This is a genomic window from Flavobacterium sp. I-STPP5a (assembly GCF_009764685.1).
In the GTDB taxonomy this organism is placed as follows: domain Bacteria; phylum Bacteroidota; class Bacteroidia; order Flavobacteriales; family Flavobacteriaceae; genus Flavobacterium.
This window is the reverse complement of the sequence record NZ_VHLM01000057.1, coordinates 115,344-209,955: the sequence shown is the minus strand read 5'-3', so window position 1 is coordinate 209,955 and position 94,612 is coordinate 115,344. Positions and strand designations below refer to the sequence as shown.

The following is a 94,612-nucleotide window of genomic DNA, read 5'->3' as shown; positions in this document are numbered from 1 at the left end:
GCAGAATATTAAAAGATTTTTTCTCTTTTTCTATAAAACAAGACAAAGTAATCGCTTTTCTTTCAGATTTATTTTTGGAATACCAATACCCTGAAAGTGTTGTGATAAGAAGTGATAATGGAAGTCAGTTTATTGCCAAAAGTGTTCGAGAATACCTTGGACTCATAGGAGTTCAGCAAGAATTTACACATGTAGCAACACCAGAAGAAAATGCGCATATTGAGGCCTATCACGGAATATTAAAAAAAGAAGTGTTCCAAAGAGTTGATTATAGAACTTTTGGAGAAATTGAGCTAATATTAAAAAGATATGTAATCTTCTATAATAATACTAGGCTACATGGCCTTTTAGGACGCATTACACCAATAGAAAAATGGAACCAGGACAAGCATCTAATTTTAATGAAAAAATTAACCGCATAAATAATAATCGAAATTTAGAATAATACTCTTGTTTTATAGGGGTCAAAACAATTTATTGTTTCCTTTTATAGTGAGGATTTTACTTGAATTTATAGATCGTACTTCTTACTAGAGCCTACAAAATAATACAATTCAATTATAATTATGAATTTATGTAGTGAACTGAAAATCGTTTGTATAAAAAAAGCTATCAATTTGATAGCTTCTGTGTTGGATATTGATGAAAAATTAGACTTTAAAAATTCCTCCAAATGCAATTATTCTTTGAAAGAAGAAAAAATTCTGCGATGCACTATCTTCGGTACTTTTTGTTGTTCTAATATCCGGCATGTTAATATATCCTCCTTTTAATTCTCCTTGAATATAAAAATGTTTAAAAAAAGTAATATTTAATCCTGCTTTAAGTGAAGTACCGTAGCCTGAAACATGAAAATCATCATGTCTTTCTTTTCCTAATAATTTAGTGTTGGTTTTAGGATATAGTAGTCCAAGACCAAAACCTTCTGTTACATTAACTTGAATTTTATCTGTGTTCTTAATTTTAAATAATTTAGAAATATCATCGTGTCGAGAAAATTCAGTGTTAACATAATTTAAACCATCTGTATGTTCAAAAGTTAAAAATTCTTTTGTTAATACTATTGGACTATTATTATAAACACCATCATAAGGAGTGCCGGCTGAAACAGCTCCTGTGATATTCGCAGTTTGTCCTTGTGTCATGACATATTTCATGTGGTCTACGCCAATTGCAATGCTGTAATGATCATTGATAAAATAACCTAAACGGAAGTTAGTTTGTGGTATGGTCATTCTTGTTGGATTTATATAATCAATATGCCAACCTTTTGGTTTATCATCAGCAGTAATGTTATCTAATGTAAAATTATAATCTTTTCCTTTAAAGGTAACATCAGACTTGGTGTAACTATCTCTATTACCTCCCCATGAAACAAAAAATTTACCCTTATTATGAGCTGTATATCGTTCTTGAATTTTTTCGTCTTGTTGTGCATTTACAATTTGTAAACTTGAAAATGCTATTATTGCGATGTGTAATGCTATTTTTTTCAATGATTGAAATTTTCTAAATTAAAATTTATTAATGGTTTGTCTTATGGCAACAAGTTTAACCATTAGCGATTCAAAATAATCTAAATGCAACATATTTGCGCCATCACTTTTTGCATTTGCAGGATCAAAATGGGTCTCAATGAAAATACCATCAACACCAACAGCAATTCCGGCTTTGGCAACAGTTTCTATCATGTCTGGTCGGCCACCTGTGACACCTGCAGTTTGATTTGGTTGTTGTAAAGAATGCGTAACATCTAGAACCGTAGACGCATATTGTTGCATAGTAGGTATACCTCTAAAATCTACAATCATATCTTGATATCCAAACATAGTACCTCGATCTGTCACCATTACATTTGTGTTTTGGCAATCCAATACTTTTTGAACAGCATGTTTCATGCTTTCTGGACTCATAAATTGTCCTTTTTTTAAGTTTACAACTTTACCAGTATTAGCCGCAGCTACTAAAAGATCAGTTTGTCTTACCAAGAAAGCAGGAATTTGAAGTACATCAACATATTGTGCCGCCATTGCAGCATCTTCATTAGTATGAATATCAGTTACAGTTGGTACATTAAATGTTTCAGAAACTTTTCTCAGTATTTTTAATGCTTTTTCATCTCCAATTCCTGAAAAGCTGTCAATTCTGGAGCGATTTGCTTTTTTAAAAGACCCTTTAAAAACAAAAGGTATTTTTAAATCATTGGTAATTCCAACTAGTTTTTCAGCAATTTGTAAAGCCATTGTTTCGCCTTCAATAGCGCAAGGACCCGCAAGTAAAAAGAAATTACCGCTGTCAGTATGTTTGATTTGTGGGATATTTTGAATATTCATAGTGTGTGTTTTCAGTTTGCAAATGTAGTTATGATTTATTTTAAATTGATGAAATCATAAAATTTTTAAAAGTATTTTAATAATAAATTACTATGCTAATTCTGTTTTATAAAACTTGGTTTTAGATAGTAACCTAACAGAAATTCTTTATTTTTTTAATGTAAGACCTACAGGAACTTTGATGACTCCTTTTTCATAGATATTTAGGTATAGTATTACAGGTTGTTTTTGTCCATCCCATTTTAATTCAAATACATCAAGCAGACCTGCACCCATTTCGCTTCTCTTTGTTGGAAAGGGGCAACAACTTTCTAGTTTGGTAAAGGTGATTTTTTCTCCTTTAGGTCCTGCAAGTGCATTTATAAAACGTTCTTGATTAATGGTTTCGTTGTTGGTGTTATTAAAAAAAATATTGATAGGATAATCTTTATTGTATCCGTATTTTTTATCCGTGCTATATTCAGTTATAATAAATGTGTTTCTTTGTGTTAGTTGTAAGTTAGGTGCATTGTCATCGGTGTTTTGTAACGTAGATTTTGTACTCGTACACCCCGATAAAGTAATGAAGAGGATAAATATAATTAGTGTATTTTTCATAGTTTAAATTTTTCTGTGTTTAATCTTGATTTGTTGATACAAATATAATCAGAACCCTTATTATAACGGTTTTTGTTATCGTAAATTATTATGTTTGCGCTTTAGCCAATTTTTATTTCTAAGTGTGTGTCAATGCTTATTATATTTGCAGAAATTAAATGAATAGAATATGGATATAGTTTTTCAAACATGGCCTTGGTACGTTTCTGGTTTACTGATAGGATTTATTATGTTAGCACTTATTTATTTTGGGAAGTCTTTCGGAATGTCATCTAATTTAAGATCGCTTTGCTCTATTGCGGGTTTAGGCAAACGGGTATCGTTTTTTGATTTTGATTGGAAAGCACAACGCTGGAATTTAGTAGTTGTTCTTGGAGCTATGTTGGGTGGATTTGTTGCCGTTCATTTCATGAGTGATGCTTCAAATGTGGATATTAATCCTAAAACAATAGCACAATTAGCACAACTTGGGATTGAAGCTCCAAACGGAAAATTAGTGCCGGATGCACTTTTTGGAACAGCTATTTTAGAATCACCAAAAAGTATCTTCATACTACTTATTGGTGGGGTTTTAATTGGTTTTGGTTCCCGTTATGCTGGTGGATGTACCTCAGGACATGCCATTTCAGGCTTGAGTAATTTACAACTACCTTCTTTAGAAGCGGTTATCGGTTTTTTTATTGGAGGTCTGATTATGGCTCATTTTTTACTTCCTTTAATCCTAAATTAATCCTCATATATAAATGAAAAATAGTATAAAATTTTTAGCGGTTGGTTTCATTTTCGGAATTGTTTTAACAAAATCTGAAGCTGTTTCTTGGTATAGAATTTATGAAATGTTTCAATTTCAATCGTTTCACATGTACGGAATTATTTCGGTAGCTATCTTGACAGGAATTATTGGAATTCAAATCATAAAAAGAAATAATATCAAAGACATCAAAGGAGAATCAATAGAAATTCCGGATAAAGAAAAAGGATCTGCTCGCTACTGGATTGGCGGATTGTTTTTTGGTTTGGGTTGGGCATTAGTAGGTTCTTGTCCTGGTCCTATATTTATTTTGCTTGGCGCTGGTTTTTGGACCGTCCTTATAGTGTTGTTCGGGGCTCTTTTGGGGACTTATTTATATGGCTTATTGAAAAATAAGTTACCTCATTAATTGAAAAATATCTAACTCTAAAGTAGCATTCTCCTAAGGAAATGCTACTTTTTTTTGTTTAATTTCAAAATGCCTGTAACAATTAAATATTGTGCAATTAAATAAGTTGCCATAATCAAGAAGGAACTGTATTGCAACGGCGCATAGAATTTATCAAAGGCCAAAATACTATCTGAAGCCACAAAAACGGTAGCGCCTATTAAAATGTATATACTTGTAGGTTTTTGCCAGTTTAAAAATCCTTTAAGAGCAAATAGCAGCATAATGGAAATTGTTAGTGCATAAACAAAAACAGGAGCTTTTAAGTCTCCCAGACTTGGTAACAAAATCAGCATCATTACAATTAAATATAAGGCAATTGCTGTAACTCCTATCCAGTAAATGATTTTGTTTTTATTTATATAAATCTTTAATTGTTTACTAAAGAGTATGATATAAGAAATATGCGAAAGTAAAAAAGCAATCAATCCTGCAATAAAATACAATTCTCCTTTGTCAGCAAACATCAAAATTATATCACCAATCCACGACAAAGTTAAAGCTGTTAAAAGAATATTTTTGGTACTAAATTTTTCGTTTATATATACGGCCAGAATTAGAAAAGGCAATAGAAGTGGCTTCAAAAACCACGCAATTTCTTCTTTTTCAAAAAGAATTATTAAAAGATAGACTAGGCTAAAGCCAATGAAACTTTTTAATATTATGGTGCTTTTCATTGTTTCGTGTTAAGATTGAGCTACAATCATTGTTTCTTTTTCAAAATTTATGCTAACAAAATATACCGTTACAGCTAAGGATAAAACCAGGTAACCGCCAACAATAGAACTGGCAAAAGGAAAGAGTTGATCCATTCCAAACCAATCTCCAAAATAGAAAATCAGTCCAATTCCAAATACAAACCGGATAACTTCCCATAATACAGAAGTTTTACGTGTATCCATAAGTTCCGTGTAACTGTAAACCGTAAGGAAAATGAATGCGCCGTAAATAAATACATTTGGCAAACCTATTATTGCGATAGAATTATACATATAACTAATTAGTAACAACGTAATAATAGCTTGAAACAACGACCAGTACATCAGTTTTTTAGAATGTTGAACACCGTATTTTTCAAAATCGTAGACATTAGTAATTTTGGTTACAGGATATTTTTCTTCAAAATTTTCTGGACGCCAGCCCGTTGGTTTAAACCAAATGGTAAACTTATCTTTCCAGTTTTCTGCACGCCAAGCATCGGTAATAAGCAACCATAGATGTTGAAAATTAATACGAATTGGATTCCACGTTCTAGCTGGTCTTGTAATTCCAAAAACAGGTGGAGCGCTTTCTAATTCCGCTTGAAAAGTTCCAAACAATTTATCCCAAATAATGAATATTTGTGAATGATTTTTGTCCATATATTCAGGGTTGATCGCATGGTGTACTCTGTGATGCGATGGAGAAACTAGTATGTTTTCTAGAAAACCAATCTTTTTAATGTGTTTGGTGTGGTACCAAAATTGAAGAAATAAATGTATTGGTAGGGTAATTGCAATCACTTTAGAGGGAACTCCTAAAAGTGCTGCTGGAATCAATAAAAAGGTAAACAAATTGACGAAACTGGAAACAGGTTGGCGCAGAGCACAAGCCAAATTGAATTCCTCGCTACTGTGGTGAATGGCGTGTTTGTTCCATAGAAAGTTAATTTGATGTGACAAACGATGGCTCCAATATCCATAAAAATCAATAGCTATAAAACCGATAAAGTAGGTTAAAAAAGAAGCTTCAAGATTGAATAAGGCTATTTTAGATACAATCCAATCGTATGAAACCAGAGTAATACTAAGCCCTAAAACATCTTTTAAGGAGTTAATCATTCCGGAACTCACGCTTGAAACAGAATCCATGTTAGGCGAAGTATCTTCTCCTTTGTAATGCCCATACATCTTCTCGATAATAATCAAGATCAAAAAGATAGGCATTACAAACACTAAAATTCTACCGTATTCTTCCATAAAAACATTTTTTTTAATCAAATATAGAAAAAAAAGAGAATGTTTTTATATTATTCACAAAAAAATTATTTTTTAAAAACTAGTAATAATTTCTTAGAGTATCTCTGCATGTAACCCTGCTTGTAATAATTGAGTACATTGGTTTTTTAACTTATCATAAGGCCCAGTTTTTACTGTACATTTACCATTATAATGTACAATTAAGGAACATTGTTCTGCTTGTTCTGGAGTATGATCACACACTCGGATTAATGTATCAATAACATGGTCAAAAGTATTTACATCATCATTGTATACCACAATTTCATTATCAGACACAACTGATTCTTTTGTGCTTACCCGTTCTCTAACTTTTTCTTTCGTACTCATCTTAATCGTTTTAAATTATTAAAAAAACTGTATGAATTATTTTGTGTATTTTAATGAAACCCAATTATTTCTTTGAAATTTCTTGATGTATTTTAAACCATTTTCTTGGCAGGAAGCATCAATAAAGGGTATGTCTTCTTCATAAAAGCCGCTTAGGAGCAAGGTTCCGTTTGTGTTTAAACTCTTTACATACGCACTCATGTCATTAAGTAAAATGTTACGGTTGATATTTGCAATTATTAAATCGTAATTTTTACCTTCGAGTAATGCAGCTTCACCTTCATAAACGGTAATATGAGTACAATTATTGCGTTCTGCATTTTCTATTGAGTTAAGATAACACCAGTTGTCTATATCAATAGCATCAATCGGTTGAGCTCCTTTCATTTCGGCAAGAATGGCAAGAATAGCTGTACCACAACCCATGTCAAGTGTTTTTAAACCCTTAACATCCATTTCTAGTAAGTGCTGAATCATCATGTGTGTGGTTTCATGGTGACCGGTTCCAAAACTCATTTTCGGTTCTATAATTATATCAAATTCTGCATCGGTTTTTGGATGAAAAGGAGCTCGAACGTGGCATTTTCCATCTACATCAATGGGATCAAAGTTTTTTTCCCATTCTTCATTCCAGTTTACTTGCTCAATTTCTTCAAAAGTGTAATCAATAGTAAACTCTTCCGATTGTAATATTTGGATGTCATCCAATATCATTTCGTCCCATAAATCCTTTTGTACAAAAGCGGAAATTCCATTTTCAGTTTCGGTAAAGCTTTCAAATGCTTTTTCGCCTAATTCAGCTATTAAGATTTCAGACCCAATTTCTTTTGGACTTATTGTAAAATGATACCCAATATATATGTTTGACATGATAGTTTTTTTTGCAAAGGTAAGAATCACGCACTAATTGGCATTTGTAATTTAAAATTTATTTTACATTTGTACATCAAACAATGTTTTATAATGAAAAAACTTATTTTACTGCTATTCCTTATGACTGGAGTAGTTGTTTTTGCTCAAGTTTCAATACAACAAAACAAGCAGGATAATGATCTAAAATTATCTGCTTTGCCTTATTATAGTTTTGGAAAAGGTATTGGAATTACATCTCCAGACAGTTTATTTCAAATGAATATTCGATTCCGTTTACAAAACAGAGTATCTTACATTAAAAATGATGATGAAGCAGCTGGTTTTGACGGTCAAATACGCAGGTTGAGATTGCGTTTTGATGGGTATGTGGGTTCGCCAAAGTTTTTATATGCCATTCAACTTTCATTTGCTCCGGGTGATGTAGGCGAAATCAAAGATGGTGAAAATCTAAATATAATAAGAGATGCAGTTGTTTTTTATAGACCGAACAAAAATTGGAATTTAAGTTTTGGACAAACTAAACTTCCAGGAAATAGACAACGTGTAAACTCATCGGGAGGATTGCAACTTACAGATAGATCAATTAATAATTCTAAGTTTACAATTGATAGGGATTTTGGGTTTCAAGTTCACAATATTAATGAATTTCAAAATAAGTTCTCTTATAATTTTAAAGGAGCATTATCAACAGGCGAGGGGCGTAATATAACTGGAAATGCTGATGCAGGTATTGCAGTTACTACAAAAGTAGAACTATTGCCATTTGGAGCTTTCTCAAAAGATGGTACTTATTTTGAGGGAGATATTGTACGCGAAAAGAAGCCTAAATTCATGCTGTCTGGTGCTTTTCAGCAAAATAATAATGCAAAACGCACACAAGGTCAATTAGGAAATGATTTATTCCAAGAAAGAACTATGAAATCAGTTTTGATTGATGCCATGTTTAAGTACAATGGTTGGGCTGCAATGTCTAGTTATATGTCGCGTACTACATCAAAAAATGCAATTACTATAAACCCATTAGATAATTCTCAGGTGAGTTATGCTTTTGTTGGTGAAGGTTATGATTATCAATTGAGTTATAATTTTCCGTCAAATTATGAGTTCATAGGTCGTTTCTCTAATCAAAAAGTGGGTGATGATATTAAAATTTTAGCTCCTAATGCCAAACAATACAGTATCGGTGTGACTAAGTATATTTGGGAACATGCTTTTAAAGTACAAAGTGAACTCACTTTTGATACAGTTCATTATTTTAATGGAGACAAGAGAAACAATTGGTTTTTGCGTTTTCAAATAGAGATTGGGATATAAAAAAAGCGGTGCATCTTGAATGTACCGCTTTTAGTTTAAGTATTATGGATTTATATTGCATTTACAATTGCAACAAAATCATCAGCTTTTAATGCTGCTCCTCCTATTAATCCTCCATCAACATCAGGCTTTGAGAATATTTCAACAGCATTGTCTGGTTTTACGCTACCACCGTAAAGTATAGATACATCGTCAGCAATATCATTTCCAAAAGATTTTCTTACGGTTTCTCTAATGAATTCATGCATTTCTTGTGCTTGATCTGGAGAGGCTGTTTCTCCAGTTCCAATTGCCCAAACGGGTTCATAGGCCAAAACAATTTTGTCCCAATTTTTTGCTTCAATGTGAAACAATCCATCACGCAATTGATTTTCTACTATATTGAAATGGTTTCCAGTTTGTCTGTCTTTTAATTCTTCGCCAAAGCAGAATAAAACAGTCATTTCGTGTCTTAATGCAGTATCTACTTTTGCAGCAATCACAGCATCAGTTTCGTGAAACATAGCTCTTCTTTCTGAATGTCCCAAAATGACATTTGTCACACCAACGCTTTTTAACATATCTGCCGAAATTTCTCCAGTAAATGCACCGCCTTCTGCTGCATGAAGATTTTGAGCTGCAACTTCAATATTGGTAAACTCTAAGTGATCTACTGCTGATGCTAGGTTAACAAATGTAGGTGCAACCATAACATGTGCATTTGTTTCAGTTGGTAACTTTGCAATCAACTCATTTAATAAATCCTCAGTTTGTTCTGCATTTTTATGCATTTTCCAATTTCCAGCTACAATTTTTTTTCTCATGATTCGGTTTTCTTATGGTTTATAATGCTAAAAGCATTTTAATGGTTATTTTTTTAAACTTTTTAAAGTTTCGTTAATTTTTTCAAAATCAGTTTCTATAGCTCGGTACAAAACAATTTTTCCTTTTTTGTCTACAATTATATATCTCGGAATCCAGTCAACGTCAACTTCTTTTGCAAATACACCTTTCATTTGGTCATTAGCCATATAATGATCGCCTTTTAGTTGGTGTTTTTCAATTCCTTCTTTCCATTTATCGGCAGTTTTATCCATTGATATAAATACATAGTCAACATCTGGATTGTTTGCTTGAAGCTCCTTTAATTTTGGCATTGCTTTTACACAGTCACCACACCAAGAAGCCCACACTTCAATTACAAGTGTTTTTCCTTTGTGTTTTTTTAGAATGTTTTTAAATGCTACCTGAGTGCCATTAGTTGCTAGTAGTGTTTCGGACAATGCTTTCTTTGTGAATTCAGTTTTTTGAGCATTTGTCGTGCAAGAATAGGTGGCAAATACTATTAATAAAGCTATTATTTTTTTCATTTTCATTTTTGTTTTAAACAAAGTTAATCAAAGAATTTGAAAGCTCTAGTCCTAAAAATAGAATTTGATGTCATTTTTCGAAATTAATACTACAATATCGATATAGTTTTAAGATCATGCAATAATTTTGATGTGTCGCTCTTTCAGAACGAGATTTTAAGCAAAAAAAAGCTCGATGGAAAAACCAACGAGCTTTAATTTTTTAGTACAACTACTATTAGATTACTACAACTTGAACTGCATTTAATCCTTTTTTTCCATTTTGCAATTCAAATTCTACTTGGTCACCTTCGCGAATTTGATCTACTACACCAGAAATGTGCACAAAATGATCTGTTCCTGAGCCTTCTTCTGTAATGAATCCGAACCCTTTATCTTCATTGAAGAATTTAACTACTCCTTTAATCATGTTATTGTTTTTTTTATTAATAAAGAATAAAATTACAATTAAAAATCTTAACAAATCTATTTAAAGTTGTAAAGATTATAAATCATTGATAATAAGCTAGTATTTGTTTACGCGCTTCTGAAACAAAAAAGTCCTAAAGCACACTTGCTTTAGGACTTTTTAACTTTGATTTATATTGAAATTACAGTTTTAATTGATCAATATCATTATGATGAACTTTTTGAATAACAGTTCCTTTATCTAGAACTATGATGCTTGGATTTGCTCTTTCAATAGTTTTTACCGTAATGGCATCACAAAAATAAAAGTCAAACGTAAATTTGAATTTTTTCTGTGCTGACTCTAATTTTTCTGGAGTAGAGGCAGTTAAACCTATTACTTTATACCCTTTGGCTACAGCCTGTTGTTTTAGTTTTTCTACTTTTTGCATCCCAGTGGCGTCGGCTAGATCTAAGTCATATGCTGTAATCATAATAAGTTTTGGCTCTTGTAGAAATTCATCCTTATAATCAGTGTCGTCTTTTTCCATTGTGAAATCATGAATTGGTGGAACATAGCCTTCAGTAATCACTTTGTCTTTTCGGTCCACAAAAACAGCACCTTCAGGAATTGACATCAAATCTTTTTCGGTAAATTCTTTTTCTACACCACCCACTTTGTAAATGAATATCATTTCCACAACTGATTTTTGAGCGCCATCAGGAATTCGCATTCCTTTTTGAATATTGTTCCCTACTTTGTATGGTCTGAAATCAATTAGTGGTAAATGATTTAATACCCAATACCCCAAAAAGCAACAAGCTAAGATGCTCAATATAAAAATAGCGTGTTGAAGAATTCTAGGAAATAATGGATTTACTAGTTTTTTGTTGAAAAATAAGACAAGTATAAAGAATAGTAATACAATGTCTTTAGTGAAGGATTGCCAAGGTGTTAGTTTTAAAGCGTCGCCAAAACAACCACAATCTTTGACCACATTAAAATAAGCAGAGTAAAAGGTCAAGAAAGTAAATAAAACAATTAAGATGAGTAAACTCCAAATTGTAAATTTAGATTTGTAACCAATGAGCAACATGATCCCTAAAACCACCTCTAGAATCACAAGGAATAAGGCTAGTGATAATGAAAGCGGTATAAAAATAGGCATATTAAACACTGGTTCGCTAAAATATTCGGCTAGTTTGTATGAAAACCCTACAGGATCATTTAGCTTTATTAATCCTGAAATAATGAATAGGATTCCAACAAAAATTCTTGAAAATTGAGTTATTATATTTTTCATATTGAGTACTTAGCAGTTCTTATTTATTTCCAAAACCCATTAAAATTAGTGCAAATACAGCATAATTTATCATGTCCTGATAATTAGCATCTATCCCTTCAGAGACTAATGTTTTCCCCTTATTGTCTTCTATTTGCTTCACGCGAAGTAATTTTTGTAAAATCAAATCAGTAAGAGAACTTACGCGCATTTCACGCCATGCCTCTCCGTAATCATGATTTTTATCCTCCATAAGTTTTTTAGTCAATTCAATTTTAGCATCGTACAATTGAGTAGCATGTGTCACTTCTAAATCGGGTTGATCTACCACTCCAAGTTCTAGTTGAATCAAAGCCATGATGGAGTAGTTTATAATTCCTATAAATTCACCAGTTTCATCTTCATCAATTTTACGAACTTCATTTTCTTGTAAGCTCCTAATTCTTTGAGCTTTGATATAAATTTGATCTGTCAACGAAGGAAGTCTAAGTATGCGCCAAGCACAACCGTAATCTTTCATTTTGTTAACAAATAGGGTTCTACAAATGGTTATAACCCCGTCATATTCTTTTGAAGTATTCTTCATTATTGATGTATATTTGTATTCAAATTTTTTCAAAAGTAAAGAATTAAGATTGAAGTACAAAGTACAATAACGCTTAACCATACTTTGATTATCATGCTTGAATGTAAATGATCTTGGCATTTGAACTTTTACCTACAAACGAACACTGAAAAACACAAAATGACTATTAATTGCAAAGGATTACTTATTGACTTGTCAACGCCCAAAGTAATGGGAGTTTTAAATGTAACACCTAATTCTTTTTTTGATGGTGGAAAATATAAAAATGAATCGGATATTCTTTCTCAAGTTGAGAAAATGCGAATTGACGGTGCAACTTTTATAGATATTGGTGCGTATTCTAGTAAACCAAATGCTGAATTTGTTTCGGAAAACGAAGAGATTTCTAGAATTGTACCTGTTGTAGATTTGGTTCTAAAACATTTTCCTGATACAATTCTTTCCATAGATACTTTTAGAAGCGAAGTTGCTCGGGCCACACTTGAGAGTGGCGCAGCCCTAATAAACGATATTTCCGCAGGGAATTTAGATACTAAAATGCTTGAAACCATCGCTAAGTATATTGTTCCTTATATAATGATGCACATGCGGGGAAATCCTCAAACCATGCAAACACTCACGGACTATCATGATATTGTAAAAGAAATGATGTTTTATTTTTCTGAAAAAGTAGCATTTGCAAGAAGTTTGGGGATTAATGATATAATTGTTGATCCAGGCTTTGGCTTTGCCAAAACTACTGCTCAAAACTTTGATGTTTTTAGTAAGTTAGAATTGTTTTCTAGTTTAAATGTACCTCTTTTAGTAGGGGTTTCCAGAAAATCAATGATTTACAAAACACTAAATACTACGGCGCAGGACGCGCTCAATGGTACAACCGTTATGAATACTTTGGCATTAGTAAAGGGAGCTAAAATCCTGCGTGTTCATGATGTAAAAGAAGCGATGGAATGTGTGACTTTGTACAACAAACTTAATTCTTAAAAGATGAAATATTTTATAGTTATTACACTATTTGTGTTGGTTTCATGCGGAAAACAAGAGCAGGTTTTGTTACCAAAGTCTAATTTGACAATTGTTAAGGAGGTAACTGATTTGTCACCTATTTATATTTTTTTTGAGACAAAGGGCAAAGATACACTTGCAGTAGTGAACAGGAAAAACAGTATTATTTCGACCAATTGGATTTTAAATGTTGACAAACGCTTACCGTTACGACTCGTAATCCCAGAAATAATGAAATTGCAACAAAAAAAGCGAGAAGATAAAGCACACAAGAATGAAAAGGCCGAAAATTATTATTCCTACGCCGATACAATCGGTAAAAATCTAGCTTTTATTCCTTTTACAAATGTGTATTATAAAATGGAAAAACCAATTGGAACCATCATATTTTTCAATAAGAATAATGAGATTTTAATTGAGAACCAAGTTTATAAAAAAGAAAATTTTAAAGACTTAATTAATAATGTTTTACCTAAAGAGGTTGCAACTGCTTTTTTATTTAGGTTTGATAAAGATTTAAGCTTTGGGAGTTATATACAAAATAAAATTTTTATCAAAAGTTTAAAAGTGCAAATAAAAAGTAATCAGGAATTTATTTATTAAACTCTAAACTTCAAACAAAGAAAACTTTAAACAAAATGATTATTGATGGTGATACGGTTCGTTTCTTAAAATAGTGAAGCCGCGATACAATTGCTCTATAAAAAACAACCGAACCATTTGATGGGAGAAAGTCATTAAAGACAATGATATTTTTCCTTGTGCTTTGGCATAAACAGTATCCGAAAATCCATAAGGACCGCCAATAACAAAAACTAAAGTTTTTACTCCAGAATTCATTTTCTTTTGAAGTTCATCGGAAAAACGTACACTCGAAAAGGTTTTTCCATTTTCATCTAGCAAAATAAGTTGATCAGTAGGATTTATTTTTGATAAAATCAATTCGCCTTCTTTCTCCTTCTGCTGACTTTCAGATAAATTCTTTACATTTTTGATGTCAGGAATAATTTCTAAATCAAATTTGATGTAAAAGGACAATCTTTTGGTGTAATCATTAATTAAAGATTGCAATTCTTTATTATCTGTTTTGCCAATGGCTATTAGTTTGATATTCATCTGTTTTTTTATATTTCACACAGAAAATTTAAGTTTTTTTCCTGGCGATTGTAATACCTATACTATAGTAATACTTTCTATTGCTAACTCAAAAGTTTCGTTTTTTTTATTGCCAATTAAAAAAGCAATTTCTTCAAGTTGTTCTCCATTGTATTGCGGTAAGTTCAGTTTTTGACCCCTAAACGCTGGTTCCAATTCACTGATGGGAATATTTACAGTGCACCAATCTGTTGTGGTTTCAAATGCAAAAACATAAGAATGAGTTTCGCTAATTTCATTTTTTATCCTAAATTGGTATGCTTTTCCATCACCTTTCAATCTAACAGAAAATGACTTTGCATCTTGCAATGATAACCGATCAAAAGTGTATTTTACAGCACAAAAACCACCGTTATTCTCTAATGAAACAGTGCCAGCAAACAGGCCTTTTCCTTCGGTATTACAAATAATAGTACTTCTGGATTGACCTCCCATAATGGTGTCATTGACAATCTTCCACTGTGATAAATTACAATCTTTATAAAATTTGTACAATAGCAATGATTCCATGTTTAGTAATTGGCTGTGCGAAAATTAAAAATTATTGTTTGGGTAATGGTGCGCCTACAGTGATATCACATCTATGATTTTCTTGACCATGAGGAGGATTCATTCCTTCTGGCGTAACTATCTTTTCTGTATTATTGGTGACAGTTGTGACTGGATTTGCTGGCACTTGAACAGTTTGAGTTTTCGGCGCAGGAGCGGTAGCAGCAGGGGTGCTATTTAGAGGGGCGCCCACAGGAATATCGCATCGATGTCCTGGTTGTCCGTGTGCTGGATTCATTCCTTTTTGTACAGGAGCAGTATTTGGCACTGAGTTTGTTATTGCTTTTTGTTGAGGCTGATTTGCAATTGCAGCTTCATTTTTCATTTGACTGCCTACAACAGTAAATGGGACAACATTTTTTTTAAGTTCAGGAGCTGTTTCTGCTTCTTTTTTACAAGAAACAATTAGCAAGCTAGACAGGAGTAGTAGAGCGTATGTTTTTTTCATAATAGGTTCAAGATAATTCATTTCAAAGATACAAAATTCACAAAGTTGTACAAGGAGGGTTTCTTAAATTTCAAATCTTGTTTATGAATAGTATCCAGTTAATTAAAGGTTGCAATTTTCAACTGATTCTTTTAAAAATAAGAGGGGATTTGTCAAAAAATCAAAGGTTTACATTTTTTAATATTTGATTTCAAAAATTAGGAGCAGGAGATATTTTATTTTAGACAAATATTATCTTACTTTAGCACTTAAATTTTTAACTATGATTAGCGAAGAAAAGTTTCAAGAAGAGCTACAATTACTCATTGAAAATGCCATTAGAGAAGATGTTGGTCCGGGTGATTACAGCTCTTTAGCTTGTATTCCTGCAACGGCAATTGGTAAAGCTAAATTATTAGTAAAAGAAGATGGAGTAATTGCAGGAGTAGCATTTGCTAAAATGGTTTTTAAATTTGTGGATCCTAGTTTGCTTATTGAAACCTTTATTAAAGATGGTGCTGCTGTTCGTAAAGGGGATGTTGTTTTTCATGTATCAGGTAGTTCTCAATCCATTTTAAAATCGGAGCGCGTTGTTTTGAATGCCATGCAACGCATGTCAGCAATTGCAACAAAAACTAAGAAGTTTGCTGCTTTACTTGAAGGTACGAACACTAAAATTTTAGATACTAGAAAAACCACACCAGGATTTAGAGCTTGTGAAAAATGGGCTGTAAAAATAGGAGGAGGAGAAAATCATCGCTTTGCGTTGTATGATATGATAATGCTTAAGGATAATCACAATGATTTTGCTGGTGGAATTTCTTTGGCTATAGCCAAGACTAAATCTTTTCTCAAGGATAATTCTTTGGATTTAAAAATTATTGTAGAAGCTAGAAATTTAGATGAAATTAAAGAAATTTTGCAAAACGATGGGGTTTATAGGATATTAATTGATAATTTTAATTTTGAAGATACAAAAAAAGCAGTAGCTTTAATTGGATCTAAGTGTTTGACTGAATCATCCGGTAATATTAATGAAGCTACGATACGTGAGTATGCTGAGTGTGGCGTAAATTACATTTCATCAGGTGCATTAACGCACTCTGTTTACAACATGGATTTGAGTTTAAAAGCGATATGAGTAAAAAAACAGAAGACAAATTACTTGAAATTCCAGTAATAAGGAATGTAGTTATTGGTTTAAAAAAAATAAAACTACCATGGCTACAAGGCTTGTCTCTTTATTATTTAATAGAGCTATACGTTATAGGAATTATTGAAAGTGCGGTTACCTATCATGCTAGTGCTGTTGCATTTAGTTTTTTTATGGCTTTGTTTCCGTTTGCGTTGTTCATATTAAATCTTATTCCGTTCATACCTATTGATGGTTTTCAGGAAGATTTTTTACTATTTGTAAAAGATGGAGTACCACCAAATACGTATGATGCCATTTATAAAATAATAAGTGATATTTTAAATAACAGTGACTCGGGTTTGTTGTCATCTGGATTTATTTTATCTATTTTTTTAATGGCAAATGGATTAAATGGAATTTTAGGAGGTTTTGAAACTTCTAGGCATGTACTAGTAAAAAGAGGATTTATAAGGCAGTATATAGTTGCTTTAGGAATGTCAATGTTGTTGTCTTTTTTGTTAATAGTAACGGTTGCAACAATCGTTGTATTTGAAGTGCTTTTGCAGAAGACAGTTTTTAGTGATCAAATTCAATTGATAGTTCTAGGAAGGTATGCCTTTGTTATTTTGATGATTTTAATGACTACTTCCATTTTGTTTAAATTTGGAACAAAACATGATAAAAATAGGGCTTTCATTTCAATTGGTTCTGTTTTTACTACAATTTTGATCATTTTAGACTCGTATCTATTTGGTATTTGGGTTGTAAAGTTTTCAAAATACAATGAATTGTACGGTTCCATAGGGACCTTGTTAATATTAATGTTTTATATTTGGATCAATTGCATGATTTTGCTTTTAGGATTTGAATTGAATGCAACCATTAATAAATTGAAGTTAAAGAAAGAGTAAATGTTTAATTAAAATAGCTGTTAGTGCAGCTTTGTCTTTTCAACGGCAAGAAAAATGAATACGATGAGAAATACAATTACAATTTTTGCATTATTTGCAGCAATGAGTTTTTATGGTCAAAATCACTCTGTTTTGGGAAAATGGAAAACAATTGACGATGAAACTGGCAAAGCCAAATCAATTGTTGAAATTTACGATAGATCAGGAGTGATCTATGGTAAAATTATTGATATTATTGATGTAGAAAAAAAGAAAAGTGTTTGTACAGCATGTACAGGTGAAGAAAAAAATAAACCTATTATGGGTTTAGTTATTATCAAAGGTCTTAAAAAAGACGGTAAAGAATATAATTCAGGAAAAATATTGGATCCAGTTACAGGTAAACAATATAAATGTTTTATTGCTCTTGAAGGTAATGATAGATTAAATGTTCGTGGTTACATCGGTGTTTCTTTGTTTGGAAGAACTCAAACCTGGAATCGCGTTAAGTAAATAAGTAGTAAGAGTTATGAGTTTACAGTAATACATAGCTCAAATTCATAACTCTTAATTTCAAAATTGATGTATTTTGTTGAAGTAATCTTACCGCTTTCCTTAGCTAAAACCTTTACATACGCCGTAACTGAAGTTGAATTCCATTTTATAAAAAAGGGAATGCGAGTAGCAGTTCCATTTGGGAAAAGTAAAGTTTACACTGCACTTGTTATTGAAATTCATCAAAACAAACCATCCTTATACGAAGCAAAGGAAATCAACCAAATTCTTGATGAAACTCCTATTGTAACTGAAATTCAAATTCAGCATTGGCAATGGATAGCATCTTATTATATGTGTGCTATTGGAGATGTATACAGGGGAGCATTACCTAGTGCTTTGCTCCTAGAGAGCGAAACTGTTATTTCCCAAAAAAGTAATTCTTTTATTGATCCAAATCAATTAACAGATGATGAATTTCTTGTTTATGAGGCGCTTCAACAACAAAATTCATTGAAAGTACAGGATATTATTTCCATCTTGAATAAAAAAAATATTTTCCCTGTTATTCAAAAATTAGTGGATAAAAATATTCTAGTTCTTCATGAAGAAGTTCAAGAAAATTACAAACCTAAGTTGGTTCGCTATGTTCGTTTGCATCCTAAATTTGATTCGAATCAGGGATTGAATGAATTATTAGAAACTTTAAAAAATGCGGCAAAGCAAAGAGATGTTGTGATGTCTTATTTTCAAATAAGTGCAACCGAAAAAAAGCCTATTACTGTAAAAAAATTAATTGAAGTTAGCCATTCGTCTTCTGTAATTGTTAAGGCATTAATTGAGAAAGAGATTTTTGAAGATTATTATTTGCAACAAGACAGAGTGGTTTTTGAGGGCAAATTGACTGAGGATTTGCTAGAATTAAATGCGTATCAGCAGCTTGCATTAAGTGAAATTAAAGCTGATTTTTCTACTAAAGAGGTTTGTTTGTTACATGGGGTAACTTCTAGCGGTAAAACAGAAATTTACATAAAGCTCATAGAAGAATACCTAGAATTAGGAAGTCAAATATTGTATCTACTTCCAGAGATAGCCTTGACGACTCAATTAGTAGGTAGACTAAGAGCTTATTTTGGTAATAAGGTGGCCGTTTTTCATTCGAAATATAATAATAATGAACGTATTGAGGTTTGGAATCAGGTTTTACAAAAATCAGATAAAGCGCAAGTTGTAATAGGAGCCAGGTCGGCTTTGTTTTTGCCTTTTCAAGATTTAGGATTGTTGATTGTTGATGAAGAGCATGAACAAACTTTTAAACAAGTTGATCCTGCACCACGTTATCATGCTCGTGATGCGGCTATAGTTTTGGCTCAAGCCCATAAAGCTAAAGTGTTATTAGGATCTGCTACTCCAAGTTTAGAGACTTATTTCAATGCTAAATCAGGTAAGTTTGGACTTGTAGAACTAACAAAGCGTCATGGAAATGTGATGATGCCACAGATAGAATTAGTTGATTTAAAAGATAAATATTTTAGAAAGAAAATGAATGGTCATTTCAGTGATGATCTTATTCAATCTATTACTGATGCGCTGGTTTTGGGAGAACAAGTTATTTTATTTCAAAATAGGAGGGGATATTCTCCTATAATGGAATGTATTACTTGTGGGCATGTGCCTCATTGCCAGCAATGTGATGTAAGTTTGACATTTCATAAAAATAAGAATCAGTTGCGTTGTCATTATTGCGGCTATAGTATGGCCAAACCTACAAATTGTCATGCTTGTTCAAGTATAGATTTGACTACAAAAGGGTTTGGAACGGAGCAAATAGAACAAGAATTAGCGGTATTGTTTCCGAATTCCAAAATAGGTAGGATGGATCAAGATACTACTCGTGGAAAATTTGGTTTTGAAAAAATTATTGACAGTTTTAAAAATAGAGAAATCGATATTTTAGTAGGTACTCAAATGCTTGCAAAAGGTTTAGATTTTGACAATGTTACTTTAGTCGGAATTTTGAACGCAGATAATATGTTATTTCATCCGGATTTTAGAGCGTTTGAAAGAAGTTTTCAGATGATGACACAAGTTGCAGGACGTGCGGGACGATCTGTAAAACAAGGTAAAGTAATTATTCAGACTTATAATCCTAATCATAATACCATACAACAGGTAACGCACAATGATTATGATGGGATGTATAAGGAGCAACTATATGACCGCCAAATTTATAAATACCCACCTTATTTTAGGTTAATTAAACTCACGCTTAAACAGCGTAATTATGACAAACTCAATGAAGGTTCAATTTGGTTGTATCAAGTGTTATGTCAAAACTTAAATATGCCGGTATTAGGACCTGAGGAGCCTGCGATAAGTAGAATTAGGAATGAATACATACGAACAATACTCATTAAAATTCCGAATACGACGTCACTAGTAAATACAAAAAAAACTATTCATAAAATAATGAATAGTTTTGAAGCTGTTGCGCAGTTTAGAGCTATAAAAGTAATTCTAAATGTTGATTACTATTGATATTCTGATGATTTAAGAGTAGGATAAAGCTTTCACTAAATCCTCTTTTTTGTGACGGCTTAAAGGTATTTTTGTAGATCCAATTTCTGCAAATTTACTGTTGAAGCGTTCTACTTTTTCGATGTTGATGATATATGATTTGTGTACGCGAACAAATTTATCTTTAGGTAAATCGTTTTCAAAAGCTTTCATAGTAGAGAGTACTAAATTACTGTCATCTTCAGTAACAACTTTTACATAATCGCCAAAAGCCTCAATCCATTTGATTTTGGCGGTAAAGATTTTAAGTTTTTTCAGGTTGCTTTTAATGAAAATATGCTCGCCTTCTTCTTCTTTGTTTTCTTTTTTTAATTGGTAATTATCAATAGCTCTTTTGACAGCGGAATTAAAGCGATCAATTGCAATTGGTTTTTGGAGATAATCTGTTGCATCATAATCAAAGGCTTTCATGGCATATTCAGCTTTTGATGTAATGAAAACAATTTGAGGTTTTGTTTTTAAACCGTCCAAAAAATCAAAACCGCTAATTACAGGCATTTCTACATCTAAAAAAATGAGATCAACATCATGTATAGAAATATAGTTCTTAGCCTCAATAGCATTAGAGAAATCCCCCATTAGATTAAGGTTTGGATGGTTGTTTACTAACTTTGCGATAATCATTCTTTGTATAGAACTATCATCAACTACTACACAGTTTAGTTTCATAATAAAGAGTTATTTATTAGGTTCTGTAAATATACTACTTTTTTTTTAGGCAGGTTCAATTAATCGGATTTTTTTACTTTACATCGATAAAAATTTACAAAAGCTTTTTTTATCTAATTTTTTTGCTACTTTTGCACCCAAATTAACAATAAATATATTTTTATGAATCATTATGAAACTGTTTTCATTTTAAATCCCGTTTTATCTGAAGTTCAGGTGAAGGAAACAGTAAGCAAATTTGAAGATTTTCTTACTAGTAGAGGTGCTGAAATGGTGTCTAAAGAAGACTGGGGTCTTAAAAAAATGGCTTACGAAATTCAAAACAAGAAAAGTGGTTTTTACCATTTATTCGAGTTCAAAGTAGCTGGTGAGGTTCTTATCGCTTTTGAAACTGAATTTAGACGTGACGAAAGAGTAATGCGTTTCTTGACTGTAAGTCTTGATAAACATGCTATTTCATGGGCTGAGAGAAGAAGAACTAAATTAAAATCTACAAAAGCTTAATTATTATGGCAACATTACAACAATCGGCTTCAGGAAAAAAAGACGGAGATATCAGATATTTAACGCCTTTGAACATAGAAACTAACAAAACTAAAAAGTATTGTCGTTTCAAAAAATCAGGTATCAAGTATATTGATTATAAAGATGCTGATTTCTTATTGAAATTCGTTAACGAGCAAGGTAAAATTTTACCACGTCGTTTAACAGGAACTTCATTAAAATACCAAAGAAAAGTTTCAGTTGCTGTGAAAAGAGCACGTCACATTGCTTTGATGCCTTACGTGGCGGATTTACTTAAATAATATTAAAACTCAGTTGTTGGTTTTCTAATCATGAAACCTAACTTCTATAATAAAGGACAACAACATGGAACTTATTTTAAAACAAGATGTTCAAAATTTAGGATTTAAAGATGATGTAGTAACTGTAAAAAACGGTTATGGTCGTAATTATTTAATTCCACAAGGATTTGCTCAATTAGCTACTTCATCTGCAAAGAAAGTATTAGCTGAAAACTTAAAGCAAAGAGCTCACAAAGAAGCTAAAGTAGTTGCTGATGCAAAAGCATTAGGTGAAGCTTTAAAAGCTATCGAAATTAAAATATTTGCTAAAGCAGGTGGTGAAAAATTATTTGGTTCTATCACTAATATTGACATTGCTGAAGCTTTAGCTAAAGGTGGTCAAACAATTGATAGAAAATTTATCACTAGCGGTATTGTTAAGCGTACTGGTAAATACAATGCAAGTGTTCGTTTACACAGAGATGTTATAGTGGAATTAGACTATGAAATCGTTTCAGAAAAATAAAAATTTCTTAACTTTTTGTTAAAGAATTATTAAAATCACTCTTAGGAGTGATTTTTTTTTGCTTAATTTTACACAACAAATAACACACAATTAAGCAAATGAAAAAAATTATTACACTACTTCTGATTTTTTGTAGTTCTGTTGTCATGATGGCACAAACTACAACATCAAGTATTAAAGGAATTGTAAAAAGTACAGCGGGCGAAGCACTCCCAGGTGCAACTATTCTAGCTATTCACACACCTACAGGATCTAAGTATTCTGGAGTTTCAAATGTAGACGGTAGATACAATATGCTAAATATGCGTATTGGCGGGCCTTACAAAGTTACTATTTCCTTTGTAGGCTATGAATCTCAAGTGTACAATGAAGTATATTTAGAGTTAGGTAAAGCATTAATTTTAGATGCGCAATTAAGTGATGTGAGTCAGCAATTGAGCGAGGTAAAAATTACAGGTTCAAAAAACAAAGTTTTTGGTAATGGAAGAACAGGTGCCGAAACTACTATTGGTAGAAAAGAATTAACGGCATTACCTACTATTTCTAGGTCAGCTGATGATTTTACCCGTTTAGAACCATCTGCAAGTGGAGGTTCTTTTGGAGGGCGTAATGATCAATACAACAGTTATTCTTTAAACGGAGCCGTTTTTAACAATCCTTTCGGATTAGATGCTGCTACTCCTGGAGGACAAACTGGTTCGCAACCTATTTCATTGGATGCAATAGAACAAATTCAGGTGGCTACAGCACCTTATGATGTTACATTATCGGGTTTTACAGGTGCATCTGTAAATGCAGTTACTAAATCAGGTACCAATGAATTTCATGGTACTGCTTATGCTTTCTTTAGAAATCAAGATCTAACAGGAAGTAAAATAAAAGGACAAGATATTTTTGTACCATCTTTAGAACAAACCCAAGCTGGATTTAGCTTTGGAGGTCCAATAGTAAAAGACAAGTTGTTTTTCTTTGCTAATTATGAAATTGACAAGCGTAGTGACTTAGGTTCTAATTTTGTTGCTAATAATGGTGATGGTGTTACGGGTGTAAATGAATCAAGAGTTTTAGAATCTGATTTAGTTGCAGTATCTGCTGCATTGGGTAGATTGGGTTACAATACTGGTGCTTACCAAGGTTTTAAACATAATACCAATTCTAATAAAGGGATTGTAAAATTAGATTGGAACATTAATGACAACAATAAATTAGCTGTTATTTACAACTTTTTGAATGCTGCAAAAGACAAACCTGCTCATCCATCTGCTTTAGGGTTTAGAGGTCCAGATGCAAATACACTTCAATTCGAAAAATCTGGATATCAAATTAACAATGAATTAAGGTCTTTTTTGGTTGAGTTAAACTCCAAAATAAGCGAAACTATTTCTAATAAATTACAAGCAGGTTATACTCATTTTAATGATTTTAGAGATCCTTTTTCTGCTCCCGCACCTGTAATTAATATTCAAAGTAATGGTTCAAATTATATTATTGCTGGTCACGAACCTTTTTCGATCAATAATACTCTAGATCAAAAAGTTCTTCAAATCACAAATAATTTAAGTTATACAGCAGGTAAACATGCTTTTACTTTTGGTGCATCTTTTGAGAAATATCAATTTGAAAATTCATTTAATTTAGGTGGTTATGATCGTTTTGTGTTTCCGTATCGAGGGACTTTTAATATTCCTGGTTTTGGTGGTCCTTATCCAAGTGTTCAATCTTTCTTGGATGATGCTGCGGATCCTAATGGAGTTATAAAACAAAATTTATTATATGCACAAACTACTAATGCAGCTAAGAACAACTTTGAAGTAGGTGCAGATAATGGATGGAAATTAGCTGAGCTTAATGTAGGTCAGGCTGCAGTATATGCTCAAGATGATTGGAATATTACTGATAATTTCAAACTTTCATTAGGATTAAGAGTTGATAAACCGTTGTATTTTGATACTTCTGATTTAATTCAAAAATACATAGACACTCAAAACGGAGCTACAAGAAATAATAGTGTTTTGTATTATAATCCTAAAACGAAGGCTGATGAAACATTAATTTCAACTACATTACCAACAGATAAATTACTTTGGTCACCAAGAATGGGTTTCAATTGGGATGTTAAAGGAGATAAAACTACACAATTGCGTGGTGGTTCAGGTATATTTACTGGAAAATTACCATTTGTATGGTTAGGAAATCAAGTGAGTGGTGCTGATGATGGTTTCTTTCAAATCATGGATAAAAACTTTAAGTGGCCTCAAGTATGGAGATCAAGTTTAGGTTTAGATCACCGTTTCAAAAACAATTATATTGCAACTTTTGATATGTCTTACAACAAAGATATCAACGGTGTTCATGTGCAAAACTGGGGTTTAAGAACTCCATCTGGAATTCTTGCGGGTGTTGATAAAAGAGTAATTTACAATGCTACAGACAAAGGCGCTAATAACGCTTATGTAATGACTAATTCTAATAAAGGATATGTTTTAAACACATCATTTAAGTTGCAAAAAAACTTTGATAACGGTTTATTTGCCAGTTTAGCTTATAATTATTTAATAGCTAAAGATGTAAACTCTATTGAAGCTGAAATCACGGGTGATGCATTTGCATTTAATCCAGCTTTGGGTAATGTAAATGATGCCGTTTTGTCTAATTCAAAATACGGAGATACGCACCGTTTTATTGGTGTAGCATCTAAGAAATGGAAATACGGTTCGAATAACAAGTGGGCAACTACTGTTTCAACATTTTTTGAATATGCACAGGGTGGTCGTTTTAATTATATATATGGAGGTGATATTAACAATGACGGTTCTGTTAATAATGATTTAATTTATGTTCCAACGACGGCTGAAATTGGAGCTATGACATTTAGTGGAGCTGGTCAAGGAGCTGCTTTTGATGCTTTTATCAGTCAAGATAAATATTTAAGTGAAAGAAGAGGTCAATATGCTGAGCGTTATGGAGCATTAGCGCCATGGAGAGGAAAATGGGATATGAAATTAATCCAAGATTATAATTTTAAACCATCTTCAAGTTCAGATAAAACAAATACAATACAGTTTAGTGTTGATATCTTAAATTTTGGAAATTTATTAAATTCTGATTGGGGATTAGTACAAGTTCCTACTAGTATACAACCAATAGGAGTTTCTGTTGATCAAAACACAAAAAGTCCTACTTATACTTTTAATGGAACACAAACTAAAACGTTCAATTACGATGCTAGTTTATTATCAAGATGGCAAGCACAGTTTGGAATTAGATATATTTTCTAGTCTATTTAGAAATTAATTGAAAGCCTTCTTGAAAAAGAAGGCTTTTTTTATGATTTAGTTTTAAATTTGCATTCGCAAAAAAAAGCATTTTTGAATTAAAATTTTAGATTAACAATTATACAATGAAATATACTCGATTGACCAAAGAGCAGTTTGAAGAACTGACACAAGAATTTACAAATTTTTTAGCCACTCAAGCTATTGATAAAGCAGAATGGGATAAAATTAAAGCTGAAAAACCAGAAGTGGCTGAACAAGAATTGGATGTTTTCTCTGATTTGATTTGGGAAGGTGTGCTTTCTAAAGCGACTTATTTAGAACATTTTTCTAAAAATCATATTTTTCTTTTTCATTGTTTTGATACTTATGTACAGTCTATTGTTTTGAAATCTCTAGTTCCGGAAGTTGATTTTTTAACTCGTGAGGGATTGCAATGGCTTAGTGACAATATGTTTACAGATACCATTGAGATGAAAGTAGGTAAAAAAGAATTTACTGAGGAACGCAATTCTTCAATTTTTGAATTGATTCAACAAGGTTCTTTTTTAAGTGACGGTCAATTATACCAACAAATAAATACAATTATAGCTTCTTAAATGTATTGCTGATTCTTTTAAATTGGTTATTTTAGTACCTTATTTCAAGTACTAAGATAGCCAATTTTTATTTCCATGAATATTCAAAATACAATTCAACAACTAAGAGAAGAGTTGCATCAGCATAATTACAATTATTATGTTTTAGATAATCCAGTTATTTCTGACTATGAATTTGATTTAAAATTAAAACAGCTACAAGAACTTGAAAGTAAGCATCCGGAATTTGAAGATAAGAACTCGCCTACACAACGAGTAGGAGGTACAATAACTAAAAATTTTCAAACTGTAGCGCATGAACATCGCATGTACTCTTTAGATAATTCCTATTCTAAAGAAGATCTTATCAATTGGGAAACTCGATTAAAAAAAGTTTTGGGCGATGTTACTATTTCTTATACTTGCGAGTTAAAATATGATGGTGCTTCGATAAGTATTACATATGAAAATGGAAAATTACAAAAAGCAGTTACTCGTGGTGATGGATTTCAAGGGGATGATGTAACACAAAATATTAAAACTATAAAGACGATTCCTTTGCAGCTAAAAGGTAATTATCCTGCAAAATTTGACATTCGGGGAGAAATAATTTTACCATTTGCTGGTTTTGAAAAAATGAACCAGGATTTGATTGAAATTGGTGAAACACCATATTCAAACCCTAGAAATACTGCCTCTGGAAGTTTAAAATTACAAGATAGCGCTCTCGTTGCAAAACGTCCCTTAGATTGTTTGTTGTATTTTATAATAGGTAGTGATTTGCCTTTCGATTCGCAATTTAACAGTTTAAATGTGGCAAGAGAATGGGGTTTTAAAGTGCCCAAAGAAGCTCAATTAGCAAACAATCTAGAAGAAGTTTTTAATTTTATAGCGTATTGGGATGAGCATCGTCATAATTTACCGTATGAAACTGACGGCGTTGTTGTAAAGGTTAATTCTTTTTATTTTCAAGAAGAATTAGGGTATACAGCCAAATCTCCGCGCTGGGCAATAGCGTATAAATTCAAATCAGAGCAGGTTTCTACTCGATTAAACTCGATTTCTTATCAAGTAGGAAGAACTGGATCTATTACTCCAGTTGCAAATTTGTCTCCTGTACAACTGGCAGGAACCGTGGTTAAAAGAGCTTCTCTGCACAATGCAGATCAAATTGAAAAATTAGACATTCGAGTTGGAGACACCGTATTTGTTGAAAAGGGTGGAGAGATTATTCCAAAGATTATTGCAGTTGATTTGAGTTTTAGACCTGAAAATACAACACCAACGGTTTATATTACAGAATGTCCAGAATGTAAAACCGAGTTAATAAAAAATGAAGGAGAAGCCAATCATTACTGTCCTAATTTTTATGGTTGCCCTCCTCAAATTATTGGACGAATACAGCACTTTATATCTAGAAAGGCAATGGATATTGAGGGGTTAGGTGGTGAGACGGTTGCGCTACTTTTCAATAATAATTTGGTTCAAAATTATGCTGATCTTTATGATCTCAAGGTGGAGCAAATTGTTCCCTTGGAGCGTATGGCTCAAAAATCAGCTGAAAATCTTGTAAACGGTGTATCGAATTCAAAAAATATACCTTTTGAAAGAGTCTTATATGCACTTGGGATACGGTATGTGGGAGAAACCGTAGCTAAAAAACTAGCGCTTCATTATAAAAACATAGAGGCTTTACAAATTGCAACAATATCTGATTTAATACAAGTAGATGAAATTGGAGAGCGAATTGCGCAAAGCGTTGTTTTGTTTTTTGAAAATGAAAATAATATTGCAATAATCGATAAGTTAAAAACTGTTGGGGTTCAATTTGAAATTATTCAAAATGTGAATCCAAATGCAACCACAATTTTCTCAGGAAAGATATTTGTTGTTTCGGGTGTTTTTGAAAAATTCTCAAGAGACGAATTAAAAAAAGCGATAGAAGATAATGACGGAAAAGTAGGTAGTTCTATTTCAGCCAAAACAGATTATGTCATTGCGGGCGATAATATGGGTCCGGCAAAACTAGACAAGGCCACAAAGTTAAATGTGTCTATTATTTCTGAAGAAGATTTCATTAATTTGATAAATGAAACTAATGCAACTATTGACTAAGAAATTTAATTTTTTACAGGAGAATACAATTGTTGTTTTGCTTTTTTCTTTTACAATCATTGCAGTTTGGGCAGAAATATGTTCTTTTAAAGCAATTCAGTTTACATTTCGACCTTTGGTAGCATTGCTAATATTCTGTCTTTATTGGAGTACGTCCAAGGAAAGAAGCAGTCTTTTTTTTATAACTACCTTTTTTTTGTTGCTTACCAGTATTTTTATTATTTCGGAATCAAAACTTTTTTTAATATTGGGAGTAGCAGGAATTATGATCCACAGAACAGTACTTATTTTTTACATTATAAAGTTAAATAAGGTCAGGGATTTTATTCCAATACTAATAGCATTATTTCCTTTTATATTTATTTTTTCATATTTATTGTCTATTTCGGATGGAATTCCACATGGAAGTTATTACCCTTTGTTACTACAAAATATATTAGTATCAATTCTTGGAGGAGTAGTTTTGTCGAATTATTTTATGAATGAAACTACAAGTACACCTTGGCTGTCAATCTTTGGAGTGCTATCGATAGGATTGTATTTTACTGTTTTTATCGAGAAAGTTTTTTTAAATAACCTGCCATCAACTTATTTTAAACCATTAGGAATGGTTTTGTATGTAACAAGTTATTATGCTTTTTACAAATTTGTAATTGACACTGAGAGTTTTAATCGTGAGTCGACAGCAGATGAAGAATAGGCAAGTGACTTTTTCGCGCCGTGCAAAAAAGTCATCATTGGAAAATGATATTTTGCTGTTGAAGGCAAATCGATTATAGTTACACTATAATCGATTTACCTTCAACAGCTTTAGTTTTATTGTTGTCTACATAAAAATCAATTCTACCTAAATTGATTCCGTAACATCCCACTTGATTTACTAATACATCTTTTCCTAGTTTGTTTTTTACCACCGAAGGTTTGTCTAAAAATGTATGGGTATGTCCTCCTATAATCAAGTCAATATCTTGAGTAAGTTCGGCAAGTTTCAAATCACAAATTTTGTTTGGTTCGTCTTTGTATTTATATCCTAAATGAGACAAACAAATCACAATATCGCATTTGTTTTCTTGTTTTAAAATTCGAACCATGTCTTGAGTAATTTCTAGAGGATCATTGTAAACGGTTTCTTTATACATTCCTTTGTCTACTAGCCCTGCAAGTTCAATCCCGAGTCCAAAAACTCCAACTTTAATGCCGTTTTTATTAAAAATCTTGAATGGTTTTACAAATCCATCCATAACTGTATTTTTAAAATCATAATTGGCCGAAAGAAATTCAAATTTTGCGTGATGCATTTGAGCTCTAAGTCCATCAACGCCATTGTCAAAATCATGATTTCCTATGGTTGAGGCGTCATATTGCATCATACTCATTAATTTGAACTCTAGTTCCCCTCCGTAGTAGTTAAAATAAGGTGTGCCTTGAAAAATATCACCAGCATCAAGGAGAAGTACATTCGGATTTTCTTTTCTAATGCTTTCAATAAGAGCAGCTCTTCGTGCTACTCCGCCCATATTAGCATTACGAGGATGATCAGCAGGAAATGGATCTATATAACTATGAACATCATTAGTGTGTAAAATGGTAAGCTGTTTTGCTGTGGTTGTATCAAAACTACTTAGTGATAAACCTAAACTCAATAATGCTGATCCTGCAGCGGTTTTTTCTATAAATTCTCTTCTTTTCATCGTGTATATTTTGTCTAATTGATTTTCTTAAAAATGAATTAGGATTGCTTTTGATTTTTTTGCTGTATACGCAGGTGCGTTTTTCCAAAAAAGATATTGTTATCTAGTATCTATTTTAATATCATTAATAAAATTAGATGTTACTTTTCTTCAGTAATTCTAACATCATCAATCACAGGTATGGTGTCAACCTCCTTAAAATAATCTATCAAGATATTTCTTAGTTTGTATTCTAAATCAAACTTTTGAATTCCTTTCTTAAAAAAGTTCATGTTATCACCACCATTAGCAAGATAATCATTGGTTCCTACATAATAAGTGGTGTTTGCATCTAAAGGATTTCCTTGAACCATTATGTTTTTAGGATTGTTATTAGCATCAATAGTAAAAGTTATTCCAGCCAATGGATGTGGTTTTTTTTCAGCAATAAAATAAGCAACCAGCTCCAGTATTTGTTCTCCTTTTAATGCAATAACAACTAGACTGTTTTCAAAAGGCATGATTTCAAATGCTGTTCTTGCTGTCACGTTCCCTTTAGGTAATATAGACCTTATTCCGCCGCTATTTAAAATACAAATATCTATTTTCTTTTTTTCTCTGGCTTTAAAAACAATATCTCCGCGTAACAAAGTCACATCAGCCATTAGATTCCCAATTTTTGTTTGCCATTTTCCATTGCTTTTATCCAATGTTTCTGGGCAATAGGCAAGTACGCTGTCAAGATCTTTGTTGATGTGCTCTCTATAAGGTTTGACAAAATTTTCTATTTCAAGGTTTGTCCCCTGTTTATCTGTTACTGCGACTCTTTTACTTTCAATTTTAGTAATAGTGTAACTTTGTTTACTGCAGGATGCAATAAAAAAAAATGTTAAGAATATAACAAAAAGTTTAGAAACATCGTTATACTTTTTTAGATTTACCATTTTAAATGCGACTTTATTAATTAATTTTGTAATCAGGTAAAAGTAATATGTTTTTGAATCACATTAAAAATTTTTGGGTAAAAAAAACATTAAATAAAAAATTACAAAGTTCAGCTGTTTTAGTAGTCCCTTCATCGGTAAAAACTATTGGAGTTCTGGTTGATGGAGTTGGTTTTACAAGAACAAAACTTTTGATAAAGGAACTTGTGTTGGGAGGGATTCTTCCTGAAAATATAGCTGTTCTTCAACTTAAGAAAGATTCGGTCAATCAAATTAAAGATGAGTTTCCGTATCTCGAATATGCTCATTTACAATGGGACGGAGGATTTAGTGGTGTTGCTCCAAAAGAGTTTTTAAGTAAAAAGTATGATGTGTTAATAAGTTATTATGATCTAGAAGAGACTATTTTAATGCAACTTACACATTTAACAAAGGCTGGTTTTAAAGTAGGTTTTGCATCAGTTGATACTCGTTTACATCATTTTACCTTACAAACCACTCTTGAAAATCATGTCGTTTTTGTAAAAGAGTTTTTTAAAATTTTAAAATTACTAAATATAATATAATACTATGCAATCATTAATAGGTACAGGTGTTGCTCTTGTAACCCCTTTTAAAAGCGATTTTTCAATAGATGTTGATGCTTTAAAAAGAATAGTAAATTACTCCATTGAAGGTGGGATAGAATATCTTGTAGTATTAGGTACTACTGCAGAGAATGCTACCTTATCACAAGAAGAAAAAGAACTTGTTATTGCAACAGTTATTGAAGCAAACAATGGTGTATTGCCTCTTGTTTTAGGTGTTGGAGGAAATAATACGGCAAAGGTTGTTGCAGAGTTAGAGACTAGAGATTTATCAGCATTTACGGCAATTTTATCTGTATCTCCGTATTATAATAAGCCAACTCAAGAAGGAATTTATCAGCATTTTAAAGCAGTTGCGGAGGCTTCTCCGATACCTGTAATTTTGTATAATGTTCCAGGAAGAACAGCTAGTAATATGCTACCAAGCACCGTATTGCGTTTAGCACATGAATTTAAAAATGTAGTAGCTATAAAAGAGGCAGCTGGTGATTTAGTGCAAGCCATGCAATTGATACAGAATAAACCCTCGGACTTTTTAGTGATTTCAGGAGATGATATGATTGCTTTACCAATGGTCTTGGCTGGAGGAGCAGGTGTAATTTCTGTAATTGGTCAAGGTTTTCCAAGGGAGTTTTCAAATATGATTCGACTTGGTTTAGAACGTAAAGTTGACCAGGCTTTTAAAACCCAATATCTACTTGCTGATAGTATTGATATGATTTTTGAACAAGGAAATCCGGCGGGTATCAAACAAATTTTTCAGTCGTTGGGTATCGCAACCAATACAGTAAGATTACCATTAGTAACTGTAGACGAATCATTAGAAAAAAGAATTGATACATTTGTAAAAAAAATCCACGGATAGATTTTTGAAATATATTTTTTTAACAAAAAAAATATATTTTGTATTCGCTTAATTAATGCCTAAATTTGCCACCGAAACTCCGGAATGATAGGTAGGTTTTTGTAGCTTGCAAATCATTATAAAATATGAAAATGAAAAAAATAATATATCTCGTTTTAACTGTTGCCTTACTCAGCTCTTGTAATGAATATCAAAAAGCATTAAAATCTGATGATGTTGCTGTGAAATTTGAAATGGGAACCAAGTTATATGATGCTGGTAAATATGCCAAAGCATTAAGGATTTTTGAACAAATAGCGCCTGCATACAGAGGAAAACCGCAAGCTGAAAAACTATTTTTTATGTTTTCGCAGTCCTATTATAAAACAAAGCAATATTACTTAGCAGGGTATCAGTTTGATAGTTTTGTTTCTGGTTATCCAAAAAGTGAAAAACTGGAAGAGGCGGCTTATTTAGGAGCTAAAAGTTATTCTATGTTATCTCCTGTTTATAGTTTGGATCAAACCGATACTAACAAGGCATTAGATAAACTTCAAAATTTTATAGATGCATATCCAAATTCTCAATATGCAAAGGATGCTAATTTAGCCGTAAAAGCTTTAAGTGAAAAAGTGGAGAAAAAAGTATATGAAAACGCAAAGGGGTATCACACCATATCTGATTACAAATCAGCTATAGTGGCCCTAGAAAATTTTATAGTTGATTATCCAGGTACCAAATACAAAGAGGACGCATTGTTTTTTAAGTTTGATTCAGCCTATCAACTAGCCATTAACAGTATTCCATCAAAAATGCAAGAGAGGTTGAATGTTGCTAAAGTTGCTCAAGCTAACTTGGTGAAGTTTAACCCAGAATCAAAATATAAAAAACAAGCTAACGAAATGTTAGTGAGAATTGAAAAAGAGTTACAAAATTTTACTAAATAAATAAAGTCATGGATTTAAAAAAGACGAATGCTCCTGTAAATACAATTACATACAATAAAACTGTAATTGAAGAACCAACGGGTAACGTATATGAAGCAATAACGATTATGGCTAAAAGAGCAAATCAAATCAATTCTGAAATTAAAAAAGAATTGACTGAGAAATTAGAAGAGTTTGCTACTTATAACGATAGTCTTGAGGAAGTCTTTGAAAATAAAGAACAAATTGAAGTTTCTAAATTTTATGAAAAATTACCTAAACCGCATGCTTTAGCAGTACAAGAATGGTTAGATGGTAAAATATATCATAGAGATTCAAATAAATAATTAGTACGATGTCAGTTTTGCAAGGTAAGAAAATTCTACTTGGAATTTCTGGTGGAATTGCAGCCTATAAAACAGCTACATTAGTACGACATTTTATTAAAGCAGGTGCACATGTCCAAGTGATAATGACACCTGCTTCTAAGGATTTTGTCACGCCACTTACATTATCTACTCTATCAAAAAATCCAGTTCACTCTAATTTTTATGATCAAGAAAATGATAATGAGCAGTGGAATAATCATGTTGAATTAGCACTTTGGGCTGATTTAATGATAATTGCTCCAGCTACTGCAAATACATTGTCAAAGATGTCTAATGGAACTTGTGATAATCTTGTAATTGCTACCTATCTATCAGCAAAATGTCCTGTTTACTTTGCACCAGCAATGGATTTGGACATGTATAAGCATGCTTCTACTTTAAAAAGTTTTGAATCGTTAATTCGTTATGGTAATATTTTAATTCCTGCCGAAACAGGTGAATTGGCAAGCGGTTTATCTGGTGAAGGCCGAATGGCTGAGCCTGAAAATATTATTGCTTTTATTGAAAATGATTTAAATAGTAAGTTACCACTGCAAGGAAAAAAAATTTTAGTTACAGCGGGTCCAACTTATGAAGCTATAGATCCAGTACGTTTTATTGGGAATCATTCATCTGGTAAAATGGGTTTTGATATTGCTATTAGTGCTGCAAATAGAGGCGCAACAGTTTACTTAGTCACAGGGCCTACACATTTTAAAGTGAGTACTAGTTTGATTAATGTAATACCAGTAGTATCTGCAGAGGATATGTATCAGGCTTGTCATAATATATATGATTCAGTTGATGTAGCCATTGCAGCTGCAGCAGTTGCTGATTATAGACCGAAAAATATTGCTGACCAAAAAATTAAAAAAACAGAAGAAAGCTTTACAATTGAACTTGAAAAGACTAGAGATATTCTTGCCTCTATGGGAGAAAAGAAAAAAAATCAGTTTTTAATAGGTTTTGCATTAGAAACTGAAAATGAAATTGAAAATGCAAAGTTGAAAATCAAGAAAAAAAACTTAGATTTGATTGTTCTTAATTCTTTGCAAGATCCAGGAGCTGGTTTTGGTAAACTGACAAATAAAGTAACTTTTATAGATCAATCATTCCAAATCTCTCCAATGGATTTAAAATCCAAAGAAAAAGTTGCAGATGATATTATGGATAAAGTATGTCAACATTTTGAAATAAAGATATAATTCTATTTTTTCAATTCAATTTAATCAAAATCTAATCGTATAACAGAAATTTGAAGATGAATAAAATAATCCCTTTTTTGTTATTTTTTGTCTGTGGTATTGTTTATTCGCAACAGTTAAATTGTACAGTTACGGTTGATTCACAACGATTGAATGTTACCAATCAACAAGTTTTTAAAACACTACAAACCTCATTAATTGAATTTGTAAATAAAACAGATTGGACAGGACAACCCATGAAGCAAGTTGAAAAAATAAACTGCTCTATGTATATCACCATACTTTCTAATAGTGCAGATCAGTTTACAGCAAGCATACAAGTCCAGTCTTCAAGACCTACTTTTAATTCTACTTACGCTTCACCAGTATTCAATTTCAATGATAAAGATTTTAATTTCAGGTATACTGAGTTTGAAAATCTTTTTTTTAATCCAGCTTCCTTTGATTCAAATTTAGTTTCAGTTGTAGCTTTTTACAGTTATTTAATTTTAGGTTTGGATGCCGATACTTTTGTGTTAGAAGCAGGTAATACAAATTTAGAGATTGCTCAAAACATTTGTAATGTAGCTCAACAAAGTGGTACTCGTGGTTGGAGTCAAGCCGATGGGAATCAAAATCGCTTTTTTTTGATTAACGATTTCTTAGCGCCACCTTTTAAACAAATTAGAGAAACAATGCTAGATTATCATTTGGGTCTTGATATAATGAGTCAGGATTTGAAACTAGGTAAAGAAAAGGTAAAACTGGCACTATCTGGTTTGTCTAAACTTAGTGGGTCACGACCAAATGCTTTTTTAACCCGTGTTTTTTTTGACGCCAAATCAGATGAAATTGTTTCAATATTTTCTGGAGGCCCAAGCATCCCAATCTCAGATTTAGTTGATGGTCTCAACAAAACGTCACCATTAAATGCAAGTAAGTGGTCCAGTATTAAATTTTAGGGTTTAATATATACTACACCAATTTCAAATAACAAATACATGATAACGTCACTTTCTATAAAAAACTACGCATTGATAGAGAAATTAGCTATTGATTTTTCAAGTGGTTTTTCAATAATTACGGGAGAAACAGGAGCTGGTAAATCTATAATTTTAGGTGCTCTAGGTCTTGTTTTAGGAAAAAGATCTGATTTAACTTCATTAAAAAATAAAGAAGAAAAATGTGTAATTGAAGCACATTTTGATATTTCAAAATACAATTTAAGGTCTTTCTTTGAATCGAATGACTTGGATTTTGAAAACGATACAATTATCCGACGTGAAATTTTGCCTTCGGGGAAATCTAGAGCTTTTGTAAATGACAGTCCAGTAAATCTTCAAGAGTTACAAGATTTGAGTGTCTTTTTACTCGATATACATTCACAACAACAAACTCAAGAGCTTTCAGATGAGAATGTTCAATTTGATATTATAGATGCCATAGCAGGTAATAAGGAGATTATTACGAAGTATCAATTATTTTTAAAGAGTTTCAAGTCAGACACATCAAAGCTAAATGCATTGTTGAAAAAACAAAGCGAAGCCAAGAAAGAGCAAGACTACAATACTTTTTTGCTGAATGAACTTGTTGAGGCTAAATTAAAAGCCGGTGAACAAGAGATTTTAGAATCTGATTTTGAGAAGTTGAATAATGTGGAGATTATTAAAGAATCTATGAGTAAGTCTTTGGCTATAGCCAATGAAGAACAAATAGGCGTATTGTATAATCTGAATGAAATCAAAAATTCGGTACAAAAAATTGCACCATTTTCAACTGAATACCAATCATTGCTTGAGCGAATTACAAGTATTGCAATTGAATTTGACGATATTACAGGGGAGATGGTTCGTTTTTCGGACAAGTTAATTAATGATCCCGAGCAACTTAACCTGATAAGTCAAAAATTACAACTTATTTTTAGTCTTCAAAAAAAGCATCAAGTTGCTACTGTAGAAGAGCTACTAGTTATTCAATCTCAACTTGAAAATGCTGTTTTAGAACTAGGCAGTATGGAAGATGAAATTGAAAATTTAACGGTTTCCATAGAACAAAAGAAGAAAGAGCTGAACGGATTAGCATTAGAAATTAGCAATAGTAGATCCATTGCGATACCTGTTTTATCAGAACAATTAATTCAAATTTTGAGTACCCTAGGTATGCCTAATGTGCGTTTTAATATTCTTTTATCAACATCTGAATCTTTTTTTGCAAATGGTAAAGACGAGCTTCAGTTCTTGTTTTCTGCAAATAAAGGAACTGATTTCGGGATATTGAAAAAGGTAGCATCGGGAGGAGAGATGTCGCGTATTATGCTAGCTGTAAAAGCTATTTTGGCTCAATATTCAAAATTACCAACTTTAATTTTTGATGAAATTGATACTGGAGTTTCAGGAGAAATTGCGATACGAATGGGAGAGATTATGAAACAAATGAGTCAATCAATGCAAATTTTTGCTATTACCCATTTGCCTCAAATTGCTGCCAAAGGAGATGCGCATTTTAAAGTTTTTAAATCAACAATTGACGATGATACACAATCAGAATTAAAGTTATTGACTAATGATGAAAGAGTAGTTGAGATAGCGCAAATGTTATCAGGAACAGCCGTTACAGACTCAGCGCTTAATCATGCAAAAGCCTTGTTGAATTAATTATTTCTATTATATTTGTTCGTTTTTCTGAACAATTTCGAATACTAAAAACGTTTAATTATAAAAAAAAAAAACACCACAAAATATGATTATTGAACCAAGAATGAGAGGGTTTATTTGCACTACATCTCACCCAAAAGGATGCGAGCAAAATGTAAAAAATCAAATAGAATATATTACGTCTAAAGGTGCTATTAATGGTGCTAAAAAAGTATTGGTAATAGGTGCGTCAACTGGATTTGGTTTGGCTTCACGTATTACAAGTGCTTTTGGATCTGATGCAGCAACCATAGGTGTGTTCTTTGAGAAAGCGCCTAGTGAAGGTAAAACTGCCTCACCGGGTTGGTATAATTCAGCAGCTTTTGAAAATGAAGCACATAAAGCAGGTTTGTATGCTAAGAGTATCAACGGTGATGCCTTTTCGAATGAAATAAAACAACAAACTATTGATCTTATCAAAGCTGATTTAGGACAAATTGATCTTATAATTTACAGTTTAGCTTCGCCAGTGCGTATGCATCCTGGTACAGGTATTTTACACAGATCAGTGTTAAAGCCTATCGGTGATGTATTTACTAATAAAACTGTTGATTTTCACTCAGGTAAAGTGTCTGAAATTTCAATTGCTCCATGTAGTGGTGACGATATAGAAAATACTGTAGCAGTAATGGGTGGTGAAGATTGGGCTATGTGGATAGATGCTTTAAAAGCTGAAAATCTATTGGCACCAGGTGTGGCAACTGTTGCTTATTCTTATATTGGGCCATCCTTAACAGAGGCAGTTTATAGAAAAGGAACAATTGGTCGTGCAAAAGATCATCTTGAAGCAACCGCATTTGCTATTACAGATGCATTAAAAAGCATCGATGGAAAAGCATTTGTATCGGTTAATAAAGCATTGGTGACACAAGCTAGTTCTGCAATTCCGGTTATTCCATTGTATATCTCGTTGTTGTACAAAATCATGAAAGAAGAAGGAATTCATGAAGGGTGTATAGAGCAAATTCAACGTTTGTACCAAGAGCGTTTGTACACTGGAGGTGAAATTCCAGTTGACGAAAAAGGAAGAATTAGAATTGACGATCTTGAAATGAGATCTGATGTTCAAGAGAAAGTTGCTTTTTTATGGAACGAAGCAGTTACTGAAAATCTACAAGAAATATCAGATTTAGAAGGGTATAGAAAAGATTTTTATAACTTATTTGGCTTTGATGTAGCTGGAGTTGATTATGCAGCAGATGCTAATGAAGTTGTAGCTATTGAAAGTATAGTGTAATAATTTTTCTCAAATATTATTTAAAACCATCAATTAATAGTTGATGGTTTTTTTATGGATAAAGATTATCTTTGTTAAAATTTTTGATTCATAAAAAATACCCTAAATACCACTTTTAATAAAATGATGTTTTCTTTAATTATTCCCGTATACAATAGGCCAGACGAGGTTGATGAACTTTTAGAAAGTTTATCACGTACTACTTATAAAGAAATTTTTGAAATCGTGTTAATCGAAGATGGTTCTACTATTCGGTGTCAAGATGTTGCTAGTAAATATGGCAATAGATTAGATATAGCTTATTATTACAAAGAGAATTCGGGCCCTGGTGATTCTAGAAATTATGGAATGAGTAAAGCCAGAGGAGATTATTTTATCATATTTGATTCAGATTGTATAATTCCAGAAAATTATTTATCAGAAGTAGAGTTGGCTTTGAAGAAAAATTATGTGGACTGTTTTGGTGGTCCAGATAGCGCATTAGATAGTTTTACGGATATTCAAAAAGCTATAAACTTTGCCATGACTTCATTTCTTACGACAGGTGGAATAAGAGGAGGATCAGAAAAAATAGATAAATTTCAACCCCGAAGTTTTAACATGGGATTGTCTAGAAAAGCCTTTATGGCATCTAAGGGTTTTGGAAACATTCATCCTGGTGAAGATCCTGATTTGTCTATTCGTTTATGGAATCTAGGCTTTGAAACAAAACTTTTTCCAAAAGCATACGTATATCATAAGAGACGTATTGATTGGGGGAAATTTTCAATTCAGGTTCATAAATTTGGAAAAGCAAGACCTATTTTAAACAGTTGGTATCCTAAACACAATAAACTTACTTTTTTCTTTCCTACGGTTTTTATTTTAGGAATACTTGTTGCTTTTTTGGCGGTATTGTTCTTTAATTTTGATATCCTTTTACAACTCTATTTCTTGTATTTTGTTGTACTCTTTATTGTGGCATCTATTCAAAATAAAAGTATTAAAATTGGGTATTTATCTCTAATTGCTGTTTGGAAACAGTTTTATGGGTATGGAACAGGTTTTTTAAAATCGTATATTCAGATTATTGTATTAAAAAAAGATCCTCAAACAGCATTTCCTGAAATGTTTTTCAAACTGTAATATGACAAAGATTATTGGGTTAACAGGAGGTATAGGCAGCGGAAAAACAACAATTGCTGGTTTTTTTAAGGCAGCAGGTATTCCTATTTATATTGCAGATGATGCTGGAAAAAAAGTAATGCAAGAAGCATTTGTTTTGAACAATATAAAAGAGGTTTTTGGTAATGTAGTCTTTAACGATGGAATACTTGATAGAGCTGAACTTGCCAAGATTGTATTTAGTGAACCAGAAAAATTACAAATATTGAACAAAATTGTTCACCCTGCCATCAAACAAGATTTTGAGTTATGGTTAAAGAAAAATGATAAAGCCCAATATGTGATTTATGAGGCTGCTATTTTGTTTGAAAGTGATAAATACAAAGATTGTGACGTTATAATATCGGTAGTAGCGCCTTTAGAAACTAGGATTAATAGGGTTCTTGATCGTGATGCTACAACGAGAGAGCTTGTTTTGAAACGTATAAATGCGCAATGGACTGATGCACAGCGTGTAGAAAAAAGTGATTTTGTGATTGAAAATATTAGTTTAGAATCATCAAAGCAGGAAGTTGATAAAATTCTTAAAATTTTAAAGATTAAACAAAAAGAAGCCTAGGTGTTAATGTTTGGTTAATCTATCGTTTAATATATTGTTAAAATACTAAATTTGTATTGATGAATAAACTTTTTTTTAGATTACTAGTCTTACTGATGAGTTTGTCTCTTATCGGGATAATTTTAGTGCAAGTATATTGGTTTAACAATTCGTTTGAAAATAACGATGAGCAATTTAAATTTCATGTTAAACAGGTATTAGGAAATGTTGCTGAAAAGATTCAAAAGCAAGAGGCGTACAATTTTTATGACAAAATAAATCATTATAAAGATAGTACGGGTAAAGTACCTAAAAGAGATGATATTTTAGAGTTTTATTACGTTCAAAAGAACCCAAAAACCAATAAAACTATTATTTATTCGAATAGTATAATTTCAGAAGATTATAAAATTTCACCAACGTTCTTTGATAAAAAGTTTGATAGCGAAAAATTTAAAACTTTTAGTGCTAAAAGAGTTACAGAGGTTTATAGTGACAAATCTATTGATAAAATAGGCGGTAATCAAAGCTTGATTCCGGATATAAAAATAGAGAAATCAGGAAATTTGAATGTTCTTGATAATGCATCATTTGAAATATTTTACAAAGATTTTGCTTCGGTATTACCAATTCAAGAAAGGGTAACAAAGGAAACTCTTAATAAAATGATTCGCAAAGAATTGATGGAATCAGGAGTAGACACTAAATTTGAGTTTAGTGTGTACAATAATAATCTAGCAACAAATGTGAAGTCTGGCGATTTTAAGTACAATAAAGAAGCTACGTATTCTATACCAGTATTTACTGATAACGAGGGTAATAGTAAGTATCAATTGTTAGTTACATTTCCTCATAAAAAGAAATTTTTATTATCAGAATTAGTTAGTATTACGATACTCTCAATTGTGTTTACACTCATTATAATTATTGCTTATTCAAGTGCATTGAATCAATTAATAAGACAACGTCAGATATCTGAAATCAAGAATGATTTTATAAACAATATGACGCATGAGTTTAAGACTCCTATTGCAACCATAAATTTAGCTCTTGATGCAATCAGGAACCCTAAAATTATTGATGATAAAGAAAAGGTTTTGAGGTATTTGCAGATGATCAAGGACGAAAACAAACGAATGCACGCACAGGTTGAAAATGTATTGAGAATTTCGAAATTAGAAAAGAAAGAGTTAGATATTTCAAAAGATTCAAATAACATACATGAAATAATTGAAGACGCTATAGATCATGTTAATTTGATAGTAGAAGACAGGCAAGGGACAATTAAGTGCGATTTTAAAGCTTTAAGAACTACGGTATTAATCAATGATGTTCATTTTACAAATGTTATTGTTAACATACTCGAAAATGCAGTTAAATATTCACCTAACACTCCAGATATTGAAATTTTCACTGAAAATATCAAGGATATGGTGATTATAAAAGTAAAAGATAAAGGTTTAGGAATGAGTAAAATAGCTCAAAAAAGAATTTTTGAGAAGTTTTATCGGGAACACACAGGAGATTTGCACAACGTAAAAGGTCATGGTTTAGGTCTTGCGTATGTAAAAAGAATTGTAGATGACCATAACGGTCACGTTTATGTAGAAAGTGAAAAAGGTAAAGGAAGTACCTTTATAATAAAATTACCATTAATAAATTAAAATATGGAAAATACAAATAAAAAAATACTATTAGTTGAAGATGATCTTAATTTTGGAGCAGTCCTTAAAGACTATTTAATGTTAAATGACTTTGATGTGACTTTAGCGAAAAATGGTATGGAAGGTTTTGAAAAATTTAAAAAAGATACCTACGATTTGTGCATCCTTGATGTGATGATGCCATACAAAGATGGATATACATTAGCCAAAGAAATTAGAGAGAAAAATAATGAAGTGCCTATTATCTTTTTAACAGCAAAATCTATGAAAGAGGATGTTTTAAAAGGATATAAAGCTGGAGCAGATGATTATTTGAACAAACCTTTTGACTCTGAAGTTTTATTAATGAAAATTAAAGCAATTATTCAAAGAAAGGCTTCTGATACAAAATCAGAACATGTTCAGTTTGAGTTTAATATTGGTAAATTCCATTTAAATTCTAAGTTGCGTTTCTTAACTTTCAAAGAAGAAGAGCCTATTAAGTTGTCACCAAAAGAAAATGAGCTGTTGAAAATGTTAATTCTACATGAAAATGATTTAATGCCAAGAGAATTAGCCTTGACAAAAATATGGAGAGATGATAATTACTTTACCTCAAGAAGTATGGACGTTTACATTGCTAAATTGAGAAAATATTTAAAACCAGACGAGGATGTTGAAATATTAAACATCCATGGAGAAGGATTTAGATTAGTTATAAAAAACAAAGTTGCATAAAATGCAAAAGCCTCAAAAATTTTTTTGAGGCTTTTTTTTTATCTTTTATTTCCAATGTATTTGTAATGCGAAACATGTTTTATCGTCCTTTGTGATACTAAATACAGTTTCATCTTGCTGGATACTTTCATGAATTAAAACAGTATCTTTTAATGATAGTTCTTTTAAAAAGTTCATTTCAATGCTTGCTACCCTTTGTTTTAATAACAATTTTTCGTCAACAACATCTAGACACCATTCTAGATATTTGACATTGTTAACATGATTTACTATATCTAAATCTGATAAAAAAACGGTTTTTTCAAACACTATTTCTTTTTCATTAGTAAAATTTATTTTAGAAAATCGTTCTATCGTTGGTTTTTTATCTGGATATAACTCAAAGTGTTCGTATGGAAGAGCTAAGGCTTCTGGGCGTCGTTTTTTAGTATTAAAAACGGCCCAAAAAGTTTCAGATCCTACTATTTTTTCTCCATTAATATACATTTCAAGTGCTCGTACTGATCTAGAGTTTTCTAATGAATTGATCCATGTTTTTACGGTTACTGTATCACCCCATTTAGGTAATTTACTAATTTCAACACGCATACGGCTCAATACCCATGCCTGATTATACTCTTGCATGTCAGTAAAACTAATACCACCAACTTCAGAATGAGCTGCAGCAGTTAATTGTAAAATATTGCATAAATCAGTGTATTTTAAATACCCGTTGGGCGCACATTGCGTAAAATTGATTTCCCAATCTTTGCTTAGAATAGAGGTGAATTTAGGAGATATAGGCATATAATAATTATGAAGTATGAATTATGAATTATGAATTGGTATTCTTGTTTTTAAAAACTATTTTAAAATTAGGAAAAAGCATCTTAATATTTATTAGTATAAAAAATAGTAGAATTATTCCCAAAAAGATAAAGCTTTCAGGATCCAAATTTTTCAAATTTGGGTCTTCAATTTTCATTTGTAAAGCTAATATGTATGGTATTGTCAGATATAATGTAAAAATTAAAAATAAAACTTTACCTATTTGTTTTAAGCTTTCATGAATATTTGTGTCCTTATTTGCGATATATTTTATTTTTTTGAATTTATGTAGGCAATGATTTTGTCGTAGGGTGTTTCAAAGTCAAACCATTTGGTGTTTTCATTTCTTTTAAACCAAGTTAATTGACGTTTAGAAAATCGTCTTGTATTTTTCTTTATTTCTTCGATGGCGAATTCTAATGGAAATTCTTTGTCAAAAAAACTAAATAATTCTCTATATCCTACGGTTTGTAGAGCGTTTAATTCTTTATTGGGATATAAAGTTTTGGCCTCGTTTAGCAAGCCTTCATTCATCATGATATCTACACGTTGATTGATTCGGTTGTAGATTATCTTTCGGTCAGCTTCTAAACCGATTAAAATAGGAGTGAAGTTGCGACTATTTTTTTTCTGGTTCAAGAAAGAGGAATACGGTTTTCCTGTTCCCAGGCATACTTCTACAAAACGCATCATGCGGTGCGGGTTTTGCAAAGTTTGTGGATTATCTGTGGTTAGGGTTTTGTAATAAGCATGATCTAAATGTTCAAGTTCTTGCTGTAAATATCCTATGCCAAGTTTTTCATATTGTGTGGTTATTTTAGCACGAATTGCAGGATCGATTTCAGGAAATTCATCAAAGCCTTTGATAATGGCATCAACATATAAACCAGAACCGCCAACTAGAATGGCATAATCACGATCTTGAAATAGTTCGTTAAGTTTAGTAATAGCCTCTTTTTCGAAATCGCCGACTGTATAATTTTCAAAAATAGACTTATTTTGAATAAAATGGTGTTTGGCTGCTGCCAATTCAGCTAGACTTGGAACGGCGGTACCAATGGTCATCTCTTTAAAAAATTGTCGGCTGTCGCATGACACGATTTCGCAATTGAAGTGGTTTGCCAAAACAATGCTAAGGGAAGTTTTTCCGATAGCTGTAGGACCGACGATAGTGATTAAGTATTTCATATTTTTTAGCCCAGATGGCAACGTAAACCCCGCAGTGATTGAAGTTTGTTTTTCTTGGTGTAAAAGAGCGACCGCAGGAAGCTCCTTTTATGTCTTAGAAAAACAACTGAAATCACGAGGAGTTGCAGTGTACAGCTGGATTGGCTTCAAGGTTATTAAATTAAGATTCGGATTCATGATCAAAACACTATGTGAAAATAAATTTGATTATTAGTTTCATAAATCTAGTTTAAGATAATTGATATATAGGATCACAATTAATATTCAGCCTACAGATGAACTATTTTTAACGTTTTGTTTTTTCGGATATGGCCTTGAATAATATTCTTCACATCGCGATTATTCTGCATTGGGATAATAATGTTTCTTAGGATTTCAACATTGGTTATTTGATAGTTTAAATCATAAAACGCATATCCTTTGTAAATTCCGTTTTCTATCAAAACCGCTGAGCGTTCGCTTATTGTTCTGCCTTTATCTATTAAAATCATGTTTTGATTGTCAAAACTGTTTTTATCAATAAAAGCTTGGACTCTGGTGTTGTATTCCTCTGGAGATACTTCTCCTACGCAAGCGCCATCACATTCTTTTATGGTGTATTGAAAGCAGTTTGTTTTACTAGCGTACAAGCCCGTTAGTTTTTGACATAGGTTATAATGAGATGTGATTCTAAACAAAGCATTTTTTCCTTCTTGGATAGAAGTGAAGGATGTGATTTCCTTTTTACGACCATCGGCTTTTTGAAGTTTTAAGTTCAAATATCCTTTTTCATCTTTCTCAGCATACAAAGCGAGTTGAAAAATACTTTTGCGTTGTGCCCTGTTGTATATGGGTTTGTTGATTTTTATTTCTTCGCTTTCTTTTAAAAGAGCGATTAGTTCACTACCCGTTTCATCATAAGTTACGGTATAAACTTCGGCTTGAATTTTCTTGCATTTATTGGTAGTACCTGTAAAATGCTGGTTGATTCTTTTCTTTATGTTTCGGCTTTTGCCAATGTAAATGAGATTTCCTTTCTCATTATGAATGTAGTAAACTCCAGTTTTTGCTGGTAAACTTGACACAATGTCTAAGAGTTTTGGTGCAATGCCTTTTTGAACTTCTAGTTTGATGAAATCTTTTACAATTTCTTTTTCTAAATCTTTTTCTAAAAGGATTTTAAACAATTTAACGGTAGCCAATGCGTCTCCGCTGGCACGATGCCTGTCGGCCATAGGAATGCCAAGTGCTCGCACTAATTTCCCTAAACTATGTGAGGGTTGTTCTGGTAATAATTTTTGTGAAAGGGCAACCGTACAAAGTGTTTTGGCTTCAAAATCATAGCCTAATCTGCGAAACTCAGTTCTCAGGATTCTATAATCAAAAGATGCATTGTGCGCCACAATCACGCAACCTTCCGTAATTTCAATGATGCGTTTGGCTACCTCAAAAAATTTGGGAGCTGATGTGAGCATGGCATTATTGATACCGGTAAGTTTTACAACAAACGGCTGTATGGGAATTTCAGGATTTACCAAGCTGATGAATTGATCCACTATTTCATGTCCATCAAATTTATAGATGGCAATTTCAGTGATTCCTTCTTCGTTAAATTGTCCTCCTGTGGTTTCTATGTCGAGTATTGCGTACATTTTCAATATCAATTTCAAAAATCAATAGCAATTTCAAAATAAATATCGTGAATCAATGGTAATTTTTAAAAATTGAAAATTGTAATTCCCATTTCTATTGCCATTGAAAACACATTGTAATTGTTATTGAATTATTTTTTGTTGTTTATCATTTTAGAAGCTATGGCGATTAATTCTTCAACTTCTGTCAAAAGCCATTTTCTTTCTTCTAATTCTCCTGCTTTTATGTAATTCAGAACTTTTAATGAATTTCTGGACTCTTTGAGTTCTTTTACGGAAAGCTATACTTTAAATATAAAATCTTTATTTGTAATAGTACCTTGAGCTTCACCATAATTTAATGCTGAACTTCCAGAGGAGCGTATAATTTGATTTTTATAATAATCAATTTCATAAGATTTTTCTAGTTTTCTAACAAAGAAAATGCATTCTCCTGCAAATCTAACTAAACGGTCTTCAAAATTGTATATTTTATCAAAATTAGGTTCGTTTACATGCATTTTTACCAACTTTGAAATTGAAATTAATTTCTTCCCCCAAAGATACTACTTCCAATTCTAACCATGGTACTGCCGCATTCAATTGCAAGTTGATAGTCACCGGACATTCCCATTGAGAGGATGTCTAGTTGGCAGTTTTCAGTTTTCAGTTTTTTTGTTTTTTCAAAAATTGTTTTCAAATGAGTGAATTCTTTCTTTATTTGATCTTTATCATCAGTAAAAGTAGCCATTCCCATTAATCCAACGATTTGAATGTTTTTCAGTTCTTTGAATTCATTTGATGCTAGGAGGGAATCAAGTTCATCCTGATCAAGACCAAATTTTGTTTCTTCCTCGGCAATGTAAATTTGTAATAAACAATCAATAATTCGGTTATTTTTTAACGCTTGTTTGTTAATTTCTTGTAATAGTTTAAGACTGTCTACACCATGAATCAAACTTACAAAAGGTGCCATAAACTTTACTTTGTTCGTTTGAACGTGACCAATCATGTGCCACTCGATATCTTTGGGCATTTGTTCCCATTTATCGGCCATTTCTTGGATTTTGTTTTCTCCAAAAATGCGTTGCCCAGCTTCATAAGCTTCCATCAAATCCGAAACCGGTTTGGTCTTTGAAACAGCAACTAAGGTTACATGCTCAGGTAATGACGTTTTAATTCCAAGTAAATTTGTAGCTATTGACATGATGAATTCCTGATTTTTATAAATTAAAGTTCATAAACTACTAATCCACTTCTGAATTTAGGTTCTATGTACGTACTTTTTGGAGGCATGATTAAATTAGCATCGGCCAATGCTTTAATTTCCCCTATGTTTGAGGGAAATAATATAAAACCGATTTCAAATTCGCCTTGATCAATTTTATTTTTTACTTCTAAAACGGATTGCTTTCCAGAAAGGTACTCAATTCGTTCGTCATTTCGTAAATCTTCAATACCTAAAATGGGTAATAAAACTTCTTTGTATAAAATTTGAGTATCTAAACTGTCTAAGGCAGAATGGAATACTTCCTTTTCTTTACGAAGTACTAAACTATAAAACTCATTATCAAGATACATCCCAAACTGATGTTTTTGAGAAGGCTGAAAAGGTTGTTGTAATTTATTCTCAATACTGAAATTCTTTTGTAACGCAGTTATAAATTCCTCTTTTGTTAAACCATTTAAATCTTTTACAAGACGATTAAATTCGTAAATTTTTACGTTGTTTTCAGATATTAAGTAGCTTAATATATGATTCTTAGACGTGTTTTGAGTGTCGGTATTTTCCTCAGATAATAATTTTAAAGCTTCAGTACGATGATGTCCATCCGCGATATAAAGGCTATCTGTTTTTTCAAAAATATTTTGAATCCAATTGATTTCAAGTGGATCGTCTATCTTCCATAAATAATGAATCTCTTTTTTTGTAGTCGAAAATTCAAAATCAGCTAATTTCTGCGTGCAATTAAAAATCCAGTTTTCAATGGTTTTATTATCAGGATAAGTCATTAAAACGGGTTCTGTATTAAACTCTGAATATCTCATGTATTCTTTGAGCAACCGAACTCTAAAAGCAATGATATCCTCGTGTTTTTTAATGATTTCATTGCAATAATCAGCTACACTTGTACCTGCTATGATTCCAATAAAAGATTGTGTTTTAGTAACAATTTTATGAATGTAAATTGCTGGCTTTTTATCTTTTACAAGAATGATCTCGTTTTTGAACTCTTCGTATTTTTGATGAACTTGCTTGTATCTTTTTTCAAATGAAACAGTTTCTTGATTGGTATAGGCAGGTTTTAATATGTGCAAAAAAGACAATGGATTAAAATCCAGTTGTGCTGCTAATTCAGCATTTACATATTCTTCATAAGATCTACAGGTTACAAGGCATACTTTGTCTCGGGTAGGTCTTACTGCTTTAAAAGGAACTATTTTGGCCATAATTAAGTTAAAAGTCAAAAGTTAAAAGTCAAAAGTTAAAAGATGCAGACTTCTAGACTTTTGACTTTCAAACTTTATGACATTAAATAAATTGTTTAGAAATCTTTTCTGCTTTTTTACTTTCTGAATAATCGTAGAAACCTTCACCTGATTTTATTCCTAGTTTTCCAGCTCGAACCATATTTACTAATAATGGACATGGAGCATATTTTGGATTTTTGAACCCATCATACATTACGTTTAAAATGGCTAAACATACATCAAGGCCAATAAAATCTGCAAGTTGTAATGGTCCCATGGGTTGGCCCATTCCAAGTTTCATCACCGTGTCAATTTCGTAAACACCCGCAACTTTGTTGTACAAAGTCTCAATTGCTTCATTGATCATTGGCATTAAAATTCTATTGGCTACAAAACCTGGATAATCATTCACTTCAACAGGAGTTTTTCCTAGTTTTTCAGAAAGACTCATGATGGTTTTTGTAACTTCATCTGAGGTGTTGTAACCGCGGATAATCTCTACTAATTTCATTATAGGCACCGGATTCATAAAGTGCATACCTATAACACGTTCTGGATTAGTAACAACCGATCCTATTTGCGTAATTGAAATTGAAGATGTATTGGTTGCCAAAATGGTATCCTGCGAACAAATTTCATTCAATTGTTTGAAGATATTTAGTTTTAATGCTACATTTTCTGTTGCAGCTTCTACCACTAGATCAACACCTACAACACCGTCTTTTATATCGGTATACGTAATAATATTGGTGATTGTTTTTGCTTTATCCTCTTGGGTGATGCTTCCTTTAGTGATCATTCGATCTAAATTAGCGGCAATAGTTGCCATTCCTTTATCCAGAGATTGTTCTGAAACATCTATTAATTTTACGGTAAAACCACTTTGTGCAAAGGTATGAGCTATTCCATTACCCATTGTTCCTGCTCCGATTACGGCTATTGTTTTCATATTATAGTGTTGGGTTAAAACTGAAGTATTTATCTAAATCTTCTTTTATTACTTCGTATTCATTTTCGTTAATGTATTTATTACTGTAAAGCCAAATATATCTCTCATTTTGGACTCCATATGGTAATACAGGATCAATTAAAAAGTACTTTTTTCTGAAAAAATCGATCTGTTTCTTATATACTAACTCGATATAATCATCTACTTCTTCGGCATTTTTTTTTGTGTAGATAAAATAAAAAAGTTTGGAAGAATCAATATGCTTTTCATCATGTCCATCAAAAAAAAACTTCATCACAGCCACGAATGCTAATGAGGTAGTTAGAAAAATACTTTGGACTAAAACGGGGCTTAACTTAAAATTATCAACAACTAAATATAAAATGAATGATAAATTTAAAAATAAAGAAAAATTCAATAACATTGAAGTAGAGTCTTCTTTAGTCTTATTTATGTACTGTGTCGTTTTAATTTCTTCTAATGGGATGTTGTACTTTAATTTGTGTTTTGGAGTATCTAAATCTACTATAATTTCATCTTCTAAAATTTCAAAAGACTGTTTTTGATTTCGATATTTAATTTCTAACTTATTTTCCATCAATGATTACTTTTTAAAACAATCAATAATTTGATAAGCAACTCGTAATGCTTCGGTTGCTTGATCTAAAGTCACTACTGGAGTTGTATTGTTGTTGATTGAATCTGCAAACGATTCTAACTCATCCAGAATGGCGTTGTTTTGTTCAACATCTGGATTGGAGAAGTAGATTTGTTTTTTTATACCCTCGGCATTTTGTAAAATCATATCAAAATCACCTGGAACCTCTGGAGCGTCTTTCATTTTTACCACTTCACATTTTTTCTCTAAGAAATCAACAGAGATGTAAGCGTCCTTTTGAAAGAAACGAGATTTCCGCATGTTTTTCATCGAAATTCGGCTTGCTGTCAAGTTGGCAACACAACCATTTTCGAATTCAATTCTAGCATTTGCAATATCAGGGGTGTCACTTATCACCGAAACGCCGCTGGCGCTAATATTCTTCACTTTTGATCTAACCACACTTAAAATAGCATCAATGTCATGAATCATTAAATCTAGAACCACTGGGACATCAGTTCCACGCGGATTAAATTCAGCCAAACGGTGTGCTTCAATAAACATGGGATTTTCAATCATGTTTTTTGTTGCTATGAAAGCAGGATTAAATCGTTCAACGTGACCTACTTGCCCTTTAACATTATATTCATTGGCAAGAGCGATGATTTCTTCAGCTTCCTCCACTGTGTTTGAAATCGGTTTTTCAATAAAAACATGTTTCCCTGATTTGATCGCTACTTTTGCACATTTGTAATGTGAAAGCGTTGGGGTAACTATATCAATTACATCAACAGCATGAATAAGAGTTGCAATAGTACTAAAATGTTTGTATCCAAACTCTTTTGATATCTTTTCAGCATTCTCTTGATTTGGGTCATAAAACCCTACCAATTCATATTTGTCAGATTGTTGTAATAAACGCAAATGTATTTTTCCTAGGTGACCAGCACCTAATACTCCAATTTTTAGCATAAGGGTGTATTTTTTACAAAAATAGCAATAAAATGATTAATCTATTATTGAATTTAGACAAATTGTACGCTAAATAATTATTTAAAAACCAATATTTGATTTCAATTTTTCTTTTCTACTTTTACAGAAATAAAAAAATAAATTTTGAAAGATACAGCCAAACATCAAGGACTTCGGAATCAATTAGTAAGCGTTTTAGAGCAAAAAGGGATCACGGATAAAAATGTTTTGGAAGCCATAAAAAAGATACCACGTCACTTATTTTTGGATTCAAGCTTTGAAGATTATGCTTATCAAGATAAGGCTTTTCCTATAGGTGCAGGGCAAACAATTTCACAACCGTACACTGTTGCTTTTCAATCGCAATTATTAGAAGTAAAAAAGGAAGATAAAATATTAGAAATTGGAACGGGATCGGGATACCAAACGGCAGTTTTATGTACCATGGGTGCTAAAGTATTTAGTGTAGAACGCCAAAATGAATTGTTTAAAAAAACTACAAATTTATTTCCTAAACTCAATATTCGTCCTAAACACACTTCGTTTGGTGATGGATACAAAGGGTTGCCTAATTACGCTCCATTCGACAGCATTATTGTTACGGCTGGTGCGCCAATTATTCCTAAACCGTTGATGGCGCAATTAAAAATAGGAGGAAGGCTAGTAATTCCCGTAGGTGAGGACGTGCAAATTATGACTTTGCTGATTCGAATTAATGAAACTCAATTTGAAAAGCACGAATTTGGAGAATTTAGATTTGTTCCCTTATTAGAAGACAAGAATTAAAACAAAAAAAAATCATTTTCAGTGCTTTATGATATAAGAGTTGAAGATGATTTTTTTTTTGGCTTAGCCCCAAAAAGATTTGTCCTTAATGGTTTGGAATAGTAAATAAGATATATTAATCTGCTTAGCTATCGTAATTTTTCATCAAAATAGCCTTTACCAAAAACAAAAAAAATCATTTTAATTTAAAATGATTTTTTTATGCGTTCTAAGTCTCGTTTTGTATCCTGTTCTTTTAAAGATTCTCGTTTGTCATAAGTTTTCTTTCCTTTACAAAGACCTATTTGAAGTTTTGCCATTCCTTTTTCATTTGTAAATAATTTAAGAGGAACTATTGTTAAGCCTTTAGCCTGAACACTTTTAGATAAACTTTTAAGCTCTTTTTTATTTAAGAGTAATTTACGTTCGCTACGGGCTTTATGGTTGAATTGATTCCCAAAAGAGTATTCCTCAATGTAGGTGTTTATGGCAAACAATTCAAGATTACTGAATTCACAAAAACTTTCTGTAATATTGGCTTTGCCTAAACGAATTGATTTTATCTCAGTACCAGCCAAAACGATTCCAGCCGTAAATGTTTCGATAATTTCATAATCGAATTTGGCTCTTTTATTGTAAATATTAATTGTTTTTAACATGGTGCAAAGGTAGCAAAATTAAAATATCAAGCAATGTTTATGGTAATTTCAATAAATGGTAGCTTATGGTATTACCGGTGATTGTAATTACATATAGGTTTCCAAAAACAGTGTCTTCAATATCTGGAAACAAATTGTTTTTGATAACTTGGTTTACAAACTTAGGTATAGAATTGCTATGCCCTACAATCAAGACTTTTTTATTTAGAGTTTCATTTTTAAAATTTTCAATATTTAAATCCTTAAGATCGTACAGTTTCGTTTTAATATTTTTAGCTGTAGCTGTAGGTGCTGCAGTTTGTATGGTTCTTTTATAATCAGTAGTGTAAATTTCGTCAAAGTGAACATCGGCGAAAATAGCATTCCATTGGTTTGCCCTTTTTTGTCCATTTTCTGACAAATCAGGATTTTTAGAATTGTCTGCTTTTTCAGCATGTCTTATGAAGTAGTATGTAGTCACATTTTGCTGTGCCAAGCAAAAATTGAAAAACAATAGGACTGTAATAAGTATTGCTTTTTTCATTATTTAATTTTTTTTTGGGAAGATAAAATCATAAATTTTAGATTGTTTATATTTGTAGAATGGAAAAAATAAAATCAAACGACCCGCTACACGGAATAACGCTTCAACAAGTAGTAGAAAAGCTTGTCAGTCATTATGGATTTGACACTCTAAGTGAACTGATTAAAATTAAATGTTTTTCAAGTAATCCTAGTATTAAATCCAGTTTGACTTTTTTAAGAAAAACGGAGTGGGCTCGTAAACAGGTTGAAGATTTATATGTTAAAAGTATAAATGAATTTTAATTTATTTTATAAGAAATCATTACACCACCTCTGTAAGGAAGCGATTCTCCACTTTTGTTGTATTTTTTTGCAGGTTCATAGCGTTCACCTGTATACAAGTCATATCCTTTGTAAAATCCTTGATGCCAACCACCGCCTAAAAAGCAATCAATCATAAATTTTTCACTTACTTTTACTTGATATCCTATAGTTGCTCCTGCAAAATAACCAACTCCTTTTTCATAATTATTAGTGTTTAAATAGTTCCACTTTTGGAAATTAAAAATACTAGCTCCTATATGTGCACCTGCATAAAAACCATTATATTTTTCTTTGAAATGGTATCTATATTCAGGAGTAAAGGTGTAAAATTCTCTGGGTTTACCGTTTACAGATTTCCAGAAGGAAGTAAGAGCATCAAAATGAAAAGTTGATTTTTTACCAATACTAGTTTCTATCCCTACATTAGGAATTGTAAAAAGCGTTGTAAAAGCATTTGCTTTTACATAGGTTTGGGCTGAAATGGAGGAATACGTTATTAAAACAAAGATGATCAGGAATTTTTTCATGGCTAATAAAGTGGGATGTAGATTTAAGGTTATGATAAGTGTACAAATGTAGTAGTAATTTACTTTTTACATAACATTTGTGCGTTTTTTATATTTGTATTTATGAGTGATCTAGTAAGGAATAGATCACAGAGTCTAAAAATTTACCATTGTAAAATTCATAATCTTTGAAATGCGCTTCTTTTATAAATCCGTTTTTTTCTAAAACTTTTGCCGATCCAATATTTTCAGGTGCTATAACTGCTTCTATAGAATGTAGTTTTAAATCATTAAATCCATAATGAACTACAGCCTTAACTACCTCAGTTATGATTCCTCTTTTGTGATAATCAGGAAGTAGCATGTATCCAATTTCGGCTCGGTAATGTTCTGGTTTAATGCGATAATGACCAATAATCCCGATAAGTTTTGGACTATCTTTTAAAGTTATAGCCCAATTGATGCCCTCATTAACTTCAATTTTATGATCAATCATGGCAATATGCTCTAAAGCTTCTTCATCAGTTTTTAACAAAGGACGAGGGATAAATTGCATGGTTTCTGGATTAGATCGTAACATTAAAATTTCTTTTACATCACCTGCGTTTACTCTTCTTAAAATTAAACGGTCGGTTTCTAAATCAGGAAACGGATTAAAATTGATGGTTAGCATAGAATTTTTTTAAAGAATTTTGATAGTGAATATAGATTGAAAGGTTGCGTTTGGTTCTAAAATTTGAATGCCCTCTTTTAGTAGTAAATCTCCAGTACTCTCCAGTACATCAGAATATCCAAACCATGGTTCAATACAAATAAATGGTGCTGCTTTTTTTGTCCATATTCCTAAACTTGGAAAATCTTCATATTCAACTTTTAAAATAGGTTTTTTATTTTCTAAAATGGTAAGATTTTTAGATTGTATGGTTTTGAAAATTAACGCATCAAGTTCGAATAGGGTGTAATCAAGAGGAAGTTTTTTGTCTTGAGTATTTAATATTTTAGTTTCATTCGATATCAAATCATTTTCTAAAAGGTGATATTGCAAAGCTTCATTTTGATCAAATTCGATTTCATAGCTTTCAAATGATTCTGGAAGCGCAAAGGCTGGGTGAGCACCAATAGAAAAAGGCATTGTATTTGTACCTGCATTAAATACATGGTATGAAATAGATAATTTTGTTTCTTCCAGAGTATAAATCAGTTGTAATTGAAACTCAAAAGGGTAATTTTTTAAAGTTTCGCTATTGTGTGACAACAAAAAAACAGCTTTTTCGGCAGTGCTTTCAACTAATTCAAAATCCATATCTCGCGCAAAACCGTGGCGTGATAAGTGATATTCTTGGTTTTCATAATGAAATGAATTGTTTTTTAAAGTTCCTACTATTGGGAACAGTACCGGAGAATGCTTTCCCCAAAATTCAGGATTTCCATTCCAAATATAGTCTCTTTGATCGTTGTCTTTTAGAGAAATGAGCTCTGCACCACGATGATTTATGGTTGCGGTGAGTTTGTGGTTTTTTAAGGTGATATTCAAAATAGTTTTGGTTTTACTGAGACAATCTGTATTTACTGTAAATATATTCAATATTTAATCACAAGGTATGTTTTTTTCTCAAAGTGCTAAAATTCTTAATGTTTTTATACTCTGAATTCTCTTTTTTTTTCCTTAATTTGTAAACAAAATCAATTAACTATGAAGAAAATAAATGTTGGATTCTTGTGGCATGCAGGTCTGTTCCTTTTAGGAATTGCAAATCTTAGTGCGCAACAAACTCCTGAGAATACTGCACGTCCAGTATCAAAGTATGACTATCATGATGCTTTTGCCCCACATTTTTATTCTAAAAATGGAACGGCAACTCGTTCTGCGAGTGGTCAACCAGGTTCAGAATATTGGCAAAATAGCGCTAGTTACAAACTAACGGCTAAATTAGATGAAAAAAACAATGAAATTTCAGGATCTGGAATCATAACGTACACCAACAATAGTCCTGATAAATTAGGATTTGTTTGGATGAATTTGGATCAAAATCTTTTTAAAGCTGATTCTAGAGGAAGTGCTATTGTACCATTAACAGGTAGTAGAAATGGTGCTCAAGGACAAGTTTTTGATGGTGGTCACAAAATAAAATCAGTATCTGTAATTAGTACAAACAAAGGTGTAGCTACAGAAACTGCTGTGAAATATGTAATTTCAGATACAAGAATGCAGGTTTTTTTGCCACAAGCGCTTAACGCCAAAGGTGGAACTGCAAAAATTAAAATTGATTTCTCATTTATTGCTCCTTATGAAGGATCAGATAGAATGGGAGTTCTTGAAACTAAAAACGGAAAAATATTTACCATGGCGCAATGGTATCCTCGTATGTGTGTATATGATGATGTGCGTGGCTGGAACGTAAACCCCTATTTAGGAGCCTCTGAATTCTATTTAGAATATGGTGATTTTGATGTAAGTATTACTGCTCCTTCTAATCATATTGTAGTTGCTTCGGGTGAGTTGACAAATGCTGCTACAGTATTTTCAACGGTAGAACAAAGTAGATTGGCACAAGCCAAACAAAGTGATAAAACGGTATTTATTAGAACAGCAGAGGAAGTTGCTACCACTTCAAAAACGGGATCATCAGCTACAAAAACTTGGAATTTTAAAATGATCAATGCCCGTGATTTTTCTTGGTCATCATCAGCCTCTTTTATTTTAGATGCTGCCAAAATCAATTTACCAAGCGGAAAAAAATCGTTAGCAATGTCTGTTTATCCTGTTGAAAGTGCAGGTGACGAAGCATGGGGTAGATCTACAGAATATACAAAAGCATCTATAGAGAACTATTCTAAAAGATGGTTTGAATACCCTTATCCTGCAGCTGTAAATGTTGCTGGAAATGAAGGTGGAATGGAGTATCCTGGAATTGTTTTTTGTAGCTGGGAATCAAAAGGAGCTGATTTATGGGGTGTTACAGATCATGAGTTTGGACATATCTGGTTTCCAATGATTGTAGGATCTAATGAACGATTGTTTGCTTGGATGGATGAAGGATTTAATACTTTTATCAATTCTTTAAGTTCTATTGATTTTAATAATGGAGAATACAAAGAGCCAAAAGCAGACATGCATCAAAGAGCAGAAATGTATACAAGTCCTTTTCTGGAAACAATAATGAGTTCACCAGATAATATGAAGGAGCGGAACATTGGTCTTTTGGCCTATTCTAAACCAAGTTCAGGTTTAGTTATTTTAAGAGAACAAGTATTAGGACCTGAGCGTTTTGATTTGGCTTTGAAAACCTATGTAGAACGTTGGGCTTTTAAACATCCACAGCCAGATGATTTTTTTAGAACAATTGAAAATGTTGCTGGAGAAGATTTGAGTTGGTTCTGGAGAGGTTGGTTTCAATACAATTGGCGCTTAGATCAAGGTATAAATTCGATAAAATATGTAAAAAATGACCCTAATAAAGGAGTTATCATTACTATTGAGAACTTCGAAAAAATGGTTATGCCTGTAGCGCTTGAAGTGAAAACTAAAAGTGGAAAAATCACAAGAGTAAAGTTACCAGTTGAAGTGTGGCAAAAAAACAAATCTTGGTCTTTTAAACACAATTCTACTGAAGAAATTGAAAGTATCACATTAGATCCTGATCATGCGTTTCCAGATTCTAATACGGCAAATAATGTATGGACTGCTGACAAAGGTTTGCTTGAAAAAGATGTAATTCTAGATGGTTATTTAGGTGCTTTTTCAACTCAAATGGCACCTCTTAAAATTACTTTTTCTGAAAAAAATGGTGCTCTTAGTGCTTTGATTACAAATTATCCTCCTTTTTCTGTGGAGAATATTGGAAAAAATACTTTTGAATCAAAACAAGCAGGACTTAAGTTTGAATTCAACGAAAGTTTAAATGGTTTTGATATGACTGTGCCAGGTGGACAAAAAATTCCTTTTACCAGAGATAAATAATTTTTGGTTACCCATAAGGAAACTTTTATTATAACAAAAAAGACTTGTAATTTTTACAAGTCTTTTTTTATTTCTTTATTCAGGTATTTGCTGACTTAAACAATGTAAGGTCCCAAAACCCCAAATAAAATCAGTTGCATTTATACCGATAATTTCTCTATCTGGAAAGCATTCTGCCAGTATGTTTAATGCTTTACGATCGTTACTATCATTAAAAGTAGGTACTAAAACACATTGGTTTAAAATTAAAAAATTAGCATAGCTAGCTGGTAAGCGTAAACCGTCAAATTCTACTTTCTTCGGCATTGGCAAAGCTACTATGACTGGAGATTTTCCATTCTCTAGAGTTGCGTTTTGTAAACGTTTTAAATTGTCTTGAAGCGGCTTATAATTTTTATCAAGCGTATCATTTTCTACAATTGTGACAATGGTATCTTCGTTTACAAATCGGCATAAATCATCAATATGTCCATGAGTATCATCGCCTTCAATTCCGTCGCCTAACCAAATCACATTGGTTACGCCGAGATATTCTTTGAAAACGGTTTCATAATCTTCTTTTGTAAAGCCTGCATTTCGAACCTGTATGTCTGGGTGCATTAAACATTCCTCTGATGTTAATAAGGTTCCACGTCCGTTTACATCGATGGCACCACCTTCAACAATCACCGGTTTTCCTTTGTACATGACTTGAGTTACAGGAATATTTAGAAATTCGCCCACTTTTGCAGGAACAAATTTATCTAATTGTATGTTTTTGTATTTGGCCCAGCCATTAAAATTAAAATTCAAAGCTTCTCTTTCGGTTCCGTTCTTTATAATGATTGGTCCAGAATCACGCATCCAACTTCTATTGGTTTTATGAATGATGTACGAAACATTTGCTAGTTCAACATGAGCTGTTTCCAGCATGGTGTTTACTTTTGTTTTTTGGTTTTCATCAGCCACAACCAAAAAAACAGTTTCAAAAGTCGCTACTTTTTTAATAAATTCTACAAAAGCCCATTGAACTGCTTCATATTTTCCAGGCCAATCTTTCCCATTATGAGGGAAACACAGTAGCATTCCTTGTTGTTTTTCCCATTCGGCTGGAAAACGCCTAGTATTTGTAGTCATATTATATACTTTTATCAAAGTTGCAAATATAATGATTCAGACTCACTTAAAAAACGAGCAAACATTGCAATTTTTTAAAACTGCGTTTTCATTTATAGTATTAAGGTAATAATTAAATAATATTGTGTTAATTATAGTTGATTTGTTCATTTCTATTTTTGGAAAAAAATAATTTATGAAAAAATACAGTATTTCACTTCTAGCTGCAATTTTGATTTTGTCTAGTTGTTCTAAAGAGGATAGTTCCAGCAACAATCAAGAAACTATTGTGAATGAAAACCCTGCCTCATTTAAAGAAATTGGAAATCTTACAATAGGAGGAGCAGGTGCTGCTGAAATTAGTGCATATGACGAAATATCAAAGAAACTTTTTACGGTTAACAATAGCAATACGAATAGGATTGACGTTATTGATTTGTCGAATCCAGCTAGTCCAAAATTTCTAACAAGTATTGATCTGACTCCTTACAATGGTGCATCAAATAGTGTTGCTACCTTTAATGGTAAATTAGCTGTGGCCTTAGAGGCAAAACCGAATAAGCAAGATGCTGGTAAAGTTTTGGTTTTTAATACTACAAATTATAGTTTAATCAAAGAGATTACAGTAGGAGCGCTGCCGGATATGATTACATTTTCTCCTGATGGAAATTTTATCATGACTGCCAATGAAGGCGAGCCAAATGACACTTACTCGATTGACCCAGATGGCTCGGTTTCAATTATTGCTATAAATGCTGACTATGCGGTAACAACTCTGAACTTTGCAGGTTTTGCAAACCAGTTAAATACGCTCAAGGCAAAAGGATTCCGTATTGCTAGTGTAACTAATAATTTCGCTAATGATATTGAACCAGAATATATTACGATATCTGCCGATTCTAAAACAGCTTGGGTAACTTTACAAGAAAACAATGGCGTTGCTAAAATTGATTTGACTAGCAAAACGATTACGAATATTTTTCCTTTGGGTCTAAAAGACTATAATCTTGTTGACAATGCAATTGATGTTAGCGATAAAGATGGTGGTATATTTATGAAACCTTGGAAAATAAAAGGAATGTATCAACCAGATGCCATAAGTAGTTTTGAAGTAAATAAAATATCCTATTTTGTAACTGCAAATGAAGGTGATGCTAGAGAATATAGTGCGTTTGTTGATGTAAAAAGAGTAGGTAGTTCATCAGTAATTCTTGATCCTTTAGCGTTTCCAGATGCTACAGCACTAAAAGCGGAGACTAGTTTAGGTAGGCTAAATATTAATACTAAAATGGGAGATACTGATGGCGATGGCGATTTTGATGAGCTTGTTTCTTTTGGTTCTAGATCTTTCTCTATATGGAATGGTACAACAGGTGAATTAGTATATGATAGCAAAAATGAATTGGATAAAAAATCACAAGAATTAGGTTTTTATGATGACGGCAGAAGTGATGATAAAGGTGCTGAACCAGAATCTGTTGTGGTTGCTAAAATGGGTGAAAAAACGATTCTATTTGTAGGTCTTGAACGCGCCGATGCAGTAATGATTTATGATATATCAAATCCTACTGCACCAAAATTAATGCAAACTATAAAAACGGGTGATGCTCCAGAAGGTTTACTATATATTCCTGCTTCAAAAAGTCCAACAAAAAGAAGTTTGCTTGTGGTAAGTAGTGAAGGTGACGGAAGTGTGAAAATTTTCCAACCAGACTTGAACTAAAAAGTACTCTCGAAATAAAAAAATCCCTGCTTGAATAAATAATTCAGTAGGGATTTTTTGTTTTAAAAAGAGCAGTTAGTCAATTGCTCTTTTTGTAATATCTCCAAAGGCATCGATGCGTCTGTCTCTAAAAAATGGCCAGTTTTGGCGCACATTTTCTTGTAAGTCTAAATCAACTTCGGCAATTAAAATTTCTTCTTTATCGTGTGAGGCTTGCGCCAAAATTTCACCTTGTGGCCCACAGATAAATGAAGCACCCCAAAATTCAATTCCAGGAGTTTCGGGTAAATACTTTTCTAGACCTATGCGGTTTGCTGCTGCAACATAAACACCATTTGCAACGGCATGACCTTTCATAACATTCATCCAAGCGCCATATTGGTTTTTACCATATTGCTCTTTTTCTTGTGGATGCCAGCCAATTGCAGTTGGGTAAAACAATACTTCGGAACCTTTTAAAGCTGTTATGCGTGCTGCTTCTGGATACCATTGATCCCAACAGATTAATGTTCCTATATTTCCTTTCTTGGTGCGATTGTTTTTAAATCCTAAATCACCCGGTGTAAAATAAAATTTTTCGTAAAATGCAGGGTCATCTGGAATATGCATTTTACGGTACAATCCTGCCTCTGAACCATCAGTATCAATAATGTAAGCACTGTTGTGGTAAATGCCAGCCATTCTTTTTTCGAAAAAAGGAACAATAATTACAACTCCTAATTCTTTTGCCAAAGCACTAAAAGCAGTAAAAGAAGTACTGTATAAAGGTTCAGCTAAGGCAAAATTATCTACGTCTTCACTTTGACAAAAGTAATGACTGCTATATAATTCGGGTAACGAAATTACCTCGGCGCCAAGTTTTGCGGCATCGCGAACCCAACTAATGCATTTTTTTAAATTATTTTCAGCTACATCATTTAGGTTTAGTTGAATAACAGCTATTTTATATTTCTTATTTGACATTACATAAATTTTAGAATGCAAAAATAGTAAATTTTATGGCTAGTATAAAATAGGCTTCATGTGTTTGCTAATGAACTTTAATAAAGAATTTTTAATTAAGGTTCCTACTGCTTTATAGTTAGCGGAAAAAAAACAACACTTCCTGTTTTGCAAGAAGTGTTGTTTTAAAAATTTAAAATTAATTAAAAAGATCCGCAAATGTTTCCAGTAAATGTAGCACCTGCGCCAGCTGTAACATCTGCTTTTACAGCGCTAGCAGATAGTAATTGTATGGAATAACTTGGCGTAAAAGCCGTATTGCTTCCAGCAGTATTGCCTGTTGTGTTTGTAAATATGTTTCCTACTGCTGTAACAGCAGTATAGCCTGTCATAAGATCAATAGATTGATTTACATTCTCAAAAACATTATTTTCAACTCTAATGCTAGCTTCAAGACCTGCAGCAACACATTTATTACTCGCAGAACTGTTAAAGTAGTTGTTTACAATATGTACTTTTCCAAAACGTACTCTTGGCATTCTTTCTTTACATCCATTAGCCCACCAGCATCTTGCAAAAGTTATTCTAAGTTTACCTCTATCAGCTGTTGCGCCATCACTAGAACCTATTAAATTTGAATATCTGTGATCTGGTGAACCTCCTGATCCACCTGGTCTTGGAGCTTTTAGGTATGTGAATTTAGTGTATGATACTGTAACATAGTCTGACTGATTTTTGATATCTAAATTCCCATCAACACCATCTCTAAACTCACAATGATCTACCCAAACATTTTGGCAATTATCAATTATTGCATTATCCCAACCATCTGTATCATATGCACCTGGTCCTTCAAAAATAAGATTTCTAAGAATGATGTTTTTACATCTTTTGATATTCAAAATTCCAGAATTTGCCTTTGTTTGATCCGTTGAAACCAGTTTTGCACCGCTTGCACCATATATAGTTTTTCCAGTTTGATCTTGAAAAGCTATTCGTCCAGTTGAGGTTGCTGGAATAGTGATTGTTCCTGTAACTTTAATAACTTTAACATCTGTATTTTCTATAGCTGCTTTTAATTGCGCATAAGTACTTGCTACTGTTTCTGCAGCATTGCCACCTCCAGTTGTGCTGGCATTTAAAGATGCCCAACCAGGAACAGCAGCACAATCGCCAACTCTTGCATTGTTTTTTGTTGTTTTTGTTGTTTTTGTTTCTAACTCAGCAGTAACTGCATTGTTTTCTGCAGTTTCTTCATTGTTACAACTTGTAAGTCCAAAGAAAAGACTCACAATGAAAACCGATAATTTTAAATTTAATTTCATAGTACTTTTTGTTAAATATTAGTGATTTAAAGCTTTACAAAATAAATCATAAAAAAACGTGTAATTATTGAACTTGTTCAATAAAACATGTAATTAATTAAATTTTGTGTTTTTTATTAATTGTTATATTGAAAATATAATAAATTCATTATTTTTACGTAATCGATTGCATAACCTGCTGTTTTCGATAAAAATTATGGTCAAATAATTTAAATCAATCCCCAAAAATGTACGAATTATTGCGAAATAACATAGAAAAAAATATCCCATTGACAAATTTTGAATGGGAATTAATAGTAGAGAATGTGAAGCATGTTAAGTTAAAAAAAAATGATTACCTACAAATTCAGGATTCTAATAGTAAATATGAAGCTTTTGTATTAAATGGAGCGTTCAAAATTTATCACTTGAAAGAAAATGGTGCTGAGTGTATTCTTTTTTTTGCATTTGATAATGATTGGATAAGTGATGTTGAAAGTTTTTACCATGATAAGCTCACTAAATACAATATCAAAGCCTTAGAAGATTGTGAAATTTTAGTAATTAACAAGAGGGATAAAACTAAATTATTTAAGGAAGTTCCTAAGTTGTTAAAATTTCATACTCTGCTGATAGAAAAAACAAATATAGTTATGCAAGATAGATTACTTGATGTTTTAAATAAAACATCAAAACAGCGGTATTTAGATTTTGTAAATAAATATCCCGTAAAAGCACAGCGTATTAATGATAGAAATCTCTCTTCGTATCTGGGTGTTTCACATGAATTCTTGTGTAAAATAAAAAAGACAATTTGAGTTGTTGCATCTTATTGAATACTGATTTTTCCGGTTTTATTTTTTCCAGTTTTAGAAGTGATTTTATAAATGTAAATACCACTTGATAGACTTGGTAAAGTGATCGAATTACTTTTGGTAGTAAAAGATTGTGATACGGTATTTTGCCCGTTTAAGTTAAAAAGATAAAAAGAAGATTCTTCTTCTGTTTTAGTCTCAATATTGATGTCTTGATTTGTTTTTAAAATAGTTGGAAATACAAAAAAATCATTTGTTCCCATAAAAATAATATCAATTGCCTTTGAATTTATTTCTGAATTATCCTCTAGAACTAGTCTAATGTTGTATTTATTAAATCCTTCAGCTGGATTTGAGTCAAAAAAAGTAAAATTTTTAGCGTTTGGTTTGTTTATGATTTCAATGATAACCTCTTTGTTATTAGTTATTTTTATTAGCTCGACTCTTTTAATTTGAAATAAACTAAAAAGGTTTGCTGAAACAGTTATTTGATTTTTAGTTGTAATTTCGGCACTTGTTAGTTCAAAATAACAATTGGAATTATTTTCATATCGAAATGTAGACTCACTTTTAATACCCTCAGTGTTTTCAAAAAATGGTGCAACAGCATGATTCTTACCATTTGTATAGGTGTATGATGTGCCTGTTACTTGTTCTTTTAATTGTAAGGAGTCATAAATTAATTCATAAATGTTAAAACTTGAAACGTTGGAAGGTTTTGACCAATTGATTTCAGTTGTTCCATTACAAACAAGTGAAGTGGTTGTATTTAAATCGTAGGAAATTATAAAACTATCCGACAAAAACTCTTCATTACCAATTTTCATTTTAAGTTTAGCTCTTGTAAAAAGTTCTTGTAAAGGGAGGTACAAGTATTGCTCGTTTTGAAGATTAATATTTGTTTTGATTAATTCCCAAGTTAGTCCATCGTTATAACTTATTGATAATTCGCCATTAGTTCCTGTAATGGTTGAGCTCCATTTTATAGGGGAAATTGTTCTACCGTCTATAGGGAAATTGTCATTTTCAATCGGATAATTCCATTCAAATTTATTTTTTAAATCATAATCATAAACAATGCTATAATTTTGACTATTTGTGTTTAAAATTGAGCTACTTACGGAAATGGTATAGGTTTGATATTGAAGGTTTTTAAGTTCTATTTGCTCCACTGTATTTACTTTATCAATGCCTTTCGATGCATGTAATTGTGGTAAATCTTGATTTAAAATCCATGGTAAAAAAGTTTCTGTTGGAGAGATTAAAGCTAAATCTAAATCATTTATCAAACAAATATTTGAATTTACAGGTGCAGGAGGATCTGTCCAAGCTAATGTTATTTTTAAATTTTCACTATTTGAAGGTACTGATATTTGATGCAAGTTTTTTTGCTCAGAGTTTATGGATCCGGTTATAATCCTCTTGTTTTGTATGGTGTTTAAGCATTTTAACGCATTAACATTCCCATAGCCATATGTGAAATCTGGACCCATATTACCTAAATCTTTAGCGCTATTAATCAAGATCGCTTTTGTAGTTGAGTTTTGTAATGGTGTTGTATTTATTTTGTTATGAAGTTCTTTCATTAGTGAAATAATACCCGAAACGATAGCGGTCGAATTAGATGTACCCTCTGTGCTGTAGGCTACAATTTCAGGTTTTATTCTACCATCATAAGCGGGGCCTTTAGATGAAAATGCCATGCTGTTTTCATTAGCATCTATGCTCCCCACAACAATACTGTTTTTAGATTGTTTAAAGTTTCCTGTAATGCTTTTATATCCCACAGTACCTCTATTACCTGCTGAAAAAATATGATTTATTATTGTGTCTTCGTAAAGGTTTTTGTCAAATGCTGCCGCAAGAGTACCATAAAAATTTTCAATTACTGTTCCGTAAGAATGATTTTGAATAGTAGCTCCTTGAAGTGACGTGTATTCATCTGGAAATAGAAAAAGAAAATTAGATGATTGAATTTTTGCTTTAGGAGCAACACCTTTACCTAAAATAGAGCTATTTGCCAAGCCTGCAACAATTGTAGCCATTGCAGTGGCGTGCTTTGACACCTGCTTTGATTGCGTATTAGATGGTATATGTTTATTTAATAAATCGATATCGTTAATGTCAAAAAATTCATCCTTAATAGAAACAATTTGATCTGATCCACAAACATCAGCAAAATTCTTAGACAACATGTTAATTTGATTAAGACTAAAGTTTTGATCGATAATCTTAGATTCAACAATAGGAGTAAAGGATTCTTGCGTAATGGATGTTACGTTTTGAATGGGAATAATTAGGTTTACTAACGTTTTATAATCAGTGTTTAAGAAAACTAAATCAGATTGGACTGTGTTTTCTATTTTTAAAGATTTGAGTTTCTCCGTTAGGGTTTTAATGTCTTTACTTACAATGGTATACTTTTTTTTTGAAGAATGCTTTTTTAAATTGTTTGGTAATTTCCACATATTATTAACAGGATACAATGTAAGATTTGGATCTTTAATCAAATTTCTTGAAAAGGAAATCACGCTAAATTTATTGTCAAGTTTTTTTTCAATCTTACAATTATTTAAAATAGCATTTTTTGTTTCTGATAAGTAAAATGACGCTGTTGTATCCATTTTTTTTTCTCTAATAAACTGTTTCCATTTTTCAGCAGATTGAGAAAAAAGGATAAGTGGTAAAATAATGGAAAGTAAGGTAAGTTTAGTTTTCATGAACTTTTAGGTGTGGTAGATAAAGTTTTTTAAGCTTAATTTAATGTGAAATAAGTGTTAATATGTCCTACCCAAAATAGGCGCTTTATTTTTAGAAAAAGACTCGAAATACTTTTTTTCATGCTCAGTGTTATTTTTAGTTTCTTACAAAATAAATGTTAAAATTGTAAAATATACCTTTAAATATTTAAGATTTATATTGAAATGGTAATTTAAAGCTAACTTGTTTTAAAATCAAAATTAAGCAATTTATGTAAAACATGTTTTATGTAAACTAGTAAATAATTCAAATAACTAAATATATTATTTATCATATCTATAAATTATGTTGTTATTTAACGGTTTGGATGAAGTATTGTTAAAATTGAAAAATGTGTAAAAACGTAATCATTGGCTTTACAAGCTTTTTGCTGATAAATTTACAACAAAATATGTTAAAATTGTTATATTTATATTTTTATTATATTCGTACAAGAATAATTAACTACTTTCGATGTAATGATTTTGTAAAGTGTTCACCAATACAATTCATTAATTAACCCCAAAATAACCAAAACAATGAAAAAAATTAAATTAATTTTTGTAATGTCATGCGCAGTCATGGCATTTATATCTTGTAGTAAAGATGATGAAACTAATCAAACACAACCAGAAGCTAGTAAAATAACTCCTGAAATTCTAGCAAAAATTAGTGCTTTGTCTTTAAATAATAAAGACGTTAAAGAGGTAAAGCATACAAACCCAGATGGCACTACAGAAGATGCTTTCTTGATAGAAGGTGATATTGTTATGACCAAAGATCAATTAAATAAGATGGATCTACACGGCGGTATTACTACTGAGCAGTACCGTACAAACAATCTTGTTTCAGGACCTAGAACTATAAAAATAGTAGGTTTATCAGGAACGGGGACGTCAGCTTTAAGTGCAAACATGCGTTCAGGATTACAAGCAGCTGTTAATAGATACAACAGTTTAGGCTTGACTCTTACTTTTACATTAACTTTCAGTACTAACACTACTGGTGCTAATATCGTAGTGAGAAGAGCAACTGGTAGTGCAGGTGGAGTAGCTGGATTCCCATCTGGAGGTAATCCTTTTAACTCTGTAACTTTGTATTCTGGAATGGATACGTACTCAGTAGGAGTGAATTCACATGTTGCTGCTCACGAAATAGGACACTGTATTGGTTTGCGTCACACAGACTGGTTTAGCCGTCAAAGTTGTGGACAAAATAGTAATGAGGGAACTGCTGGCGTGGGAGCCGTACTTATTCCTGGAACACCATCTGGTTATGATGCTACTTCATACATGAGAGCATGTTTTAGTTCAAGTGATACAGGAGCTTTTAATAGTAACGATGTTACTGCTTTGAATTATCTATATTAATAAATAACCAAGAACACTTTACAGAATATAAAAAAGGCTGTTTCTTAATTAGAAACAGCCTTTTAATATTTTAATTTTAATTTTCGTTTGTCTCACCCACTTCTTTAATTTGATCTAAGATATTTGTCTGATTTGGAGCAATATAGTTTTTTGCTTCAACAGTTGTTTCTTTTTTAAAAAGTAAATCTAGTGCATTATACAGTTTTAAAAGTACATCTTTATCTTCTTTGGCAATGGATACTGAATTGTTAAAATCAAAAACATAATTATTAGAGTTACGTACTTCAACTTTAATTGTTTTGGGAGTGATTTTAAATTTTACGATGTCCATGGTGCTTTAATTTAAAATTTAACTAAGATTTTTATTTGTAAAAATATTTTTTTCTTTTAAAAGTTTAAATAGATGATTCAAACTTTAAATACAATTTGATGTAAATCAAAATGAATTAATTTTTCACTGTTACTTTTTTGAACAACAAAATAATACCTAGTGTAATTAATCCAATGATTAATGCTACAGTAAATTCGGTTATGATTGAAGGTATTTGAGGTAATATTCCATGTAAAAACGGAATTTGATGCATAAAAATACCTCCAGCAACAAGTAATAAAGCTATTGTACCAATTACTGATAAGCTTTTAATAACTACTGGCAAGGCTTTTACTAATACAGTACCAATTTTTGTTCCTATACTATTTTCATTTTTGCTCATACTGATTAATTTAAGGCCTGCTTCATCCATGCGTACAATCAATGCTACTATACCGTAAACACCTATCGTTGCTACAAGTGCAATGATAGAAACAACCACTATTTGTGATGAAATAGGTTCTCCTATTACTGTTCCTAGAGCGATAATTACTATTTCTACAGATAAAATAAAATCAGTGACAATTGCAGATTTAATTTTTACTTTCTCTAAAGATAGAATTTCTTCTTCAGTCATTGGTTGGGAAACTATATCTTCATGTTTGTGTTCATGTGGGAAAAAATATTCAAATATTTTTTCGGCTCCTTCATAGGCCAAATAAATCCCACCTAATACAAGTATTACAATTACAGCAATTGGTAAATAGTTACTCAATAAAAAAGCTATTGGTAGAATTATAATTTTATTTAACAATGACCCTTTGGCAATAGCCCACAAAACGGGCAATTCTCTAGAGGAAATAAATCCTGAAGCTTTTTCAGCGTTTACAGCTAAATCATCTCCTAAAATACCTGCAGTTTTTTTTGCAGCCACTTTACTCATTACAGCAACGTCATCCATTATTGCCGCTATATCATCCAAAAGTACGAAGAAACCTGATGCCATTATGTTCTTTTTAAAAGTTGTTTGATTACCCTAAATATGAACTTTAAGGTTATTTAATTTTTGATTTTTATGTTTTGCGAAGCTAAAACTTTTTATTTAAAAATTAATTTTAAAAATGCCAAAAAGTAAAAATTTGCTATAGTTATAATCTTCTTGACTTAATTAGGGAAAGGCTTCAATTTATAATGAATCTTTGAAGCAAAAAAAAGAAACCACCAGTGTCAAACTGGTGGTTAAAAAAAATTTATGAGACTAACTCGCTTTGATTCCTAAAGACTAGTTTGTCATCAAATGCATCAAGCAGTATAATGCTATCGGTAGTTATTTTTCCAGCAAGGATTTCTTTGGATAAAGCATTAAGTACTTCACGCTGAATGACACGTTTTACTGGTCTGGCGCCAAATTGTGGATCATAGCCTTTAGTACTTAAGTATGCTACTGCTTCGGGTGTGGCATCCATAGTGATGTTTTGTAGTGCTAGCATTTTAGTTACAGATTTTAGCTGTAAACTAACAATTTTAGTAATGTTAGCATTTGTCAAAGGAGTAAACATCACAATTTCATCAATACGATTAATAAATTCTGGTCGGACAGTTTGTTTTAACAATCCTAAAACTTCAACTTTGGCTGCCTCGGTAGCAGCCTCAATACTGCCTTTTAAATTTTCAAATTTATCTTGAATGATTTGGCTACCCATATTAGATGTCATGATGATAATGGTATTTTTAAAATCAGCAAGACGACCTTTATTATCGGTTAATCGTCCTTCATCAAGTACTTGCAATAAAATATTGAATGTATCTGGATGTGCTTTTTCAATTTCATCCAATAAAATAACAGAATATGGTTTTCTACGTACCGCTTCTGTTAGTTGACCGCCTTCGTCATAACCCACATATCCTGGAGGCGCCCCCACTAATCTACTTACACTATGGCGTTCTTGGTATTCGCTCATATCAATTCTGGTCATAGCGTTTTCATCATCAAATAAGTATTCAGCTAAGGCTTTCGCCAATTCGGTTTTTCCCACTCCTGTTGTACCAAGGAAAAGAAACGTTCCCACCGGTTTTTTCATATCTTGTAATCCGGCGCGACTTCTTCGTACAGCATCACTTATGGCTTCAATGGCTTCTTCTTGGCCCACTACACGGCGGTGTAATTCTTCTTCAAGATGTAAAAGTTTCTCTCTTTCTCCCTGAAGCATTTTTTGCACAGGAATTCCAGTCCATTTTGCAACAACTTCAGCAATATCCTCGCGTGTTACCTCTTCTTTAATTAAGGAACTTCCACCGGCTTGATTAACAATAAGTTCTTGATGTAAAATTTCAAGTCGTTCTTGAGCTTCTTTAATTTTACCGTAACGTATTTCGGCTACTTTTCCGTAATCTCCATCGCGTTCCGCGCGTTCCGCATCATATTTATAATCTTCAATTTCTTTTTTAATCAATTGAATGCCATCAACAACATCTTTTTCTGATTTCCACTTAGTATAAATTGTATTTCTATCCTCTTTAAGATTAGCCAGTTCTAGACCAAGAGATTTTAGCTTACTTTCATCTTTTTCTCTTTTAATGGCTTCAATCTCAATTTCAAGTTGCATTATTTTTCGATCCAAAACATCCAGCTCTTCTGGTTTTGAGTTAATTTCCATTCGGATTTTAGAAGCTGCTTCGTCCATTAAATCGATGGCTTTATCTGGTAAAAATCGGTTCGTGATGTAACGTTGGGATAATTCAACAGCAGCAATAATTGCTTCGTCTTTAATTTGAACTTTGTGGTGGGTTTCGTATTTTTCCTTAATACCACGAAGTATGGAGATAGCACTATCAATATCAGGTTCTTCAATTAGCACTTTTTGAAAACGTCTTTCTAATGCTTTATCCTTTTCAAAATATTTTTGATATTCGTCTAATGTAGTTGCCCCAATTGCTCGTAATTCTCCACGTGCCAATGCTGGTTTTAAAATATTTGCCGCATCCATAGCACCTTCGCCACCGCCAGCACCAACTAGCGTGTGGATTTCGTCAATAAATAAAACGATGTCTCCATCTGCAGCGGTAACCTCTTTTACTACTGATTTTAGGCGTTCTTCAAATTCGCCTTTGTACTTAGCGCCTGCAATTAATGCACCCATATCCAGTGAAAATACAATTTTATCTTTTAGATTTTCAGGCACATCTCCATCTACAATTCTATGTGCTAATCCTTCAGCAATGGCAGTTTTACCCACTCCAGGTTCTCCAACTAGCATGGGATTATTTTTAGTCCTGCGCGTTAGTATTTGTAATACACGTCTTATTTCTTCGTCACGACCTATCACAGGATCTAGTTTACCAGATTTAGCAAGTTCATTTAGATTTTTGGCATATTTATTCAAAGAATTATAGGTCTCCTCAGCAGAAGCCGAGGTTACACGTTCTCCTTTTCTTAGTTCATCAATTGCGGCTTTCAATCCTTTTTCTGTAACACCTTGATCTTTTAAAATCTGAGACGCTTTAGTCTTCGAGTTAAAAATAGCAAGTATCAAGTGCTCTACCGAAACGTACTCATCATTCATTTTTTTTGCAATTATTTCGGCTTCGTTTAGCGTGGTATTTGCAGTTCTAGAAAGCATTATTTCGGCACCAGTAACTTTCGGGAAACTTTGAATTGTACTTTCAAGTATTTGAATAAATAAGGGAACATTTATATTTTGTTTTTTTAATATAAATGGTGCTACGTTTTCATCAACTTCTAAAATAGCTTTAAAAAGATGTTCGTTTTCAATTTGTTGCTGTCCATAACTTTGTGCTAATTGTTGAGAAAGTTGGATAGCTTCTTGAGATTTGATGGTAAATTTATTGATATTCATTTTTTTTTAGTTTTTTGCAACAAGTTTTTGCTTGTTTTGTTAGTAAAATACTTTAATCACAGTTTCTTATTAATTTATTTTATCTTTGTATCTGATTATTCAATTAATATTCCATAGTAAAATTACAGACAAAATGGCTGTTTAAATATGATTTATATCATATTGAACAGTCAAAATGACTGAAAAACCGACAAATTATGAGTTTTTTAAAAAATATTTTTGGTAGTAGTGATTCTAACGACGAAACTAATTCAATGACTTGGGAGCCTTTGCAAGCATTAGAACAACTAGATGAAATAGTAGCTCAATCTCAAGTAAAACCTGTTGCTATTTTTAAGCATAGCACTCGTTGTAGTGTGAGTAGAATGGCTTTGAAACAGTTTGAGAATGAGTTTAACTTTCCTCAGAAAGTGACGCCTTATTTTTTAGATTTAATTGCTTTTAGAGATGTTTCTAATGAGATTGCTTCTCGCTTTGGGGTTACGCATCAATCACCACAATTGATTTTGATTCAAGATGGTAAGGCGGTATATAATGTTTCTCACAGTGATATTGATGCAGGAGAATTGGGGATGAAACTGTAAGTAATATTTGTCATATTTTAAAAAGAGTCGATACGAAAAATAGCATAAATGAAAATAAATAATTTGTTAATAGCAGGAGTAATAAGTATCCAATTATTAGCTTCTTGTACAGCAATTCGAATTAATGAAGTTGAACCCTATAATAGTTCCGAGTTTCTTTTTGGTACCAATAAAACAGCATTACTAGTAAGTAGTGATGAAGTCTTGGTAAACGAATTTAGCAAGACATTTAACAAGAAGTATAAACAAAAAGAAGATTTTATTCACCAGTTTGATAGTCTTTTTGCAGTTACTTTGAAAAATGATAATATTTTTGGTACTATTAAGTACGATAAATCATTAGAACTGCTTTCTAATGATACTTTCTCAGTCGATCAGGAGCAACAAAAAAAAGTAGATTCTTTGTTTACAAATTTAACTGCTGATTATTTGATAAGAATTTTGCGTCATGAAATTACTAACAGCATTCAAGGGAATCCTGGCGTAATGATGCCAATGGCTGGCGGTGGTATGGGAATGAGAGGTGGCGGTCAAAGTGAAAGTTGTATTGTAAATTCTCATTTTCAGATTTACGATGTCAAGACACGAAAAAAAGTATTGGATTTTGTGTCAAAAGGAAGCGCAGGCGTAGGTCTTTTTGCATTTGAACAAGCACTAAATAATGCGATTGGTAACTCCATTAAAAATTCAGTGATTTATCTTAAAACAGGTAATATTAAATTCTAGGTTAAATACCTTATTTTAAAAACCGCACATTTACAAATTAAAGATTCAAATCTAATTTGTGAATTTGCGGTTTTATTTTGTTTTAAAACAGAAGTTTATTGTAATCTAAGAAAAGTAAACGGATAGGCTGTAAAACAAGAAATAGTGTTACCAGTAGACTTTTCAATTATCAATATTTCATCTTATAAAAATCACTATTATAATTTTAACACCTTGTTTTTTCACAATATAATGCTGCAGAAGAACATGATGAGAGTTGCGATGGTTAGGTTTTGATTTTAAAAATATGATTTAAGTTGAATACATCTACTTTAATAACTTCCTCCAGAACCTCCACCACTGAAATCTCCACCACCAAATTCCATTGGAGATTCCACCGTAGTTTCTGGTTTTAATCCCAATTGTGTCGCCATAAGTATTTCGGCGGTGCCAAATAGATTTCCGTGTGAGAAACGATCTGGTTGAAAAGTAACACCATTAATATTGTTTTTAATCTTTTTTATAGCAAAAAAAGTAAATGCAAATAATGCCAAACCACCAATTGTTAGGGCAATTTCAACAGGTAAAAGGGCATAGTAAAAACGAATGGTGTATATTGAAAAACAAAGAGCTAGGATTCCTATCCAAAGCATAAAGCGGTCTTTTTTGAATAAAGACAAAACTAAATAACTCACTGGAACTATAAAGGTGAATCCATAAAAGAAAATGGCAAACGGAATATCATTATTTGCAGTAACAATTACACCCATTAATTCGCTTGAAAGTTCTCTAACCACCATATAATTTCCTGATACGTAGAATAAAAACAGTGCAAAAGCTTGGGTAAAAATAATGCCGTTGCAATAAAATGGGAGTGTTAATCGTGCAAATAGTTTTTTGCTGCTGAAATAGATAACAATTGCAAAAAACATCATAGTAAAAGGCAGCATCGTTTTTGCGAAAGCGCCTAATTCAAACATCAAGAAAAGTATTGAACAAGTTAGTGTTACACAAAATAAGATAGCCATTGATAGCTGTACATATCTAAGATAACAAAGCAAGGAGGTTATAGAGAGTATTAGAGAAATGGTAAGTTCGTTTCCCTCTGAAGAAATGCCTATTGCAATTGCTAAGCACAATTGAGAACCTAGTAGAAACGCATCGTCAAGGCCATAACCGTAATATTTTTGATTGGTTAAAACTTCAGTACCAACGAATCCAATAATAGCAAAAAGATAAACCAGAAATTGATAATTTTCATTCATTGAATCTAGGCTAATTAGAGTAAGAAAGCCACAAATGGAGGAATATAAAAAGCTCCCTAATAGAAAAAATCCAATTCGGATTAACATGTTTTTTTGACTTTTAAGTACGGTTAAATTTTTATCAATTAAGCGAAACTGACTTTCATCTATAAATCCAGCTTTTTTTAAAGAGTGCCCTTCTGAAACTAGAAACTCTTGCTCTAATTCGGTTTTGTTATATTGTAGCATGACTAGCTTTTTTATTGAATTGTTTAATAAGTCGAATAAAGTAAATGATAGAACCAATAAAGTAAAAGGGAACTAAGAAAAAGAAAGAGATAAATAATTCGCTATCAATATTGCTGAATTCTAATAATTTGAACAAGAATATATTTAGACCGATATAGGCGTAAATTAAGGTAAAAACAAACAATGAAACTGATTTAATGAGGTAACTGCTACGGTAAAAATAGTAGCAGGAACCAGCCAATAGTATTATAAAAATGATCCAATAGTTATCGAATGAATTATTAATACAAGCAATGCTAATGATGTGCAAAGCAAAAGTGAGAAATACTAAGCAAAAATGTTTTTTTAAGTCATTATTTGAACTGTAAATAGTCCAAATTACTAATGAAATACCTAATGAAATAGCTGAATAGCTCAGGGTATTGTTTTCGTTAAAATCATTGTGAAGTAAAGACTGTGGAGAAACGGATAAACCAATGTATGCTGCTAAACCCGTGATTGCGATTGATAAGATACTTTTATTATCAAAATAATAAGCACAAGAGAAAGCTATTGCAGTAGGAACAACAGTAGCTAAGCCGTAATGGGTACCAAAAACAGTGTATTGAAATTGCAGATAGCCAACAAAAATGCAACTTAATAATACTGCCGCTAAAATAAGGTAATCAAAAATAGGATTTTCAAATTGAGTTTGTTGTTTTTTAAACCCGATGGCGTTTTTAAAACAGAAGTAAAAACAAAAAAAGGTAATCAAAAATAATAAAGCCAAAATAGCGATGTGTCCAATGCTATCGATGTTTTCGTAAATTAAAATACCAATACCCGAAGTAAATAGTAATACAGAGGCGTACAAAAATAATTTAAGCTCAGCATGTAATGAAAAAAGATTTCGATTGCGATAGGCCTGCACTTGATCATATTGTTCAGGGGTTATTAATTCTTTTTCTAAAAGACTTTTCGTTGCCTCTTCTTCAAACTTTTTCATACTCATACTGTCTTGAAATTTAAATTCAAATATAGGTTTAAAGTGTTAACTTCTCAATAAGAGTATAATTTATTAAGGTTGAATTTTATTGAAACGAAAAAATACATTCTTTTTACAGAATGGATTAATAAAAATAGTTTGGATTGATATTTAGTTATAGGCCAATCTCATTTTTTCTATAATCTCATTCAAACATAGATTGTTGATACTGCCTTCATGTGTGTGTTTGGTTTCTTTTGGTGAGGTAAAAGTTCCATTTTCCAATTGTTCTGCAACTGCTTTGTATGCATCTCTAAACGGCGTTCCAGCAACTACCATTTCATTTAAAGTGTCAACAGTAAATAAATAATTGTATTTTGGATCGGCAAGAATATTGTCTTTTACTTCAATGTCTTTTATGGAGAAAATTGCAATATCTAAGCAGGCTTTCAGGTTTTGAATGGCTGGGAATAAACCTTCTTTTAATAATTGTAAATCTCTGTGATAACCACTCGGTAAGTTGTTAGTAATTAAAGTAATTTCATAAGGTAAGGCTTGGATTTTATTGCATTTTCCTCGAATCAATTCAAATACATCCGGGTTTTTCTTGTGTGGCATGATGCTGGAACCTGTTGTAAGATGAGATGGTAAAGTGATGAAATCAAAATTCTGACTCATATACAAACAAACGTCCATTGCGAATTTTGATAGGGTAGCGGCAATACTACTCATGGCAAAAGCGACTGTTTTTTCTGATTTTCCACGGCTCATTTGAGCGGCTACTGAATTGAATTTTAAAGTCTCAAAACTCAATTCTTGCGTTGTAAAAGTTCTATCAATAGGGAAGGAGCTCCCGTAGCCTGCGGCAGAGCCTAATGGATTTTGGTCTACAATTTTCAAAGCGGCATTCAGTATTGTGATATCATCAATCAAAGTTTCGGCGTAAGCAGAAAACCACATCCCAAAAGAAGATGGCATTGCAATTTGTAAATGGGTGTAGCCGGGCAATAATACATTTTGATGTTTCTCTGCTGATGCCATCAGTAAATCAAAAAGGCTTTTTACTTGCTCTTTCAACTCTTTAACGACATCTTTAAGGTATAAATTTACATCTACTAAAACTTGATCGTTACGAGAACGCGCGGTATGAATTTTTTTTCCGGCATCGCCTAATTTTTCGGTTAGCAAATATTCAATTTTCGAATGCACATCTTCAAAGGAATCTTCGATTGTGAAATTTCCAGCAGCAACATCAGCAATAATCTCGTTCAAAGCAGCTACTAACAAATCTGTTTCACTGGCTGTCAATAAACCGATGTTTCCAAGCATTTTAGCGTGTGCAATTGAACCTAAAGCATCGTATTTTGCGAGAACCAAGTCCAGTTCCCTGTCGTTTCCCACAGTGAAATGCTCAATTTGTTTATCTGTTGGTATTCCTTTTTCCCAAAGTTTCATATTGTTTTTTGTTTCAGGTTTAAAGTTTCTGGTTGAAACTTGCATGATCTGTAGGAATCGTTTTCATAGCCCCGATAATAGTGAAAATCCTTTTATTTTTTTTCTTTAAAAAAATAAAAGATTGTAACGGATAGCGGGATTAGCTCCTAATCATTTTATTGTTTGAAAAAATCAGTTAGTATGTTGATATACAGTTTGATTCCTTCTGTTATTTCATGTATAAATATAAATTCGTTTGCGGAGTGTGACCGCAGGGTTTCACCAGGTCCTAGTTTCAATGATTTGCAACTCAAAACCGATTGATCTGAAAGGGTAGGCGAGCCGTAGGTGGTTCTTCCTAATGCGATTCCGGCCTGCACCAATCCATGAGAAATAGGAATGGAAGAAGCGTTTAAATGCATGGATCTTGGATTAATTTCTGCAGCAACATTTGCTCTTACGGTATCTAGAATTTCTTGATTGCTGTAACAATCATTTACCCTGATATCTACAACCAAATGACATTCTGCTGGAACAACATTGTGTTGTTTTCCGGCATTAATTTGGGTTACGGTCATTTTAACAGGACCTAAAATCTCTGAAATTTTTTCGAAATTATAGCTGTTAAACCACTCGATTACGGGAATTGTTTTGTAAATGGAATTATCAAGATTTTGATGTGCGGCATGACTGGCGGTACCTTTTACGATGACATCGAGAACTAATAAACCTTTTTCGGCTATGGCCAATTGCATTAAAGTGGGTTCGCCCACAATGGCACAATCTAGTTCAGGCAAATGCTTTAAAACACTGTTTAAGCCGTTTTTTCCACTGCTTTCCTCTTCGGCTGAGGCTACCATTACCAAATTATAAGGTAAATTTTCATGTGAATAAAAATTAACAAAAGTGGCTAAAAGAGAAACCAAACATCCGCCAGCATCATTGCTACCTAAACCAAATAATTTACCCTCTTTTTCAATGGCTTGAAAAGGATCATTGGTATAGCCTTGATTTGGGTTTACCGTGTCGTGGTGAGAATTCAATAGTAGCGTAGGCTTTGTCGCATCAAAATGTTTGTTGAAAGCCCAAACATTATTGTTCTCGCGTTTAAAAGGTATGTTATTTTGTGTAAACCAATTTTCGATCAAAAGTGCTGTTTGATCTTCTTCACTTGAAAATGAAGGTGTTTCAATTAGTGCCTTTAATAGCGCAATGGCTTCTTGCGTCAGGATTTCTATGTTTTTCATACTTATTTTAGCCACAGATTAACCGATTTTTTAAAATTGAAAAGAAATTTTTTCAAAATCGGTGAGACTTGTGTTTCACTTTTATAATTTGATATTTGTACAAATAGCCGTTGCATCTTTCAACATGCGGTGATGCCCTATTTTTATTTTTTTAACTCCTTTGTTTAAACTATTAAAACAGTTGTCTAGTTTGGGAATCATTCCAGAATGTATGGCTTTTTCTGCTTTTAATTTTGCATATAATTCGGGATTCATGTTTTCAATAACTGAAGCATCATCTTCGGCATCGAATAGAACTCCTGGTTTTTCAAAACAGTAATTCAAAGTTACCTCAAAAACTTCTGATAAAGCGATTGCTAGTTCGCTAGCAATCGTGTCTGCGTTTGTGTTTAATAATTGTCCGCTACCATCGTGTGTGATGGCGCAAAATACAGGTACTAGATTGTTTAAAAGTAATGTTTCTAGTAAGGGTGTATTTACTTTGTTGACATCACCTACAAAACCATAATTTATTGTGGGGTGATTTCGTTTGTGTGATTGAATTAAATTCCCGTCAGCTCCAGAAAAACCGATTGCATTGGTGGAATTGGCTTGTAATTGTGCTACAATATTTTTGTTGATTTGGCCAGCATAAATCATGACTGCTACTTCTAGCATGGCGGCATCAGTAATGCGTCTTCCATCAATCATTTGTGGAACTAAACCCATATTTTCGGCTAATTTTGTAGCTGATTTCCCGCCACCATGAACGAGTAGTTTGTAGCCTTCGATCTTAGAAAAATCTGTTAAAAAATGAGCCAATTCCCTCGGGTTATCAATGATATTTCCACCAATTTTTATTATCGTTATCGGTTTTTTATTTTCCATTTTAAAAAAGGTTCTGAGGTTCTCAGATACAATGGTTCTGAGGACTTAGTGCCTTAGAACCGTTGCATCTCAATGCCTTATTTTTTCAATATTTTTTGAAGCACTAATTGTGCCGCGAAGGTTCTATTATTGGCTTGTTCAATCACAATTGAGTTAGGGCCGTCAATTACTTCATCTGATACGATCATATTACGCCTTACGGGCAAACAATGCATAAATTTAGCATCGTTAGTTAATTTCATTTTATCAGCTGTGACCGTCCAGTTTGGATCAGAATTTGTAATTTGTCCGTATTCAATATAGTTACTCCAATTTTTGGCATAAATAAAATCAGCGTTTTCAAATGCTTTGTCTTGATTGTATTCAATTTTTGAATCTTTCGTAATTTCAGGATTCAATTCATACCCTTTTGGATGAGTGATTACAAAATCCATATTTTTTTGTAACTGCATCATTTCTACAAAAGAATTGGCGACAGCTTGAGGTAATGCTTTAGGATGTGGAGCCCATGTTAAAACCACTTTGGGTCGGTGCTTGGGTTTAAATTCTTCAATGGTAATAGCATCAGCCAGCGCTTGTAATGGATGTCCTGTGGCGCTCTCCATGTTGATAATAGGAACAGTTGCATATTTTATAAAACTAGACAGTACTATTTCGGCATTGTCTTTTTCTTTATCAACTAATCCAGCAAATGCTCTTATAGCAATGACATCACAATATTGAGAAACAACTGCGGCTGCTTCTTTAATATGCTCTGAGGCTCCCGAGTTCATTACAGCACCTTCTTCAAATTCTAGGGTCCAACCTTCATTGGTAAAGTTCATTACCATGACATTCATTCCTAAATTTAAGGCTGCTTTTTGCGTACTCAATCTTGTTCTTAAACTAGAATTGAAAAACAATAATCCTAGTGTTTTGTTTTTACCTAACTTTTGATTTTTGAGGGGTTTTTTCTTGATTTTTAAGGCTTTTTTAACCCACGTTTCAAGTGTATCTATGTTATTGACAGCGTTGTAATTCATGATTTTGTATTTTAATAAGTCATACTAATTACTATAATAACAACTTCATTTTTAGTTGTTTAAGTTCTATTACAAATAGCATTACTTTATGTTATTGAATCTCTACTAAAGCTTCTTTTAAAGCCTTTATAAAAAGGTCTATTGCTGGTTTTGTTATTGTTAAAGGAGGTAAAATTCGCAGTAAGTTTTTGTTATTTGCATTTCCGGTAAAAATATGTTTGTCGATAATCATTTTTTTACGAAGTGTACTTACGTCAAAATCAAATTCTACGCCTAGCATTAATCCTCTTCCTTTAACTTGAATTACTTCAGGGATTTGTTTGATTGCTTCCAGAAAATAGGCGTAAACGTCGTTCACATTATCCATTAATTGTTGCTTTTCCATGATGTCCAAAACTGCAATTCCGGCTGCACACGCTAGATGGTTTCCTCCAAAAGTAGTTCCTAATAATCCGTAACTAGCTGTGAATTTTGGAGAAATCATAATCCCACCTATAGGAAAACCGTTCCCCATTCCCTTTGCCAAACAAATGATATCGGCTTTAATATCATGATGTTGGTGTGCAAAAAACTTTCCGCTTCTTCCGTATCCGGATTGTACTTCGTCTAGGATTAAAACAACATTATACGCTTCGCATATTTTTTCTAAATCCTGAAAAAATGCTGTAGTACCTTGATCTAAGCCGCCCACTCCTTGAATACCTTCAATTATTACCGAAGAAACATCGCCTTTTTTGAGTTCGTTTTCAACCAATTCAATGTTGTTCAAGGGTAAAAAAGTAACAATTTGCTGTGCATTGATTGGTGCCACAATTTTTTTATTGTCAGTCACTGCAACTGCCGCCGAAGTCCTTCCATGAAAGGAATTCTCAAAAGCAATTACTCGCGATTTATGGTTGTGAAACGAGGCTAATTTCAAAGCGTTTTCATTGGCTTCGGCTCCAGAACTACACAAGAATAAGGTGTAGTCCTCTAATCCTGAAAGCTTCCCTAACTTTTGGGCTAATTCAACTTGCAGTGGATTCTGAATTGCATTTGAATAGAAACTGATGTTGTCTAACTGTTTTTTTAAGGCAGTAACATAATCTGGTTGGGTGTGTCCAATGGAAATTACGCCATGACCGCCGTATAAATCTAAATATTCCACTCCGTTTTCGTCAGTAATAGTGCAATCTAGCGCCTTTACTGGAGTGATGCTGTATAATGGGTAAACGTCAAATAAGTTCATTTTCTTTTTTTTTGTTTAAATAGTTTAAGGTTTCAAGTTTCAAGTTACGTGAGCAACCTGAAACTTGAAACTTGAAACAAATTTTTAAAATCCGGATGGTTTCAAATGCAATCCTGTGGTTTCATCTAATCCAAACATTAAATTCATGTTTTGTATGGCTTGTCCTGAAGCTCCTTTTGTTAAATTATCGATTACTGAAGTTATCAATAACCGGTTTCCTTTTTTCATTAAACTAATAATGCATTTATTGGTTTGCACCACTTGTTTCATGTTGATTCCTGTGGTAGTAACCGTAACAAAAGGTTGGTCTTGGTAATAAGTCTCATATTTTGAAACTATATCTTCTAGACTTTCTTCGATTGTTGTGTATAATGTGGCGAATATTCCTCTGGCAAAATCACCTCTGTTGGGTACAAAGATCAATTCGTTTGTATAATCTGCTTGCAATTCATTGACGCTTTGATTTATTTCGCCTAGATGTTGGTGCTCAAAAGCTTTGTAATGTGACATATTGTTTGATCTCCAGCTAAAATGCGTTGTTTCTGAAGGGGTAACTCCGGCTCCTGTACTTCCGGTTGTGGCATTGATATGAACATCAGTTGTGAGTATTCCGGCTTTCGCCAAAGGCAATAATGCCAGTTGAATTGCTGTTGCAAAACAACCTGGATTAGCTATAAATTGAGCGTTTTTAATGGCTGATTTGTTCAATTCAGGTAAACCATAAACAAAAGACTTTTCATTAAATTCTTTGTCTTTTGTCAATCTGAAATCATTGCCTAAATCGATGATTTTGGCATGACTAGCAAATTGATTTTGTTCTAAAAATGATTTTGATTTTCCATGACCTAAACACAAGAAAACCACATTCACATTTGGATTCACGGTATCGGTAAAATTCATTTTAATATCGCCGAGTAAATCATGGTGCGCCACAGAAAGCGGCTTTCCAGCATTTGTTGTACTGAAAACAAAATCAATGGTTGCGTGAGGATGAAACATTAGAATTCTAATTAATTCTCCTGCTGTATATCCTGATCCACCTATTATACCGATAGTAATCATAATTTTTATTTTTTCGAATTATTTATTGTCACAGATTTTACTGATCTCCACAGATTTGATATTGCATTTTTTTATGTTTCTAAAAAAGCACTATTTTTCTCTTTAGCCCCGATTGAAGTGAAAATCCTTTTCCTTTTTTTCAAAAAGGAAAAGATTGTAGCGTAAAGCGGGACGATGTTTCTGGAAATGCAAAATATTTCTGCTCCTAAAAAATCACTATTTATTACTCGTATGTTTCCTTATTTACTGATGAAAATATGTTTTGAGCATTTCCAAGAATTTTGATAAAACCTTTGGCATCATCAGAGGTCCATGCATTGTTCATTTCTCCGTATTGTCCAAAACTCGTATTCATTAAATCATTTTCAGATTCGATTCCGTCAAGCGAAAAATGATAGGGTTTTAGTGTGACGGTCACTTTTCCGTTTACAGTGTGTTGGGTGTCTTGCAGAAAAGTTTCGATATTTCTCATCACGGGGTCGAGAAATTGTCCTTCATGAAACAGCATTCCGTACCAGTTGCCGAGTTGTTCTTTCCAGTATTGCTGCCATTTTCCAAGTGTGTGTTTCTCTAATAAATGATGTGCTTTGATGATAATTAAAGGTGCAGCGGCCTCAAAACCTACTCTTCCTTTAATCCCAATAATGGTGTCACCTACGTGAATGTCTCTACCTATTGCGTAGGCATTAGCCAGTTTTTCAAGAGAAACTATATTAGCTGATGGTTTGTCTTTTATACCATTTACAGCAATTAATTCCCCTTTTGAAAATTCTAATGTTACTTTTTCTGCGCCCTCTTTTACCAATTGAGAAGGATAAGCTTCGCTAGGTAGCGCTTGATGTGATGTTAAAGTTTCTTTTCCGCCCACACTTGTTCCCCACAATCCTTTATTAATGGAATATTGTGCTTTTTCCCAAGAATATGAAACTCCGTTTTTAGCTAAATAATCAACTTCTTCCTGTCTGGATAATTTCAAATCTCGAATAGGAGTGATGATTTCAATTTCGGGAGCGATAGTTTGGAAAATTAAGTCAAAACGAATTTGGTCATTTCCAGCCCCAGTACTTCCATGAGCGATGGCACTAGCGCCAACAGATTTTGCATATTTTATCGCTTCTATGGCTTGAAAAACACGTTCAGCACTTACAGAAAGTGGATAAGTATTGTTTTTTAATACATTTCCAAAAATTAAATACTTGATGGCTTTATCATAATATTTATCTACAATTGTCAGGTTGGTGTGCTTTGCACTTCCAAGTTCATACGCTCTTGTTGTTATACTTTCTAATTCTTCAGCGGTAAATCCACCGGTATCTACAAGGACTGTGTGAACTTCAAAACCTTTTTCGTTTTTTAAATATTTCAGGCAGTAGGAAGTATCAAGACCTCCACTATATGCTAATACAACTTTTTTCATTTTTTTGTTTTTCCTCCCCCCGACCCCCTCCGAAGGAGGGGGAGCCAATAGTGGCAAAAGGGAATATTATTTTATGTAACTTTTTTATCTTGGTCGCCTTCTCTTTGAAGTATTGAGTCCAATACTGGCAAAAGGGAATATTATTTTATGTGACTTTTTTTCTATCTCTTGGCTCATTTCCCTTTTTAACTCCTGAGGATTCGGGAGGTGAGGGAATTTATTGATCTAAAAATACCGCTTGTTTTATTTTCTTCAAACGGTTCCAAATCCGGACATTGAAAGGATGTTTTGGTGGGTCTTTTGGTTTTTCATTTGGATCATATAGCATGCCGGTACACAAGCACATTTTGTTGTCTTTGCTTTTTAGTATTTCATAATTGGTACAGGTTTGACAGCCTTTCCAAAAGCTTGGATCATTTGTAAGTTCAGAAAAAGGAACTGGTTTGTATCCCAAATCAGAATTTATTTTCATTACTGCTAAGCCTGTTGTAATCCCAAAAACCTTTGCTTCAGGATATTTTTTTAGCGAGTAATCAAACACAAACGACTTTATTTTTTTTGCCAAACCAAGATTTCTGTAATCCGGATGAACAATTAAGCCTGAATGTGCTACAAACTTGCTATGTTGCCAACTCTCGATATAACAAAAACCTGCAAATTTCCCGTTGTCAAGTGCAATAACGGCGTCTTGAGTCTCCATTTTTTTCTGGATATATTCAGGCGTTCTTTTAGCAATACCAGTACCTCTTAAAAGTGCTGATAATTCTATTGTTTCGCATATTTCTTTAGCATATTTATAATGCGCTTCCTGAGTTGTGACAATGGAAATATTCATTTCAAAAGTAGAATTTGGATGTTATATAATGATGTTTGAATAAAAGCTAAAACGTGTTTCATACAATGTAAATTTGTACTAAAACCTAATAAATAAGTACAGCGCATTGGTTTACAGTTGAATACGGTAAATACGATGAAAAATAAAGGATATAATAATCCAATAGAGTTTGATAATGTCAAAACAAAAAAAATGAAAGTATGAATAAATGAGAAACAGCTCTAGGAAACTATAGTTATAGTGTCCGTACCTCGGGTGAAGCGGTTAGCATGTTTGTCCGTGACAAAGAAGTAGTATGTACGATATTTATATTCACAGCTGCAAAAATACATTTTTTTTTGAATTACAACTATATAATTTTTATTTGTAACAAATTATAAAGCTATTGTGTTATTTAAAAAAAAAAACTCCTAGAACGCAATGCTCTAGGAGTTTTGATAATGAAAGATTTATAAAGGTTAATTTCTGAATCTATTTTGAGTAATGATGCTTTTAATTTTTGCTTTTAGATCTTGACCAGTATCATAAATCATTTGTTCGCTGTTTGGAAACATAACTGGTTTTCTGTCAAAATAGCTAAAATAGTTATCGTCTGAAGCGCGTCTGTCTCCGTTGCAAGTTGCGTAGATGTTTTCGAAAACAAACTCACTGGTTATAGGAAATGTTTGTATGAGTTGATTGGTTTTGAAATTAACGTAATCTATTTTAGCTGTGACTTGAGAAGATTTAGATTGTCTAAATTCGTAAATTCTGGCAGTTACTGTTTTTAAATTGTCAACCATAATCACTTTTCCTTTATCATCTAGTACTTCTTTGCCATTGGTATCAATTAGTTTTTTTACACCGTCTTTTATCACACGTTCTTTTACAAATTCACGCTCTTTAACTTGTTCTGGCGAAATAAAGATATCTCTAAAGTTGATGACCATTCCGTAGTCATAAACAATACTTTTTTGTTTGTTGTTGTGATAAACTGTCCAAGCATCATTTAGTCCAAATGTGCTAAAATCAAGTAAATCATTTTGCAAACGAGCAGGAATTATCATGTTTGTCTCATTCTTTGTTGTAACCAATACAAAATCACAGCCTTTAAATTTTGCTTCATCCATCAATCGTAAAACATCTTTATAGTTTGGATTGATCTGGTTGAGATAATTCAAATCATTAAATGCTTTTCTAAAGTTCATTTTATCATTTGATACCATTAATTTCTTGGCATTTGCGTATAAATAAGCAGTTAGTGCATTTTTACTGCTTACAATTTTATCGCTATAATCATCAAAGGGAAAGATGGCATTTCTGCCTTCCTTTAATAATTTTAAGGGTAAAATTGGTTTTATATTTTCCTGTCTTTGATTTAATTGCACGTAGGTGTTATAAATTTTCTCTAACTGAGCAGGATTATTTTCTTTTGTCCACAAGTTAATATAGTTAAGATCTCTATCTTTAGCTTTGGCGAAAGCCTCTTCAAGGAGATAAACGTAATCTTGTTTTCCTTTTTTATCCTTGTTACTTCTTAAACTTGAAATAGCATTATCTATTGCTTGATCATAATTACCTGAGCTTAGTGCATTTTGGGTTTGCTTTACTCCACAGGAGGAAATAAAAATAAATAAGATAAATAGAGTAGTAATTTTTTTCATAAGCGTTAATTTTAGAGGTGGAATGTTGAACAATAGTTTTTGATAGCAGTGAAAAGAATATTTCAAAAATCTAAATTCAAATATAATGCCAAAAAAAACCTAACAAAAATAGTATAATTGTTAGGTTTCAAAAGGTAATTTTATATAATTTTTATTTTCGTACAAAAGGAGGTAATAGCTTGCTTGAAACTTCTCCAAAACCAATACGTACATGACCGTTTTTGCAAAAGCCTTTCATGATAACTGTATCATTATCATTTATAAATTTACGCTCTGTGTTGTCGCTCATTTTTATTGGGTTTTTTCCACCCCAAGTAAGTTCAAGCATAGAACCAAAACTATCTTCAGTAGGTCCTGATATCGTTCCTGATCCCATCATATCTCCAGAGTTTACTCTACATCCATTTGAGGTGTGGTGCGTTAATTGTTGACTCATTGTCCAATACATGTATTTAAAATTGGACTTAGAAACTACAGTAGCCTCACTATTTTCAGGTTGAATGGCTACTTCTAAGTTAATGTCAAAGGAGTGTTTTCCTTTTTGTTGTAAATACGGCAGTGGCGTAGGCTCTTGTTTAGGGCCTTTTGTTCTAAAAGGTTCCAGTGCATCCATAGTAACGATCCATGGTGAAATTGAAGAGGCAAAATTTTTAGCTAAAAATGGCCCTAGCGGAACGTATTCCCATTTTTGTATATCACGAGCACTCCAGTCATTTAATAACACCATCCCAAAAATATAATCTTCGGCTTCGGTCACAGGAATATTTTCACCCATTATATTGACGTCAGTGGTGATAAACGCAGTTTCGAGTTCAAAATCAACAGAACGGGACGGACCAAAAACTGGACTTGTTTCTCCGTTAGGTAATGTTTGACCCATGGGTCTGTGAACAGGAATTCCAGAGGGTACTATTGACGAGCTTCTTCCATGATAACCTACTGGGATATGAAGCCAGTTAGGTAATAACGCGTTTTCAGGATCACGAAACATTTTTCCAACATTTGTTGCATGCTCTTTACTCGAATAAAAATCGGTGTAATCACCAATTAAAACGGGTAATTGCATTTCAACATCTTCCATTCTAAAGATTACAATATCTCGGTCTTTGGTATTGTTTTGTAGTTTGGTATTGTTAGTATCAAAGAGTTCAGCAATGCGGTTTCTTACCAGTCTCCATGTTTTTTTTCCATCTGATATGAAGTCATTCAGCGTATCCTGCATAAACATATCATCAGTAAGTTCAATACCTTCAAAATAATTGAGTTGTTGTAGTGCACCTAAATCAATGGCGTAATCGCCTATTCTTGTTCCTACAGTTACAATATTTTCTTTTGTTAGAAAAACTCCGAAGGGTATATTTTGAATGGGGAAGTCACTGTTTTCAGGCACTTCTAACCATGATTTTCTATTAGTATCGTTTGCTGTTATTGGCATATGATGTTAATTATTTTGTTAAAAAATTACTCATCAAATATATTATAATCTAAGTATTAACCAAACGTTTTTTTGTATTTTTGCTATAAATTAACGAAAATCAAAAAAATGCAACGCGACGAACAAATTTTTGACCTTATTCTAGAAGAACAAGAAAGACAAATTCACGGATTAGAACTAATAGCATCAGAGAACTTTGTAAGTGACGAAGTGATGGAAGCAGCAGGATCTGTATTAACTAATAAATATGCCGAAGGATATCCTGGCAAAAGATACTACGGAGGTTGCGAAGTAGTTGATGTTGTAGAGCAAATTGCTATAGATAGAGCCAAAGAGCTTTTTGGTGCGGCTTACGCCAATGTGCAACCGCACTCTGGCTCCCAAGCTAACACAGCAGTTTACCATGCTTGTATAAAGCCAGGTGATAAAATATTAGGATTTGATTTGGCTCATGGCGGACACCTTACACACGGTTCACCTGTAAATTTTTCTGGACGATTATACACTCCTTCTTTTTATGGTGTAGATCCAGAAACGGGTTTACTAGATTATGATAAAATTCAAGAAATTGCAACTAAAGAACAACCAAAATTGATTATCGCTGGAGCATCTGCTTACTCACGTGATATGGATTTTGAGCGTTTTAGAGTAATTGCTGATAGCGTAGGGGCTATTTTATTAGCTGATATTTCTCATCCTGCTGGGCTTATTGCAAAAGGTTTGATGAATGATCCTTTACCTCATTGCCATATTGTTACTACAACCACTCATAAAACATTGCGTGGACCACGTGGAGGATTAATTTTGATGGGGAAAGATTTTGAAAATCCGTTTGGTTTAACTACTCCAAAAGGTGAAATTAGAATGATGTCATCTTTGCTTGATTTAGCTGTATTTCCTGGTAATCAAGGCGGACCTTTGATGCATATCATTGCTGCAAAAGCGGTTGCTTTTGGAGAAGCATTACAAGACGAATTTTTTACCTATGCATTACAATTACAAAAAAATGCTAAAGCTATGGCCGAAGCTTTTGTAAAACGTGGTTACCAAATTATTTCTGGTGGTACTGATAATCACATGATGTTGATTGATTTAAGAAATAAAAATATTTCTGGTAAAGAGGCTGAAAATGCTTTGGTTAAAGCTGAAATTACAGTGAATAAAAATATGGTTCCATTTGATGATAAATCACCATTTGTTACTTCTGGTATTCGTGTGGGAACTGCGGCAATTACAACCCGAGGTCTTGTAGAGGCTGATATGGAAACTATCGTGGATTTAATTGATAGAGTGATTGTAGATCATACTAATGAAGCTGTGATAGAGGCTGTGGCCAATGAAGTAAATGAAATGATGAGCGAAAGAGCTATTTTCGTTTATTAATTAATTGTTTAAAGTTTCAGGTTTAAAGTTTAAAGTTTTGTGTTTACGGAATGGTATCACAAAATTTTAAACTTTTTTAGTTCTAGGTAAAACTTGAAACTTGAAACTAATTTTAAAACTTGAAAATAATTTAAAATGGGTGTATTACGATTACAATTGCCTACAGATCCCAGATGGGTCAATATTGTTGAGAAAAATATTGAAGAAATCTTAACGGATCATGCTTGGTGCGAGCAAAAAGCAGCTACAAATGCCATTACAATTATTACGAACAATTCTGAACATCAGGACTTAGTTAAAGATTTATTGGCTCTAGCCAAAGAAGAAATTGATCATTTTGAGCAAGTGCATAATATCATCATTAAACGAGGCTTAAAATTGGGCAGAGAGCGAAAAGACGACTATGTAAATGAGCTATACCTGTACATGAAAAAAAGTAATAACGGCAGTAGAGTATCCAGTTTAGTGGAACGTTTGCTTTTTTCAGCAATGATTGAAGCCAGAAGTTGTGAGCGATTTAAAGTTTTATCCGAAAACATTAAGGATCCAGAATTAGCTTTATTCTACAGAGAATTAATGGAAAGTGAAGCAGGTCATTATACCACTTTTATAACCTATGCACGTAAATACGGCGAAGGAATTGATGTTGAAAAACGTTGGAGAGAGTGGTTAGAATTTGAAGAGTCGGTTATTGCAAAATATGGCAACAGCGAAACCATTCATGGTTAATAGTGTATTCATAATGCTTATTACTTATTACGTATTGTTGTTATTCAATTATTAAATCATACTGATATAGAAGACCCTTTACTTCATTTTTTGAAAAAAGGGTTTTTTTTAGTTTTGTCTTTTTTGGATCAATGGAATAGTTATAACTTGTTTTAAAATCGGTATGATCCGCATTTGCACCCGAAAATTCACTTTTATATAAATCACAATCATCAAATATAGCATGAGTTAGATTGGTATTCATGAAATCTACGGCTATGATACTGCATTTTGTAAATTGTGTTTCCTTTAGATTTAAATTATAAAATTTCGAAAAATCAAGAATGCAGTTATTGAATCCAATTGTAAAGATAAATGGATCACACATAGCAAAGTTTACATCTTTAATTTCGCAGTGTTCAAATATTACATTTCTTAGTGCAACGTGATTTATTTTTGCTGATGTAAAAAAACAGTTTATAAAAGTACAATCAATAAAAGTAACGGCTACAAAAGTACATTGAGAAAAATTACAATTGGTAAAAGTACAATATTCGAACTCCTGATGATTCAATGCATGTTCGCTATAAAGAATGTCAGTAAATTGATTGTCATAGGTGTATGAAGCCATTTAAAAGTTTGATGATTAGTAAAATATAGTTGCACAAAGTAACACATTATCTTGATGGAAAAAGATCTATTCTTAAAAATTAGTTTTCAGATAGTAGAAGTAATTTTATGTTATTTAAAAGGCTCTGGCAGTTTCATAATAAAAGATGTGGTTGAATAGTTTATACTGGGAATTATGTAACTCTTTAAAATTATTGATGAGTTAGATTTTCATAATTTTATAACAATTAAATTTATTTATTATGATACTTACAAAAGGATATGCGGCACAAGATGCCAAATCAGATTTAGCGCCTTGGAATTTTGAACGAAGAGCTCTTGGACCACATGATGTTCAGTTTGATATACAATTTTGTGGTGTTTGTCACAGTGACTTACATCAAATAAAAAATGATTGGGGAGGATCTATTTACCCAATGGTTCCTGGACATGAAATTGTTGGTAAAGTAGTTGGAGTAGGGGAAAAGGTAACACGCTTTAAAGTAGGTGATTTAGCGGGAACAGGTTGTCTTGTGGACTCTTGTAGAACTTGCGAAAATTGTAAAGAGGGATTAGAACAATTTTGTATCAACGGAAGAACAGATACTTATAATGCACTTGGTCAAGATGGTGTTACACCTACATACGGAGGGTATTCAAACACCATTGTAGTTCATGAGGATTTTGTGTTACATATTTCAGATAAATTAGATTTAGCGGCAGTAGCTCCATTATTATGTGCAGGAATAACAACCTATTCTCCATTAAAACATTGGAAAGTAGGAAAAGGACATAAGCTGGCTGTACTAGGTCTTGGAGGACTTGGGCATATGGCCGTTAAGTTTGGTGTTGCTTTTGGTGCTGAAGTTACTGTTTTGAGTACTTCACCTGATAAAGAACAAGATGCAAAAAAACTAGGGGCGCATCATTTTATTGTGACCAAAGATGAAAAACAATTAGCAAAAGCAGCAGGAACATTTGATTTTATTCTAGATACCGTATCTGCTCCTCATGATTTAAATCTATACTTATCATTATTACGTGTTAATGGTGTGCATATATGTGTGGGAGTACCGCCAACACCCTATGAAATTCATGCCTTTAGTTTAATAGGAGGAAGACGAAGTTTAGCAGGTTCATTAATAGGAGGATTGCCTGAAACACAAGAAATGCTTGATTACTGCGCTGCCAATGGTATTGTATCAGATATTGAATTAATCGATATGAAAGACATTCATGAAGCGTATGACCGTATGACAAAAGGGGATGTGCGTTACCGTTTTGTAATTGATATGGCTACACTATAATCTCAAGAGAATACATTTTATATTATAATCCCTATTTTGAGAGTATCAAATAGGGATTTTGTATTTTTATAAAGTAAATAAAAAAAATAGTACAAAAAAAATCCTTAAACTACTGATAACAGTGTGTTTAAGGATTTTAAAGTGACCTTGACTGGATTCAAACCAGTAACCTCTTGAGCCGTAATCAAGTGCGCTATTCAGTTGCGCCACAAGGCCTTTTTGCGAAGCGACTTATTGTCTTGCTTGCGGGTGCAAATATAGGCATAAATGTGTAATTTGCAAGTGTAAAATTGTAAAAAAATAAAAAAAATGATTTTAAAAAATTATATCCGTGATATTCAGGGATTTCCAAAGGAAGGAATTTTGTTTAAAGACATCACTCCACTGTTTCTTGATCCCGAAGCAAGGAATGAATGCCTTAAAATATTGTTATCAGGTGTTGAAAATTTAAAAATTGATAAGGTTGTTGGGGTAGAGAGTCGTGGATTTTTCTTTGGAACGTTACTAGCGCAAGAATTGAAGGTGGGTTTTATACCTGTTCGAAAGCCTAATAAATTGCCTTATAAGACCATTTCGGCTAGTTATGATTTAGAGTATGGCACAGATAGTCTAGAAATTCATGTAGATGCCATACAAAAAGGGGACCATGTGCTTGTTCATGATGATGTTTTGGCTACTGGCGGAACTGCAAAGGCAGTTTGTGAACTTGTAGAAAAGCTAGGCGGTGTAGTTGTTCAATGTAATTTTTTGATGGAACTGCCTTTTTTGAACGGAAGAGATAAAATTTCAAATCATGTTGTATTTGCTGCTATGACCTACTAGCGTAAGGCACGAGTGGTAACGTAATACCTGTAACCAATAATTGCCATCTGCCATTTTTTGGCTTTGGCCAAGTCTAAACGTTGTTTTGTAAAGCTAGGTAGAATGATTTTGTTGATTTGAGCAAGAATTTTATACATGCAATTTAATTTTTCACAAAGATATAAAAAAAGACGGTCATGATTTGAACCGTCTTTAATTGAGTTGTATATTATTTCTTTGTGTAAAATTTCATAATTTTTGTATTATTTTTAGATTTATCTACATCAACGCGTTCAATAGTATTATGATCTAATTTTTCAATTTTGTTTCTAGTTACTTTTTTATCATTGATATAATATTCTACGTCTTTTGGTAAAGAATTGGTTTGATTTTTAGAAAATGTCATTTCTAAAGTTTTTGCAGTGTTTTGGTCATTATTTGATGATTTAATATTGTCTTTATCAAGTTTTAATTCTGGTACTTCAGTTGCTATAACTGTGGTATAAATATCAGCATCATCATTTTCAGGATATTTGCTGTTTTTTTGTTTGCGTTTTTTATTTTTAATTGTAGTCTTTGAAGTTATAATTTCACACGCTCCATTTGCAGCATCAGATCCATACTTAGCAATAGCTTCCTGTGATTCTAATATCGTTTGACTTACTATTTCATCATTAAATGGCAAGCGAATGGGGTGATCTTTTGATTGTTTAACTCCATTGATAACTAGTAAATATTCTACTCCATCTTTTTTAAAATTATTAATAGATAAATAATCCTCGTGATTGGATTCGTTTGTTCCTGAATTGCCTTCATTTAGTTTAATTTCAATTTTTTCACCATTCTTTTCTGTGGCTTTAAAATGATTACTCAGTTGACTATTTTTCTGTTTATCAGCTTTGAAACCAAAAATAACTTTTTTATCATTTTCGGTTTTAGCAAATATTTTAAAAGGCTTTATAGGTGTTGTTCCTTTAACGCTATATATTTTTCTTTCATTGTTGTTACTTTTTATTTCAGCTTTTAGTTGAATAATTTCATTGCTACTATTGTATATTAAGTCAGTGAAAGCTAGTTGAATTCCAAAATCTTCTTTAAATAAATCTTTTTGAGCATTTAGTTCTTCTTTCGTAGACGTAGCGTTTATTTCTAATTCAAAGTGGACTGAGTTTAAGGTGTTCTCTTTTGTAACTTGTTTTTTCTCTTGTGCAATTACTTCAATTTGAAATAAAAGTACAAACGCTACTAGAGCTGGAACAATTACTGCATATTTCCATGAATTCCATTTTTTTGATTGATTTTTGTTTAACATAACGATTCGTTTTTTGATTAATGATTGATAAAAATGATTGGTAATGGCAACACAATTTTCGTGTGTTGTTATTTTTAAGAGCGTGAATTGATACGCTTTTTTGTCGGTTATTTTTTTAGTG

Annotated in this window: 95 protein-coding genes and 1 tRNA gene (1 of these 96 running past the window's edge); 41 read left to right on the top strand and 55 right to left on the bottom strand. The window is 32.4% G+C overall.

Features of this window, described 5'->3' with window-relative positions:
* Positions 1-422, top strand: a 422-nt coding sequence (locus FJV36_RS11530) for an integrase core domain-containing protein (RefSeq protein ID WP_158728933.1), incomplete at its 5' end; no start/stop codon positions are given.
* A gap of 228 nt (positions 423-650) precedes the next feature.
* On the opposite strand, the gene FJV36_RS11525 is transcribed toward FJV36_RS11530, so the two are convergent.
* The 3 genes from FJV36_RS11525 to FJV36_RS11515 all read right to left on the bottom strand — a co-directional run bounded on the left by FJV36_RS11525 (position 651) and on the right by FJV36_RS11515 (position 2,930).
* Positions 651-1,496, bottom strand: coding sequence for a hypothetical protein (locus FJV36_RS11525; protein ID WP_370514396.1), 846 nt, complete (start codon positions 1,494-1,496; stop codon positions 651-653).
* Between the two features lie 18 nt (positions 1,497-1,514).
* Entirely contained in the window at positions 1,515-2,333 is an 819-nt protein-coding gene (gene kdsA / locus FJV36_RS11520; RefSeq protein WP_158729997.1) for a 3-deoxy-8-phosphooctulonate synthase, read from the bottom strand.
* Between the two features lie 147 nt (positions 2,334-2,480).
* Positions 2,481-2,930 (bottom strand): 2-dehydro-3-deoxyphosphooctonate aldolase, encoded by a 450-nt coding sequence (locus FJV36_RS11515; protein WP_158729996.1) that lies wholly within the window; start codon positions 2,928-2,930, stop codon positions 2,481-2,483.
* A 169-nt stretch (positions 2,931-3,099) separates the two neighbouring features.
* Between FJV36_RS11515 and FJV36_RS11510 the strand changes: the two genes are divergently transcribed.
* Positions 3,100-3,660, top strand: coding sequence for a YeeE/YedE family protein (locus FJV36_RS11510; protein ID WP_158729995.1), 561 nt, complete (start codon positions 3,100-3,102; stop codon positions 3,658-3,660).
* A 13-nt stretch (positions 3,661-3,673) separates the two neighbouring features.
* Positions 3,674-4,090: a DUF6691 family protein gene (locus FJV36_RS11505; protein WP_086455231.1), complete on the top strand. Its 417-nt coding sequence runs from the start codon at positions 3,674-3,676 to the stop codon at positions 4,088-4,090.
* 44 nt (positions 4,091-4,134) lie between these two features.
* Here FJV36_RS11505 and FJV36_RS11500 read toward each other — a convergent pair whose 3' ends face one another.
* The 4 genes from FJV36_RS11500 to prmA form a co-directional block, all read right to left on the bottom strand.
* The gene (locus FJV36_RS11500; RefSeq protein ID WP_158729994.1) at positions 4,135-4,806 is read right to left on the bottom strand and encodes a lysoplasmalogenase; all 672 of its coding nucleotides are present in this window, start codon (positions 4,804-4,806) and stop codon (positions 4,135-4,137) included.
* 9 nt (positions 4,807-4,815) lie between these two features.
* Positions 4,816-6,087, bottom strand: a complete 1,272-nt coding sequence (locus FJV36_RS11495; RefSeq protein WP_158729993.1) for a sterol desaturase family protein — start codon at positions 6,085-6,087, stop codon at positions 4,816-4,818.
* Between the two features lie 93 nt (positions 6,088-6,180).
* The gene (locus FJV36_RS11490) at positions 6,181-6,456 is read right to left on the bottom strand and encodes an ATP-dependent Clp protease adaptor ClpS (protein ID WP_158729992.1); all 276 of its coding nucleotides are present in this window, start codon (positions 6,454-6,456) and stop codon (positions 6,181-6,183) included.
* Positions 6,457-6,492: 36 nt separating this feature from the next.
* On the bottom strand, positions 6,493-7,326 hold the full coding sequence (gene prmA, locus FJV36_RS11485) for a 50S ribosomal protein L11 methyltransferase (protein WP_158729991.1): 834 nt from the start codon (positions 7,324-7,326) through the stop codon (positions 6,493-6,495).
* A gap of 93 nt (positions 7,327-7,419) precedes the next feature.
* Here prmA and FJV36_RS11480 point away from each other — a divergent pair, with 93 nt between their 5' ends.
* On the top strand, positions 7,420-8,643 hold the full coding sequence (locus tag FJV36_RS11480; RefSeq protein WP_158729990.1) for a porin: 1,224 nt from the start codon (positions 7,420-7,422) through the stop codon (positions 8,641-8,643).
* A gap of 50 nt (positions 8,644-8,693) precedes the next feature.
* On the opposite strand, the gene tpiA is transcribed toward FJV36_RS11480, so the two are convergent.
* The 5 genes from tpiA to FJV36_RS11455 form a co-directional block, all read right to left on the bottom strand.
* Positions 8,694-9,446, bottom strand: coding sequence for a triose-phosphate isomerase (gene tpiA, locus FJV36_RS11475; RefSeq protein ID WP_158729989.1), 753 nt, complete (start codon positions 9,444-9,446; stop codon positions 8,694-8,696).
* Positions 9,447-9,491: 45 nt separating this feature from the next.
* The gene (locus FJV36_RS11470) at positions 9,492-9,992 is read right to left on the bottom strand and encodes a TlpA disulfide reductase family protein (RefSeq protein ID WP_158729988.1); all 501 of its coding nucleotides are present in this window, start codon (positions 9,990-9,992) and stop codon (positions 9,492-9,494) included.
* A gap of 217 nt (positions 9,993-10,209) precedes the next feature.
* Complete coding sequence (locus FJV36_RS11465) at positions 10,210-10,401, bottom strand: cold-shock protein (protein WP_158729987.1); 192 nt, start codon at positions 10,399-10,401, stop codon at positions 10,210-10,212.
* A gap of 181 nt (positions 10,402-10,582) precedes the next feature.
* Entirely contained in the window at positions 10,583-11,683 is a 1,101-nt protein-coding gene (locus tag FJV36_RS11460; protein WP_158729986.1) for a BT_3928 family protein, read from the bottom strand.
* Positions 11,684-11,702: 19 nt separating this feature from the next.
* Positions 11,703-12,248 (bottom strand): DUF1599 domain-containing protein, encoded by a 546-nt coding sequence (locus FJV36_RS11455; protein ID WP_086454826.1) that lies wholly within the window; start codon positions 12,246-12,248, stop codon positions 11,703-11,705.
* 159 nt (positions 12,249-12,407) lie between these two features.
* Between FJV36_RS11455 and folP the strand changes: the two genes are divergently transcribed.
* Complete coding sequence (gene folP / locus FJV36_RS11450; RefSeq protein ID WP_158729985.1) at positions 12,408-13,232, top strand: dihydropteroate synthase; 825 nt, start codon at positions 12,408-12,410, stop codon at positions 13,230-13,232.
* Between the two features lie 3 nt (positions 13,233-13,235).
* Complete coding sequence (locus FJV36_RS11445; RefSeq protein WP_158729984.1) at positions 13,236-13,856, top strand: hypothetical protein; 621 nt, start codon at positions 13,236-13,238, stop codon at positions 13,854-13,856.
* Positions 13,857-13,895: 39 nt separating this feature from the next.
* Here FJV36_RS11445 and rlmH read toward each other — a convergent pair whose 3' ends face one another.
* The 3 genes from rlmH to FJV36_RS11430 are packed head-to-tail and all read right to left on the bottom strand — an operon-like array spanning position 13,896 to position 15,405.
* Complete coding sequence (gene rlmH, locus FJV36_RS11440) at positions 13,896-14,369, bottom strand: 23S rRNA (pseudouridine(1915)-N(3))-methyltransferase RlmH (protein ID WP_158729983.1); 474 nt, start codon at positions 14,367-14,369, stop codon at positions 13,896-13,898.
* A gap of 57 nt (positions 14,370-14,426) precedes the next feature.
* Positions 14,427-14,918: a CIA30 family protein gene (locus tag FJV36_RS11435; RefSeq protein ID WP_233264607.1), complete on the bottom strand. Its 492-nt coding sequence runs from the start codon at positions 14,916-14,918 to the stop codon at positions 14,427-14,429.
* A 31-nt stretch (positions 14,919-14,949) separates the two neighbouring features.
* A complete protein-coding gene (locus tag FJV36_RS11430) occupies positions 14,950-15,405 on the bottom strand; it encodes a hypothetical protein (protein ID WP_233264606.1) in 456 nt (151 codons plus the stop codon).
* 262 nt (positions 15,406-15,667) lie between these two features.
* On the opposite strand from FJV36_RS11430, the gene nadC reads away from it, so the two are divergent.
* The 4 genes from nadC (at position 15,668) to priA (ending at position 20,442) form a co-directional block, all read left to right on the top strand.
* Entirely contained in the window at positions 15,668-16,525 is an 858-nt protein-coding gene (nadC, locus tag FJV36_RS11425; protein WP_158729981.1) for a carboxylating nicotinate-nucleotide diphosphorylase, read from the top strand.
* Positions 16,522-17,430, top strand: coding sequence for a YihY/virulence factor BrkB family protein (locus FJV36_RS11420; protein ID WP_158729980.1), 909 nt, complete (start codon positions 16,522-16,524; stop codon positions 17,428-17,430). The genes nadC and FJV36_RS11420 overlap by 4 nt, the downstream gene beginning before the upstream one ends.
* 63 nt (positions 17,431-17,493) lie before the next feature.
* The gene (locus tag FJV36_RS11415; protein ID WP_158729979.1) at positions 17,494-17,922 is read left to right on the top strand and encodes a DUF2147 domain-containing protein; all 429 of its coding nucleotides are present in this window, start codon (positions 17,494-17,496) and stop codon (positions 17,920-17,922) included.
* Positions 17,923-17,991: 69 nt separating this feature from the next.
* Positions 17,992-20,442 (top strand): primosomal protein N', encoded by a 2,451-nt coding sequence (priA, locus tag FJV36_RS11410; protein ID WP_158729978.1) that lies wholly within the window; start codon positions 17,992-17,994, stop codon positions 20,440-20,442.
* Between the two features lie 12 nt (positions 20,443-20,454).
* Here priA and FJV36_RS11405 read toward each other — a convergent pair whose 3' ends face one another.
* Entirely contained in the window at positions 20,455-21,150 is a 696-nt protein-coding gene (locus FJV36_RS11405) for a LytTR family DNA-binding domain-containing protein (protein WP_158729977.1), read from the bottom strand.
* A gap of 162 nt (positions 21,151-21,312) precedes the next feature.
* Here FJV36_RS11405 and rpsF point away from each other — a divergent pair, with 162 nt between their 5' ends.
* From rpsF to FJV36_RS11370, 7 genes are all read left to right on the top strand, one after another.
* Positions 21,313-21,654, top strand: coding sequence for a 30S ribosomal protein S6 (rpsF, locus tag FJV36_RS11400; protein ID WP_035671622.1), 342 nt, complete (start codon positions 21,313-21,315; stop codon positions 21,652-21,654).
* 5 nt (positions 21,655-21,659) lie between these two features.
* The gene (gene rpsR, locus FJV36_RS11395) at positions 21,660-21,956 is read left to right on the top strand and encodes a 30S ribosomal protein S18 (RefSeq protein ID WP_086454224.1); all 297 of its coding nucleotides are present in this window, start codon (positions 21,660-21,662) and stop codon (positions 21,954-21,956) included.
* Between the two features lie 64 nt (positions 21,957-22,020).
* Positions 22,021-22,461, top strand: coding sequence for a 50S ribosomal protein L9 (gene rplI / locus FJV36_RS11390; protein ID WP_158729976.1), 441 nt, complete (start codon positions 22,021-22,023; stop codon positions 22,459-22,461).
* Positions 22,462-22,559: 98 nt separating this feature from the next.
* Entirely contained in the window at positions 22,560-25,739 is a 3,180-nt protein-coding gene (locus FJV36_RS11385; protein WP_158729975.1) for a carboxypeptidase regulatory-like domain-containing protein, read from the top strand.
* A 122-nt stretch (positions 25,740-25,861) separates the two neighbouring features.
* Positions 25,862-26,335, top strand: coding sequence for a DUF6495 family protein (locus FJV36_RS11380; protein ID WP_158729974.1), 474 nt, complete (start codon positions 25,862-25,864; stop codon positions 26,333-26,335).
* 75 nt (positions 26,336-26,410) lie between these two features.
* Positions 26,411-28,429, top strand: coding sequence for an NAD-dependent DNA ligase LigA (gene ligA / locus FJV36_RS11375; RefSeq protein WP_158729973.1), 2,019 nt, complete (start codon positions 26,411-26,413; stop codon positions 28,427-28,429).
* A 247-nt stretch (positions 28,430-28,676) separates the two neighbouring features.
* A complete protein-coding gene (locus FJV36_RS11370; RefSeq protein WP_158981114.1) occupies positions 28,677-29,129 on the top strand; it encodes a hypothetical protein in 453 nt (150 codons plus the stop codon).
* Positions 29,130-29,208: 79 nt separating this feature from the next.
* Here the strand turns inward: FJV36_RS11370 and FJV36_RS11365 are convergent, their stop codons facing one another.
* Positions 29,209-30,120 carry a bifunctional UDP-sugar hydrolase/5'-nucleotidase gene (locus tag FJV36_RS11365; protein ID WP_158729971.1) on the bottom strand — a complete coding sequence of 304 codons (912 nt, stop codon included), beginning with the start codon at positions 30,118-30,120 and terminating at the stop codon, positions 29,209-29,211.
* 140 nt (positions 30,121-30,260) lie between these two features.
* Positions 30,261-31,043 (bottom strand): 5'-nucleotidase C-terminal domain-containing protein, encoded by a 783-nt coding sequence (locus FJV36_RS11360; RefSeq protein ID WP_158729970.1) that lies wholly within the window; start codon positions 31,041-31,043, stop codon positions 30,261-30,263.
* Between the two features lie 53 nt (positions 31,044-31,096).
* On the opposite strand from FJV36_RS11360, the gene FJV36_RS11355 reads away from it, so the two are divergent.
* The 12 genes from FJV36_RS11355 to FJV36_RS11300 all read left to right on the top strand — a co-directional run bounded on the left by FJV36_RS11355 (position 31,097) and on the right by FJV36_RS11300 (position 42,965).
* Positions 31,097-31,609, top strand: coding sequence for a hypothetical protein (locus FJV36_RS11355; RefSeq protein ID WP_158729969.1), 513 nt, complete (start codon positions 31,097-31,099; stop codon positions 31,607-31,609).
* A 4-nt stretch (positions 31,610-31,613) separates the two neighbouring features.
* Entirely contained in the window at positions 31,614-32,495 is an 882-nt protein-coding gene (gene dapA / locus FJV36_RS11350) for a 4-hydroxy-tetrahydrodipicolinate synthase (protein WP_158729968.1), read from the top strand.
* Positions 32,496-32,626: 131 nt separating this feature from the next.
* Entirely contained in the window at positions 32,627-33,421 is a 795-nt protein-coding gene (locus FJV36_RS11345) for an outer membrane protein assembly factor BamD (protein WP_158729967.1), read from the top strand.
* A gap of 8 nt (positions 33,422-33,429) precedes the next feature.
* On the top strand, positions 33,430-33,747 hold the full coding sequence (locus FJV36_RS11340) for a DNA-directed RNA polymerase subunit omega (RefSeq protein WP_026709525.1): 318 nt from the start codon (positions 33,430-33,432) through the stop codon (positions 33,745-33,747).
* An 8-nt stretch (positions 33,748-33,755) separates the two neighbouring features.
* Positions 33,756-34,973, top strand: a complete 1,218-nt coding sequence (coaBC, locus tag FJV36_RS11335; RefSeq protein WP_158729966.1) for a bifunctional phosphopantothenoylcysteine decarboxylase/phosphopantothenate--cysteine ligase CoaBC — start codon at positions 33,756-33,758, stop codon at positions 34,971-34,973.
* A 56-nt stretch (positions 34,974-35,029) separates the two neighbouring features.
* Positions 35,030-35,914 (top strand): DUF4835 family protein, encoded by an 885-nt coding sequence (locus tag FJV36_RS11330; RefSeq protein WP_158729965.1) that lies wholly within the window; start codon positions 35,030-35,032, stop codon positions 35,912-35,914.
* Between the two features lie 39 nt (positions 35,915-35,953).
* Entirely contained in the window at positions 35,954-37,606 is a 1,653-nt protein-coding gene (gene recN, locus FJV36_RS11325; RefSeq protein WP_158729964.1) for a DNA repair protein RecN, read from the top strand.
* A gap of 85 nt (positions 37,607-37,691) precedes the next feature.
* Positions 37,692-38,882, top strand: a complete 1,191-nt coding sequence (gene fabV, locus FJV36_RS11320) for an enoyl-ACP reductase FabV (protein ID WP_158729963.1) — start codon at positions 37,692-37,694, stop codon at positions 38,880-38,882.
* 123 nt (positions 38,883-39,005) lie between these two features.
* Positions 39,006-40,007: a glycosyltransferase family 2 protein gene (locus tag FJV36_RS11315; RefSeq protein ID WP_158729962.1), complete on the top strand. Its 1,002-nt coding sequence runs from the start codon at positions 39,006-39,008 to the stop codon at positions 40,005-40,007.
* A 1-nt stretch (position 40,008) separates the two neighbouring features.
* Positions 40,009-40,605 carry a dephospho-CoA kinase gene (gene coaE / locus FJV36_RS11310; RefSeq protein ID WP_158729961.1) on the top strand — a complete coding sequence of 199 codons (597 nt, stop codon included), beginning with the start codon at positions 40,009-40,011 and terminating at the stop codon, positions 40,603-40,605.
* Between the two features lie 59 nt (positions 40,606-40,664).
* Positions 40,665-42,248: a sensor histidine kinase KdpD gene (locus tag FJV36_RS11305; RefSeq protein WP_158729960.1), complete on the top strand. Its 1,584-nt coding sequence runs from the start codon at positions 40,665-40,667 to the stop codon at positions 42,246-42,248.
* Positions 42,249-42,251: 3 nt separating this feature from the next.
* Positions 42,252-42,965 (top strand): response regulator transcription factor, encoded by a 714-nt coding sequence (locus FJV36_RS11300; protein WP_158981112.1) that lies wholly within the window; start codon positions 42,252-42,254, stop codon positions 42,963-42,965.
* 45 nt (positions 42,966-43,010) lie between these two features.
* On the opposite strand, the gene FJV36_RS11295 is transcribed toward FJV36_RS11300, so the two are convergent.
* The 9 genes from FJV36_RS11295 to FJV36_RS11255 form a co-directional block, all read right to left on the bottom strand.
* Positions 43,011-43,751 carry an acyl-[acyl-carrier-protein] thioesterase gene (locus tag FJV36_RS11295; protein WP_158729958.1) on the bottom strand — a complete coding sequence of 247 codons (741 nt, stop codon included), beginning with the start codon at positions 43,749-43,751 and terminating at the stop codon, positions 43,011-43,013.
* A 291-nt stretch (positions 43,752-44,042) separates the two neighbouring features.
* Positions 44,043-44,960, bottom strand: coding sequence for a tRNA (adenosine(37)-N6)-dimethylallyltransferase MiaA (gene miaA, locus FJV36_RS11290; RefSeq protein WP_158981110.1), 918 nt, complete (start codon positions 44,958-44,960; stop codon positions 44,043-44,045).
* Between the two features lie 269 nt (positions 44,961-45,229).
* Complete coding sequence (locus tag FJV36_RS11285; protein ID WP_158729956.1) at positions 45,230-46,591, bottom strand: exonuclease domain-containing protein; 1,362 nt, start codon at positions 46,589-46,591, stop codon at positions 45,230-45,232.
* Between the two features lie 281 nt (positions 46,592-46,872).
* Positions 46,873-47,091 carry a four helix bundle protein gene (locus tag FJV36_RS16505; protein WP_233264605.1) on the bottom strand — a complete coding sequence of 73 codons (219 nt, stop codon included), beginning with the start codon at positions 47,089-47,091 and terminating at the stop codon, positions 46,873-46,875.
* A 23-nt stretch (positions 47,092-47,114) separates the two neighbouring features.
* Positions 47,115-47,777, bottom strand: coding sequence for a YggS family pyridoxal phosphate-dependent enzyme (locus FJV36_RS11275; RefSeq protein WP_158729955.1), 663 nt, complete (start codon positions 47,775-47,777; stop codon positions 47,115-47,117).
* A 23-nt stretch (positions 47,778-47,800) separates the two neighbouring features.
* Complete coding sequence (locus FJV36_RS11270; protein ID WP_158981108.1) at positions 47,801-49,021, bottom strand: DUF1015 domain-containing protein; 1,221 nt, start codon at positions 49,019-49,021, stop codon at positions 47,801-47,803.
* 82 nt (positions 49,022-49,103) lie between these two features.
* Complete coding sequence (locus FJV36_RS11265; RefSeq protein WP_158729953.1) at positions 49,104-49,991, bottom strand: 3-hydroxyacyl-CoA dehydrogenase family protein; 888 nt, start codon at positions 49,989-49,991, stop codon at positions 49,104-49,106.
* 1 nt (position 49,992) lies between these two features.
* Positions 49,993-50,589, bottom strand: coding sequence for a hypothetical protein (locus tag FJV36_RS11260; protein ID WP_144891801.1), 597 nt, complete (start codon positions 50,587-50,589; stop codon positions 49,993-49,995).
* 6 nt (positions 50,590-50,595) lie between these two features.
* Positions 50,596-51,561, bottom strand: a complete 966-nt coding sequence (locus tag FJV36_RS11255; RefSeq protein ID WP_158729952.1) for a Gfo/Idh/MocA family protein — start codon at positions 51,559-51,561, stop codon at positions 50,596-50,598.
* Between the two features lie 144 nt (positions 51,562-51,705).
* On the opposite strand from FJV36_RS11255, the gene FJV36_RS11250 reads away from it, so the two are divergent.
* Positions 51,706-52,347 carry a protein-L-isoaspartate(D-aspartate) O-methyltransferase gene (locus FJV36_RS11250; RefSeq protein WP_158729951.1) on the top strand — a complete coding sequence of 214 codons (642 nt, stop codon included), beginning with the start codon at positions 51,706-51,708 and terminating at the stop codon, positions 52,345-52,347.
* 185 nt (positions 52,348-52,532) lie between these two features.
* Here the strand turns inward: FJV36_RS11250 and smpB are convergent, their stop codons facing one another.
* Entirely contained in the window at positions 52,533-52,985 is a 453-nt protein-coding gene (gene smpB, locus FJV36_RS11245) for an SsrA-binding protein SmpB (RefSeq protein ID WP_086454511.1), read from the bottom strand.
* Between the two features lie 37 nt (positions 52,986-53,022).
* Positions 53,023-53,508: a phosphoglycerate mutase family protein gene (locus FJV36_RS11240; RefSeq protein ID WP_158729950.1), complete on the bottom strand. Its 486-nt coding sequence runs from the start codon at positions 53,506-53,508 to the stop codon at positions 53,023-53,025.
* Positions 53,509-53,567: 59 nt separating this feature from the next.
* Here FJV36_RS11240 and FJV36_RS11235 point away from each other — a divergent pair, with 59 nt between their 5' ends.
* On the top strand, positions 53,568-53,792 hold the full coding sequence (locus FJV36_RS11235; protein WP_158981106.1) for a VF530 family DNA-binding protein: 225 nt from the start codon (positions 53,568-53,570) through the stop codon (positions 53,790-53,792).
* Here FJV36_RS11235 and FJV36_RS11230 read toward each other — a convergent pair.
* The 3 genes from FJV36_RS11230 to FJV36_RS11220 form a co-directional block, all read right to left on the bottom strand.
* Positions 53,789-54,340 (bottom strand): DUF3575 domain-containing protein, encoded by a 552-nt coding sequence (locus FJV36_RS11230; protein ID WP_158981104.1) that lies wholly within the window; start codon positions 54,338-54,340, stop codon positions 53,789-53,791. The genes FJV36_RS11235 and FJV36_RS11230 overlap by 4 nt on opposite strands.
* 100 nt (positions 54,341-54,440) lie before the next feature.
* Entirely contained in the window at positions 54,441-54,992 is a 552-nt protein-coding gene (locus tag FJV36_RS11225; RefSeq protein WP_158981102.1) for a GNAT family N-acetyltransferase, read from the bottom strand.
* A 9-nt stretch (positions 54,993-55,001) separates the two neighbouring features.
* Entirely contained in the window at positions 55,002-55,853 is an 852-nt protein-coding gene (locus FJV36_RS11220) for an aldose 1-epimerase family protein (RefSeq protein ID WP_158981100.1), read from the bottom strand.
* A 159-nt stretch (positions 55,854-56,012) separates the two neighbouring features.
* Here FJV36_RS11220 and FJV36_RS11215 point away from each other — a divergent pair, with 159 nt between their 5' ends.
* On the top strand, positions 56,013-58,280 hold the full coding sequence (locus tag FJV36_RS11215; RefSeq protein WP_158729946.1) for a M1 family metallopeptidase: 2,268 nt from the start codon (positions 56,013-56,015) through the stop codon (positions 58,278-58,280).
* Positions 58,281-58,355: 75 nt separating this feature from the next.
* On the opposite strand, the gene FJV36_RS11210 is transcribed toward FJV36_RS11215, so the two are convergent.
* A complete protein-coding gene (locus FJV36_RS11210; RefSeq protein WP_158981098.1) occupies positions 58,356-59,396 on the bottom strand; it encodes an agmatine/peptidylarginine deiminase in 1,041 nt (346 codons plus the stop codon).
* A gap of 175 nt (positions 59,397-59,571) precedes the next feature.
* Between FJV36_RS11210 and FJV36_RS11205 the strand changes: the two genes are divergently transcribed.
* The gene (locus tag FJV36_RS11205; RefSeq protein ID WP_158981096.1) at positions 59,572-61,098 is read left to right on the top strand and encodes a choice-of-anchor I family protein; all 1,527 of its coding nucleotides are present in this window, start codon (positions 59,572-59,574) and stop codon (positions 61,096-61,098) included.
* A 75-nt stretch (positions 61,099-61,173) separates the two neighbouring features.
* Here the strand turns inward: FJV36_RS11205 and FJV36_RS11200 are convergent, their stop codons facing one another.
* Complete coding sequence (locus FJV36_RS11200; RefSeq protein ID WP_158729943.1) at positions 61,174-62,061, bottom strand: carbon-nitrogen hydrolase; 888 nt, start codon at positions 62,059-62,061, stop codon at positions 61,174-61,176.
* A gap of 182 nt (positions 62,062-62,243) precedes the next feature.
* Positions 62,244-63,365 carry a polysaccharide lyase family 1 protein gene (locus FJV36_RS11195; RefSeq protein ID WP_158729942.1) on the bottom strand — a complete coding sequence of 374 codons (1,122 nt, stop codon included), beginning with the start codon at positions 63,363-63,365 and terminating at the stop codon, positions 62,244-62,246.
* A gap of 269 nt (positions 63,366-63,634) precedes the next feature.
* Here FJV36_RS11195 and FJV36_RS11190 point away from each other — a divergent pair, with 269 nt between their 5' ends.
* A complete protein-coding gene (locus tag FJV36_RS11190) occupies positions 63,635-64,162 on the top strand; it encodes a Crp/Fnr family transcriptional regulator (protein WP_233264945.1) in 528 nt (175 codons plus the stop codon).
* Positions 64,163-64,173: 11 nt separating this feature from the next.
* On the opposite strand, the gene FJV36_RS11185 is transcribed toward FJV36_RS11190, so the two are convergent.
* Positions 64,174-66,879: a S8 family peptidase gene (locus FJV36_RS11185; RefSeq protein WP_158729940.1), complete on the bottom strand. Its 2,706-nt coding sequence runs from the start codon at positions 66,877-66,879 to the stop codon at positions 64,174-64,176.
* 558 nt (positions 66,880-67,437) lie between these two features.
* Here FJV36_RS11185 and FJV36_RS11180 point away from each other — a divergent pair.
* Complete coding sequence (locus FJV36_RS11180) at positions 67,438-68,268, top strand: M57 family metalloprotease (RefSeq protein ID WP_158729939.1); 831 nt, start codon at positions 67,438-67,440, stop codon at positions 68,266-68,268.
* Positions 68,269-68,344: 76 nt separating this feature from the next.
* On the opposite strand, the gene FJV36_RS11175 is transcribed toward FJV36_RS11180, so the two are convergent.
* The 3 genes from FJV36_RS11175 to clpB all read right to left on the bottom strand — a co-directional run bounded on the left by FJV36_RS11175 (position 68,345) and on the right by clpB (position 72,435).
* On the bottom strand, positions 68,345-68,599 hold the full coding sequence (locus FJV36_RS11175) for a hypothetical protein (RefSeq protein ID WP_158729938.1): 255 nt from the start codon (positions 68,597-68,599) through the stop codon (positions 68,345-68,347).
* A 115-nt stretch (positions 68,600-68,714) separates the two neighbouring features.
* Positions 68,715-69,584 carry a DUF808 domain-containing protein gene (locus FJV36_RS11170; protein ID WP_158729937.1) on the bottom strand — a complete coding sequence of 290 codons (870 nt, stop codon included), beginning with the start codon at positions 69,582-69,584 and terminating at the stop codon, positions 68,715-68,717.
* A gap of 244 nt (positions 69,585-69,828) precedes the next feature.
* The gene (gene clpB, locus FJV36_RS11165; protein WP_158729936.1) at positions 69,829-72,435 is read right to left on the bottom strand and encodes an ATP-dependent chaperone ClpB; all 2,607 of its coding nucleotides are present in this window, start codon (positions 72,433-72,435) and stop codon (positions 69,829-69,831) included.
* A gap of 197 nt (positions 72,436-72,632) precedes the next feature.
* Here clpB and ytxJ point away from each other — a divergent pair, with 197 nt between their 5' ends.
* Both ytxJ and FJV36_RS11155 read left to right on the top strand, forming a co-directional pair.
* A complete protein-coding gene (ytxJ, locus tag FJV36_RS11160) occupies positions 72,633-73,019 on the top strand; it encodes a bacillithiol system redox-active protein YtxJ (RefSeq protein ID WP_158729935.1) in 387 nt (128 codons plus the stop codon).
* 48 nt (positions 73,020-73,067) lie between these two features.
* The gene (locus tag FJV36_RS11155; RefSeq protein ID WP_158729934.1) at positions 73,068-73,745 is read left to right on the top strand and encodes a hypothetical protein; all 678 of its coding nucleotides are present in this window, start codon (positions 73,068-73,070) and stop codon (positions 73,743-73,745) included.
* 311 nt (positions 73,746-74,056) lie between these two features.
* Here FJV36_RS11155 and FJV36_RS11150 read toward each other — a convergent pair whose 3' ends face one another.
* The 12 genes from FJV36_RS11150 to fahA all read right to left on the bottom strand — a co-directional run bounded on the left by FJV36_RS11150 (position 74,057) and on the right by fahA (position 88,371).
* Positions 74,057-75,217 carry a hypothetical protein gene (locus FJV36_RS11150; RefSeq protein ID WP_158729933.1) on the bottom strand — a complete coding sequence of 387 codons (1,161 nt, stop codon included), beginning with the start codon at positions 75,215-75,217 and terminating at the stop codon, positions 74,057-74,059.
* Positions 75,204-76,202 carry a DUF2157 domain-containing protein gene (locus FJV36_RS11145; protein ID WP_158729932.1) on the bottom strand — a complete coding sequence of 333 codons (999 nt, stop codon included), beginning with the start codon at positions 76,200-76,202 and terminating at the stop codon, positions 75,204-75,206. The genes FJV36_RS11150 and FJV36_RS11145 overlap by 14 nt, the downstream gene beginning before the upstream one ends.
* 150 nt (positions 76,203-76,352) lie before the next feature.
* On the bottom strand, positions 76,353-77,636 hold the full coding sequence (gene argH, locus FJV36_RS11140) for an argininosuccinate lyase (RefSeq protein WP_158729931.1): 1,284 nt from the start codon (positions 77,634-77,636) through the stop codon (positions 76,353-76,355).
* A gap of 155 nt (positions 77,637-77,791) precedes the next feature.
* Positions 77,792-78,862, bottom strand: a complete 1,071-nt coding sequence (locus FJV36_RS11135) for a M20 family metallo-hydrolase (RefSeq protein WP_158729930.1) — start codon at positions 78,860-78,862, stop codon at positions 77,792-77,794.
* Between the two features lie 81 nt (positions 78,863-78,943).
* Positions 78,944-79,729: an acetylglutamate kinase gene (argB, locus tag FJV36_RS11130; protein WP_158729929.1), complete on the bottom strand. Its 786-nt coding sequence runs from the start codon at positions 79,727-79,729 to the stop codon at positions 78,944-78,946.
* Positions 79,730-79,806: 77 nt separating this feature from the next.
* A complete protein-coding gene (locus FJV36_RS11125) occupies positions 79,807-80,751 on the bottom strand; it encodes an N-acetylornithine carbamoyltransferase (protein WP_158729928.1) in 945 nt (314 codons plus the stop codon).
* A 91-nt stretch (positions 80,752-80,842) separates the two neighbouring features.
* A complete protein-coding gene (locus tag FJV36_RS11120; RefSeq protein WP_158729927.1) occupies positions 80,843-81,979 on the bottom strand; it encodes an aspartate aminotransferase family protein in 1,137 nt (378 codons plus the stop codon).
* Between the two features lie 84 nt (positions 81,980-82,063).
* Positions 82,064-83,041 carry an N-acetyl-gamma-glutamyl-phosphate reductase gene (gene argC, locus FJV36_RS11115; protein ID WP_158729926.1) on the bottom strand — a complete coding sequence of 326 codons (978 nt, stop codon included), beginning with the start codon at positions 83,039-83,041 and terminating at the stop codon, positions 82,064-82,066.
* A 223-nt stretch (positions 83,042-83,264) separates the two neighbouring features.
* A complete protein-coding gene (locus FJV36_RS11110) occupies positions 83,265-84,458 on the bottom strand; it encodes an argininosuccinate synthase (protein ID WP_158729925.1) in 1,194 nt (397 codons plus the stop codon).
* A gap of 217 nt (positions 84,459-84,675) precedes the next feature.
* Positions 84,676-85,293, bottom strand: a complete 618-nt coding sequence (locus tag FJV36_RS11105; RefSeq protein WP_158729924.1) for a GNAT family N-acetyltransferase — start codon at positions 85,291-85,293, stop codon at positions 84,676-84,678.
* A 458-nt stretch (positions 85,294-85,751) separates the two neighbouring features.
* On the bottom strand, positions 85,752-86,936 hold the full coding sequence (locus tag FJV36_RS11100) for a hypothetical protein (RefSeq protein WP_158729923.1): 1,185 nt from the start codon (positions 86,934-86,936) through the stop codon (positions 85,752-85,754).
* 151 nt (positions 86,937-87,087) lie between these two features.
* Entirely contained in the window at positions 87,088-88,371 is a 1,284-nt protein-coding gene (gene fahA / locus FJV36_RS11095) for a fumarylacetoacetase (RefSeq protein ID WP_158729922.1), read from the bottom strand.
* Positions 88,372-88,479: 108 nt separating this feature from the next.
* Here fahA and glyA point away from each other — a divergent pair, with 108 nt between their 5' ends.
* Together glyA and FJV36_RS11085 are read left to right on the top strand one after the other, a co-directional pair.
* Positions 88,480-89,754: a serine hydroxymethyltransferase gene (glyA, locus tag FJV36_RS11090; RefSeq protein WP_158729921.1), complete on the top strand. Its 1,275-nt coding sequence runs from the start codon at positions 88,480-88,482 to the stop codon at positions 89,752-89,754.
* 135 nt (positions 89,755-89,889) lie between these two features.
* On the top strand, positions 89,890-90,483 hold the full coding sequence (locus FJV36_RS11085) for a tRNA-(ms[2]io[6]A)-hydroxylase (protein ID WP_158729920.1): 594 nt from the start codon (positions 89,890-89,892) through the stop codon (positions 90,481-90,483).
* 40 nt (positions 90,484-90,523) lie between these two features.
* Here the strand turns inward: FJV36_RS11085 and FJV36_RS11080 are convergent, their stop codons facing one another.
* A complete protein-coding gene (locus tag FJV36_RS11080) occupies positions 90,524-91,093 on the bottom strand; it encodes a pentapeptide repeat-containing protein (RefSeq protein WP_158729919.1) in 570 nt (189 codons plus the stop codon).
* A 241-nt stretch (positions 91,094-91,334) separates the two neighbouring features.
* Between FJV36_RS11080 and FJV36_RS11075 the strand changes: the two genes are divergently transcribed.
* The gene (locus FJV36_RS11075; protein ID WP_158729918.1) at positions 91,335-92,378 is read left to right on the top strand and encodes an NAD(P)-dependent alcohol dehydrogenase; all 1,044 of its coding nucleotides are present in this window, start codon (positions 91,335-91,337) and stop codon (positions 92,376-92,378) included.
* A 142-nt stretch (positions 92,379-92,520) separates the two neighbouring features.
* Here FJV36_RS11075 and FJV36_RS11070 read toward each other — a convergent pair.
* Positions 92,521-92,594 (bottom strand) — tRNA-Arg (locus FJV36_RS11070).
* A 93-nt stretch (positions 92,595-92,687) separates the two neighbouring features.
* Here FJV36_RS11070 and FJV36_RS11065 point away from each other — a divergent pair.
* Entirely contained in the window at positions 92,688-93,200 is a 513-nt protein-coding gene (locus FJV36_RS11065; RefSeq protein ID WP_158729917.1) for an adenine phosphoribosyltransferase, read from the top strand.
* On the opposite strand, the gene FJV36_RS11060 is transcribed toward FJV36_RS11065, so the two are convergent.
* Together FJV36_RS11060 and FJV36_RS11055 are read right to left on the bottom strand one after the other, a co-directional pair.
* Positions 93,197-93,337, bottom strand: a complete 141-nt coding sequence (locus FJV36_RS11060) for an SsrA-binding protein (protein WP_158729916.1) — start codon at positions 93,335-93,337, stop codon at positions 93,197-93,199. The genes FJV36_RS11065 and FJV36_RS11060 overlap by 4 nt on opposite strands.
* Positions 93,338-93,408: 71 nt before the next feature.
* Positions 93,409-94,612, bottom strand: the 3' portion of a protein-coding gene (locus tag FJV36_RS11055) for a M56 family metallopeptidase (RefSeq protein ID WP_158729915.1). It continues 635 nt past the right edge of the window; only the last 1,204 of its 1,839 coding nucleotides appear in the window; its start codon lies off the right edge, out of view; its stop codon occupies positions 93,409-93,411.

What these genes read in the sequence shown, in the direction of transcription:
- kdsA (WP_158729997.1), bottom strand. Translation starts at nt 2,333, where the DNA reads ATGAATATTCAAAATATCCCACAAATCAAACATACTGACAGCGGTAAT.
- FJV36_RS11515 (WP_158729996.1), bottom strand. Translation starts at nt 2,930, where the DNA reads ATGAAAAATACACTAATTATATTTATCCTCTTCATTACTTTATCGGGG.
- FJV36_RS11510 (WP_158729995.1), top strand. Translation starts at nt 3,100, where the DNA reads ATGGATATAGTTTTTCAAACATGGCCTTGGTACGTTTCTGGTTTACTG.
- FJV36_RS11505 (WP_086455231.1), top strand. Translation starts at nt 3,674, where the DNA reads ATGAAAAATAGTATAAAATTTTTAGCGGTTGGTTTCATTTTCGGAATT.
- FJV36_RS11500 (WP_158729994.1), bottom strand. Translation starts at nt 4,806, where the DNA reads ATGAAAAGCACCATAATATTAAAAAGTTTCATTGGCTTTAGCCTAGTC.
- FJV36_RS11495 (WP_158729993.1), bottom strand. Translation starts at nt 6,087, where the DNA reads ATGGAAGAATACGGTAGAATTTTAGTGTTTGTAATGCCTATCTTTTTG.
- FJV36_RS11490 (WP_158729992.1), bottom strand. Translation starts at nt 6,456, where the DNA reads ATGAGTACGAAAGAAAAAGTTAGAGAACGGGTAAGCACAAAAGAATCA.
- prmA (WP_158729991.1), bottom strand. Translation starts at nt 7,326, where the DNA reads ATGTCAAACATATATATTGGGTATCATTTTACAATAAGTCCAAAAGAA.
- FJV36_RS11480 (WP_158729990.1), top strand. Translation starts at nt 7,420, where the DNA reads ATGAAAAAACTTATTTTACTGCTATTCCTTATGACTGGAGTAGTTGTT.
- tpiA (WP_158729989.1), bottom strand. Translation starts at nt 9,446, where the DNA reads ATGAGAAAAAAAATTGTAGCTGGAAATTGGAAAATGCATAAAAATGCA.
- FJV36_RS11470 (WP_158729988.1), bottom strand. Translation starts at nt 9,992, where the DNA reads ATGAAAAAAATAATAGCTTTATTAATAGTATTTGCCACCTATTCTTGC.
- FJV36_RS11465 (WP_158729987.1), bottom strand. Translation starts at nt 10,401, where the DNA reads ATGATTAAAGGAGTAGTTAAATTCTTCAATGAAGATAAAGGGTTCGGA.
- FJV36_RS11460 (WP_158729986.1), bottom strand. Translation starts at nt 11,683, where the DNA reads ATGAAAAATATAATAACTCAATTTTCAAGAATTTTTGTTGGAATCCTA.
- FJV36_RS11455 (WP_086454826.1), bottom strand. Translation starts at nt 12,248, where the DNA reads ATGAAGAATACTTCAAAAGAATATGACGGGGTTATAACCATTTGTAGA.
- folP (WP_158729985.1), top strand. Translation starts at nt 12,408, where the DNA reads ATGACTATTAATTGCAAAGGATTACTTATTGACTTGTCAACGCCCAAA.
- FJV36_RS11445 (WP_158729984.1), top strand. Translation starts at nt 13,236, where the DNA reads ATGAAATATTTTATAGTTATTACACTATTTGTGTTGGTTTCATGCGGA.
- rlmH (WP_158729983.1), bottom strand. Translation starts at nt 14,369, where the DNA reads ATGAATATCAAACTAATAGCCATTGGCAAAACAGATAATAAAGAATTG.
- FJV36_RS11435 (WP_233264607.1), bottom strand. Translation starts at nt 14,918, where the DNA reads ATGGAATCATTGCTATTGTACAAATTTTATAAAGATTGTAATTTATCA.
- FJV36_RS11430 (WP_233264606.1), bottom strand. Translation starts at nt 15,405, where the DNA reads ATGAAAAAAACATACGCTCTACTACTCCTGTCTAGCTTGCTAATTGTT.
- nadC (WP_158729981.1), top strand. Translation starts at nt 15,668, where the DNA reads ATGATTAGCGAAGAAAAGTTTCAAGAAGAGCTACAATTACTCATTGAA.
- FJV36_RS11420 (WP_158729980.1), top strand. Translation starts at nt 16,522, where the DNA reads ATGAGTAAAAAAACAGAAGACAAATTACTTGAAATTCCAGTAATAAGG.
- FJV36_RS11415 (WP_158729979.1), top strand. Translation starts at nt 17,494, where the DNA reads ATGAGAAATACAATTACAATTTTTGCATTATTTGCAGCAATGAGTTTT.
- priA (WP_158729978.1), top strand. Translation starts at nt 17,992, where the DNA reads ATGTATTTTGTTGAAGTAATCTTACCGCTTTCCTTAGCTAAAACCTTT.
- FJV36_RS11405 (WP_158729977.1), bottom strand. Translation starts at nt 21,150, where the DNA reads ATGAAACTAAACTGTGTAGTAGTTGATGATAGTTCTATACAAAGAATG.
- rpsF (WP_035671622.1), top strand. Translation starts at nt 21,313, where the DNA reads ATGAATCATTATGAAACTGTTTTCATTTTAAATCCCGTTTTATCTGAA.
- rpsR (WP_086454224.1), top strand. Translation starts at nt 21,660, where the DNA reads ATGGCAACATTACAACAATCGGCTTCAGGAAAAAAAGACGGAGATATC.
- rplI (WP_158729976.1), top strand. Translation starts at nt 22,021, where the DNA reads ATGGAACTTATTTTAAAACAAGATGTTCAAAATTTAGGATTTAAAGAT.
- FJV36_RS11385 (WP_158729975.1), top strand. Translation starts at nt 22,560, where the DNA reads ATGAAAAAAATTATTACACTACTTCTGATTTTTTGTAGTTCTGTTGTC.
- FJV36_RS11380 (WP_158729974.1), top strand. Translation starts at nt 25,862, where the DNA reads ATGAAATATACTCGATTGACCAAAGAGCAGTTTGAAGAACTGACACAA.
- ligA (WP_158729973.1), top strand. Translation starts at nt 26,411, where the DNA reads ATGAATATTCAAAATACAATTCAACAACTAAGAGAAGAGTTGCATCAG.
- FJV36_RS11365 (WP_158729971.1), bottom strand. Translation starts at nt 30,120, where the DNA reads ATGAAAAGAAGAGAATTTATAGAAAAAACCGCTGCAGGATCAGCATTA.
- FJV36_RS11360 (WP_158729970.1), bottom strand. Translation starts at nt 31,043, where the DNA reads ATGGTAAATCTAAAAAAGTATAACGATGTTTCTAAACTTTTTGTTATA.
- dapA (WP_158729968.1), top strand. Translation starts at nt 31,614, where the DNA reads ATGCAATCATTAATAGGTACAGGTGTTGCTCTTGTAACCCCTTTTAAA.
- FJV36_RS11345 (WP_158729967.1), top strand. Translation starts at nt 32,627, where the DNA reads ATGAAAAAAATAATATATCTCGTTTTAACTGTTGCCTTACTCAGCTCT.
- FJV36_RS11340 (WP_026709525.1), top strand. Translation starts at nt 33,430, where the DNA reads ATGGATTTAAAAAAGACGAATGCTCCTGTAAATACAATTACATACAAT.
- coaBC (WP_158729966.1), top strand. Translation starts at nt 33,756, where the DNA reads ATGTCAGTTTTGCAAGGTAAGAAAATTCTACTTGGAATTTCTGGTGGA.
- FJV36_RS11330 (WP_158729965.1), top strand. Translation starts at nt 35,030, where the DNA reads ATGAATAAAATAATCCCTTTTTTGTTATTTTTTGTCTGTGGTATTGTT.
- recN (WP_158729964.1), top strand. Translation starts at nt 35,954, where the DNA reads ATGATAACGTCACTTTCTATAAAAAACTACGCATTGATAGAGAAATTA.
- fabV (WP_158729963.1), top strand. Translation starts at nt 37,692, where the DNA reads ATGATTATTGAACCAAGAATGAGAGGGTTTATTTGCACTACATCTCAC.
- FJV36_RS11315 (WP_158729962.1), top strand. Translation starts at nt 39,006, where the DNA reads ATGATGTTTTCTTTAATTATTCCCGTATACAATAGGCCAGACGAGGTT.
- coaE (WP_158729961.1), top strand. Translation starts at nt 40,009, where the DNA reads ATGACAAAGATTATTGGGTTAACAGGAGGTATAGGCAGCGGAAAAACA.
- FJV36_RS11305 (WP_158729960.1), top strand. Translation starts at nt 40,665, where the DNA reads ATGAATAAACTTTTTTTTAGATTACTAGTCTTACTGATGAGTTTGTCT.
- FJV36_RS11300 (WP_158981112.1), top strand. Translation starts at nt 42,252, where the DNA reads ATGGAAAATACAAATAAAAAAATACTATTAGTTGAAGATGATCTTAAT.
- FJV36_RS11295 (WP_158729958.1), bottom strand. Translation starts at nt 43,751, where the DNA reads ATGCCTATATCTCCTAAATTCACCTCTATTCTAAGCAAAGATTGGGAA.
- miaA (WP_158981110.1), bottom strand. Translation starts at nt 44,960, where the DNA reads ATGAAATACTTAATCACTATCGTCGGTCCTACAGCTATCGGAAAAACT.
- FJV36_RS11285 (WP_158729956.1), bottom strand. Translation starts at nt 46,591, where the DNA reads ATGTACGCAATACTCGACATAGAAACCACAGGAGGACAATTTAACGAA.
- FJV36_RS16505 (WP_233264605.1), bottom strand. Translation starts at nt 47,091, where the DNA reads ATGCATGTAAACGAACCTAATTTTGATAAAATATACAATTTTGAAGAC.
- FJV36_RS11275 (WP_158729955.1), bottom strand. Translation starts at nt 47,777, where the DNA reads ATGTCAATAGCTACAAATTTACTTGGAATTAAAACGTCATTACCTGAG.
- FJV36_RS11270 (WP_158981108.1), bottom strand. Translation starts at nt 49,021, where the DNA reads ATGGCCAAAATAGTTCCTTTTAAAGCAGTAAGACCTACCCGAGACAAA.
- FJV36_RS11265 (WP_158729953.1), bottom strand. Translation starts at nt 49,991, where the DNA reads ATGAAAACAATAGCCGTAATCGGAGCAGGAACAATGGGTAATGGAATA.
- FJV36_RS11260 (WP_144891801.1), bottom strand. Translation starts at nt 50,589, where the DNA reads ATGGAAAATAAGTTAGAAATTAAATATCGAAATCAAAAACAGTCTTTT.
- FJV36_RS11255 (WP_158729952.1), bottom strand. Translation starts at nt 51,561, where the DNA reads ATGCTAAAAATTGGAGTATTAGGTGCTGGTCACCTAGGAAAAATACAT.
- smpB (WP_086454511.1), bottom strand. Translation starts at nt 52,985, where the DNA reads ATGTTAAAAACAATTAATATTTACAATAAAAGAGCCAAATTCGATTAT.
- FJV36_RS11240 (WP_158729950.1), bottom strand. Translation starts at nt 53,508, where the DNA reads ATGAAAAAAGCAATACTTATTACAGTCCTATTGTTTTTCAATTTTTGC.
- FJV36_RS11235 (WP_158981106.1), top strand. Translation starts at nt 53,568, where the DNA reads ATGGAAAAAATAAAATCAAACGACCCGCTACACGGAATAACGCTTCAA.
- FJV36_RS11230 (WP_158981104.1), bottom strand. Translation starts at nt 54,340, where the DNA reads ATGAAAAAATTCCTGATCATCTTTGTTTTAATAACGTATTCCTCCATT.
- FJV36_RS11225 (WP_158981102.1), bottom strand. Translation starts at nt 54,992, where the DNA reads ATGCTAACCATCAATTTTAATCCGTTTCCTGATTTAGAAACCGACCGT.
- FJV36_RS11215 (WP_158729946.1), top strand. Translation starts at nt 56,013, where the DNA reads ATGAAGAAAATAAATGTTGGATTCTTGTGGCATGCAGGTCTGTTCCTT.
- FJV36_RS11210 (WP_158981098.1), bottom strand. Translation starts at nt 59,396, where the DNA reads ATGACTACAAATACTAGGCGTTTTCCAGCCGAATGGGAAAAACAACAA.
- FJV36_RS11205 (WP_158981096.1), top strand. Translation starts at nt 59,572, where the DNA reads ATGAAAAAATACAGTATTTCACTTCTAGCTGCAATTTTGATTTTGTCT.
- FJV36_RS11200 (WP_158729943.1), bottom strand. Translation starts at nt 62,061, where the DNA reads ATGTCAAATAAGAAATATAAAATAGCTGTTATTCAACTAAACCTAAAT.
- FJV36_RS11195 (WP_158729942.1), bottom strand. Translation starts at nt 63,365, where the DNA reads ATGAAATTAAATTTAAAATTATCGGTTTTCATTGTGAGTCTTTTCTTT.
- FJV36_RS11185 (WP_158729940.1), bottom strand. Translation starts at nt 66,879, where the DNA reads ATGAAAACTAAACTTACCTTACTTTCCATTATTTTACCACTTATCCTT.
- FJV36_RS11180 (WP_158729939.1), top strand. Translation starts at nt 67,438, where the DNA reads ATGAAAAAAATTAAATTAATTTTTGTAATGTCATGCGCAGTCATGGCA.
- FJV36_RS11175 (WP_158729938.1), bottom strand. Translation starts at nt 68,599, where the DNA reads ATGGACATCGTAAAATTTAAAATCACTCCCAAAACAATTAAAGTTGAA.
- FJV36_RS11170 (WP_158729937.1), bottom strand. Translation starts at nt 69,584, where the DNA reads ATGGCATCAGGTTTCTTCGTACTTTTGGATGATATAGCGGCAATAATG.
- clpB (WP_158729936.1), bottom strand. Translation starts at nt 72,435, where the DNA reads ATGAATATCAATAAATTTACCATCAAATCTCAAGAAGCTATCCAACTT.
- ytxJ (WP_158729935.1), top strand. Translation starts at nt 72,633, where the DNA reads ATGAGTTTTTTAAAAAATATTTTTGGTAGTAGTGATTCTAACGACGAA.
- FJV36_RS11155 (WP_158729934.1), top strand. Translation starts at nt 73,068, where the DNA reads ATGAAAATAAATAATTTGTTAATAGCAGGAGTAATAAGTATCCAATTA.
- FJV36_RS11150 (WP_158729933.1), bottom strand. Translation starts at nt 75,217, where the DNA reads ATGCTACAATATAACAAAACCGAATTAGAGCAAGAGTTTCTAGTTTCA.
- FJV36_RS11145 (WP_158729932.1), bottom strand. Translation starts at nt 76,202, where the DNA reads ATGAAAAAGTTTGAAGAAGAGGCAACGAAAAGTCTTTTAGAAAAAGAA.
- argH (WP_158729931.1), bottom strand. Translation starts at nt 77,636, where the DNA reads ATGAAACTTTGGGAAAAAGGAATACCAACAGATAAACAAATTGAGCAT.
- FJV36_RS11135 (WP_158729930.1), bottom strand. Translation starts at nt 78,862, where the DNA reads ATGAAAAACATAGAAATCCTGACGCAAGAAGCCATTGCGCTATTAAAG.
- argB (WP_158729929.1), bottom strand. Translation starts at nt 79,729, where the DNA reads ATGGAAAATAAAAAACCGATAACGATAATAAAAATTGGTGGAAATATC.
- FJV36_RS11125 (WP_158729928.1), bottom strand. Translation starts at nt 80,751, where the DNA reads ATGAATTACAACGCTGTCAATAACATAGATACACTTGAAACGTGGGTT.
- FJV36_RS11120 (WP_158729927.1), bottom strand. Translation starts at nt 81,979, where the DNA reads ATGAACTTATTTGACGTTTACCCATTATACAGCATCACTCCAGTAAAG.
- argC (WP_158729926.1), bottom strand. Translation starts at nt 83,041, where the DNA reads ATGATTACTATCGGTATAATAGGTGGATCAGGATATACAGCAGGAGAA.
- FJV36_RS11110 (WP_158729925.1), bottom strand. Translation starts at nt 84,458, where the DNA reads ATGAAAAAAGTTGTATTAGCATATAGTGGAGGTCTTGATACTTCCTAC.
- FJV36_RS11105 (WP_158729924.1), bottom strand. Translation starts at nt 85,293, where the DNA reads ATGAATATTTCCATTGTCACAACTCAGGAAGCGCATTATAAATATGCT.
- FJV36_RS11100 (WP_158729923.1), bottom strand. Translation starts at nt 86,936, where the DNA reads ATGAAAAAAATTACTACTCTATTTATCTTATTTATTTTTATTTCCTCC.
- fahA (WP_158729922.1), bottom strand. Translation starts at nt 88,371, where the DNA reads ATGCCAATAACAGCAAACGATACTAATAGAAAATCATGGTTAGAAGTG.
- glyA (WP_158729921.1), top strand. Translation starts at nt 88,480, where the DNA reads ATGCAACGCGACGAACAAATTTTTGACCTTATTCTAGAAGAACAAGAA.
- FJV36_RS11085 (WP_158729920.1), top strand. Translation starts at nt 89,890, where the DNA reads ATGGGTGTATTACGATTACAATTGCCTACAGATCCCAGATGGGTCAAT.
- FJV36_RS11080 (WP_158729919.1), bottom strand. Translation starts at nt 91,093, where the DNA reads ATGGCTTCATACACCTATGACAATCAATTTACTGACATTCTTTATAGC.
- FJV36_RS11075 (WP_158729918.1), top strand. Translation starts at nt 91,335, where the DNA reads ATGATACTTACAAAAGGATATGCGGCACAAGATGCCAAATCAGATTTA.
- FJV36_RS11065 (WP_158729917.1), top strand. Translation starts at nt 92,688, where the DNA reads ATGATTTTAAAAAATTATATCCGTGATATTCAGGGATTTCCAAAGGAA.
- FJV36_RS11060 (WP_158729916.1), bottom strand. Translation starts at nt 93,337, where the DNA reads ATGTATAAAATTCTTGCTCAAATCAACAAAATCATTCTACCTAGCTTT.